Origin of the sequence: Pseudomonas sp. SIMBA_067, from assembly GCF_046534675.1 — a bacterium.
GTDB lineage: Bacteria > Pseudomonadota > Gammaproteobacteria > Pseudomonadales > Pseudomonadaceae > Aquipseudomonas > Aquipseudomonas putida.
In genome coordinates, this window is sequence record NZ_JAWRYH010000001.1 from 856,280 (window position 1) to 971,622 (window position 115,343).

Consider the following 115,343-nt stretch of genomic DNA (forward strand, 5'->3'; position numbering starts at 1 on the left):
TATCCTTGGACTTGGATTCCGTACAGCATTAAGAATAAGCATCGGCTTATGTGTCAACCCGCATGCAGGGCATTCAGCGATTATTTTCTATAGCACTATTGAATTTCTGGAGAGGGGTCGCTTACCTTGGCAGGACATTTTTAATTTGAGCGCGGACACTGCAGATGCCGATCAAGCCCACCACCGGCAAATTCACACAGCGCCGGTTGGAAATCCTCATGGCCGCCGCCTCGGTTTTTGCTGAAAAGGGCTTTCATGGGTGCCGCACCCAAGATATTGCCGACCGGCTTGAGCTCAAACAGGCCAGCTTGTATTACTACTTTCCCACCAAGGAAGCCGCATTGGATGCGGTGTGCCTTTACGCAGTTGAAACGGCCACTGCGCGCCTGCGGGAGATCAGCAAAACGCCAAGCGCCTCGCTGTCCGATAGGGTCTACGCAGTTATCCACGCTTACCTTCATGACCTGGATGCCCATCGGGACTGCATGATTGTGCTTGCAGAGCAACGCCGATACCTGAGTGCGGAACAGCAAGAGGCAGTGAGTGCCCAGTCTCGCCAGTATCGGACGCTGCTCCAGGAAATGCTCGAACAGGCAGGTGCTCAGGGCTTGTTAGACACCTCGATCGATTGCCCACTGGCTGTCCGCGCGCTGATCGACCTGTGTCATTGCGCAGCCATGAGGCTGCAGCGCAATGCCGGACAGGACGTGGCCCATATCATCGAACAATACACACGGCTGTTCTGCACAGGCATTGGTCGTTGATGTGAAGTCAGCCGCTTTTCCACCGTTTGAACGAAGGATCAACACAATGGAATTCGACGGAAAGCTCTACCAGATCGGGGTTGTCGTACGCGATCTGGAAGCCAGCATGGAACATTATCGAACCCTGTTCGGCCTCGGGCGTTTTCGCCGGCTCGATACTGATTACACCGGGCGTTACCGGGGTATCGAACAGCGGATTGCCAACCGCAATGCGTTCGCGCGCTGGGGCGATCTTTATCTGGAAATGGTAGAGCCTGGTAGCGGCCAGAGCAGCGCATCCGAATGGCTGGAGAGTCGGGGGGAAGGCATTTTCCATCTGGGTTATGCGACGTCCAATCTGGAGCAGCGGCCAGGGGGAGCGCAGGTCTGCTTCGAGACCATCGACAACCTCAACGCCCAAGGCCACCCCGCCATCATCCACCTCGACACAGTCAGCCAGCTGGGATATTTCGTCGAGCTGGCGGATATGCAGCTCGCTGATCGGCTGGCGCAATGGATCGATGGCGATGCGAATCTGACCGGGTAGGCATGGTGGGATTAGCGCATGGGGAACGACGGAGAAACAGCATGACTCGACTAAGCGGAAAGGTAGCATTGGTCACCGGCTCTACCCAAGGGTTGGGCGAAGGCATCGCCCAGCGTTTCGCGCAGGAAGGTGCAATGGTGATCGTCAACGGGCGCTCACGGGAGCGCGGAGACAAAGTCGCGCAGGCGTTACGCGAGCTCGGTGCGCAAGCGATTTTCCTGCAGGCCGATCTGAGCCATAAACACCAGGCCCAAGCGCTGGTCCGCGAAGCCGCTACGCACTTCGGGCGCCTCGACATTCTGGTTAATAATGCCCAAGTGGTTCCGCCTTTGGCCCATGCCTGCTCAGATGACAATGATGGGTTGCTCGATGTGGCGCTTCGCTCCGGGCTGTACGCCTCGCTCTGGACTGCGCAAGCCGCGCTGCCGTGGTTAATTCAGGCAGGTGCCGGTCGAGTCATTAACTTCGCATCCGTGAATGGCGCCTACGGCAGCCGTTACGGCTTGGCCTATAACGCAACCAAAGAAGCCATCCGAGGACTGACCCGCACGCTCGCCAATGAGTGGGGACAGCACAATATCACGGTAAATGCGGTGCTGCCCTCCGGCTGGAGCGCCGCATACCAAGCGTTTTATGGCGACGATATGCAAAAGCTCGAAGCCGTCGCGCGGCAGACACCCATGCGTCGGCACGGTCGGGCGCTAGAGGACATAGGTTCGGCAGTGCTAGGGCTTGCCAGTGAGGCTAGCCGTTTTATCACGGGGCAATCGCTTTTCATCGATGGCGGTCAGAATCTGCTCGGCCTACCTCAGTTGCATGCCCTGGAATCACCCGCCCAGAAGGTCGCGCCATGAACGCTTTGCAAGATAAAAAGGTGTTGGTACTGGGCGCCGACAGCATTGGCCGCGGCATCGCCATCCGCTTGGCGCGCGAGGGAGCTTCAATCGCTGTGCTGGACCCCATGCTCAGCGCAGCCACTGAGGTCGCCGAGGTCATTAGCGCCAAGGGCGGTTCTGCGCTGGCGTATGCCGCCGCCTTTGACGGCCAGATCGGCGCCACCTTGAAAATGGCTATCGCTGCGCTGAGCGGTGTGGATGTGCTGATCAATAACGTCTTGCCAATACCCACCATTGCTCCTCTGGAAGACCAGCCTCGCGCCGCATTCGACGAGGCATTTGCACGTGTGCAGGCAGCAATCTGCGCGATGCAGTGCGCGGTGCCAGCGATGCAATTGGCGGGCGCTGGGCGCATCATCAACGTTGGGCACCGCTATGGAGAGGGTATCAATGAAGGCCTGGCGGCTTACAACGCTGCGGCCTGGAGCCTTGTCGGGCTGACCCGCACCGCCGCTTTGGATTGGGGGCGATATCAGATAACCACCAATCTGCTGCTACCGTTGGCCGATTCCCCCGAAGTGCGACACTGCCATGCTTTACGCCCCAGGGTGATAGACCTCATGATCGGGCAACTGCCGCTGGGGCGCCTTGGTGATCCAGTCGAGGACGTGGGTGGTGCCGCGTTGTTCCTGGCTTCTGATGCCTGCTGCTTCGTCAATGGTGAAACACTGCACGGCGACGGAGGCCAGCACCTGGCAGGCCCGGTTTTGAACCCTGCGCGATTTGTATGAGTCCAGCCCTTGCCAGTCGTCCAAGGGTGCGCCTCACACCGTGCTTGCGGCATACTCCGGCAGCAGCTCTCCTGATCCAAGGACCACTCCATGTCGGGCTTTGCAGTAGTAGGCATCACAGGCGCATACCTTTCCAGCCTGGGCGTATTTCTCGATGCGTTCGAGCTCATCGGCCGACAAGTCGTGGAGCTTTATCGCACGCGCCAACCCATTACCATGCAGACCCGGGTGCATTTGCTCACAACCGATGGCCGCGCCGCAAAATTAGCCGGAGGCCGCACCCTGCCCTCCGACGGCGGACTGGACGCCGGCTTGCAATTCGATCTGATTCACTTGCCCGCTGTCATCCTGGACGAGCAGCTGTCTCTCCCTGATTGGCTTGCCAAACACACTACCCTGTGTGAATGGTTGATCCGCCAGCACGCCGGCGGCGCGCTGATTTCAGCGAGCGGCTCAGCAGTGTTCATTTTGGCTGAAGCAGGGCTCCTAAGCGGCGGTACGGCAACAATAGGACGTACTCTTCTGCCACTTTTCCGACGTCGTTACCCCAATATTCGCGTCGAGCATCGCAGCGCCGTGGTCGAGCATGGCCGGGTGATCACTGGTAGTGGGCTGGCGGCGGACATGCAGTTGATCACCCGACTGATCGAGCATGTTACAACGCCAGAACTGGCCCGTTGGTTGAGCGATGTGACCAGTTTGCATCAGTCGGCTGAAGACCATCTCGCTGACGACGCCCTCACCGCGAACGCCCAGTTGTGGTTGGAAGAAAGATTCGCCCAGGACGTACGCATTTCTGAGCTGGCCAAGGCCATGGCAGTCAGCCAACAGACAGTGTTGCGGCATTTTCAGCGGCATCTTGGCAGCACGCCACAAGAGTACGTTCGACAACTGCGAATCAAATCAGCACAGGGCTTGCTATTGCGTACCAGTCGCTCGATCGCGCAGATCGCCACCCTCTGCGGATACAGCGATGTGCAGACCTTCCGCAAGGTGTTCAAGGAGCATGCCGGTACCAGTCCGAGTCAGTACCGAGTACTCCACAAGAACGACGCGCGCCTTCAGGCGCCCTCAGCTAACCAGGAACCCACCGTCTACGGCCAATAGTTGGCCAGTGATGTAACGTGATGCAGGGCTGGCCAAGAACAAGGCTGCATTGGCAATATCCTGCACATCACCTATCCCTCCCAGTGGGATGCGCCCTTCCCCCATTATTGGCCCCTTGAGTTCAATGGCCGCCGATGCTGTGCGCGCCCCAGGCGTGGGGATCCCGCCTGGGAGCACGGCATTCACCCGGATTCCATCGGGGCCGAATTCGAGCGCCGTGGTGCGCGTCAGGCTATTTACCCCGGCCTTTGTGGCGTTGTAGGTGCCATTGTGATGCACCACAGCCTGCATGGACGAGACCGAAGAAATATTCACGATCGAGCCGCCTTTTCCCGCCTTCATATGGCGGATCGCTTCGCGCAGGCACAGGAATGTCCCACGCAGATTGACGGCCTGCAGGCTATCCCAGAATGCCGTATCGACCTCCAGAAATGGTTTTTTGGGAAAGATCGCCGCATTATTGACCAGCACGTCCAGGCCGCCGTGTTGCCCGATCACCTGCTCAAAGAGCGCGATCACCTCATGTTCATTTGAGACGTCGACGGCCACTGCATGCGCCTGCCCGCCCGCTTCGGTGATAGCGTCTGCGGTCAGTTGCGCTGCAGCTGCGTCCAGATCTGCCACGATCACACGTGCGCCAGCGAGGGCAAAGGTTTCGGCGATGCCGCGGCCGATGCCTGCACCGCCTCCCGTTACTACGGCAATACGATCATCGAGACGGAAAGCATTATTCTGCGTCATTGAAAATTCCTGCACAGTGGGTAGTAATGAGGGCAGGCCGCGATCGCGCCGGTTTGACAGCGGCCTGCGTCGTCGTTCAGTATTTCTAACGACGTTCCAAATAACATATCTGTGTCACACACATTTCACAACGGTGTCGGTGCCATGGATTGACCGGCCCCAGCCAAGAGGCGGCGAGAGAACAAGAATGCCTACGATCATCTTTATTCAGCACGATGGCAGCGAACAGCACGTTGAAGCCGAGGTCGGCCAGTCCCTGATGCAAGTTGCCTTGAACAATCGGGTACCCGGAATTCTCGGCGATTGCGGCGGCAACTGCAGTTGTGCAACCTGCCATGGTTATATCGACAAAGCAGACTGGGCAGCACAAATCCCTGAAGCTCTGGCGTATGAGCACGACATGCTCAGCTGTGCCTCGGAAGTCACCGAGAACAGCCGCCTCACTTGCCAGGTCATTGTCAGCCCCGCTCTGGATGGTCTGGTCGTGCGGCTGCCAGCATCACAGTACTGAGCGAGCGTTTTCAGCCCTCTCCCACGACTGCCAGCAGACTGCGTGCCCTGACAAGCACCGGCAGGTCGACCATGGCGCCATCGACTGAAACTGCCGCACCCGCAGATCGGCTGCTGGCTTCCACTACGCGACGTGCCCAGGCCAGCTCCTCACTCGAGGGCGTAAATGCCAGGTTCACTATGGGCACTTGGCGCGGGTGGATACAGAGCTTGCCAGCAAAGCCCAGTGCTCGACTGCGCTTGGCCTCGGCAGCAATCACCTGGCTGTCATCGAGTATGACTGACACGCCGTCAATCGGCGCTTGCAGGCCAGCCACACGGGATGCAAGGACGATCTGCGAGCGCGAATACAGCAGGGCTTCGTCTGTGTGCGCACACCCGACGTCAGCCTGAAAATCAATCGAGCCGAACGCTAGCCGTTCTACGTTCACCCCCCTGGCAACGTCCATCACCTGCCAAACACCCAGCGCGCTTTCAATCAGCGGCACGATGGGGGCGGTGGTAACCGCGGCCAATGCGCGCAAAGGCTCGATAGATTCCGCCTTGGGTAGCATGACGGCCTTCACGGGCAGGCGGCGGATCAACTCCAGGTCTTCGGCAAACGCATCTGAGCCTTGGCTATTGATGCGGACCATGACCTGCGCGCCCTCCTCGACCGCCCTTGCAATGTGCTCCCGCGCAGCCCCTTTGTTACCTGGGGCCACCGCATCCTCAAGGTCAAGAATGACCCTGTCGGCACCGGCCGCCAGGGCTTTGGCAAACCGCTCTGGGCGGTCTCCAGGTACGAAAAGACAAGAACGCATATTCACCTCGTGCCCATTAACGTCATGACGATGACCAGCGCCCACAGCAGCACCCAAATCAGGTCGGTGCACAGCGGTTTGCGCCGCTGCATCAGTCGAGTTCTGCTCGGGCGTCCATGCACAGGAAGCCCTGCTCATCTTCCGCCCACAAATGCACCCTGTTAGCCTCAACGCGAGCGCATAGGCGCAGCGGCCGCTGGTCGAACGCGGGGCGCATTGCGCGGAAGGAAAATGCGGTGACGTGTGCCAGCGGTACCTGTTCGCGCAGCAGGTTCATGAGTAGCGTGGCGATCAATGGGCCATGCACTACCAGCCCGGGGTAGCCTTCTTCTTCAGTGGCATACGGGCGGTCGTAATGGATGCGGTGGCCATTGAAGGTCAAGGCCGAATAACGGAACAGCAGAACCGGGTCCGGCACGATCTCTTTTATCCACTGTGCACCTGTCGGTGCGGACTGAGGCGTTGGGGGCGGATCATCCGGGCCAGGTGCATCGCGATAGACGATATCTTGCTCTTCGCGCACGCGAACTTCGCCATCCACTGACAGCTCGTGCAACAGCTTGACGAACACCAGTTCTCCGCTGCGGCCAGCTTTGTGCGTTACGTCAGTGATCGTGGTAATACGCTCTACCTCAGAGCCTACCGGCAACGGGCCACTGAAACTGAGCCGCCCCCCTGCCCACATTCGCCTCGGCAGGCTAACCGGGGGCAGGAAACCACCCCGCTGTGGATGGCCGTCGGCGCCAACATTCGATTGCCGCGCCAAGGGCAGGAAATAGAGCCAATGCCACAGCGGCGGCACTTGAGCATCGCTACCATAGGCGTGCTCTTCATGATCCAGTACGGCTGCGAGTGCGCCAAGAGGAAACGACGTCAACAGGTCGCGCTGGGTTTGCTGGCGACCGATCCATTGAGTAAGTAGCTTTTCATCGATAGGCACGCTAGCCAATCCTCTGTTATTGGGCCTTGTGGTCTGCCAGGACGCCTGTTTCAGGCGCCCCGGCAAGAAATCGATCACGGCCATGCAGCAGCGCTTCACTGGACATGAGTTGGTCGTACAAGCGTCGAGCGCAAGCGAGCCCCGTATCAAAGTCTGGGCTATCGACGGCCGCCTGCACGGCTTGCAGTAACGCGTGTGAGGCGGCATCAGTTCTGCCTTGCAATAACTGCCTCGCCTCTATCAGATCCTGCTGCAGGTCATTCCCTGGGATGGGCAGGGTACGCACCAGCCTTCTTTTCAGATCGGCGTAGCACAATGGCGAAGCCGCCATCTCGGCTGCCCAGGCACAGGCGTTTGAGACCCCTTGCCCCGAATCGACAACGCGATCAAACAATGCTGTCTGATAAAACGCAGATACCTTTTCTCGCTGCCCCTGGATCATCAACCGCACAGCGGGGACAAGCCCCAAAAGGCGCGGCAGGCGCTGTGTGGCCGACAATGGCAGCGTACCCAGAGCGACTTCTGGCAGCCCGATCCATGCATCTGTTTCGGCAACGCGGTAATGGCTCGCCAGTACGGTCTCCAGGCCGCCGCCCAAGGCAAAACCTTGCACAACCGCGATTACAGGCTTGCGCGAGCGTTCGATGGCTATGTGGATGTGGCTCGAAAGCCCGGGTAGCGCACCGGCCTCAGCCGTACCAAATTCCCGAATATCGCCCCCTGCACTAAAACCTCGCCCGCTACCGGTGATGACCACCGCCTTCACTTGCCGATCCGCGCCGGTCCATTGCAGCGCATCGTGTAGCTCACGGCGCATACCCAGGTTGAACGCGTTGACTGGAGGCCCGTCCAGTGTCAGGAGTGCGACCGGACCCAGGCATTCTCTATGCACCTTGGACTGTGGCATAACGCAACCCCCACGTATTCACGATTACGAACGGCGTTCAGCATATTACCTTTCTTTGAAACATGGCAAGCGCACAGAGCGCCTCCGTTGAGGTGCCTCACTCCAATTGAAACGACCGTATGAAATTAGCACGCACAATCACTCGGGAGGACTTGCACTGCTCCCGGGTTGCTCATATAAATGGTGTGCGTGTATGTGAACATGATTCAAGAAAAGCCGTTTGCGTGCCGACAAGGATGCAGCCGCGGGACCGGAAGTCAGAGCGCTTGTCATGAGCCAGCTGCCTCATGGGTTAAAAGCAGAGCTCCTGGTATTGCACAGATTTACGAGCGCAGCTCCTCTACGCCACTGCGCTTCGAATGAAAACAAAAACAACAATTCAGAGGGCACTTCAGATGGACAAAAGGAAAATGCTAGTTACTCGCCCCCTCACCGCAGCGCCGATGATGCTTGCTGGGCTTTGCCTGGCCATGGGGGCCAGCGATGAAGCGTTCGCCTTGCGCATCGATAGCGGCAACCCCGACCTCAATATGAGCCTGGACACGACGGTGCGCTACAACCAAGGCTGGCGCGTCGATGGTCGCGATAATAATCTGGCAAACAACCCAAGCTTTGACGAGGGTAATCGCCTGGCCGACAAAGGGGATGTGTTTCTGTCGCGCCTCGATCTGTTCAGCGAATTCGACCTCAACTGGCAGGACAAGTACGGTCTGCGGGTGAGCGGCGCGGCCTGGTACGACCACAATTTCCCGGACAAGAGCGAAAGCGCCCCAGGCCTCGAAGGCGTGGCCAACTACCGCAACAACCGCTACTCGAGTGTTGTCGATCGCTACTACGCTGGTCCATCGGCTGAGTTTCGTGACTACTTCGTGTGGGGCAACTTCAATATCGGGTCTACCGAGCTCAATGCCAAGGTGGGCAGCTTCGCCTGGTTACCAGGCGAGTTCCTGTTTGGCAACGGCAGCAGTGTGTCTTACTCCATGTCACCAAACGATGGGCTGCTGAGCGACCTTAGCCCAGGCGCTTCGGCCAAGGAAACGTCACTGCCCATTGGCCAGTTTGCAACCACCTGGCAACTGGTTCCGGAACTCTCTCTGATGTTCCAGTACACCTACGATTTCGAGCCATCGCGGGTATCGGAAGGCGGCACTTACTATGCCGTGTCCGATGGTGCTCTGCTTGGGCCGGATTTCCTGGCGCCAGGTGTAGCGCGTCGCGATGCGAAAGAAGGCGACAATGGTGATATCGCGGTCGGCCTGCGCTGGTCACCGAGCTGGGGCATGGATAGCAGCTTCGGCCTGTGGTATCGGAAATTCGACGACAAGTATGCCAGCTGGGCCAACCAAGTCATCGTGAGCTCCCCTACCGCGCCCTATGCCCGGGCTGTGTACGCCAAGGATATCGAGTTGTACGGTCTGACCTGGAACGGCGTTTATAAGTCCGTCAGTATCGGTGCCGAAGTCAACTACCGGACCAATATGCCACTCAACACCACCGGGCAGACCTTTGTCGCAATCGGCCAGCCGGAACCTTCGAACCTGGACGGCGCTCGCGGTGATACCGTGCATGCCTTGCTCAGCGGCGTGTTCACCATCAACAAAAACGCATTCTTCGACAGCGGCGCAGTCGCTGCTCAGTTTGACTACATGCATCTGGTCAAAGTGACTGATAACAAGTCGTTCTTCAACGCCAGCGACAGCGAGGGTGGGTCGGTTGCAGGGCGCTGCGAAGATAACGAGCTGCTGCGTGGCTGTTCGACGCGCAATGCTGCGGCTGCAAGTGTTTCGTTCACACCGGTTTGGCAACAGGTAATGCCTAGCCTGGATGTATCTTTCCCAATTTTCGCCACCTACGGCTTGTACGGTAACCCGGCTGCCCAGAACGCAGGGATCCCACCAGAGGATTCCTATCTGGTCAAGTTGGGCCCGCGCCTGGAGTATTTCGCTGGCTCCATGAAGCACCAGTTTGATCTTGCCTATACCGCACGTCATGGCCGTACCGGCAATATTGGAGGCGCCAACGCATACTCCGGGTTGGGCTTCCTGCATGACCGTGACACGCTGATCCTTACTTACCAGACCGCATTCTGATCGGGAGTTCCAGCATGAAATTAACGACCCCAACGCTGGCTTTAGCCATCCTTTCAGCCAGTGCCGCTCATGCAGCCGTTTCGCCGCAGGAAGCCGCCGAGCTGGGTAAGTCGCTCACCCCGTGGGGGGCCGAGATCGCAGGCAACAAGGACGGCACCATTCCTGCCTACACTGGCGGCCTCCCCACTACAAGCAGACCAGCAGGTTTTCAGCCTGATAGCGGGCATTGGGTCAATCCATTCGCCAATGAAAAACCGCTGTACGTGATCACCGCGAAAAACGTCGATCAGTATGCCGACAAGCTGTCCGAAAGCACCAAAGCGCTGATCAAGCGCTTCCCGGATACCTACAAAGTGCCGGTTTACCCGACGCACCGGACCGCGAACTACCCAGACTGGATCAATCAGAACAGTATTGCCAATGCCACCCGCTGTAAGACCATCGAGGACGGCTTGGCCGTCGAGGGCTGCTTTGGTGGTGTTCCATTCCCCATCCCCAAAACAGGTCATGAGGTCGTCTGGAATGCTCAACTGCAATATAAAGGTGAATCCAACATTACCAAGGGTGAGGGTTGGTACGTCGATTCCAAGGGTAGCCGCGTACTGACAGGGGGCATCAACAACCGGGGCGACGCGCAGTACTACAACAAGGAGCTGGATGTCGACAAGTTCGCGTCTATCGGCACCTATCTGACCCAGCTGAACATCTACACGGCCCCCTCTCGAAACGTGGGTGAGGGCAACTTGCAGCGCTTCTACCTCAACCCGGTAGCGACGCCAAACCCAACGTGGGCTTACTCCCCAGGCCAACGTCGGGTGCGGCGCTCGCCGGACGCCGAGTATGACTTCCCGGTCTCCACATCGGGCGGCGCCATGCTCTACGACGAAATCTACGGCTTCTCGGGCAAGCAAGACCGGTACGATTTCAAGTATGTGGGCAAGAAAGAGATGATCATTCCCTATAACAACTACGACTGGGCGTCGACCTCGCCCGATGACCTTCTCCAGCCGAATCACCCAAACCCTGAGGCCACCCGCTGGGAACTGCACCGGGTACACGTGGTCGAGTTGACCCTGAAACCAGGCATGCGGCACGTCCAGCCCAAGCGTACCCTCTACTACGATGAGGACATCCTCGGCGCTGGCATGACGGATGCGTGGGATGCTTCAGGCAAATTGGCCAAGGGCGTCTACATGCCGGCTTATCAAATGTATGACAAACAGATCCCGCACACGTCGTCCACCTGGTTGTTCGACTTCGCCACTGGGGTTTACTACCACTCCAGCATCACCGGCGGGGCTCGCGGCGGCATCTTCCCGCAAGCCAAGATGCAACCTGTCCAGTTCTTCACGCCTGAATCGCTGGCCCGTCAATCGCAGCGTTGATGGATACGACAGCAGCAGGCTCGCCTGCTGCTGTCGTTCCGCTTTCATAGCGATGACCGGTGTTCCACGTTGCACCGGTGTTCTACAAGACTGGGAGAAGAATAATGAAAGCACTACTCAAGGTGCTGGCGTTGAGCGGAGGAATGTGTGCCTGCATAGCCCCCGCCCTAGCCTTCACCGACCCGCTCGATCAGCCCGCGATGATGTCGGACAGAGCTGTTCGCTCGGCGCTTTACGGGCTCGCGGGTAATGGTGGCAAGCAGTTGGTAGCAGTAGGCCCACGGGGCCATGTACTGCGCTCAATGGATGCCGGCGAGCACTTTACCCAAAGCAAAGTACCTCTAAGCAGCGACTTGACTGCGGTCTATTTTCCCACCGTTTCGCAGGGCTGGGCGGTGGGCCATGACGGCGTCGTCTTGCACAGCGAAGACGGCGGAAAAAGCTGGACACACCAATTGGATGGGCGGCAGATCGGCGAGCTCTCGACTCAATATTACGCGAGGGTGACTGGCAGCAGTGAAGCCCTGGATCGGGCCAAAGAGAACGCACAGACACTGCAGCAGAGCGGGCCCGTACGGCCACTGATGGATGTGTACTTCGATGACGAGAAAAACGGTTGGGCTATAGGCGCGTACAACCTGATTTTGCACACCAACGATGGCGGCAAACACTGGCAGCCATGGATGGACCGTACTGAGAACCCCGATGAATACTCGCTGCATGCCATCAAAAAGGTAGGCGACCACGTCTACATCGTTGGTGAATTGGGGCTACTCATGCGACTGGATCGGGACCAGCAGCGTTTCGTCAAGCTTGAGAGCCCTTACCCTGGCTCGTTCTTTGGCCTGACAGGCCGAGAGGGCTTGCTGGTGGTCTTCGGCCTACGCGGCAATGCATTCATCAGCCGTGACGACGGGAACTCCTGGATCAAATTGGATACCGGTAGCAGTGACGCGATCAACGCGGGCACCCAGCTGGCTGATGGCAGGTTCGTGCTGGCCACCGCTGGTGGAACCTTGTTGGTCAGCAGTGCAGACGGCAGTCGCATTGCCAGCAAATTATCGGCTGGTCGCATGCCTGTCTATGGGGTGACCCCTGCCAGTTCCGGACTCGTGGCAATCGGCCCTGATGGGGTACGGCTCGTCGCGCAACCCTGAACAACAATGAGTCGTGCGTCCTCTGGACAGCGCGAGCACCTGCTTCCCCATCGGAGAAACCGCGATGGCTATAAAGATGGACCAGGCCACGGACAAATATCCCGTGATCACGCATCGTCGAGATTTCGATGAGAAGACCGGTAACCGCGTCGAGCGACTTATTTTCAATTACCGCGCGGTGATCATACTGATCATTGCATTGGTATCTTTGATTCTGGGCTGGCAAGCAACACGCCTGGTCGTGAACGCCAATTTCGACCGGATGATCCCCACCTCACACCCCTACATTCAAAACTTCATCGACAACCGCAACGAACTGAGTGGTTTGGGCAACAGCCTGCGTATCGTGGTCGAAAATACCGACGGCGATATCTTCGACCCGGCCTATCTCCAGACCTTGCGGGAGGTCAACGATGAGGTGTTCCTGACGCCCGGCCTTGATCGGCCTTGGATGAAATCGCTATGGACCCCGATCCTGCGTTGGAACCAGGTAACCGAAGATGGCATGCGCGGCGGCCCGGTCATGCCCGACCATTTCGATGGCTCTGCGGAAAAGCTCGCTGAGTTACGCGAGAACCTGAATCGCTCTGGGGCTCCAGGACGGATAGTGGCGAATGATTACAAGTCTTCGATGATCACCGTGCCAGTACTGGACCGCTACGCCGACACTGGGTTGCCCATTGACTACAAAGCGTTGTCTCAAGCCCTTGAAGAGAACGTGCGCAGCAAGGAACGTGACGGTATCAAAATTCACATCGTTGGCTTCTCGAAGCTGGTGGGTGATCTGATCCAGGGCTTGGACAAAGTCCTGATGTTTTTCGGCATCTCTGCATTGATCGCCACCGTGTTCGTATATGGCTACACGCGTTGTCTGCGCAGTACCCTTATGCTGGTCGCCGTTTCAATATTGGGCGTGGTCTGGCTGTTGGGGCTCATGCATCTGACAGGTTACGAACTGGATCCTTATACGATACTGGTGCCCTTCCTCATTTTTGCCATCGGGTTGTCCCACGGTGCGCAGAAAATGAACGGCATCATGCAGGACATCGGGCGTGGGACTCACAAGTATGTGGCGGCGCGCTACACCTTCCGACGTTTGTTCATGGCGGGACTCACAGCTCTGTTGGCCAACGTTGTTGGTTTCGCGGTGCTGATGATTGTCGATATCCCGGTGATCAGGGATCTCGCGCTGACCACCAGCATCGGCGTCTCGGTACTGATTTTCACCAAGCTGATACTGATCCCTATCCTTCTTTCCTACACGGGTGTGGGCCAGCACGCTGCCGAGCGCTCGTTGCGCGAGCAGAGCGGCGATCACAGCCAACCCACCCGGATCTGGGCCTTCTTTGCAGCCTTTACCCAACGTAAGTGGGCATGGGGCGCGGTCATCGTCGCTGCCCTGCTTAGCACCGCCGCATTGTTCGTTCGCCACGACCTGCAAATCGGCGACCTGAGTGCTGGCGCCCCCGAACTGTGGCCAGAATCGCGTTACAACCGGGATGTCGCGTTCGTCACGGCGAACTACGGGTTGTCCAACGACCAGTTTGCGATCCTGGTGAAGACCCAACCTAACGTCTGTGACCATTTCAGCAACTTGCTCGAAGCAGATCGGCTGGGCTGGGAACTGAGCCATGTCCCGGGTGTGCAAGCCACTGAGTCCTTTGCCACGCTCACCAAGCGTGGCGTCGCGGGCACCTATGAAGGCTACTTCAAATGGAACAGCATCATCCGCGAGCCGCGGTCGCTGGGCTACGCGGCCTCGCAAGTGCTGGTCAACAATCCGGACGTGCTCAACCCTAAATGCTCGGTGTTCCCGGTCATGGCGTATCTGAGCGATCACAAGGCAAGTACCCTCAGCCGCGTGCTGGAACGCGCCGAAGCATTTGCCAAAGAGCACAACAGCGCCGAAGTGCAATTCCTGCCAGCGGCCGGGAGTGCGGGAATCGAGGCGGTGACCAACATTGTGGTGAAAGAGTCATTCTACAAAATGCATGGGCTGCTCTATGTGGGTGTGATCCTGCTGTGCCTTATCACGTTCCGCAGCTGGCGTGCCGTATTGGTCGCATTGATTCCTTTGCTGATCACCACGGTACTGTGCGAAGCACTCATGGTCTGGCTTGGTATTGGGGTCAAGGTAGCGACCCTTCCGGTGATCGCACTGGGGGTTGGCGTTGGGGTCGACTATGCGCTGTACCTGTTGTCGGTGCAGCTGCTGTTGCAGCGCCGTGGTGTCACCTTGTTCCAGGCTTACACCGCTTCCTTGCAGTTCACTGGGCGGGTCGTCGCGTTGGTCGGCATGACCATGGCCGCGGGCGTGATCACCTGGGCATGGTCACCGATCAAGTTCCAGGCGGACATGGGCATTCTCCTGGCGTTCATGTTCCTCTGGAACATGCTGGGCGCTCTGATTCTGATTCCGGCACTTTCGTACTTCCTGCTGCAAAGCCGTGAACAGCGTCAACAGGCACAGGCGGCCAGCCTGGAGGCGCCAGAAATGCGCTCAGAAGCGGCAGCCGAGCCAAGTCACAAAAAGGCCGCAACGGCCAGAACTGCTTAGGTATCCGCGTTACAGCAGCCTGCCCGCCCGGGCAGGCTGCTCCAATCAAGACCTCTCTCGACACCCCCTGGCCGCACTCACCTGCAACCGGTCCTGCACCCGTGCGACCGCACGTTGGATGTGCCCGCCCCTTACAACAACAAGAACCGATACCCAAACGGGAAAGGAAGCCGACATGCAATTCTTGCTGACCCCAGCGATCGTGTTAATGAACCGTTTGAGCTTCACCCTGAAGTCCAGCTTGATCTGCGCACTGCTGCTGCTGCCATTGCTGGCAGCCGAGTATTACCTGACCCGCGATATCTACGGGCAAATCACTACAACCCGTGTTGAACTGGATAGCCTGGGCACACTACGCACGGCATTGGATGTCAGTCGGGATCTTCAAACACTCGTCGATCTGTCTGAGTTGCTGCTGGTACATGGCACTACAGGCCGCGCCGCCGAGGCGATCAGGCAGGTTGAGGCCCTTGAAGCTGAGGCCCTACAACGTCTGGACGGCATACCCTGGGGCGAGGAAAGTGTTCTTGGCGAAAAGCGCGACGCACTCGTCGCAGGCCTGCGCGCTGCCAATCAAGAGGCACGCTGGTCAACCAAACTGGAAATCCGCCGCAAGCAATTGGCACATGCGTTGAACTTGAACAAGGCAATTGTTTCCGAAGCCGGCCTCTCACAAGATCGAAGCCGTGTGAACCGGCAATTGGTCGACCTGGTGACCAGCAGTACGCCGCGGGTCGTCGCAGCGCTGGGCACGACCCGTGGGCTCGGAGCCTTGGTTATGCTCGACCAGCAACTCGGATCAGCCAACGCCATACGGCTGGAACAAAACCTTATGACCCTGGGCGGCCTGGAAGACGAGTACCGCCAGACGCTTGCGGATCTGCACGATCCAGCGCTGGACCAACCAGGCGCGCAAAGCTTGCAAACGCTGGCTCAACAGCAGCGCCTGCTGGCCAATGAATTGCTGGTAGGCGATGAGCTCAAGGGTACGTGGCAGACTTTTTTCGTCCAGGTCAGTGAGGAGATGGCTAAAACCTACCAGCTGAACAGCGCAGTGATCGATCGAATTGGCGAAAACCTGCAACGCCGGGTCGACCGCCAGGTCGCCAATTTGCTGACCTTCGTAGCCCTGCAGGTGTTACTGCTATTGACCATCGCCTACCTGTTCGGGGGCTACTACCTATCCATTCGTTCATCACTGCGAGGGTTGGGTAAGCTGCTCGAGCAGGTCGCCAATGGCGATATGACGGCCGCCTACGTCCCGCCAAGCCGGGACGAGCTGGGTGAGCTCGGCCGCACGCTTGCTCGCGCCCTTGCCCGCATACGAGAGCTGATCGTTGGTGTCAGCGCCACCGCCGCACAGGTGGCACACAGCACCGCGCAGGTCGAAGTGCACTCTATTCAAGGCTTTCAGGCCATTTCGAATCAGCGTGACCAGATCGGCGTGCTGGCAACGGCCATGAGCCAGATGTCGTCGACCGCAGATTCAGTGGCGGGGAATGCAGCACTGGCCGTGGACAGCGCCCGGCAGGTCAATCAGCAGACCATCACCGGCCAGGCCCTGGTGGGCACGCAGGTAGGCGCGATCGCAGACCTTGGCGGGGAAATGGAAAGGTCGGTCACGGCCATCAACCAGCTTGCCCAAAACAGCCATGAGATAGGTCGCATCGTCGATGTCATCAACGGCATCGCACAACAGACCAACTTGCTCGCCTTGAATGCCGCCATCGAAGCGGCAAGAGCCGGCGAGCAAGGCAGGGGCTTTGCCGTGGTGGCCGACGAGGTTCGTACCCTGGCCAAGCGTACCCAGCAGTCCACTCGCGAAATCGAGGACATGATCGAAGCACTTGGGCAAGGGGTCAGCATCGCTGTCAGCACCATGAGCGCCAGCCATGAGAAGGCGAACCTGTGCAGGACTCAGTCGCAACGGGTGGAAAGCGCCTTTGGCAACATCCTGGCCTGCGCTGGCCGCATCCTTGAACAAAGCCTGCAAATCGCCGCTGCAGCCCAGCAGCAGCATGCGGTTGCCATGGAGATGGATTGCACTATCGTGGAAATCAACCGTGCCGGGGAGTGCACAGCCGCCGGTGCTGGTCACTCCGAGGAGGCGTCCCGACAACTGTCGATGTTGGTTTCACAGCTAAAGGTTGCCGTAGGCCGTTTCAGCGTGTAGGACGCTGAACACTGAAGGGGCGATCATGGCCGTGGCCGCCCCTTCTCATTGCGGGTTACAACAGTCCTGTCTCAGCAGCGGTTTGAGCCCCGCCGTCCATGCCACGCTCGCGCAGCACCTCAACCGCTACGGCCAACGCGCTGGAAACCGCCGGAAACCCAACATAGGGGACGGTTTGAATGATCACTTCTTGAATGTCATCGGCTGTCAGGCCGTTGGTGATGCCGAAGCGCAAATGATTGCGCAACTCCTCGGTCTGACGCAGAGCGATCAACGTGCTGATCACGACAACGCTACGCGTCTTCAGATCCAGCCCGGGGCGTGACCATACGGCGCCGAATGCGTGTTCCACGGCCATGCGTCCGACGTCAGCGGCGAAACGCCCTGAGTTGACGTTGGCCTCCATTGTTTTGGCAAATTCCGGGCCCATCATGCGGACCATCAGGTCGTAACCGGCTTTCCAGTTTTCATTGTCAGACATTGTCAAAGCTCCTGGTCGAATGCGAAGGCCGGCAGAAGATGCCGGCCCGGTTTGGCTGTCATTTCGAGGGCACCACGCTCGCGTCAGGTGAGCCCCGTGCAGCGATCGCGGCTGCGGATATCTGTTCACCCGTCGGGTACCGCCCCATACCGAGGTAACTGAGCGCCGCCAACACGAAACAGCCGGCTGCCACCATCAATGCCACGTTATAGTTGCCGAAGTAATCGTACGAAAGCCCAATCAGGGAGCCTTGCACAGCGATCATCACGGCGATGCAGAAAACACTGATGCCGTAAATCGAGGCGTAGGAGCGCATGCCGAAATATCGCGCGATCATGAACGCCACGACGTCGATCTCGGCTCCCTGGCCCAGGCCGAGCAACACCAACGCGATAACCGCCATCCAGGGTTCGAGCGATTCCGGTAGCAACAACAGGCAGCCTATCGCGGGGCCCAGGGTGAATAGGCAAGCCACCAGCGGTGCCCAGATCCGGTCGACCAGCGTCCCGGTCACAAAGGCGCCGATGAGCGCCGATACGCCGACCACGCCGATCAGTGCAGCGGCGCTAGCGGCCTCCAGCCCCTTCCCTACCAGTAACGGCTGGAACTGCGAGAGCAAGGCAACGATAGGGGCATAGTTCAATGCCGAGGCCAGGCACACCAGGATCACTTTGTGGTTCTTCAAAAGCCCCCATAGTGAAACCTCAGCTTTGCTACCCACAGGGGTGCAAGTGGGAGCTACGCTCGCGCCTCTTATCCATAACCAGGCCGTAGGTAAAGCGGTGAGCAAAATCAGTCCACCGAGGGCGACGAAGCCGGTGCGCCAACCATAGGTGGCGATAATGGCGAACACCGCCGGTGGTAACAAAGCGCCCGATAACGCCAGACCTGATCGAGTGATGGCCAGCGCCAGTCCCCGTGAGCGCTCGAAAGCGCCGGTGACCACCCGGGTGAAGGTCAAACCCGTGGTCGCTGCACCGCATACGCTGAGCAGCCCGTACAACAAGTAATAGAGCGGTAGCGGTCCGTGCATCAAAGCCAGTGAAAAATAGGCGCAGGCGGTCAGTATTACCCCCGCAAGCAACACCGGACGCACACCGACACGGTCCACCAGCCTGCCAAGCACCGGAGCGATAAGTGCGGCTGCGAGACTGGCGTTGTGCGCCAGTGCGATGTCTCCCCTGCTCCAGCCAAACGCTGCCTGCAGCGGCGCAACGAACAGGCTGGACACCGAAGGCCACACCGAAAGGCACACACCCGTGCCTAGCAATGCCGCCAGCCCTAAGCGCCAGTGCTCGCGCCATTCACGCATGGCTATACGCCATTGATCGTTGTCTTGGGCAGTCATGCTGCACCCTCTTGTTATTGGAATGAGGCGATGCACGTCAGGTGATCGCAGCGGGATGTGTCAGTTAAGTGCCGACAGCGCTTCATTGGAAAACGCATCGAAATCAAGGCCCAGGCGTGCCTTGCGTGCCCAGTGTGGGTCCTGCAGCAATGAGCGACCAACACCCACCAGGTCGAACTCACCGCGATCAAATCGCTTCATCAACGCAGGCAAGTTGTCACTGGCCTGCGCCCCGCCTTTCTTGTTGCTGTCATACATACCGTTGTTCAGGCCAACCCCACCCACTGTCATGGACAAGCAACCGGTCAGCTTCTTAGCCCAGCCAGCGAGGTTCAAAAGGCCATCTTCACCGCCTTGATCGGGGAATTCTGCGCGGTCGAAGAAGCGCACACTGGCGTCGAAGACGCTAACGCCCGCCTCGGCGATCGGTGTCAGCATCTGTTCCAATTCTGAGGGGTTGTAGGCCAGCTTGGCCTTGAAATCCTGCTGCTTCCACTGCGAGAACCGAAACACGATCGGCATTTCCGGGCCCACAGCGCTGCGTATGGCACGCACCACCTCAGCGGCAAAGCGGCTGCGTTCGCGATGGTTGCCACCCCAGCTATCGCGCCGTTGGTTGGTGATCGACCAGAAGAAGTTATCGATCAGGTAGCCATGACCGCCATGTATGGCGATACCATCGAAACCGCAGTCACGGGCGTGGGCAGCACTGCGTGCGTAGGCCTGGATGACGTCGGCGATATCCCGTTCAGTCATGGGCTCGGTAGGCACCAGTTGGCTTTGTACATAGCTATCCGGGGATGAGGTCAGCCCTCCCTGCGGTCCCCAGATGCCCGATGGCCGCATGGAGGCGACCTCTGGGTGTGGGCCTGTGCCCTGACGGCGCATGACCCCCTGGTGCCAGAGTTGCGGGAAGACCACACCACCGACCTCATGGACTTGTTGTACCACTCGGCGCCAGGCGGCTAGCGCGCTTTCACCGTACAAGTGAGGCAAATCCGATTCGCCGATCCCGGCCTCGCCCAAAGCTGCGGGGTGATCGATCCCGACGGCCTCGGTGATGATCAACCCGGTCTCACCTTCAGCACGTCGCCGGTAATATCCGGCTACCCTCTCGCCAGGTACACCCCCAGGGCTGAAGTTACGGGTCATCGGCGACATGACGATGCGATTTTTCAGCTGAAGCGAGCCGATGCGCAGGGGGTCGAACAGTGGAGCCAGTAGCGAGTCCATGGAGTAACACCTCAAATAGCGTGACAGATCATCGGCGAGGGGCGTTGCTGCCAGAGCCGGACCAGAAACCTTCCCAGGTTGGAAAACTCGAGGGCAGGCGCGGTTGGTGGCGCTCGGTCGTGTATTTGCCCGGCCAGTTCTGCCACTGGGGATTGCCAGGGCGTTGCAACCAGTCGGTGGAGTACCAGTGGCGCTCATCGCGTCGAACGAAAAACCATTGCCCATCCCGGCGCTGGTAGTGGTCGAAATAACAGATGGCCATGACCACCCAGTGCTCGCCGTCCTCATGCTCCGCCCGGCAATACACGGTGCCAGTGGCATGGTCCGCATCCTGAAAATCAATGGTCTGCCCGCAGATCTGGTGAACGCAGCGATGGAACGCCTTGAGAATCGGCTCGGAGCCGTAGAACGCCGCGAGCGCCTCACGCCCCTTGCCCCAGCGGCCGCAATCGACATCGTCCACGAACAGGCCAACCAGGCTGTCAAGATCGCGGGAGTCTACGGCCAAGGCATAGCGTGCAGGTAACTGGCCTATGGCTAGGTGCGCTTCCACCCGTTCCAGACGTTGCAGCAATAGGTCCTGACTCATGCCGACCATGCAGCACCGGTCACGATGGCAACTTTGCCTGTCAGTCGATTCATCTTCGTTCTCCGTTTCAAACCGCGGTATAAAGCCCGCCATCGACCTGGATGATCTGGCCCGTGATGTACCCCATGCCTTCGCCACACAGCCCAACCACCGCCCTGCCGATATCGTCACGTTCATGGCCCATGCGACCGAGGGGAAAGTTGGCGATGTACGCATCGCGCAGTGTTGGGTTGCTGTCGAAGAACGCTGCCGATGCCGCCGTAAGCGCTGAAGGCGAGATAGCATTGACTGTGATGCCCTGCGGCCCCCACTCGCGTGCCAGGGCCTTGGTCAAGCCACGAATACCCCCCTTGATCGCTGCGTAGGCAGGGTTCAGGGCGGCGCCGTGGAGGCCGAATGTCGAACACAGCAGAATCATGCGGCCGGCGCCGCTGGCGCTTAACGCTTCATGGGCCGTAAGCGCGCAATGATGTGCCCCCACAAGGTCAACAGCGACCTGGGCGTCCCAATCGTCGTCTGCAAAGTCCTGCAGTTGCTTAGGATGGCCGGAGGCGCCGTGGGTGGCATTGTGGACGAGAATATCGAGCCCAGCGAAACGCTCCAAGGCGGCATTGACCGCACGTTGCATGTCCAGCAGGCACGTGACGTCTGCCTCAATCGCCAGCGCTTGCCCCCCTTCGGCGCGTATCAGCTGCGCGGTCTCCTCGCCGGTAGTACCCCGCCGCGCTGCCACGACTACCTGCGCACCCGCAGCGGCCAGCTCCAGAGCGATACCCCTCCCGATACCTCCGCCCGCTCCGGTGACCAGGGCAGTTTGCCCCGCGAGGCTGTTGCTCGGCATTGTCTTTTTCATGGGACCATCCATACGCCACCGTCCACGGGGATCGATGCACCGGTCACGGCACGAGCGCCGACCAGCATCGCGATTGTTTGCACGACCCCCGTCTCGATCCCCGGGACGAACCCGAGCGCAGGCGGTGGTGGGCCCATTTCCGGACTCAGCGGCAGGGCCGCGCCCACCAGTTGCCCCGCGAATACAGTGGGATCGAGCCCAAGCCAATTGAGCCGGATACCTTGCCCTCCCCACTGACGCGCTGCCGACTTCATCATTGCGCGCTGCGCCTCGCTCAATGCAGACAGGGCAGCAAACCCGCCCGCCCCCGTGAGTGAAAGGTTAGGGCCAATCAGCACAACACTTGCCGAGCCAGGGGCCAAAGCCCGCCATACTGCTTGCAAGCAATGACGGCTGGTTCGCAGCGGGGCCAACAACGCCGAACTCCACTGTTCAGGCGATAGCGCCACCACAGGCTGGGCATCGCGGCTCTGCGCATTACCCACAGCCAAGACAACCGCGTCGATGCCCCCCAATGCCAACTTGGCCCGAGCGACTGCGGCTTCGACAGCCGCAAGGTCAGTGAAGTCCTGGTCGGCGTCCAGTACCCTGCAGGCCGCTCCTTGATCACGCATGGCTTGCGCCAAGCCGCGTAAACCCGGGCATCCGGGAATCGCCAGCAGAACCTTGGTGGCGCTCAGTAGCGACGTGTTCCGTCCTGCCTTACTCATGGCTAGCCCGTCCTCATTCGAGTGAAAGGGTGGGTGACTACACGACCGTTCAGTACCCCTTGGCGAAGCGCGCCAAATGGTAATCCGTGTCACCGAAGCGCTTTTCCAGCAGCGTCATGAAACGGAAATAGTGGCCAACCGGATACTCCTCGGTCATGCCAATACCACCATGCAGTTGCACGCCTTGGGCGCAAACAAACCGCCCAGCCTTGCCAGTCGCGGCCTTCGCCGCCGAGACTGCTCGGCGGCGTTCATTGGCGGGCTTGTCGAGGTACGCCATGCCGCGGAACAGGATGGAACGTGCGTGTTGCGCTTCTACGAACATTTCAGCCATACGATGCTGCAAGGCCTGGAACTTGCCGATAGGCTGGCCGAACTGGTTACGGGTCTTGATGTACTCGGCCGTCATGTCCATGACCCCGTGCATCACGCCAAGGCTCTGCGCGACCACGGCCAACGCCGAACGGTCGTAGGCTTCCTCAAGGATCGGCTGGCTGCGCGAAGGTTCGATGAGCAAGGCCGCCGCAGCCAGCTCAACCCGGTTGAACCGAACATCGGCGGCCCGCGTACCATCTACCAGCGCATATTCGATGACCTCAACGCCGGGGGCCTTGCGGTCAACGATGAATACGGCCGGGTGCTGATAGTCATCCAGGCGTGCAGTGACCAGGAGCTTGTCGGCAGAGGGCGCATCGAAGACCAGTGTCTTCAAGCCATCAAGCTGATAACCATCGCCGGCACGACGCGCTACGGTATCGTCGACGCACCCCAACGTGAAGCGCGACCCCGACTCGCTGTCTGCAAACGCAAGCAACATACGTCCCTCGACCAGGGCTGGCAGCAAATCCTTGCGGTGGTAATCGCTACCCGAGCGGTCAACGATGCGCGCGCACAACATCACACTGCTGATGAAAGGCTCCAGCACCATGCCCCGGCCAAACGATTCGAGTACTACTGCAGCCTCGACGAATGAGCAGTCCAGCCCGCCAACATCCTCTGGCAGTGTCAATGCAAGCCAGCCAAGTTCTGCAAAAGTTTGCCAATGTTCACGGCTGAAGCCTTCACCAGCAGTCGCCTGGTGCCGCCGCTGCTCAAAACCGTAATCCTCGCGGATATAACGCTCTACACCATCGCGCAGCATCAACTGCTCTTCGGAAAGATTGAAATCCATGTGAAAACCCTCAGAGTCCGAAAGCCAGTTTGGCGATGATGTTCTTCTGTACTTCACGTGCCCCGCCGTAAATGGTCGCGGCGCGCTGGAAGAAGTACATGTTGGTACGTCCCAGCATGTGGCCCGGCCAGACTTCATCTGCAGCCTCAGGTGCGTCCTGTTCCAGCATGTCGTGCGTGAAGAAGCGCAGAGCGCGAGGCCCCATGGCATCGACCTGCAGCTCTGTTACGCGCTGCTGCAGTTCTGAACCTCGTACTTTCAATGTCGAGACAACAGCATCGAGGTTATCGCGCAGCTCTTCCTTGGCGAGAATGCGCAGTACCGACCATTCGAGCGCCAGAATGTCGCATTCGATTTCCGCCACCTTGCGGGCGAACGCCGGGGTATCGAGCAGCGGTATACCGTCAATCATTTCCGATCTAGCGATGGCCTTGGCCTTTTCCAGCTCCCGCTTGTTGAAGTAGATGAATGCGCTGGAAGTCCGCTCCTTCTCGAGAAGGTATTTCGCATAGGTCCACCCCATGCCTGGCTCACCGACCAACTGCTCCTTCGGCACCCGGACGTTTTCCAGAAAAACCTCCGTCAGACCATGCCCACCGTCGATGGAAATGATCGGGCGCACGGTAATACCAGGTGTTTTCATGTCGATGAGCAGAAACGAAATGCCCCGCTGCGGCTTGACGGTCGAATCAGTACGAACCAGGAAGAAGCCCCAGTCGGCAATCGTCGCATCGCTGGTCCAGATTTTCTGGCCATTGACCACGTAGTGCGTCCCGCTTTCGTCAAGTTCGGCACGGGTTTTCAGGCTGGCCAAATCCGAGCCTGCGTTCGGTTCGGAGAAGCCTTGGCACCAGAACACCTCGCCTGCCAGCAGAGGAGGCAGGAAGGTTTGCTGCTGCCACGCGTTGCCGAACGCAATCACCACGGGGGCCATCATGTGGGTGCCTTGCCAGCCGTAGTCCAGGCCATTGGCGTTGAGCATCTCCTCAAGGAAAATGTGCTTGCGAATGGGTGACCAATCGGTACCACCATGGGCCTCTGGCCAGTGCGGCGCGCCCCAGCCCCTTGCGTGAAGGGTTTTCTGCCATTGGCGCAGAACATCGCGGGGCGGAGGGTGTGCACCCACGTAGCCGAAGTGTGCTACTTCGGGGCTTACGCTTTCTTGAAAAAACTGCCGGACTTCCTGACGGAAGCGCTCATCCTCGGGGCTGAATTCGAAATTCATACTGCAGTCTCTCATTGTCGATGGAGGGTAGGTCTGGGCGGCAGCATGATCTTCACCTAACCATGGCTAGCTTGAGCGCGTTGACGCAGAGCCACCTTGTTGATCTTCCCGGTGGCGATCCGCGGTAGCTCGCTGACGAACTCGATGGCCTTGGGGCACTTGTATCCTGCAAGGACCGACTTGCAGTGGCCGATCAGTTCGGCCTCGCTGAGGTGTGCTCCCGCAGTGGGTACGATGAAGGCTTTCACCGCCTCCCCCCATTTGCTGTCCGGGATCCCAATGACTGCGGACTCAACGACGTGGGGGTGCAACTCAAGCGCGACTTCAACTTCCCGGCTGTAGATGTTTTCACCGCCGGAAATGATCATGTCTTTCTTGCGATCGACCAGGAAAAGGTAGCCATCGGCATCCTGGTAGCCCATGTCACCGGTGTGGTACCAGCCGTCGCGCAGGGCTTCCATGGTGGCTACCGAATTGTTCCAGTAGCAGGTCAGTTGGGTATCGGAGCGCAGCAACACCTCACCAGGCACACCCTGGTCACAGTCCCGGCCTTCGTCATCGACGATGCGCAGGTCGAACCCGGGGCCAGGGATACCCACCGATTCCAGACGTCTGATCTGGTCGGCGCTCCCATACGGGTCTACCTCATGACGTGGTAACGCACAGGCATTGCTTTCAGTCATCCCGTACTGGACTGAGAAAATCGGGCCGAGTTTGTCGATGGCACGTTTCAACAGCGGGACTGGAATAGGCGCTGCAGCCGTGACCACATGATCAAGGGACTTGAGGCAGAACTGGTCTATCTGCGGGTGGTCAAGGAATGACTGCAGCATGGCGGCGACCATGAACGTGAATGAAACCCGTTCATCCTCGATAGCACGCATTGCCGCGAGGGGATCGAAGCCCGCTTGCACCACCGTTGAACCACCCATCCACGCTGCGGAGTTGACGAAGCCAATGCCACCAATGTGAAAGGCCGGGGTGGTCTGCAATACCCTCGTCGCACCGCTGAAACCTGTGACCAATGCACAACTTTCTGCCGTTCTGCACATGGCGTGGTGGGTTCGGACTACCCCCTTCGGCGTGCCGGTGGTGCCGCTTGTGTACATCAGGTAGGCGAAATCTTCGGGCTGCGAACGGATGGGAGGCCCCGCCTCGTCCCCGTCGCCAACAGCTTGCTCGAACGGTGTAGCCCACTGCGGGGTTACGCCAATGCAAATAAAGTGTTCGATCGAGGGCAGTTCGCCACGCAGCTGGTCGACCAGCGCCGTGTACTGCGCTTCGAACACCAGCACCTTGGGCGAGGCATCCTGCAGAATGTAATGAACTTCCCGCGCCGCAAGGCGGAAATTCACCGTTGCCGCGATATATCCCGCCCACTCACAGGCACGGTAGGTTTCAAAATATTCAACACAGTTGGTCGACAGAATCGCCACGCGGTCCTGTCGGCGCAAGCCCGCTCGATAGAGATGGGATGAAAGCCGACGCGCACGCTCGGCTAATTCAAAATTGCTCACCCGGCGCGAGGCGCTGGTGAAAGCATTGCCAGCAGGAAAATAGCGAGCGTTGCGCTCTGTCATCTCACCAAGAGTCTTCATCGATATTCCGTCATTCTTATCAGGCTGTTGTAGAACGGATTACGTTTATGCAGGGTACAAACAGTGTGCGGTCAGCCCTCCAGGGCGGCAGGGTCTGCCAGCAACTCGGCCAGCCTGGCAGTAAAACGTGCGGCATCGGCCCCGTTGATTACCCGGTGGTCATAGCTCAATGACAACGGCAACGTTTGGCGCCATTCAATGGCGTCGCCAGCACCGCGACGGGGTTTGTCCTGTGTTCGCGTGACGCCAAGAATGGCCACCTCCGGCGCGTTGACTATCGGCGTGAACGCCGTGCCGCCGAAGCTTCCCAACGAGCTGATGGTGAAGCAACCGCCGGTCATTTCGGTCATGGCCAGGCCTTTGTCCCGCGCCTTGGAAGAAATGGCCTGTAGCTCGGCAGCCAGCTCATGAATGGTCTTGCGGTCGCAATCCCGGAGCACGGGTACCAGCAGACCAAACTTGGTATCAACCGCCACACCGATGTGGAAATACTTCTTCAGCACCAGGTTCTTGCCACTGCCGTCCAGTGATGCATTGAACTGTGGCAAGCTCTGCAGCGCGCCGACAACGGCCTTTATCAGGTAGGGCAGCAGGGTAAGCCTGGTAGTGGCCCCGGCCTCGTTGAGGGCCTTGCGGCGGACGTCGAGCTCGGTGATGTCAGCATCGTCATGGTGCGTGACATGGGGAATCATCACCCAGTTGCGCGCCATGTACTTGCCCGTCAACGCTTGCACACGACTGAGCGGCCGCGTCTCGATCTCGCCAAATTCGCCAAAATCGACCTGTGGCCAAGCCGGCAGATCGCTCCCGAACTTTAGCGGTTCAGCTAGAGCGGCTTGGGTGTTACTGGGCTGTTTGGCCGCTGGGCTCTCGACACTCATTAGCTTCTCCCTACCTGACGTTTCAGACGATCTCGGCCAACACCGTACCAACCTCGTAGGTTTCACCGGCCTCAGCAATGATCTTCAAGGTGCCACTCGCAGGCGCCTCAACCTCCTGGATCGACTTGTCGCTTTCCAGGGCATAGATGATCTGCCCCTCCTCGACGGTGGCGCCGTCTGCAACCAGCCACTCGGACAACGTACCTTCATTCATTGAAAAGCCCAGTTTGGGCAGCAGGATCTGGGTGCTCATGGCTGTTTCCTTGGGTTGAATTTCACTTGAGCGTTGCGCGGACAGCCGCTTCAATCTGCTCGAGGCTGGGAACATGTGCGTCTTCAAGCGGCTTGGAGAAAGGCACAGGCGCGTAGTTGGACCCTACGCGCTGAACGGGGGCCTTGAGCTGCCCGTAAAGCGATTCGTAGATCAGCGCAGCGATTTCAGCCCCGACCCCGAATGGCTTGACCGCCTCATGGACGATCACCGCACGGCCGGTTTTGGCTACCGAAGCGAGGAAGGTGCCGGTGTCCAACGGCGAAATAGTGCGCAAGTCGATCACTTCGGCCGAGACACCCTCAGCCGCCAGCTTCTCTGCCACCGCACAGCAGTCCAGAACGCGGCGGCTATAGCTGATCAGCGTGACGTCGGTACCTTCGCGCAGGACATTGGCCTTGCCCAACGGGATCTTCTTTCCACGTTCAGGCGCAGGGCCGGGTGCCCAGTAGGTCGGCATGTTTTCAATGAACAGTACGGGGTCGTCGTCCTCGATCGCCGAAAGCATCAAGCCATACGCGTCCGCAGGGCTGGAGGGGGCTACCACCTTGATACCGGCGGTATGGGCAAACCAGGCCTCCAGGTAATCGGCATGCTGCCCACCGGTACCGAAACCCGCACCGGTCATGGTGCGGATGACCATGGGTACGTGGGTTTGGCCGCCTGACATGAAGCGCAGCTTCGCGGCATGGTTGATGATCATGTCCATGGCCACGGTGGTGAAGTTCATCAACATGATTTCTGCCACCGGGCGCATGCCGACAATGGCCGCACCGATAGCCGCACCAATGATCGCCTGTTCGGCGATCGGTGTGGAGCGAACCCGTGAATCGCCGTACTTGCTGGACAGGCCGCGGGTTACGCCGACGATACCGCCCTCCTCCTTGTCACCCACGTCCTCACCTAGCACGATGACGTTGACATCGGCCGCCATGGCATCATCTATTGCCTGGTTGATCGCTTGAATGCTGTTGATCTTGGCTGGCTGGTTCATACAGTGACCTCATCCTTGTAGATGTCGCGCTGGAGTTCCGCGAGATCCGGGTAGGGGCTGTTCAAGGTAAACTCGACGGCCTCGTCGATTTCACGCTCGATGTCGGCTTCCATACTGGCCAGGTAGTCTTCGCTGGCAAGGCCAGTTGCGATGAGCCAGCTACGCAGCAGAGGCACCGGGTCCTTTGCCATCCAGGCATCTTTTTCGCCCTTGTCCATGTAGCCGTCGGCGTCACCGAACACATGACCATGGAACCGGAACGTCTTGGCTTCGATCAGAGACGGCCCTTGGCCGTCCCGCGCGCGATCGACTGCTTCGCGGGCTGCGCGATAAGTGGCCACCGGGTCGTTGCCATCTACCGTGATGCCGGGCATCGAATAAGCCGCTGCGCGCTGTGCAATATTTGCCACGGAGGTGCCGTAGGCATACTTGGTGTGCTCGGCGTAACCGTTGTTCTGGCACACGAAGATCACTGGCAACTTCCACACCGACGCCATGTTCAGCGCTTCGTGGAAGGCGCCAATGTTGCTCGCACCGTCACCAAAATAAGCCACACTGACGCGCTTCTCACCGCGAATCTGCGCGGCGAGGGCCAGGCCGTTGGCAATGGGCATCGAGCTGCCGACGATACCGGTGGTTACCATCACGCCCGTGGCCGGGTGGGTGACATGCATAGGGCCGCCTTTGCCCTTGCAGGTGCCGGTTGCACGGCCTCCAAACTCGGCCCAGAGGTCCTTGAGCGGAATACCTTTGGCGATCATGTCATGCACGCCGCGGTAAATGGTGCAGATGTAATCTTCGTCGTTCAGGCATGCCGAGACTGCCGAGGGAATCACTTCCTGCCCGCGCGGCGAGTAATACGGCATGACCAGCTTGCCGGACTTCAACACCGCACGAAAACGGTCGTCATTCTGTTTGATCCGCGTCATGCGCCGGTAGATGCCGACCAGGATCTCGCCTTCTGGAATTGAGGCTGTCATTTCAATGCTCTCCATTCGAACCGAATCACAAGGCTGAGTACGTACTCACCAGATCTTTTCTTGCCCTGCCGAATGCGCAGCAGCGATGTAGGCAAAGATGAACGATGCCGCGATGCTGGTACCGGCCCCCGGATACGCTCGCCCGCTTACCCCTGCCGTCGCATTGCCCGTGGCGTAGAGCCCGGCAATCGGCTGGCCGTCCTCGCGCAGCACCCGCGCATATTCATCGGTCACCAGGCCGCCAGCAGTGCCGACGTCGCCTGGGTACATGCGCACCGCATAAAACGGGCCTTGCTCGATCGCACCCAGGTTGGGGTTGGGCTTGATGGTCGGGTCTCCATGGCAACGGTCGAACGCTTTGCCGCCGCGGGCAAAATCTTCGTCCTTGCCCGTGACACAAAACTGGTTGAAGCGCTTGACGGTTCTGAGCAGCCCGCCGGTATCGATGCCGCACTTGCTCGACAACGCCTCGAGCGTATCGGCCTTGATCATGTAGCCGCTGTCCAGCCATTGCTGAGGGACCTGGCCAGGCATGGCGGTGCCCCAGGGGTAGAACTTGCGCTGTCGGCTGTCCATCACCACCCAACTTGGCACGGCCTTGCCTGTTTCGGCCTGACGCTGGTACATGCGCTGGCCGATTTCCATGTACGACCCGGCTTCGTTGCAGAAGCGCTCGCCGTCCTGATCGACCATGATCGAGTAGGGCAAGGACAAGTCCAGGTGATGCATGAACGGCAACGGTTCACCGGTGGGCGTGCGCGCGCCTTCCGGCAATGTTTCGCCCGGACCGAGCGAGGTGACCACCCACCATGCCTCGTCCATGCAATCAGTGGCTGCCCCCAGGCGCATGGCGGCTTGGATCACTTCGCCGGTGTCGCCTGGGTTTGCGTTGGTCCACGCCGCCGATGCCGGTTGCGGCTGGTAGCGCTTGCGCATTTCGGCATTGTGCGAAAAACCACCGGTGTTGATCAGCACGCCATCATGTGCCTGAATACGCCGCAGCTGAGTGCCCTGGCGCACAGCTACGCCCACTACCCGGCCGTCTTCGACAATCAGTTCTTCGACTGGAGACTCGGTCCAGATGGGCAGTTGCTCGCGTAGCGCGATCTGTAGCATGCGCCCCTGAATGGCGGCACCGCCACCTAGCACATGCTGGCCGCGAACCTTTTGCTTGAGCAGGCGCAAGCCCAGTTGCATGGCCTTACGCTTGCCTGCCCACGTGCGCTTGAGCAGGAACAGGGTTGGGAATTCATTGGAATTGGCTGGCATGGCGGGACCGCGGTAGCGCGACAGACGCCCTTCCCACTCCCCCAGCTCTTTCACATCGAACAGTTTGGCCACGAGGGAGCGGCCACGTGGCTCGCCGCCCGGGCGGTCATCGTAATAGTCGGACCAACCGTCGGCGTATTCGAACGCCATGCCCTTGCGCTCTAGAAAGTCGACAATCACAGGGCCCGTGCGCAAGAACGCCTCACGGCGCGGGACACTGGTAGATGGGCCTTCGTAGGTGACGACGCTGTCGAAATACTGCCGGGCCCGCTCGTAGGAATCATCCACGCCATGACGCTTCATCACCGCATTGTTCGGCACCCACCAGACACCGCCCGAGTAGCCCGTCGAACCACCGATCTTGCTCTGTTTTTCGATGATCAACGCACGTTTGCCCAGTTCCTTGGCCTTGAGTGCAGCGCACATGGAGCCACCACCGCTGCCAATGATCACCAGATCATACGACTCATCCCATTGGCTCATTGCGCGGACTCCGTGCCGAACAGGTATTCCTGCAGTTCACGGTGGAAGTTGGAAATTGACGATTCCTGCAACGGATTCGTACGCGAACCGCTGAAGCCCCGTGACTTCATACCCGCCTGCACTTGCCCCATGTTTTGGAAGTCCTGACTGAGGATCAGACCGAAGTTCTTTACCGTGTCGTTCTTCCAGTCGTCCACACCGTGGTAGAACTCGCGCTCCAGCTTTGGCTCCTGGCCCGGCGCATAACGCTTCAGCGACCAGATATCGTAGATGCAGGAGTCGGGGTTATCGCCATCAGGACGGGCGCGGTAGAACAGTGCCCCGTCTGGATAGTGGAGGAACACCAGGTTGGGGAAGACATGCCAATCGGTACCTGCGCGAGCCATTTGTTCCATGGAAATATTCGGCCAGCCAGCGCCGTCGGCAATGGCCGCTTCGACCTGAAACTGCATGGCTTTGCCCAGCACCAGCATCTGGTCCTGAGTCGGCTCGACTTCCGTCATCAACCGTTTGGTCGCCTCGTTGTCCCGATCGGTGAAAATCGCCTTCAACTGGTCTTCCATGATCTGGTAGAACTTGACCATCCCCGGGCGGATATCATCCGGGATCGGCTTGCCAGTGCGCGGGGATGGAGTACCCGGCAGGCGGGTTGCAGTTGAATAGTCGAACATGCCGTGCTTGCCGAAGGCGAAGCTGCGGGTAACGTCGTCACCTTGAGTATCAAGGATCTGTGGGTGCGTCGCTGCGACGTGATAGCCCTCGTTGAAGGCTTCCAGTGCAACTTTCCAGTTGCACGGCAGGCGCACCGACTTGTACCAGCGGTACCGCATCTTCTCGAATTCGTAGCAATCGGTGATCTCGGGCACCGGCGCAAGGTACTTGGCCAACGGCTCAGCATTGGGGTCCATATTGATGAATACGAATCCGCCCCAGGTATCGACCAGCACTTCCTTGAGCGCCAGTTCGTCATGACTCATGTTCGGGCAACCGGCCCAGTCTTGCTCATCGAGAATACGCAGTACGCTGCCATCGAGGTTCCACTGCCAGCCGTGGTAGTTGCAGTGAAACTTGGTGGCATGGCCACAGCCAGTGGTAAGGCGGCGGCCGCGGTGTTGGCAGACGTTGTAGTAGGCCTTGATCCTGTCACCTGTCAGGCGGGTGACAATGATGGACTCGTCGATGACGTCGAAGGTAACGTAGTCACCGACATTGGGGATTTCTTCGAGTCGGCAGGCCACCTGCCAGATCTTCGGCCACATCCGCTCCTTTTCAAGCTGGACGTAATCCTTGGACAAATAAGCTTCGCGGGGTACAAAGTCAGGCCGTACGGTCTTCGGTGCCGATTCTCGAGCAGACATCTGCAAACCTCCTTCATCAGCAGCCTGTGAAATGCTGCCTGGGCTCGTATTTTTGTTGGCGAGCCGGCATTACCGACCCTGCATTATTGTGAACGATGTTCAAGACTATAAACGCGGCGAGATTGGGTGTCAACGCGTCAGAAATCGCTGATCACTGCGAAACATCCATTGCAAACAAGGCGGGCGGGGATTGGCCTGGCATTAACAACTGCCGGTTTCTCCCCGTGCAATACGAAAGGGGAAATGGAGGGGATGTGTCGGTGCCCTCCTCCGATCAGACCTCAACCATGGTGTAATCGCTTTTGGTGGCCCCGCAGTCGGGGCAGACCCAGTCATCAGGCACGTCTTCCCAGCGGGTGCCTGGGGCGATACCGTCATCAGGCCAACCCAAAGCCTCGTCATAGCTGTGCCCACAGAATATGCATTGCCACTGTTTCATTTCATCCTCCCTCCTGCCACTTGCCAGCGCAGCGGCAGATAGAGCAGGCCGTTGACCATGCCCGACGCGCAGCGAGGTGGGTCGGCAGGCACAGTTTCAAAGTCAGGAATGCGCTTGAGCCACTCCTGCAGGAAAACCTTGATTTCCATGCGAGCCAGGAATGAGCCAGGGCAGCGGTGTGGGCCGTTGCCGAAAGCAGCATGCAAAACCGGCTTGCGCTCCAGGTCCACCATCAGTGGATTGTTGAATCGCCGCTCATCAAGGCCGAACAGTGCATTTGGCACCTGGATCTGGTCGCCTTGCTTGAGCGTCACGCCGTTGAACTGCACATCCTCTACAACCACTCGCGCAGTATTGGTAACGCCGTGTCGCCTTATCAATTCATCGACTGCGGTGAGAATGAGCGCTGGTTGCTCTACCAGGCGCTTGCGCTCGGCGGGATGCTCTGCCAGAAAACGGCAAATGAAGCTCATCATTGCTGCAACTGTGTCCAGGCCACCGAATATCACCACGGTGAGCAGGCCAAACATACGCTCAGGTGCAATCGGCTCTCCATTGACCTTTGCGTTGACGATCCGACTTATCAAGTCGGCGCCAGGGTCACGGCGCCTGGCCTCGATCCACTTACCGATGTAGCCCGCGAGCATCTGCTGGGAGCGATGTCGTTCATCGACGCTGCCACGTACGGCCAACTCGGTCATTTCCAGTAGTTCCAGTCGATCCTCCTGGGGCAAGTTGACCAGTCGCAGAAAGATCACGATGGGCAGCATCTTCGCGAACTCACTCACGAACTCGCATCCGCCCTTCTCCGCGAAGCCTTCGATCAGCTCAACCGTCAGGGCGCGAATGTCATCTTCCAGTTCGGCGATGGCTTGTGGCAAAAATGCCGGTGCAATCAGCGCACGGTAGCCGGTGTGCTCGGGCGGATCGAGCTCAAGGGGCACCAGGGGCAGGTCCTGGCTCGGCGGTACATTGACCTGGGCATGAGAAAACCGCTGATGGTCTTTCTGAATGGCCTCGATGTCATCGGCCCGCGTGGCAATCCAGTGCCCCCCGTTGTACGGCGACCAAACGATATCCGGCCCTTCGTGGAGTTTTTTCCAGGCCAGGTGAACATCGTTGACTGCATTGGGCGGGTTCATGAAATCAAAATCGACCACACGGTCTTCGGGGACATGGTCAGGTACGGTCCATGTTGTAGGTTGGATCATCGGGGCCTCCACGGATGCTTACAGCTTTGTAGTTGTATTGTCTGGCTGGTTAATCACTTCAACGCAGCAGCGCGGCGGCTTGGCGAATCGCCTGCGCCACAGGGAAGAGCGGGTCTTGTGCGACAGATGTAGGGTTGAACAGTCGGTTGTGGCAAATGGCGACCGCCAGGTTCAGGTCAGGGTCAGCCCAGCCGATCGAATTACCTTGCCCCGGGTGGCAAATCGCTCTTGGGTTGTGCACGCAGCCGACTGGTGGATGATCGCCGCCGAACCAGAAACCGCCTTCCGTGATAGGAATAGGGAATCCAAACATCACAGCGTCCGGTTCCTGGCTGTTGGCCCGGGGTGTGCTGAACGAAGCCACCCGCTGCGCTGACAGCAAGCGCACGCCATCCAGCACGCCACCATTGGCGAGCAAGGCCCAGAAACGCGCCTGTGAACGCGCGTTGAAAATACCGCCCACCCCTGCCACCTCGGCCCGGCGCACATCCGCCCGCTCGAACACCTCGGGCACCAGCGCAACCTGTTCTGGCATCGAAGCCAGAAACAGCGGTGGCAGGTCTTGGATGGGGCTGGCAACCATGGCGTTGACCTGCGTCGCAACGCGGTGCTCGACAGCGTCAGGAATACCGATCCACAGATCATCGATACCCAAAGGTATGGCGATTTCCTCGCGCACGAACCGGCCGAGCGAGCGTTGCCCCGGGTCCACCCGACGCACCAGTTCGCCGACGATCCAGCCAAACGTCATGGACAGGTAAAGGGTCTTGCTGCCAGGCTCTGCCAGCGGCTTCAAGTGCGCAATAGCATCGGTCATCCAGGCCCAGTCGCACATCAACTCAGGCGTAACCCCCGCTGGCATCTGAGGAATACACGCCCTGTGGGTGAGCACATCCCGCACAGTAGTGGCCCCTTTACCTTGGGCCGCGTACTCGGGCCAATACCGGCTTACCAACGCGTCGTATTCGATATGCCCCCGCTCTGCCAGGATATGCAGGGCCGTCACCGCTACGGCCTTGGTTACGGAGTAGACGTTGAACAGCGTGTCGCCGTCCACCGGGCGCCGGCTGCGCGGGTCGGCAATGCCACTCCAGGCGTCGATGATCAATTTGCCGTCCAGATACGCTGCTACCTGCAACCCGACCTCACCGCTGGCAGTGGTCGCGTGGTCCAGCGCATGCTGCACCAACGCCTGAGCGCGCGGATCCAAGTTCTGCTGCATGGCTTACCTCTCTCATGTGCCGTGAAATTCAGTGAAGGATCAATACTGGAGGCGGGCTCAGCGAGCATCCTCCAGGATGAGCTCCGCTGCGCGCCATGCCATGGCCATCATCGGGCCATTGGTATTGCCGGAAACCATTGACGGGATAACCGACAGGTCCATTACCCGCAGCCCCTGCACACCCCTGACACGTAACCTGGGATCCAGTACCGAGGCGCTATCCGCCCCCATCGCGCAGGTGCCACAAGCGTGGTAACCCGACTGCCCCCGTTGGCGGAATTCTTCAAGAATCTGCTCGTCGCTCTGCACCTGCGCGCCGGGGTAGGTCTCGGCCGTTACCAGAGGCTTGAGGGGCGCGCTGGCAATGACCTTGCGCATGACTCGAAAAGCCCCAATCGATACCTGCCGGTCGTACTCATCGGCCAGGTAGTTGGTGACGATCCGCGCAGGCTGGGCAGGGTCAGCAGATTCGATCGTAACGCTGCCCTGGCTACGCGGACGCAATGGGTAGGTGAACAGCTGCATGCCCGGATGGGGTTCGAAGCGGTAAGTCGGTGAGGAAAAGTCCATCGAGTAAGGGGCCATCATCAGCTGAGCGTCGGGACGATCCAGATCCGGGTGAGTCTTGAAAAAACCGCCGACCGGGAAGGACCCGAGCGCCATGACGCCGCGCCGCGAGAGGCCATACTGGATGACGTTCTTGAGCAGCCGCACGCCTGAAAATTCTCGATTCTGGCTGCCGCGCCAAGTGCTCAGGCGCGTTTGCAGATAACACAGCAAGTGCTCGCGCATGTTCTGTCCGACATTGGGGCTGTGCGCAATCACGGGTATCCCCAATCGTCCCAGCAAGCTGCTGTTGCCGATGCCAGACAACTGCAGCAAGCGAGGCGATTGCAAAGCGCCAGCACACAGGATTACCTCCCGGCGCGCGCGGTATTCAAAGGGTTCTGCATTCCCGTTGCGTGCACTGACGCCGACAGCCCGCTGCCCTTCGAAGAGGACGCGCTGTACTTGGGTATCGGTCAAGACCTTCAGATTGAGCCGTTTTCGGGCCGGCTTGAGAAACGCATGCGCAGCGCTCTGCCTCACTCCCCCTGACAGGGTATAGGTGAGGTAGGCGACACCTTCGTGGTCCAGTTCGTTGATATCGAGCTTGCGGGGCAAGCCCAGGCTCTCACAGGCCTGTATCACCGCCTCGCCCACTTCGCAACGCTGAGCATAAGGCCCGACCTTCAGCGGGCCTTGTCCGCCCCTAAGTACTGACTCGCCCAACGCGTGTTTCTCGATGCTGCGAAACGCCTTGGCCATGGTCTCCCAACCCCATCCGCTGGCGCCATTAGCGGCCCACTCGTCATAGTCCGCAGGGTGCCCGCGCATATACACCATGCCATTTATGGCGCTTGAGCCACCCAGCATCTTGCCGCGCGCCCATATCTCCTGGGTGCGCCCACTGGCGGGGTCCACCGTCACGGGCAGATGCCAGGCGTGAGTGGGGTCGTTGAGCAACTTGCCAAAGCCTCTTGGCATCCGCACCATGGGGTTGCGATCCTCAGGCCCCGCTTCTATCAGCAGAACCCGGTGAAGCCCACTGGCGGACAGTCGATCGGCCAGGACGCAACCCGCAGAGCCGGCACCCACGATGATGTAGTCGTAGTCGTTCATAGGCTTAACCGAACTTCACATGGATCGAGTGCGGGACCCGCATCATGGCGCCACGTATCTGTGGGGCAGGTTTGTCCGGATCCAGCCGCAGGTTGGGCAATTTGTCCAGAAGTGCATTGAGCGCGCGGGTCATCTCGACACGTGCCAGATGCTGGCCAATACAGACGTGGGGGCCAAAGGCAAACGCGAAGTGACGGTGTTGGGGCTTGCGGAAAATATCGAAGCGGTCAGGATCGGGGAATTTGCGCTCATCGCGGTTGGCGGAGCCGGCGATGACATCGATGAAGGCACCTTGAGGGATTTCTACGCCCCCGAGCGTGACCGTCTTGCTGGCAAAACGGGACTGCATCAATACCGGACCATCCCAGCGCACGGCCTCCTCGATTGCCTGCGGGATCAAGGATCGGTCCTGGCGGATTGCCTCTAGCTGTTGTGGATGACGCAGCAAGGCGCTCAGCAAGACGCTGGTGGCACGGTAAGTAGTGTCCCCCGCGGCGTTGACCAACTGGCGCAGGAAGGAAATCAATACATCCTCGGGCAGATGCTCACCATCGACCTCGGCGTGGGCCAAAGCGCTGACCAAATCACTCCCGGGGTTACGCCGGCGCTCGGCGACCAGGTTTTTGAAATAGATGCCGAGCTTACGTGACGCCTCCGTGCCGTGAGCCACATCGACGGCAACGACAGTCTGCGCAATCGCCATCTTATGAAAGGTGGCGACATCTTGCGGCGGCAGCGCCAGCTGCCGATAAATGATCCGGAAGGGATAATGCAGGGTGAATGCCTGCACCAAGTCCGCCTCGCCCCGATCAACGAACGCCTCCATGAGCTCATGCACCACGGGGTCGACCAGTTCGTCACCCCAGGCAGCGACCGTCTGAGGCAGAAACGCCTTCTGGAAAATTCTGCGAAATCGCGGATGCTCAGGAGCGTCCATGGTGGAAATACTGCGCCCGAAGCTGATGCCCAGGTTGTAGGTGTAGGCGTGATTGGTGAAGGTCTGCGGGTCTCCCAGCACCTGCGCTACTTCGTCATAGCCCAGCACACAAAAATGCATCGCGCCTGCGGGGCTGGTGACATCCGGAGCAAGTCCCATAAGCACGCGGTATTCCCCCTGAAGCACTGAAGCTTCACGCCTCAACCCGGCGAGCTTCGGATAAGGATCCAAATGCTCGCCAAACACCAAGGCATCCTCCAGAAAGGGATCGAAGGATGGATCATCAAATTCCTCGAGTGGGCTCACTGCGCTCATCAGTTGCTTCTCCGCCTTTGTTTATTGTCCCGACGTCACGCACTGAGCATTCACAGCCGCTGCCTGAAGATCGGTTTTGGCCACTCTATGCAACTGCCTAGAGGGAATAAATCCAGAACGACTGACAGGATCTTTCAATAAAATTGAATAATCTTCTGCTATTTCACAGGCATACTTTGCTCACTTCCCCGCCCTTTGTTGGCGGGCTTTGACCAAAGGTGTCGATATGACTGAAGCTGTTACAGGCACTGCCATCATCGTCGGTGCGGGGCATGCCGCCGCTGAGTTGGCAACTCATTTACGTGATAATGGCTGGCGAGGCCGCATCATTCTGATTGGCGAAGAGCCCACCCTTCCCTATCATCGCCCGCCGCTGTCCAAAGCCTACCTTTGCGGGGCTGCCACAACTGAAAGCCTGCTGATAAAGCCCAAAACGACCTTCGACCAGGCTGATGTGGAGTTCATCAGCGGCACACGAGTCAGTGCGATCGATCGTAGCGCTTGCACGATCGAGCTCGCAGGCGGTACGACCATTCACTACGACCGTCTGATCCTGGCTACAGGCGGCAGGCCTCGACGCCTTCCGATACCGCAGATAGAGCAGGCGCAAAACGCCAACAATTTCCATTACCTGCGTACGCTCCAAGACGTCGAACGAATTCGCCAACAGTTCGAAGCGGGAAAGCGCCTGGTTGTCATCGGCGGCGGTTACGTTGGCCTTGAGGTTGCTGCCGTGGCCGTAGAGGTCGGCCTGCAGGTCACGGTGCTGGAGGCGCTACCGCGCGTGCTGGCGCGTGTCACTGCGCCGGAACTGTCGGCCTTTTACTTGTCGCGACATCGCCAGGCGGGTGTGGATATTCGTACCAACTGCCAAGTGCAGGGTGTGCGGCTGACGCCCTGCGGTGGGGTCGTCACGGCAGTGCTGTGCGCTGACGGCAGCTGCGTGCCAGCCGACTTGGTCGTGGTCGGCATCGGACTTGTGCCCAATGTCGAGCTGGCAGTGCAAGCAGGCCTGGCTGTGGACGACGGCATTGTCGTGGACGAGTTCGGTCAAACCAGCGACCCGAACATCTACGCAGCAGGCGACTGCACCAACCACCCCAACCCAATCCTGGGTAGGCGATTGCGCCTGGAGTCGGTGCCCAACGCACTGGAACAAGCACGCTGCGTGGCCGCATCTCTTTGCGGCAAGCCCAAGGCCTATGCGTCTGTTCCGTGGTTCTGGTCGGACCAGTACCAGCTGAAGCTGAAAATGGTCGGCCTGTCCCAAGGCTATGACCAACTGGTGTTGCGCGGGGCACCTGAAACAGACTCTTTCGCCGCCTTCTACCTGAAAGACGGTCAGGTCCTGGCCGTCGATACGGTGAACCGCGCGCCGGAATTCATGGTGGCCAAACGGCTGATCAGCGAGCGTATCCATGTCGACCCTCTGCGCCTGGCTGACGACGCCATTCCCGTCAAAGACTTGCTGACCCGCGCCTGAACCCGCTACGAGGATAGCCATGCCCACAATCACCTTCATCCAGCCGGACGGCAGCGAGCAGCGGATAGACGCCCCTGTTGGCCTCTCGGTCATGCAAGCTGCTGTCAACAACCAGGTGCCTGGCATCCTGGGGGACTGTGGCGGCAGTTGCAGCTGTGCCACCTGCCATGGCTACGTGGACCGGGAGTGGGCCCAGCACATGCCTGCCGCCCAACCATACGAACACGACATGTTGACGTGCGCGGTGGACGTCACAGAGCACAGCCGTCTGAGCTGCCAGATCATGGTCACCCCAGAACTCGACGGGCTGGTAATCCGGTTGCCTGCTTCCAGTTTTTGAGTAGTTACGCAAGCTCGCGGGTGCCGTACGCCCGAAAACAACAATAAAAAGTGAGGATCATATGACTGCAATTGACTTCACCAACCGGGTCGCAATTGTCACCGGCGCCGGGGGTGGGCTAGGCCGTACTTTTGCAATGGCGCTGGCGGCCAGAGGCGCCGCAGTGGTCGTTAATGACCTGGGGGGACGTTTCGATGGCCAAGGTAGCTCGCCAGGCATGGCCGATCGGGTAGTTGAGGAAATTCGCACTGCGGGTGGCACGGCTGTCGCCAGTTACGACTCGGTGGCCAGCCGGGCCGGTGGCGAGAACATCGTGCAAATGGCACTGGATCATTTCGGCAAGGTCGATATCGTTATCAATAATGCCGGTCACCTGCGTAACGCTTGCTTCGAGGACATCGATGACGACACCCTCGACTCGATCATCGATGTCCACCTCAAAGGCGCTGTCTACGTCACCCAGCCCGCATACAAAGTCATGAAAAAGCACGGTTATGGCCGGGTAGTCTTCACGTCCTCTGCCGCCGCTGCGTTCGGTAACCCTCAGCAGGCCGCTTATGCCGCCGCCAAAGCCGGGCTGCTGGGTATCATGAATGTACTTGCGCTGGAAGGTCGCGCACACGGTATACAGTGCAACGCCTTGTTGCCGGTCGCCACAAGTCGTATGGAGGCCGCGATGGACCCAAAGCAGCTCGCTGCGTTCACCGCGCAATATGCCGCTTTGGGTGAGAAACTGGGCACTTCCTACCTGCCCGAGTTCGTTACCCCGTTAGTGGTCTACCTCGCGAGCGAGGCCTGCTCCAGCACACGGGCGATCTACTCTGCAGCGCTGGGTCGCTATGCCCGCGCCTTTATCGGGCTATCGAAAGGCTGGGCGGGCCCACGAGACAATCCGGTGAGCGCAGAACTGCTGGCCGAACACTTCCAGCAGATCAGCGATATCAGTCAGTACAGCGTGCCTGAATCCTTGTCCGATGAATTCGCAATTATTGAACAGACGCTCGGCCACTAGCCGTACTCAAGGATTGTCCTGTTAGAATCCATGCAGTTTGCTTAGGCGGGAGAGGGATTTGGACAAGCTGCGCTGCATGGAAGTTTTCATGGCTGTCGTCGATCACGGCAGCCTCAGCAGTGCAGCAACTGCATTGGGCCTTTCCCCCTCGATGGTTTCCACCCATCTGAGCAACCTTGAGCGCACCTTGGCGGTGCGGCTGCTGAACCGTACCACACGGCGCATCAACCTCACCGATGAAGGTACGATCTACTATGCGCATTGCCGCCATCTGCATGACGAGATCGCCGACGTCGAGTCTTTGCTGGCCGGCTCGCACGTGCAGCCCCGTGGGCGGCTACGGGTCGATGCGCCAAGCATCATCAGCCAGTACCTGGTGGTGCCTTTACTTTCGCTGTTTCGCAGCCGCTACCCGGATATCCAACTCGACTTTTCAGACTCCGAGCAGCTTTACGACACGGTCGAAAGCCAACACGATGTGATCCTGCGCCTCGGCCCATTAGGCGACTCGAGCATGATCGCCCGTCAGCTTGGCCATACCCCGCTGCTCACGGTCGCCTCGCCTCGGTACCTTGCGACGTGCAAGATGCCGCAAGTTCCAGAAGACCTGCTTGAACATGCCTGCATCAGCTATAGAAACACCAGGACCGGTCGCATGCACCCATGGGCTTTCGAGCAGCATGGGCATCGCAAGACACTGGACCTGCCGTGCAGCCTGTCCATCACCCAAGGGTGCATCCAGATCGAGGCGGCGCTCGATGGGCAGGGCATCATGCAAGGCATGGGGTTTTATCTGGAGGAGCACTTGCGCAGTGGCGCGCTTTGCCAGGTGCTCCCGGACTGGGCCATGACTGCGCCGACCATGGAGCTGCTATACCCGCAAGGCCGGAGGGCGTCGAGCAAGATCCACGCGTTCGTCGATTTCATGCTCGAGCACTACCCAACGGGTAGACAGATCGCAGCCCCAGCCCGTGCCCACGTCGGGTGACCGGGACTACCGCCGGGGGAGCTCCAACGGTAGCGCAGCCTCAGCTAGTTATGCAGAAAACAACTGCCGCAGCGCAATTTTATTGACCTTGCCACTGGGCAAGCGCGGGAGTTCGGCCACGAAATCCACGCTGGTGGGCCGCTTGTAACGCGCGATGCGCGTACCGGAGTACTCGATGAGCTCATCGGCGGTTAACTCGGCACCGTCCTTGAGGACCACGATAGCCTTTACGGTCTCCCCCCACTTTTCATGTGCAACGCCGATGACTGCAGCGTCGCCAACCTGCGGATGGAACATCAGCGCCTGCTCGACTTCCTGGCAATAGATATTCTCACCGCCGGAAATGATCATGTCCTTCTTGCGGTCGACCAAGTACAAAAAGCCTTGCTCGTCACGCCAGGCCATATCCCCTGTGCGCAACCAGCCATCGCGCAGCGCGTCCAACGTGGCTGCGTTGTTGTTCCAGTAGTAAGCCAGGTTGGCAGGCGAGCGGATCCAGATCTCGCCAGGCGTACCGTCGGGGCAATCCTGCTCGTGGTCATCGACAATGCGGATGTCGCAATAGGCCATGGCCTGGCCTATTGAGCCCAGCCGTCGCAGGTCATCCTCGTTACCTTCTAGCTTGTGGAGATGACGGGGCAAGACGGTACCGCTGGTTTCAGTCATACCCCAGGAGTTGACGAAGATCGGCCCGAGCAGCTCGACACCGCGACGCAGCACAGCCACAGGCATCGGGGCAGCGGCATACAGGATGGTTTCCAGGCTGGACAAGTCGTAATCGCGGATGTCCGGCAGGTCCAGCACCTGTTGCACGATGGTCGGTGCCATGTGCACGGTGACTACACGCTCGCGCTCTATGGTTCGTAGCACCTCGCGGGCATCGAACTTGCGGTGCAGCACGACGCAGCCAGCATGCCAGAACTCCGACAGCATCATTGAAATACCGCCAGCATGGAACATGGGCATCATCACCAAGACACGGCCGTTGATGCGCACATCCATGACCTCGGCCTGATTCTGCGCCAATGCAAGGTCGCCACGCTGGCTACGCGCCGCACCTTTGGGGCGCCCCGTGGTGCCACTGGTGTAGACCAGATGGACGATATCCTCAGCCGTCGCGCGCAACGGGGCGCCGGCGGTATCCGCCTCGGCCATCACCACCTCATAAGGCTGCGCCCAGGGCGGGCAGGCAGCGCCTATGCACAGATAGTGTTCAACAGACTTCAATTGCGGCCGCAGCCCGTCGATCACATCGGCGTATTGGTCTTCAAATACCAATACCCGGGGGGCGCTGTCCTGCAGGATGTATTCGATCTCAGGGGCAGCAAGCCGAAAATTGACAGTTGCGCAGATGTAACCGGTCAGCTGGCACGCGCCGTATACGTCGAAATACTCGTTGCAATTCATCGCCAGGACCGCGACGCGGTCTTGATGGCGCATGCCGCGCACATAAAGTGCAGATGACAATCTGCGGGCACGTTCCAGCAATTGCACATAGGTGATGCGGCGATCGTCGTAGACCACCGCCTCTTGATGGGGAAACAGGCGCGCGTTGCGTTCCAGCAACTCACCGAGTGTCTTCATTATTATCTCTTTTGCTGATGAGGCCTGGGTGGGCAGCCTGGCAACCGTGCAAGGTGCAGGGATCTGCCCCACCTGAAGGGGCGTACACAGTTTACTGAAATCCTGCGACGCCCGGGTTCATCACTTTAGGCTTGCGGCCAACTCCGGTACAGCCTCGAACAGGTCAGCGACCAGGCCGTAATCAGCCACCTGGAAAATCGGCGCCTCTTCGTCTTTGTTGATCGCGACAATCACCTTGGAATCTTTCATGCCGGCCAGGTGCTGAATGGCACCTGAGATGCCTACGGCGATGTACAGCTGCGGCGCGACGATCTTGCCGGTTTGGCCCACCTGCATGTCGTTAGGTACAAAACCCGCATCGACTGCAGCACGCGATGCACCCACCGCAGCGCCGAGTGTATCGGCGAGGCTGTAGAGGTGCTTGAAGTTGTCGCCGTTGCCCATACCGCGGCCGCCAGAAACGACGATTTTTGCTGCGGTCAGTTCGGGGCGATCGGACTTGGCCAATGTTTCTTCAAGGAAGGTAGAAGTGCCTGCATCATGCACAGCATTGACGATTTCAACACTGGCACGACCGCCCTGCCCGGCCACTGCATCAAACCCAGTGCTGCGCACGGTGATCACCTTCACTGCGGCGCTCGACTGCACGGTCGCGATGGCGTTACCCGCATACACCGGGCGCTGGAAGGTGTCGGCCGATACGACCGCGGTGATTTCAGAGATCTGGTCTACGTCCAGCAGCGCTGCGACACGGGGCAACACGTTCTTGCCGTTGGTGGTCGCCGGGGCGAGCACATGGCTGTACGCTGGCGCCAGCTCGACGACAAGCGGCGCAAGATTTTCAGGCAGCCGGTGGGCGTAGGCAGGATGGTCGGCAACCAGGACCTTCGCCACGTCAGCAATCGTGGCAGCACTTTCAGCGACACCACCGACGTTCTGGCCTGCGACCAGTATGTGCACATCACCACCAATCTGGGCGGCAGCTGCAACCGTGTTGAGGGTGGCCGGTGCTACGGCGCCGTTCTCATGTTCAGCGATAACCAGGATAGTCATTCAGATTACCTTCGCTTCGTTTTTCAGTTTCTCGACCAGTTCAGCCACCGACTTGACCTTGATACCCGCACCGCGTACCGCAGGGGCCTCGACCTTGACAGTCTGCAAGGTTGTCGTCAGGGCCACGCCCAGTGCATCTGGCGTTACAGTTTCCAGTGGTTTTTTCTTGGCCTTCATGATGTTGGGCAGCGAGGCATAGCGTGGCTCGTTAAGGCGCAGATCGGTGGTAACGATCGCTGGCAGTTTCAGGGCCACCGTCTGCAGGCCGCCATCAATTTCGCGGGTAACGTTGAGTGTGTCGCCAGCGATCTCGACCTTCGAAGCGAAGGTGCCTTGAGGGTACCCGCTGAGCGCAGCCAGCATTTGACCGGTCTGGTTGTTGTCGCTGTCAATGGCTTGCTTGCCGAGGATCACCAGCTGCGGCTGCTCCTTGTCCACCACTGCCTTGAGCGCTTTGGCGATAGCCAGGGAGCCGAGGTCGTCGCCCGCTTCAACCAGGATGGCCCGGTCAGCACCCAGGGCCAACGCGGTACGCAATTGTTCCTGGGCAACATTTGAACCCACGCTGACCACGATGACTTCAGTGGCCACCCCTTTTTCTTTCAGACGAACCGCTTCTTCTACCGCAATTTCGCAAAACGGGTTCAGGGCCATCTTGACGTTGGCCAGGTCGACGCCCGAGTTATCCGCTTTGACGCGAACCTTGACGTTGTAGTCGACCACACGCTTCACAGCTACCAGAACTTTCATCGCAACCTCGCATCTATACGAACGTTATTCATGATGTTGAACAAAGTTCGGAGGGTTGTCAAACCTTCTGATACGGTTGAACAGCACGCATCGCGACCATTCGTCTTCTGCTGCTGGCAGGTCTGCGCACACATGCTATTTATATTTACAAACAGCGTTCAGTTTACTTTGATGCTGTGGCAAGATCCGGATAGCGCCTGACCTGCCCTCCAAGGGACCACGCATCCTGACCGAGGGACAGGCGCTACCCATTCCAATAACACTGCTCAGAAGCAGGTATAAACGACATGAAGCTATCTTTACCCTTGAGCCTTTCGCTGTCGGTTTTCGCACTGGTCATCGTCGCCCACTTTGTCGTCGAAGCTCGACAGATGGAACTGCGAGCACGCATCGCGGCATGTCATGCCCAGCCTTATACCTGCAACACCCCCTCTGCGAGTCTGGCGATGCTCCGCTAAACCCTGCGAATTCACCTCCAACGCAAACCGGGCCGCTAGGCGGCCCGGTGTATTTGTGCGTACGAACAAGGCGCAGCCGCGGCTACATCAGCGAACCATATCGCTCGGTGTGGTGATCGCTATCCCCCCAACTCATATCGATCGTGGTCAGACGCTTGAAGTACCAACCGGCCGCCAGTTCATCAGTCATGCCCATGCCACCATGCAACTGGGTGGCCTGCTGCCCGATAACCCTACCCGCGCGCCCCACCAGTGTCTTGGCCGCTGATACCGCCCGCGCACGCTCATCGGCACGGGCATTGTCGAGGTTGGCGGCGGCATAATGGGTAATGGACCGCGCCTGCTCACTCAGACCAAGCATCTCTGCCACACGATGCTGCAACGCCTGGAAACTGCCAATGGGTTTGCCGAATTGCTTGCGCGTCTGCAAGTACTCGACTGTCAACTCAATCAAGCGGTCCATGCATCCAACCGCTTCTGCGCACAAGGCAAAGCAAGCTCGGTCTGCTGCCCACTCAAGATCCGCCAACCCCTTGTGCTCAACGCCCAACAGCGCCTCCCGGCTCACGCTGACGTCGGACAGTTCTATTTCAGCAACGCGCTGACCATCCAGCCCCGCAAAGCTGCGCACGTTGACACCAGGCGACCCTGCTTCAACCAGGAACAGGCTGATACCATCATGGTCGTCCTGCACCCCGCGGGTTCTGGCCGAAACGATCAACCAGTGGGCAGAGTCACCGTGTGAAACCACGCTCTTGCGTCCGTTCAAACGATAGCCAGTGCCCGTTTCACTGGCTTGGCACGTCACATCCGCCAGGTCAAAGCGGCTTTGTGGCTCAAGTGCAGCGAGGCTGACGCGGCACTCGCCGCGCGCCAGCAAAGGCAGCAACCGCTCTTTATGCTGCGCGCTGCCCACCCGCTGGAGCAACGGCCCCCCCACCAGCGCGGTGGCGAGAAAGGGTTCCAGTACCAGTCCGCGACCGAAGGCCTCCATCACCACCAGGGTTTCTTCGGCGCCGGCACCAAGACCGCCATATTGCTCATCCAGGCCAAGGGCCAGCAGACCCGTTTCAGCCAAGGACGACCAGTTGTCCTCGGACCAGCCTCGCGGGCTTTGGGCCAGGGTGCGGCGGGTCTCAAACTCATACTGACGCTCGACAAAGCGAGCGACCATGTCGGCGAGCATCTGTTGCTCTTCATCGAGGGAGAAGTCCATTGCAAAACCTCCAGGGCGTTAGCGCCGGTCACAAGCCAAGGGTCAATTTGCCAATAATGTTCTTCTGCACTTCCGTGGAGCCGCCGTAGATCGAGATCTTGCGCCAGTCCAGGTAGTGCGATGCCAACGCATTGAGCAGTTGCCCATTGGCAGTATCGACCTGCGTATCACCCTCCAGCGCCTGGGGTACGAACGGCACCGCGTAAGGGCCTGCGCACTCCATGATCAGCTCGGTCAGCCGCTGCTGTATCTCGGACCCACGGATTTTCAGCAGCGAAGCCTCAATCCCTTTGCCCTGGCCCTTGCCCTCCTGGTCGATCAAACGCAGCAGTGACCATTCATGGGCGTGCAGTTCCATCTCGATAGCGGCCACCTTGTCCCGAAACCGAACATCTTCAAGCAGCGGGCGGCCCTTCTTCTGGCTACTGGCAGCGATCTCCCGCAGTCGGCGCATGAAGCGCTTGCAGTTGCCTAGACCGGCGATGTTGGTGCGCTCATGCCCGAGCAGGTATTTAGCGATTCCCCAGCCTTTGTGCTCTTCGCCAACCAGGTTGTCACGGGGCACCCAGACATCATCGAAGAACACTTCGTTGACGTCGTGCCCGCCATCGAGCGTCTTGATCGGGCGTACCTGGATACCAGGGCTTGCCATGTCGATCAGCAGGAAAGAGATGCCCTCCTGCTGTCGGCCTTCATGATGGGTACGCACCAGGCAGAAAATCCAGTTTGCCCACTGGGCGAACGAGGTCCAGATCTTCTGGCCATTGACCCGGTACCCATCGCCACTGACTTCGGCGCGGCAGCGCAGCGCTGACAGATCAGAGCCAGCACCAGGTTCGGAGTAGCCCTGGCACCACCAGTCGCTCATGTCGAGGATGCGCGGAAGGAACCGGGCTTGCTGTTCCGGGGTGCCAAATTTCTGCAGCACCGGCGCCACCATCGACAACCCGAACGGCATTTGCCGGGGGGCACCTGCCGTGAAGCACTCCTCATCGAAAATATTACGTTGTGCAGCCGTCCAACCCGTACCGCCAAAGGCTACCGGCCAGCCCGGCGCGCCCCAGCCCCGTTGCTGCAAGATACGCTGCCAACGCACGTAATCCTCGCGTCCCAGGTGCTGAAAGTCCAACACCCGATCACGGATATCAGCCGGTAGCTCGCGCTCTACGAAGGCACGAACTTCCAGGCGAAACGCCAGTTCTTCGCTGCTTTGCTGAAAGTTCATCGACTCATACTCCTCAGGCGAGCTCGATCACGCCGTTGTTCAGCACAACGGTATCGCGGCTGTCGACACGAGCGCGCAGATGGACTTGGCTACCCTCGCCATTCCAGAACTGAAAGCGCAGCGTTTCGCCAGGATACACAGGCGAGGTAAAACGGGCGGCAATGCGCTTCAGCCGCCTGGCGTCGCCTTCAGCGCAGCGTTTGATTGCAGCGAACGCGGCCATGCCGTAGGTGGCCAGGCCATGCAGGATTGGTTGCTTGAAACCCGCACGTGCGGCGACTTCAGGGACGGCATGCAACGGGTTGGCATCGCCAGACAGCCTGTAGATCAGCGCAGCCTGCGCAGGCGAGAGCAATTCATACTCGAAATCCGGAGCGCGGTCAGGCACGGCTGGCAGGCTTTGCGGCGGCTCATCGCTGCGGCCACCTTGGGCGGTGTAGCCGCCATCGCCACGCAGGAACGACACCTGGCGCGTCTGGGCAATGCGCTCGCCGCTGGCCGCGTCGATGATATCGCGCAGCAGCTCGACGATCGCGCCCTTGCCTTCGCCTTTGTCACAGATGCGATTGACCTGGGTGCGGCTGATGACCGTGCCGCTCACTGGCATCGGCATGAACCAGCGGGTGTCTTGCTCGCCGTGTACCAGTTTCAGGTAATTGACACCGGTCTCGGGGTTGGTCATCCATGGCTTTGGCCAGGCAATCGCCGCCGCCAAGGTTGGCACCGCCTGAAGTCCTTCCTCAAAGGTGAACCGCAGATGGACAGGATCCATAGGGTCGCCACCAACTCCCAGACCCAGCGCATAAAGGATGGTGTCGCGCTCCGTGTACGTGCGCGTGACCTCTTCAATGGGCCAGTGCTTGACGCGTTCATAGTTCAGCATAGGGTTAGCTCGTAGTCGGGTCTCAGGCTCGCCCCACCGGCGGCGCCGATGGGGATCGGTCGCGTAGGGCTCAGATCGGTTCCCAGCTGTAGACGTCATGGGTCTGGTGCAATGGCAGGAAGCTCGAGCGCAAGGCCGGAATGGCGTGCTCGGCGACATCGCGCGGGGTCCAGCCGTTGTCACGGTGCACCGAACGGGTTACGCGAGGCTGGCTGACCAACATGATTTCATTGGCGCGCACGTAGAAAATTTGCCCAGAAACATCCTGGGCCTGGTCGGATGCCAGGAACACAGCCAGTGGCGCTTGGCGCGATGGATGCATCATGCGTTCCATGCGCTCGGCTTGCAGTTTTTTCTCTGGCGTATCGGTGGGCACCGCGCCAATCATGCGGCTCCAGGCAGCTGGTGAGATGCAATTGGAACGCACGCCGAAGTTGGCCATGTCCAGCGCAATGGCCTTGGACATACCGACGATCCCCATCTTCGCCGCTGCGTAGTTGACCTGCCCGATGTTCCCTACCAGACCGGTATTGGACGTCATGTGGATATAGCAACCCGAGCTTTGGCTGCGGAAGTGCGGCGCTGCTGCGCGTGCCATGAAGAACGAGCCGTTGAGGTGCACGTTGAGCACAGCTTGCCATTCCTGCTCGTCCATTTTATGGAACATGCGGTCGCGCAGGATACCGGCGTTGTTCACCACCGTGTCGATACGGCCGAAGGTGTCCATGGCGGTCTGCACGATACGGTGTGCCGAGTCCCAACCCGCCACGCTGTCGGTGCTGGCAACCGCCTCACCGCCAGCGGCCTTGATTTCGTCGACCACGCGCTGGGCCGGCCCTGCATCCTGGCCCTCGCCATGCACGGACGAACCCAGGTCATTGACCACGACACGTGCACCCTCGGCGGCCATGGCCAGCGCGATGGCGCGGCCGATGCCGTTACCTGCGCCGGTGACTACAACCACTTTGCCTTCAACCATTCCACTCATTGCGTATTCCTCTTGTTGTCAGTTGTGCCGTTACGCACCGGGGGTGCGCTGGGCCTTGTACGCTTAGCATTCGTCGTCAGGGAACTGCGGTGGGCGCTTTTCCATGAAGCTGGCGATACCCTCCTTGTAATCCGGCCCCTGATTGGCAATGGGCATGTCCAGACCAGCGCTCATGACGGCCTCATGGCAGGTCTGGAACGGCACCTCCCACAACTGCTGCTTCATCACGCGCATCGAGCGTGGTGAGCAGTTCTGAGCCAGGTCGCGAGCGTAGGCATAGGTATGCTCAGCCAGTTGCTCGGCCGGCACCGCGAGGTTTACCAAGCCCATGCGTTGTGCTTCCACGCCCTTGATCTTGCGGCCGGACAGCAACAGGTCCAGCGCATGAGCCTGGCCAACATGGTGCTCCAGGATCCAGGCCATGCCGTACTCAGCGGTAAGGCCACGCCGGGCGAACGCAGTGGTGATCGTGGCGTCTTCGGCAGCGAAACGAATATCACAGAACAACGCATGGATCAGGCCGATGCCAACAGTGGCGCCATTGAGCATGGCGATCACCGGTTTGGGGATGGCCGGGTAGTAAGAGCACCGCGTCTGCCAGTCGGCTCGCTTGCGCATGTCGAAGGGCCGCGGCAGCTTGGTCATCAGGCCGTTGGGGTCACCGCCGAAGCTGTTGATGTCACCACCCGCACAAAATGCCTTGCCGGCTCCGGTGAAGACAATCACGCGCACACCCTTGTCCGCTCCCGCCGCCTGCATGGCGTCATACACTTCGGTCGCCACCTGGTCATTCCAGCTGTTGAGCTGGTCAGGCCGATTGATGGTGATGGTGGCGATGCGGTCCTTGACCTCATAGAGAATGCTCTCGTAGCTCATGCCAGCTCCCTCAAAACGACCGTGGCAAACCGAGGATGTGCTCGGCTACATAGGACAGGATCAGGTTGGTGGAGATCGGGGCCACCTGATAAAGGCGAGTCTCGCGGAACTTGCGCTCTACATCGTATTCACAGGCAAAGCCGAAGCCGCCATGGGTTTGCAGGCAAGCGTTGGCCGCTTTCCAGGATGAAGTAGCCGCCAAGTGCTTGGCCATGTTGGCCTCGGCCCCGCACGGCTGATGTGCGTCAAACAGCTCGCAGGCGCGGTAACGCATCAGGTCGGCAGCCCGAATATCCATGTAGGCTTCAGCGATGGGGAACTGGATGCCCTGGTTTTTCCCGATTGGCCGGTCGAACACCACACGGTCATTGGCATACCGGGTCGCACGGTCGACAAACCAGTAGCCGTCACCGATGCATTCGGCGGCGATAAGGGTGCGCTCGGCGTTGAGCCCGTCGAGAATGTACTTGAACCCTTGGCCTTCCTCGCCAATCAGGTTCTCCTCCGGGATCTCGAGGTTATCGAAGAACAGCTCGTTGGTCTCGTGGTTGACCATATTGGGAATAGGCCGGACATCCAGGCCTTTGCCGATGGCGTCGTGCAGGTCGACCAGGAAGCAGGACAGGCCTTCGGACTTTTTCTTCACATCGGCCAGCGGCGTGGTACGCGCCAGCAGGATCATCATGTCCGAGTGCTGGACGCGGGAAATCCATACCTTTTGCCCGTTGACCACGTAACGATCACCCTTCTTGACCGCTGTGGTACGTAGCTTGGTGGTATCGGTGCCGGTGGTAGGCTCGGTCACGGCCATGGACTGAAGGCGCAATTCGCCACTGGCGATCTTGGGCAGATACTTGCGTTTCTGTGCGTCGGAACCATTACGCAACAGGGTATTCATGTTGTACATCTGGCCATGGCAGAACCCGGAGTTGCCGCCATTGCGGTTGATCTCCTCCATGATCACCGAGGCTTCAGCCAGCCCTAGCCCCGAACCACCGTATTCTTCGGGAATCAAAGCGGCCATCCAACCCGCCTTGGTCAGTGCGTCGACGAACGCTTCAGGGTAGACCCGCGCATGGTCGATCTGACGCCAGTATTCATCAGGAAATTCGCCACACAGGCCTCGCAGGGAGTCACGCAGTTCACGGTACGGATCGTTTGCGTCATGTTTCATAGCGTTCTCTCGTCGATTCAAGCGTCTGCGGCGATCAGGCCGCCATCGCTAGCCAGTTGCGCCAAATGGTGGTCGGCATCGCCGAACAGTATTTCGATCATGGACAGGCGGCGCATGTAATGACCCACCTGACATTCCTCGGTGACGCCGATTCCACCGTGCAACTGCACAGCCTGTTGCGCCACGAAGCGTGCCGAACGGTTGATCTGCACTTTGGCCGCAGCGATGGCACGGCGACGCTCAAGGGCGTCGCCATCGTTCACCATCATGCTGGCGTAATAGGCCATGCTGCGCGCCTGCTCGATCATTACCAACATGTCCACGGCGCTGTGCTGCAGCGCCTGGAACGAGCCGATCAACACCCCAAACTGCTTGCGAACCTTGAGGTACTCGACCGTCATGTCGAAAGCCTGCTGCATGGCCCCGACCGCCTCGGCGCACAACGCGGCCACGGCGCGATCCACCGCCTGTTCGATCAGCGGCAAGGCCTGCCGTGATGATCCCAGCAGCGCCGCCAGCGGCAGGCGCACGCCATCAAGCGTAATGTCCGCAGCGCGAAGGCGATCCTGGGTCTGGTAACCCCGGCGGCTAACACCTGCGGTTTTGGCATCAACGATGAAGAGCGCGACGCCATCGGCGTCCCGGCGTTCACCGCTGGTGCGGGCGGAGATAATCAACTGGTCTGCACAGTCGCCATGCAACACAAAGCGTTTGCAGCCATCGAGCACCCAATGGTCACCCTCGCGGCGGGCCCGCGTAGCGACATCTGCCAAGTCGTAACGTGCCTGGGCTTCGCTGTGGGCAAAAGCCAACAGACGCTCGCCGGCGATCAGGGGTGGGAGGATCTCGGCCCGCTGCTGCGCATCGCCAGCACTGGCCAACAACCCACCGGCGAGCACCACGCTGGCCAGGTAAGGCTCAAGCAACAGTCCGCGGCCCACCGCTTCCATGACAATCATGGTTTCAGCTGGACCACCGTCAAAGCCACCATCGGCCTCGGTAAACGGCAGACCCAGCAAGCCCAGGTCGGCGTAGCGAGCCCACAGCTCCCGGCTCCAGCCTTCCTTCGTGTCCAGATAGCGACCGCGTTGCTCGAAGCCATAACGGTCGCCGACCAGGCGGTCGACCGCGTCCTTGAGCATGCGCTGTTCTTCATTGAAATCGAAATTCATGCTTAGAGTCCGAGCAGAGTTTTGGCCAGGATGTTGTGCTGGATTTCGTTGGAGCCCCCGACAATGGAGACATGGCGCACCCAGTAGTAATTTGGCGCGATGGTGCGCGCCCAATCATCGTCATGCTGTACCTCGCGCTCACCCACCACGAACGCCTGGTCGTACTCAATCGCGTTGTAGCCTGCCACCTCCATCAACAGCTCAGTCGCCGCCTGTTGCAGTTGCGAGCCTTTCATTTTCAGGATCGAACTGCGCGGGTCTGGGGTGTGCCCGTACTTCTCGCTGTCGGCGATAACGCGCATCTGGGTCATTTCCAGGGCCTTGAGTTCAACCTCCAAGGCCGCGACCCGTTCGCGAAAGCGTGGTTGGTCCGCCAGAACGCTTGCGCCCGTGGCCACGCTGCGAGCCAGTTGCTTGGCCCGTCTTACGCGGAATTTCGACAGGCCGACCCGGGCGATGCCGCCGCGCTCGCTACCGAGCAGGAACTTGGCGACATCCCAACCGCGGTTTTCCTCGCCAATCAGGTTGGCCACCGGAACCCGAACGTTATCCAGGAACATTTCGTTGGTTTCGTGGTGGCCATCGAGGGTGACAATCGGGCGAATTGAAATGCCAGGCGTCTTCATGTCCAGGAGCAGGAAACTGATGCCCTGCTGTTTCTTTGCCGTAGCGTCAGTGCGCACCAGCATGAAGCACCAATCAGCATGATGGGCCGTGGAGGTCCAGAGTTTCTGGCCATTGAGGACATAGTGATCACCCTCACGTACGGCGCTGGTACGCAATGAGGCAAGGTCCGATCCTGAACCAGGCTCGGAAAACCCTTGGCAGAACCAGTAGTCCATGTTCGCCACACGCGGCAGGAAATGTTCCTTCTGCGCTTGCGTCCCGAATGCAATCAAAACCGGGCCGATCATGTTCATGTTGAAAGAGATCGGCTCCGGCGCGGGCGCCATGTGCAGCTCTTCCTTGAAGATGTAGTGCTGGGTGGCACTCCAGGCCTGGCCGCCCCACTCGGGCGCCCAAGCCGGACAGGCCCAGCCCTTGGCGTTGAGGATTCGCACCCAGCTGACCATTTCTGCTTTCGAGAGTCGCTGGCCATATTCAACCTTGCGCCGAATCGACGCCGGCACTGCCGTTTTCAGAAAAGCCCTGACCTCATCGCGAAAAGCCAGTTCTTCCGGTGTAAATCGCAAATCCATAGGGGTTTCCTCAGTCGATGATGCCGGTGGCACGCAATTGCTCAACCCGCTCCGGGGTGAACCAGGCGGACAACGCGGCGTCGGTATTGGCTGGCGTGATGGGCTGCGGTGCGAAAGGCGTAACTGGCACACTGCGGGAAAAACGGGGCGCTGGCGCAGGTTGAGTCACACCGTCGACCACGATGAACGTGCCCCTGGCGCGCAAGTGCGGGTGCCCTGCGGCTTCAGAGAACGTCAGCACGCCGGTGGCACAAGCATCGCTGGCCTCGAGCACCGCCACCCATTCATCACGGCTTCGGGTACGGAAACGTGCGGCGAGCACCTTCTTGGCATTGGCCCACGCCTCGCGATCCATCTGATCGCCCAAGAGCTGCGGGTCCAGGTCCATCAGCCGCAGCAACTCGTCATAGAACTTGCTTTCGATCGGGCCAACGCTGATGAACTTGTCATCGGAACACAGGTAGCAGTCGTAGAACGGTGACCCACTGTCAGTAATGTTGGTGCCCCGCCCCTCTTTCCACATGCCAGCAGCCAGCATGCCAAAGAAGGTGCTCGCCAAGTGTGCAGCCCCATCGACGATGGCTGCATCAACCACCTGCCCTTTACCCGAGCCACGCGCCTCCAGGATGCCAGCCAGCAGACCGAGCGCGAGATACAGCGACCCTCCCGCGTAGTCCCCCACCAGATTCAACGGGATGCTCGGCGGTTGCCCTTCACGACCAATGGCATCGAGGATACCGGTCAAGGCCAGATAATTGAGGTCATGCCCAGCATATTTGGCCAGCGGGCCGTCCTGGCCCCAGCCGGTCATCCGGCCGTACACCAGGCGTGGGTTGCGCGCCAGGCAGTCATCCGGGCCCAGGCCCAAGCGTTCAGTCACCCCAGGGCGGAAACCCTCGATCAGTGCGTCGGCTTGTTCCACCAATTGCAGTACTGTCTCCACCCCTGCCGGGTCCTTGAGGTCGACGGCGACCGCGTAGCGGTTGCGCAGCAGGGTGTTGTACTGCAGCGGACGCTCGATACCGAGCTTGGCCGGCTGTTTACGATCGACGCGGATTACCGTTGCGCCCAGGTCTGCCAACAACATGGCGCACATCGGACCTGGGCCGATGCCGGCAAGCTCGACAACCTTGATTCCGGAAAGTGGCCCGGCCATGTCAGCTGCGCCCCTGGCCGCGCATCGCTTGCCATTGCTCTTCATTCCAGTCCTGCATGGCACGGAAGCTGGGCCCGCCAACCCCTTGCATCCAGCGCCCGCCATCAATCACCACCATTTCGCCCGTGATGTAGGACGAACCATCGCAAGCCAGGTAGCTGTAGAGGTCAGCCAGCTCACGGTGGTCGCCAAAGCGCCGCAAAGGCACGCTCTTTTCCTGCGGCTCCACCTGCGAACCTGGCGGATAGAGCTGCTCCCAGGCACCTGGGGTGGGGAACAGGCCCGGTGCTACGCAGTTCAGACGAATGCCCTTGGGCCCCCACTCCACGGCCAGGCTGCGGGTCATGGCCAGCACGCCAGCTTTGGCCGCTGCGCTGGGCGCGGTGAAGGCCGACCCCGTCATGGTTGGCGTGGACACCGTACTGATCACATTGCCCGGGCGCCCTTCAGCAATCCAGCGCTTGCCAGCTGCAATCGCACAATAGAAGCTGCCGTGCAGGACAATGTCCAAGACCGCATCCACTGCTCGCGGCGACAAGGTTTCGGTGCGCGCGATGAAGTTGGCGGCGGCGTTGCACAGCAACACATCCAACGGGCCACTGCGCCATACCTCTTCCATCATGGCTTCGACCGATTCAGCGTCACGCACATCAGCTTGCACGGTGGCGACACGTGCCCCCGGCAGTGCAGCGCGGAACTCTTCGGCAGTCGCTTCAAGCACTTCCTTGCGGCGCCCGGCGATCACCAACTCAGCGCCCAGCTCCAGGTAGCGCTTGCCAATACTCTTGCCCAGCCCCGTGCCGCCGCCGGTGATGAGGATTTTCTTGCCAGCCAAAAGGTCGTTTGCGTACATGCTTCAATTCCCGCTGAAAGTCGGTTGACGTTTTTCCATGAAGGCCGCAACGGCTTCCTGGTGATCCTGGGTCTGGCGCGTCAGCGGGTTGAGGTCGACCTCACGGCGCCAGGCGGCCTCCACGCTGTCACCACCACGCACCAGCGAAGCTTTGAGCAACGCCAATGTCACAGGTGGCAGTTGAGCCAGCTTCTGGGCACGCTGCACCGCTGCCTCCAGGGCCTGCCCCGGCGCCACCACCTGATTGAACAGCCCCAGTTCGCCAGCTTTGACGCCGTCGAACGGTTCGGCGCTGAGCATCAACTGGCGGGCCTTGCCGGCACCGACTTTCTGCGGCAGGGTCCACAACAGCCCCGTGTCGGGCAACAAACCCACCTTGACGAAAGAGCAAGCCAGCTTGGCCGACTCACTCCCGACGGCCAGGTCGCAGGCCGCGGCGAGCGACAGTCCAGCCCCCATGCAGTTGCCTTCAACAGCTGCCACCACAGGCTTGTCGCCGGTGAAAATCAGACGGAATAGCCGGACCCCGATGCTGATGCGCTCACGCATGTCCAGCAACGAAGACGGAGCGGTGGTCATCTCCGAAAGGTCACCTCCGGCACAGAAGTGTTCACCTGCACCGGTCAGCACGATGGCGCGGCAAGTGTCGTCCTGATGATGAAGCCGGTGAAACGTCTCCAGCAGTGCCAAACGCATCTTCAGTGAGAAGGCGTTGCGACGCTCCGGGTAGTTCATGGTGACAATTGCCACCCCGCCCCGATGCTCGACCTGGACGATTTCGCTGTGTTGAGTCATCACAGGTTCCTTATTGGCCGGTAAATACAGGGGCGCGCTTTTCGAGGAAGGCATTAGCCGCCTCCAGGTGATCGCGCGACTGACGCAACAACGGCTGATAGTCGATTTCGGCGCGTAACGCAGCGTCCATCTCGTCTGCTGAAAACGTCAACGCGGTCTTCGTCAAGGCCACGCCCAGCGGGGGTAATTTGGCCAAAGACTTGGCGTACTCGATGGCTACGCTCAGCGCCTGGCCTGGCTCGACCACTTGATTGGCCAAGCCAATGCGCCCGGCTTCGACACCGTCAATTTCTCGCGCCAACGACAGCAGCTCGCGCGCCTTGGCGGGCCCCACCCTGTTTTGAAGGGTCCACAACACACCGGTGTCAGGAATCAGCCCTATACGCAGGAAGGCGGCGCAGAACCGTGCGTTCGATGCCGCTACCAGGTAATCGCTCGCCACGGCCAGCGACAGGCCGGCACCGAATGCCACGCCTTCCACTGCCACCACAACAGGCTTGGGGCCACCGAGCAGGTCGCGCACCACTTCGCAGGACTCTGCAAGGATCTCTCGGCTCTGCAGTACGGTGCGCTTGGTCATCTCGGAAATGTCAGCGCCGGCACTGAATTGCCCGCCAGCGCCTGTCAGCACCACAGCCCGGGACTCAGGGTCGGCGACCATGAGCCGATGCACGGTGTCGCGCAACGCCAGGCGCATCTGGCGCCCCATCGCATTACGGCGCTCAGCATTGTTGAGGGTGATGATGGCCACTTCGCCATCGCGGGTAACCTGAATGCGTTCGTCGGTATGTTCGGACATCGTGCTCTCCTCAGTTGCCAACGAACACGGCAGGGCGTTTTTCCATGAAGGCTTTTGCTGCCTCCTGATGGTCCTGGCTGCGGCGCATGATTGGCTGCAGGTTCACTTCGGTCTCGATCGCTTGATCCAGCGAGCCGATGCCGTTGGCCAGCGCAGCCTTGAGGTGTGCGACAGCCAGGGGTGGCATCCGCGCATACTGGCGAGCCACCTCCAATGCGGCTTGGCGAGTTTCGCCAGCGGGCGCGAGCTGGTTGGCAAAGCCGCTATGCAAGGCTTGCTCGCCATTGAATTCATCGGCGGTGAGCATCAGTTCACGCGCTTTCCCAGCGCCCACGCGCTGAGCGAGCGACCAGAAAAGCCCGGTATCGGGCATCAGCCCAACCTTGACGAATGCGCAGGCATAGCGGGTATCGGGCGCAGAGACCACGTAGTCACTGGCTGCGGCGAGCGAAACGCCTGCGCCCATGGCAAACCCCTCGACAGCAGCGATCACCGCTTTAGGCCCTTCAACCAGCAGGCGGAAGATGTTCAGCGGCAGCAGGTTGCGTTCGCGGTACTCCATCACCGTGCGGTCTTTCATTTCGGAGATGTCGCCACCCGCGCAGAACACCCCGTTGGCGCCGGTCAGCACAATGGCCCGGCATTTAGCGTCGTGGTACATGAGGCCATAGAGGCGCTCATACAGTGTTTCGCGCATTTTCAGCGAGAAGGCGTTGCGCCGCTGGGGGTAGTTCAAGGTAACGATGGCGACGCCTTCGTCGTACTCGACCTGGACAATATCGTCGGTATTTGCCTGGACCTCGCTCACAGCGTCTCCTCCGTACCCAGGATCAACGTTGCCTGGCTCGACAGCACACCGCCATTGCCGTGGGCGATCGCCAGCTTGGCGTCGGCCACTTGCCGCGCGCCGCATTGCCCCATCAGCTGCTGGGTGGCTTCAACCATGGTGAACAGGCCGTACATGCCTGGGTGGACACACGACAGGCCGCCCCCGTTGGTATTCACTGCGAGCCGGCCACCGGGTGCGATCGCGCCGCCCGATACAAAGCGCCCGCCCTCGCCTTTCGGGCAGAACCCAAGGTCTTCGAGAAACAGAATCGGATTGATGGTGAAGGCGTCATAGAGCATCACCACATCGATATCCGAGGGGCTGACACCGGCCATCTCATAGGCACGCTGGCCAGATTCCCGCGCAGCGGTAACCGTCAGGTCTGCCATCGACGCAATCTCACGGTGCGTGGTAGCAGAACCGGCGCCCAGTACATAAGCAGGGCGTTTGGCCAGATCACGGGCACGGTCGGCCCGAACCATGACCACCGCTGCAGCACCGTCGGTCACCAGGCAGCAATCGCGTACGGTCAGGGGGTCAGAAACCATGCGCGCACCCAGCACGTCGCTGATGCTCAGCTCATCGCGCATGTACGCATCGGGGTTGAGTTGCGCCCACTTGCGCGCCGCAACGGCAACCTCGGCAAGCTGTTCACGGGTGGTGCCGTACTGATGCATGTGCCGTGCGGCCGCCAGCGCGTAGGAAGACACAGGGTTCATCGGCCGGTAGGGGGTTTCCCAGGGCGACGGGCGTGAAGACTGCACCAGTTTGCCCGAGGCGCTTTTCTGGTTGCTACCGTAGGCAATCAGTGCGACATCAATCTGCCCCGAGGCCAAGGCCATCGCGGCAGTATGGGCGTAGATCTGGAATGCCGAACCACCGGTGCGGTTGTTGTCGGTGAACCGGGGGTGAATGCCCAGGTACTCAGAAAAGGTAAGCCCAGAGAGCATGTCGTCAGGCACACTGACGAACAGCCCATCCACATCAGCAGGTGTCAGCCCCACCTGCGCCAGGGCACGTACGCTGGCAGCAGCGGCCAGGTCCATGGACGACAGCCCTGGCGCCTCGCCCATCCCGTATGTGGCTCCCGCCACGATGGCTGTTTGTCCACGAAGACTTTGTTTCATAGTTTCCTGCCTTTGTTGTTATTGCTGCAGGTTGCGAATGGTTTTGCCGTGCGTCAGGTCAGGCTGGCTCGAACACCAGCAACGGCGCGCCATCGTCGAGCTGAACGATCTTTGCCCGCACGCTCATGCCTATCTGCACGTCTTCGGGCGCCACACCCTCAACCCGGGACATCATGCGCACGCCCTCCTCCAGGTCGATCAAGGCGACGTTGTAGTTAGGGGTCGGGGGGCGCTGACGGACCACGGTGGAGGAATACACCACACCGCGGCCACTGGCCTGTACCCACTCCAGGTCGGTATTGCCGGTACCGGGTTGAGCTACGCGGGGGTAGAAGCAGTAACCACCGTTCTGGCGACTGCGCTGCAGCATGAAACGCCCCTCAGTGAGGAACTGTTGGTAATCCGATTCTGGCAACAGGCTTTGCATAAGCCCTCCGTTGAGCTGCAGAATTAGTTTTTATGAACGATGTTCCGAATGCTAAACGCTGACATCTTGATCCGTCAAGCTGCTCGATACCGTTTCCCCTCCTCTTATGCACTATGCCAAACGGCGTTTCCATTATTTTCTGCGCTTTCCCACCCCTTGTCTCTGCAGCCCAGTAACTCCGCGACACGCCTGAACACCCGCTTGGCTTGGCTCAAGTACAAAATCAGAACCCGCGATGACGGTTTACCCGCTCAGTGCGCCTTGACACCCTCAACATACGTCGTTTACTTTTACGAACAGCGTTCAGAATAACACTCCACCCCGAACGACATTGAACGCAGTGGGTGAGCAGTCCTCGATGGGAGCCAACAGAACCGTGAACTACGAATTGACCGATGAGCAGCGTGAGATCCAGGACTTGATTCGTCGGGTCGCTCGGGAAAAAGTTGCGCCACGCGCAGACGAGATCGATCGCACGGCGCAATACCCCCATGACATGTTCGCGCTTCTCAAAGAGTTGGGGCTGTTCGCCCTGCCGTTTCCGACTGAATACGGTGGCACCAACAGCTTGCTGTCGGCCTGCATAGCCGTCGAGGAACTGGGGCGTGTCTGCTACAACACCGGCTACCTGCTCGTTGTGCAATGGACGCCGTTCGGGGCAATCCTCGCTGGCGGAACCGAGGAACAGAAGCAACGCTTATTGCCAGGTCTTGCCAGCGGCGACCTGCGCGGTGCCCTGTCGATCACCGAACCGCAAAGCGGCTCGGATGTCTCCGGCATCAAGACCTCTGCACGCCGTACCGAAGGCGGCTATGTGCTGAACGGCTCGAAAATCTGGTGTACCAACTCCAACATCGCCGACTTCATCCTGGTCGCTGCCAAGACTGTCGCCGAGGATGGCACGGGCTTGGGCATCAACCTGTTCATCGTTGATCGCGATACGCCCGGCCTTACGATTGGTGCGCCAGAAGACAAGATGGGAGCCAGGGGGGTAGCAGCCTGCCCGCTGTTCTTCGATGACGCCTTCGTGCCGGTCGCCAACCGCCTCGGCCCCGAGGGAGGCGAAGGTTTCAAGATCGCCATGGAGGCGCTCAATACCAGCCGTCCACTGGTGGCCGCCAGGGCGGTGGGGTTGGCTCAGGGCGCCATCGATCATTCGGTGGACTACATCCAGAACCGCGTCACCTTCAAACAGAAAGTCAGCGACTTCCAAGGCATACGCTGGATGATCGCAGACATGGTCACCCAGACCGAAGCTGCCCGCCAGCTGGTCTATCGCACCGCGTCCATGGTCGATGCCGGCGTTACCGGCCGCACACTCGCACCCATGGCGGCCATGTCGAAGATGTTCGCCTCGGACGTGGCGATGAAAGTCGCCACTGACGCCGTGCAGCTGTTCGGGGCCGCAGGCATTTCCAATGAATACCCGATCAACCGCTACTTCCGCGACGCCAAGGTGGTGCAGATCATCGAGGGCACCAACCAGATTCAGCGAAACATCATTGCCGACAGCGTGCTCGGACGTGTTGCCCGCAACGACGCCAAACCCCGTTAAGTCGCAATCAGTTGCAGTTCCAAATAACCAACCTTAGGGAACAACAAGAATGGAACAGATCGAAACCGTGGGCCTTGGCATTCACTGGGAAGACCTCCCGGTCGGGCGCCGCTTCAAAACCGTGGGCCGCACCGTCACGGAGGCGGATGTTGTCAACTTCGTCTCCGTGACCGGCATGCTCGAAGTGCTTTTCACCAATGTCGAATTCCTCAAGGAACAGTCCGCCATCAAGGGCCGCGTTGCCCCTGGGGCCCTGGTGTTCACGTTTGCAGAAGGCTTGCTTACCCAAGCGACCATGCAAGGGGTGGGTTTTGCGTTCCTCAATATGGAACTGGACATCAAGGGCCCGGTATTCGTCGGTGACACCATTCATGTCGAGTGTGAGGTCATCGAGTGCCGCGAAAGCAAGGGCCGGCCTGGGCTGGGCCTGGTGCGTACCCGCAACCGCATCTACAAGCAAGATGGCACGCTGGTGCAGGAGTACACCCCCCTGCGCCTCGTTAAAGGCAAGGACTACAGGGCTGACTGATCATGACCCAACGGGCATTGGCACAACCCACCGGCCCGCTGTCGGGGCTGCGTGTGATCGACCTCACGATCAACGTCCTTGGCCCCGTCGCCACTCAGATTCTGGGCGACATGGGGGCGGACGTGATCAAGGTGGAACCGCCAACCGGCGATCAAAACCGACAGAACGGCCCGGGTCGAAATCCCGGTATGTCGGTGTTCTACCTCATCATGAACCGCAACAAACGCAGCGTGGTGCTCGACCTCAAGCAGCCGGCGTGCATGGAGGCTTTGCTCAAACTGGTTGAAACAGCCGATGTCGTCGTGCATAGCATGCGGCCGAGCGCAGCCAAGCGGCTGGGCATCTGCTATGAAAAACTGAGCGCCCGCAACCCCAAGATCATCTACGCCTTCGCGCCTGGCTACCGTAGCGACGGTCCGTACGCCAACATGCCGGCGTTCGATGACGTTATCCAGGGCGAGAGCGGTCTGGCGGCGATCAACCGCGATAGCGACGGCCGCCCGCGCTATTTCCCAACGGTCATCGTCGATAAATTCTGCGGTTACGTACTGGCCTCCTCCATCAGCATGGCCTTGCTGCACCGCGAGCGCACCGGCCAGGGACAGGAAGTGCGCGTCCCGATGATGGAGACCATGCTGCAGTTCAACTTGTTCGAACACCTCTGGGAGGGCGCGCTGGGCAAGTCCGACGGCCTGGGCTACACCCGAATGTTCTCGGCCAATCGCCGGCCATACGCGACGCGCGACGGCTACATCTGCCTGCTGGCGGTCAATGACGAGCAGTGGCGACGTGTGTTGACCGCAATCGGCCGGCCTGAGCTGCTGGAAGATCCTCGCTTCTGCCGCATGACCGAGCGCATGCGCCATATCAATGAGTTGTACAGCATCCTTGGGGAAGTGATCGCCACGCAGACCTCCGGGCACTGGGAAACCTTGTTCGATGAGGCCGACGTACCCCATGGTCAGGTCCGCGAACTGCACGACATGATGAATGACGAGTATCTGAAGGAGACCGAATTCTTCAAGAAAGTCCAGCATCCGACCGAGGGGGAACTGGTCATGACCTCGATCCCCGTGGAGTTCTCCGCCTCCCCTGGCAACGTGCGCTATTTGCCCCCGAATCTGGGCGAACACAGCAGTGAAATCCTCGGCGAGCTGGGCTACAGCCATGAGCAGATCAGTGCCCTTTGCGCTGGTCGTGCACCGGCTGCAGCGACGGCGCCGGCACCTGCCCTGCACGCAAGCGCTGAGGGCATGAATCCTGAAACCGCGGCTCAGCCGCGTCCCTGATAAAAGACTCAAAGGTACTCGTGATGAAAGGACTGAAAGATAAAGTCGTAGTAGTGACCGGGGGCGCGGGTGGCATTGGTAGCGCCATTTGCAAACGCTTCAGCGAAGCCGGCGCGGTTGTGGCCGTGTTCGACCTGAACACCCAGGCTGCAAGCGCCTTGGTTGGCGAAATAGAAGCAGCCGGTGGTCGCGCCCGCGACTACAGCGTCGATATCACCGACCATGAAGTAGTCCACGCGGCAGTAGCGCGCGTGGAAGAAGAACTGGGCCCCATCGACGTGCTGGTCAACAACGCTGGCTGGGACACAGGTGCGTTCTTCCTTCAGACCGAAAAGCCGTTTTGGGACAAGGTTGTCGCCATCAACCTGTACGGCCCGCTCAACATGCACCATGCAGTATTGCGCCGGATGAGCGAGCGCGGGCATGGCCGTGTGGTGAATATCTCTTCCGACGCCGGCCGCGTTGGCTCCTCGATGGAGGCTGTGTATTCCTTCTGCAAGGGCGGCCTGATTGCCTTCAGCAAAACCATGGCGCGGGAAATGGCCCGCCAGCAGATACCGGTCAACGTCGTGTGCCCAGGGCCTACCGCAACAGCATTGCTGGACAACCTCGCCCAGGGCGAAAAGGGCGAGCGGATCAAGGCCGGGCTGGTCAAGGCAGTGCCGTTTGGTCGCATGGGGCAACCAGACGACATCGCCGGGACGGTGCTGTTCCTGGCCAGTGACGATGCTGCGTTCATCACCGGCCAGGTGATCAGCGTATCTGGCGGCTTGACGATGGTCGGCTGAGCCTGAATTTTTTAAGGAGTGAAGCATGGAATTCCAAGATATCCTGTACACCGAAGACAACGGCATCGCCACCATCACCATCAACCGTCCCCAGGTCTACAACGCCTTCACCGCCAACACCTGTGAGGAACTGATTCAGGCGTTCAGCCAAGCCGGCTACAACAAGGACATCGGCGTAGTGGTGCTCACCGGCGCGGGTGACAAGGCCTTTTGCACCGGCAGCGATCAATCCGGCGGTAGGCACAAGGGGCGCGGGGTGGTAGGCCTGCCGATCGAGGAGCTGCAAAGCATTATCCGTGACATCCCCAAGCCGGTCATCGCGCGTGTCAACGGTTACGCCATTGGCGGCGGTAACGTGCTGGTGACCCTCTGCGACCTGGCGATTGCCGCCGATACAGCGCAGCTTGGGCAGGTGGGGCCGAAGGTTGGCTCGGTCGACCCAGGCTTCGGCACCGCCCTGCTCGCCCGCCTTGCCGGTGACAAGCGTGCGCGCGAAATCTGGTACCTGTGCAAACGCTACACCGCGCAGCAAGCGCTGGACTGGGGCCTGGTCAATGCGGTTGTGCCGGCAGACCAGCTGGATGCCGAAGTCAGAAAATGGTGTGACGACATCCTGCAGATGAGCCCGACCGCCATCGCGTTGGCCAAGCGCTCCTTCAATATGGATAACGAGAACATTCGTGGCATTGGCGCATTCGCCATGCAAGCCCTGGCCATGTACTACGACACCGAAGAGTCCAAGGAAGGCGGTAATGCCTTCCGCGAGAAACGCAAGCCTGAGTTCCGAAAATACGTGAAGTGATCATCCGAATGCTCGCACGATGACTGCTGTCAGCCCCTGGTGCGCATCGCCAGGGTGACTGCGGGGTTATCGGCGCACCTTGGCTTGGTACCCTTTTGCCGCCCGCTTTATGCCGGCGGCGTTTTTTTGCCCTGCATTCATGCCGATTCCCAGCAAAAGAAAACCCGGCTACGCATGGCGGGCCGGGTGGGGTACAGGCAACGACGGAACAGCGGTGGCGCCCTTCTGCGCTAGATCACACGCTTCTCACGCAGCGCTTTTATTTCGGTCTCATCCAGGCCCAGCCATTCGCCCAGGATGCTGTCGGTGTGCTCACCCTGGGTTGGCGGTGCCTTGTAGTCAACGATGGGGGTAGCCGAGAACTTGACCGGGTTGGCGACCATCCTGACCTTGCCATTCGCTGAAGAGGCGTGCGGACTTTCCACGCACATGCCACGTTCCTGCACATGCGGGTCGGCGAAGACTTGTTCCAGGTTGTTGATAGGGCCCGCCGGCACGCCTGCTTCATCCAGGGCGCGCAGTAAGTCAAGCACTGTCCACGTGGCCACCAATGGTTCGAACACCTCGCCCAGGGCACGACGGTTGACCACGCGCAGGGGGATCTCGGCGAACCGCGCATCCAGCGTCAGCTCCGGATGGCCGAGCACCTCACAAAAACGGGCGTACTGTTCGTTGTTGCCGGCAACAATCATGATGTCGCCATCGGCACAGCGGAACATACGCGAAGGCATGCCGCCATTGCCCTCGGTGCCCCGCCTTACGGGAACGTCGCCCGACACCAGGTATTGGCTGGCGTAGTGGGAGGTCGATGCGATCAAGGCATCGAGCAGGGCAATGTCGATATGCTGCCCCGGGGCACCATTGACGTCGCGCGCATACAGCGCCGCTTGAATGGCATAGGCCGCGTATTGGCCAGCCAGGATGTCTGCCAGACTCGGCCCGGTTTTCATGGGGCCGCCGCCGGGGGTTTCATCGGGTAAGCCGGTGATGCTCATCAACCCGCCCATGGCCTGGAAGATCGAATCGTAACCGGGTCGCGGAGCGTAAGGGCCGGTCTGGCCGAATCCGGTCAGCGAGCAATAGATCAGCTGCGGGTTCACTTCCCGCAACGAGGCGTAGTCCAAGCCATAGCGCTTGAGGTCTCCCACCTTGTAGTTTTCCAGCAGAACGTCGCACTTGCCCACCAACTGGCGGATCAGCGCCTGGCCTTCGGGTTTTGCAATGTCACACGTGATGGATTTCTTGTTGCGGTTGGTGCTGATGTAGAACGAAGACTCTCGCGTGTTCTGCCCCTGCGCATCCTGCAGGAAAGGCGGGCCGAACTGGCGTGAATCGTCACCTTTGCCAGGCCGTTCGATCTTGATCACCTCAGCCCCAAGGTCGGCAAGCATCTGCGCGGCCCAGGGGCCGGCTAGGATGCGGCTCATGTCGAGCACACGAACATTGCTAAGCGGGCCCTTACTCATCGTCGTTTCCTCTCTTTTTTTTGTTATCGCCCAACAAAACGGGCAGGCCGCTTTTCGATAAAGGATTGCACGCCTTCTTTGGCATCTTCGGTATTGAACAGCCTGCGCTGGGTATTGGCAATCGAGGCATAAGCCGCTTGCCAGCCATGGTTTACCGCCGTACGAGCGTTCTGCAAAGTCGCTTGTACCGCCAGCGGCGCCTGCTCGGCAATGCGCTCCGCCAGCTCGATGGCGCGCTGCAACTCCTCGCCTACCGGTACGACTTCTTGAACAAAATTGAGTCGCAGCGCTTCGGCGGCATCGAACTCGTCTCCGGTGAGCAGCAGTTTCATGGCATTACCCCAACCTGCACGCTCCACAAACCTGAACGTGGCGCCGCAACCGGCCATGATCCCGCGTTTGACTTCGATTTGCGAAAAGCGGCAATTCTGCGCAGCGATGACAATATCCGCAGCCAGCATCAACTCGATGGCAACAGTGAAGCTGATGCCCTGCAGTGCCATGACCATGGGCTTGGTACGAATCGGTTCACGCAGGCCGAAAGGGTCGACTTCGGCAGGTGGTATGTAGGGTTTACCTTCCTTGCGCAGTGGCGCGCACTTCGGCATGTCCAGGCCAGCCGTAAAGTGGTCGCCTTCGGCATACAGCACGCCTACGCGCAGCTCAGGATCTTCTTCCAGACGGGTATAGGCAGCCGCCAGCTCGGCAAACATCTTTGGCGTGAACCCGTTACGCTTTTCAGGACGATCGATGCCGATAAGCAACAAGGGGCCTCGCTGCTCCAGCTTTATACGACCATCCGGGTCGCGTTGAGCTTCACTCATGGGGGGCAATCCTCTTCAGACTAACGGTTGATGGAGGCCTTCACTGCTGACGCATCGCCGTGCCATGCCCTGCTCCCAGATTGAAATCCGCCTTGGTGCTGAGCTCAGTGCGAAGCTGCGACGCATCAAATATCTTCACATAGTAGAACATCGGTCTTATATTTGAACAACACTTTACCTGCCAACCTTGCCAACGTGAATGCCATGACTCCTCAAGAAAGCTCGTCACAAATCGCTCCAGGGGCTCTTCCCGGCTTGTCTCTGGCCTGCGACGTCGTCCGTCATTGGGCTCGCGTCACCCCCCATGCACCTGCTCTGAGTGACGCCAGCCTGGCGCTTGACTATGGTTTGCTGGCCCGCGCCATCGATGAAGTCAGTGAGCTGCTAAGCGCGAGGGGTGTCACTGTCGGCGATCGGGTCCTGATTGTTGCGGAGAACAATATCGGCGCTGTGGTCGCACTTTTTGCCTGCCAAGCGCTGGAAGCGTGGCCGGCGGTGGTCAACGCAAGATTGCCAGAGGCAGAGCTGGCCGGATTGCAAGCACTCGTTGAACCCCGCGTGTGCGTGTATGCCACTGCGGACAGCATGGCTTGCGCAGCACATGCCCAAAGCGCAGGCGCGGCGCGAGTCGAGGGTTTGTTGGCCGGGGCGCTCGCGGTAGGCGCCACCCATGCGCAAGTTCGCGCCGAACCGCAAATGCCGGATGCCCAGGTGGGTCTACTCATCTTCACCTCCGGCACCACCGGCCAGCCCAAGGCGGTCATGCACAGCCATGCGGGGCTATTGGCGCTAGGCTCCATTCTCAGCCGCTCGCGCCAGGTCAGCCCGACGGACTGTTACAACGGCGTCGCACCTCTCGCCCATATCATGGGCGTGGCGAACCTGATGTCGGTGATGGTCGCCGGTGCCAGCCTGCGCTTAATGGGGCGACTCGAACTGCCACAGCTGGCCAACGCCATTGCCCAAGGTGACATCTCGCACTTGTCATTCGTACCGACGGTTTACGTACGTTTGCTCGATTACATCGCCACGCAAAAGCTCGATGTGTCAGGGCATCGTCTGCGCTACATCAGCAGTGGCGGCGCACCACTCGATCACACGCTGCAGCAGCGTGTACAGGCATTGTTCGGGTTGCCGCTGGTCAACGGCTACGGCATGACGGAATGCGCACCGGGAGCGCGTACCCGGGCCGATCGCACAAGCGAGCCCGGCACTGTCGGCTTTGCTGAAGAAGGCGTGGAGCTTCGCTTTGTCGATAACCACGGCCTTGACGTGCCCGAGGGCGGCATCGGCGAACTTTGGATGCGTGCCCCCGCCACGATGCTCGGCTACTACCGCAACCCGGCCGCAACCGCCGCCACCTTGCGCCCAGGCGGCTGGGTCGCAACCGGCGATCTGGGCCGCCGGCTGCCGGATGGCGCCGTGGCGGTGGTAGGCCGGCAAAAGGAAATGATCATTCGCTCAGGTTTCAATGTCTATCCCGCCGAGGTCGAGGCCGCGCTCAACAGCCTGCCGGCTATCGTCGCCTCAGGTGTTGTTGGGCGAGCGCTTGCCGATGGTGATGAGGAAATCGTTGCCTTCATCGAGGTTCGCCCCGGCCACGAAATTGATGCACAACAGATCGATTGTGCGCTACGCGAGCTGATTGCTCCCTATAAGCGCCCTAACCGCATCGTCTTCTTGGCGCAACTGCCCCAAGGCAGCACGGGCAAGATCTGGAAAGCCAAACTCGCCAGCTTGGCTGCTGCCCTGGACAGTTCGCCGGAAGCTGCCGAGGAATTACCGGCGCCTCGATACATCGAGGCTCAGCCCTGGTTGTTGCGCGCCGTGAATACGCCCACGCTCTCTCATTATGTGCAATGCACGGATACCCGGCTGCACTACCGCAGCTGGAACGCAGGCGACTCCAGCAAGCCGGTACTCTTGTTCGCCCACGGCTATCGGGCAAACAGCCACTGGTGGGATTTCATCGCCCCCTTCTTCATTGATCGGTACCGCGTTTATGCAATGGACTTCTCGGGTATGGGCCAAAGCGGGCCACGCAGCAGCTACAGCGCACAAGCTTTCACCGACGACCTTATTGCCATTCTCGAGAACGGATTAGGTCCCGCCACCGTGGTTGGCCATAGCTATGGCGGACTGCGCACCTTGCGCGTCTGCGCCGATCGCCCAGACCTGGTTCAGCAGGCAGTGATAATCGACAGCCGGGTTCGCTTCCTCGATGAGCCCAAGTCAGCATTCCCTCTTCCCCCAGCGCGCAGCGGCAGCGCTCGGCATTACCCCGACTACCGCACGATCCGCGAACGCTATCGAGTGATCCCCGCACAGCCATTGCCCCTTGCCGATACCTTCGAGCATGTCGCATTCCACACCATCGCCTCTAGCCCGCAGGGCTGGCACTGGCGACTCGACCCTGCCCTGCCATTCACCCTCGCCGAGACCGATGGCGATGCTTTGCTGGAGAGCATCCATGTCCCGGTGGATTTCGTCTACGGCGAAGAGAGCATCGTCGTTGAACATTGGCGTGCAAGAAGGATCGCTGCCCGGCTGCGTCATTGTCGCGGTGCTATCGGTATTCCCAACAGCCATCATCATCTGATGTTGGATCAACCGCTTGCGCTTGTGTCGGTACTGCGTGCATTGCTGGCTTCACAGAAACAGCCAGGTTGACAGTATCGCGCAAACGCATTCAGAATCATAAACAGCGTTCACAATAACAAACCGGGCCATTAGGCCCCACGGACCCTGTATGCAGCCAGACGGCCAGAGCACTCCTGGAGCCTCACCGGCAGTCAACCTGCCACCGCTGAGCTACCCGCTGTTCCGCGCCGTATGGTGCGCAACCCTCACGGCCAACATCTGCTTGTGGATGCAGAATGTGGCCGCAGCCTGGCTGATGGTTCAGTTCGACCCGTCTCCGTTGATGGTGGCACTGGTGCAGACCGCGATTACCCTGCCTGCATTTCTCTTTGGCCTGCCGGCAGGGGTCTACGCCGACCTGCTCGACAAGCGACGTATCCTGATCTGGACCCACGCCTGGATGTTGGCGGCCACTTTGCTGCTCTACTTGCTGCTGACCAGCGGCCAGCTGACACCTTGGGGGCTTTTGCTGCTGGCGTTCAGCCTCGGTAGCGGGAGCGCCGTCAGCATCCCTGCCTGGCAGGCGACCACCTCCGACGCAGTGCCTCGTACGGTTCTTGGCGCGGCGATCAACCTGAATGCCATCGCCTACAATGCTGCGCGCGCTGTCGGCCCTGCCCTGGCCGGGATCATCATTGCCAATTCCAGCCTGGAATGGGTATTTGCCTTGAACATCGTGCTGCTGGTGAGCGTTCTGGGGATCTTCGTCTTTGCCTATCGACCGGGCACTACCCCGCCCGCGTCCAAAGAGCCCCTGCTCGCCGCCATGCGCACAGGGCTGCGCTATGTTCGGCATGCCCACCCGCTGCACGGTCACATCCTGCGCACGCTTTTCTTCGTCAGCTGTGCGAGCAGCCTGTGGGCACTGCTTCCCTTGGTTGCCGGCACAGACAACGTGGGCGGCTATGGCCTGCTGGTTGGCAGCCTCGGTGCCGGTGCCGTAGTGGGCGGTATCGTCCTGAACCAGCTAAGGCCGCGCATCAGCAACTTTCACCGCCTTTCGACGTTATCCACGTTGGTTTTTCTGCTTGCCATGCTGATCGCCGCCTGGGCCCCCTACTTGATATTGATCAGCGCTACCCTGGTACTCGCGGGTGCAGCCTGGATCAACTTCAATTCGACGACCAGCGCGGCTTTCCAGACAACCCTGCCTGGTTGGGTACGGGCCCGAGCGCTGGCCATCTTCATGCTCACCTTCCAAGGGTCCATGGCAATTGGCGGCATGCTCTGGGGCGCTGTAGCCAACCAACTGGGCGTGTCGTGGACCTTGACCCTGGCAGCCGGCTTGATCGTCCTCGGCATGGCCGTTACCCGCCATTACCCTTTGCGAATGGGGCGAGAGGCAGAGGTCACACTGTCCTCGCACTGGGCTGACCACCGGGTAGCTATCAGCCCAGACGTCAATGACGGGCCAGTGGTGGTGCAAGTCGACTACCACGTGGCCATCGAGCATCAGCAGGACTTCTGTCAGCTGATTTCCCGATTGGGCCACGTTCGCAAACGCGATGGGGCCACGCAGTGGCTGCTCTTTCGAGACCTGGCTGATCCGCAGCGATTCAGCGAACGCTTTGTCACAGCCTCCTGGGGCGAGCACTTGCTGCAACGCCGCAGGAGCACGCTCGCCGATCAAGAACAAGAAAAACAATTGACGCATTACCTGCAGCCAGGGACGACCCCTAGCGTGTCTCACTACCTGCTCGTCGTTCCCACGCCGTAACCGTGAAACCAGACGCCACCGAAGACGTGGCATAGGAGAAATCTGTTGTCCGATCGTGAGTATATGGAGTTCGACGTGGTGATCGTCGGCGCCGGGCCATCCGGCCTGTCCGCTGCCTGTCGGCTAAAGCAGGTTGCTGCCGAGGCAGGCCAGGAAATCAGCGTGTGCGTAGTTGAAAAAGGCTCTGAAGTGGGTGCGCATATTCTTTCTGGCGCAGTGTTCGAACCTCGAGCACTGAATGAATTGTTCCCCAACTGGCAAGCCCTCGGCGCGCCACTGAATACACCGGTGGCGCGAGACGACATCTACCTGTTGCAAGGCCCAGAGACAGCCACCCAGATCCCAGGGTTGTTTGTGCCTAAGACCATGCATAACCAGGGCAACTACATCATTTCACTTGCCAACCTGTGCCGCTGGCTCGGCCAACAGGCAGAGCGCCTGGGCGTTGAGATATACCCTGGCTTTGCCGCCCAGCAGGCGTTGATCGATGACGATGGTGTCGTACGCGGCATTGTCACCGGGGATCTTGGCGTTGACCGGGAGGGCCAGCCCAAAGATGGCCTGTACACCCCGGGGATGGAGTTGAGGGCCAAGTACACCTTGTTTGCCGAGGGCTGCCGAGGCCATATAGGCAAACAACTTATCCGTAAGTATCAGCTGGATAGTGAGGCTGATGCACAGCACTACGGTATCGGGATCAAGGAGATCTGGGATATCGACCCGTCCCTGCACCAGCCTGGGTTGGTGGTCCACACTGCTGGCTGGCCGCTCAATGACGACAACCCTGGCGGTTCGTTCCTCTATCACCTGGAGAATAACCAGGTGGTGGTGGGTTTGATCATCGACCTGTCCTATAGCAACACCTACCTGTCGCCATTCGACGAATTCCAACGGTACAAGCACCACCCCGTGGTCAAGCAATACCTGGAAGGCGGCAAACGCGTGTCCTACGGGGCTCGGGCTATCTGCAAAGGTGGCCTGAACTCGCTGCCCAGGATGATCTTCCCCGGCGGGGCGCTCATAGGATGCGACCTGGGGACCTTGAACTTTGCCAAGATCAAGGGTAGCCATACCGCCATGAAATCCGGGATGCTCGCCGCCGAAGCAGTAGCGGCCGCATTGGCCGCAGGCCGCGAAGGCGGCGATATGCTTGACGGGTACGTTGAGGGGTTCAAAGCCAGCTGGCTGTACGACGAGTTATTCCGCAGCCGTAATTTCGGCGCAGCCTTGCATAAGTTCGGCGCCTTGGTAGGCGGGGCGTTCAACTTCATCGATCAGAACATCTTCAGCGGCAAGCTGCCCTTCACCCTTCACGACACCAAGCCAGATCACGCCTGCCTGAAACCCGCCGCCGAATGCACCCGGATTGCCTACCCAAAACCCGACGGAAAGCTCAGCTTCGACAAGCTGTCGTCGGTGTTCCTGTCCAATACCAATCACGAGGAAGAGCAGCCTTGCCACCTGAGGCTTACCGACCCGGACATACCGTTGAACTGGAACCTGCCCCGTTTTGACGAACCGGCGCAGCGCTACTGCCCCGCCGGCGTTTATGAAGTCGTGACACAAGACGATGGCGGCAAGCGTTTCCAGATCAACGCGCAAAACTGTGTGCATTGCAAGACCTGCGACATCAAGGACCCTGCTCAGAACATCACCTGGGTCACCCCTGAAGGCGCTGGCGGCCCCAACTACCCCAACATGTAAGACAACCCAGGCGCCTTATGCGTGTCTGTACAGGAGCGGAATGATGCCTTACGAAACCCTGATTCTGGATAAGCAGGACAAGGTCGGCCTGATACGCCTGAACCGGCCTGAAGCGTACAACGCATTGAACGATCAGCTGATGAATGACCTGACCGCCGCGCTCGACGACCTCGAGGCCGACGACGCCATTGGCGCCATCGTACTGATCGGCAGCGAAAAAGCGTTTGCGGCAGGCGCAGACATCAAGATGATGCGCGAATGGAACATGATGGACGTGTTCAAACGCCAATTCATCACCGCCAACTGGGAGCGTGCTGCGCGCTGCCGCAAACCGGTAATTGCTGCGGTGAGTGGCCTGGCGCTAGGTGGCGGCTGTGAGCTTGCGATGATGTGCGATGTCATCATCGCTGCGGATAACGCCCGATTCGCGTTGCCGGAAATCACCCTGGCCACCATCCCAGGTGCAGGGGGAACACAACGCTTGACGCGCGCCATTGGCAAGTACAAGGCGATGGAGATGATCCTCAGCGGCCGTCCGATGCTCGCCGACGAAGCCGAGCGTAGCGGACTGGTCAGCCGGATTGTGCCACTGGCTGACCTTCAGTCCGAAGCGTTGGCATTGGCGGGAAAAATGGCTGGGTTCTCGCAGCCGGTGGTGGCACTGGCAAAAGAATGCGTCAATCGGGCCTTTGAGAGCAGCCTCAGCGAAGGTGTGCTGTACGAGCGCCGCATGGCCTACGTGACATTCGGTACAGAGGACCAAAGCGAAGGGCTGGCTGCATTCGTCGAAAAACGCCCAGCGCAGTTCAAGCACCGATAGGAGGCCCCATGACCAAGCACCGTTCGCTCCCCACCAAGGCAGTTCGGTATGCTGAATACCGCGTCGAGGTGCCCTTTCTGGACCATCTGGATATCCTTGTCGAACCAGAGCCAGAGCCACCTTGCCTGGTTGTCGAACTTGAGCAAAAGCACCTCAACGGCGCCGCTCAGGCACATGGCGGGCTGATGATGACCTTGCTAGACATGGCCATGGCGGCTGCAGCGCGTACCACTGATGGCCAAAAACGTTCATGCGTCACGGTGGAAATGAAAACCAACTTCCTGCGCCCTGGGGGCGGCAGCGGCGGTCGACTGTCAGCCCGTGGCAAGCTGCGCTACGCCAGCAAGACGTTAGCGTTTTGCGAGGGTGATCTGGTTGACGACGAGGAAAGGCTGGTAGCGACTGCCAGCGGTATCTTCAAATTCGTTAACCTGCCTGGCGATGATGCGCCGTGAGCATCATCGCGCATCGCTAAACAATACCCCTTCGATGGACCCCTTCAAGAGGCGTGCAGTATGACGCCTCTTTTTTTGATGCCGCTCGGCGACTTCCGTACACACTAGCGCACCATGTTTTCCTTCACCGCCAGACGCATCGCCGGCCTGCCCAGGTGCAAGGCCAGCGCGGCCAGAGGCAACGCCAAGGCAAAGATCAATGCCAGTGAGTACCCCACCTTGCTATCGTCTTTGAAGATGAAGTCAGTGAAAGCCGCGACCACCGACGGCCCAGCCCCAATCCCTAGCAAAATCATCACAAACAGATAGACAGATGACAAACGCCCACGCAACTCAGCGGGTGTGGCAATTTGCAATGCCGCTGCTGAGATTCCCATGATCGGGCTCACCAGTATCTGGATGATAAAAAACGCGGCCAGGAACACGTAAGGATCGTGCCACAGCACCCCGACGACTGCGATGGGCACGCTCACCAGCGATGTGAAACAGAACAAGCGCATATGTGCGTCCAAACGCCCGCGCGCGATCTGTCGGTCGATGAGCTGTCCGCATCCCACAGCACCCATTACCCCACCCAGAGTGCCTACCACCCCAAGCCACACACCAATCTGAGCAGGCTTCCAGGCAAACGCGCGATGCAAGTAGGAAGGCGCCCACAACGCCAGCCCGGCAACGGCCATTACACAGAGGGTGTAACCGATATGGTGACAGAAGAAAAACCGCGCGTGCCGGCGTACATGGGCGAACACCTCCCCGAACATGGCAGTTGCGAGCGCGGTGGAAGGCCGAACTGGCAACGTTGTGCGCCTGGCCGGCTCGCGGAAAGTGAATACCAGTAAACCCAGCAATACGCCCGGCAACCCAATGGTAATGAACACCATCTGCCAGGAACGAACCTCACCCACGATAGGCAGCAGTACCGACTCGTGCTCTGCCACCAAGCCGACGATCACGCCACCCATCAGGTAGGCCATGCCTGTTCCAAACAGCGAGCCCAGTGAATATACCGCCAGGGCAGTTGTCAGCCGGTGCGCGGGAAAACTGTCAGCCATGAGCGAATAGGCAGCAGGGCTTAACGCGGCCTCCCCCGCCCCCACGCCAATACGCGCCAGGAACAGTTGCCAGTAGTTATGCGCCAAGCCGCAGAAGGTGGTTGAAAGCGTCCATATCGTTACCCCACCAAAAATGACCCAGCGGCGGCTGAAGCGGTCGACCAACCAACCCAGCGGCAACCCGCAGACGGCATAAAACAGGCCGAAAGCGAATCCTTGCAACAGCGACAGTTCAAAGTCGGTGATGCCTAGGTCCCGTCGGATCGGGTCCACCAGCAACGAGATAACCAGCCGGTCCAGTAGTGACAACCAATAAAGCAGGAACAAGACCGCAGTCATGTACCACGCGGTCGTGTGCCGAGGGAATGGTTGCAGATTGGCTGCCAAAGCAGGCGTTTCCAATTTCATCGTGCAGTACTCCGCAGCAGGAAGCAGGACAAGGCAGGAATGAGTACCAGCGCACCCAGCATGTTCCAGAGGAACATGAAGGTCAGCAGGATGCCCATATCTGCCTGGAACTTGATGGGTGACCAGGCCCAGGTGATGACACCTGCAGCAAGGGTGATGCCTACCAGTGCTACTACCTTGCCGGTGAACAGCAAGGCACGCCTGTAGGCTTCTGCAAGTGGCACCCCGTTGCGCTGCTGTGCCAATTGCACACTGAGCAGATACAGTGCGTAGTCGACCCCGATACCGACGCCCAAGGCAATGACCGGCAGCGTCGCTACCTTTACCCCAATGCCCAGTGCCACCATCAGCGCCTCGCACAGGATCGACGTCACCACCAGTGGCACCAGCGCCACCACAACCGCTCTCCAACTGCGGAAGGTGATGAAGCACAGAGCGGCAACCGCCAGGTAAACAAACAGCAGCATGGTGCGGTTGGCGTCACGCACGACGATATTGGTCACCGCGTCAATGCCCGCGGAACCTGCAGCCGGCAAGAATTTCAGCTGATCGGAATCATGCTCACGGGCAAAGGCCTCCACCGCAGCCAGGACCCGAGCAAGGGTCTGCGCCTTGTGGTCAGCCAGGTAAGCGATAACGGGCACCAGCGAACAGTCCGAGTTGACCAGGTCCGGGTTGGCCTCCTGCGCACGCAGCACGGAGGTGTTGACCAAGGCCTGGTTATGGCTGATGGTGATCCACTTCGGTGATGCTTCGAAAAGCGCCGAAGACAGCCGGCTGACAGCGCCCGCCAGCGACACCGTGCTTTGCACGCCCGGCACCTGCTGCAGCGCCCACTCCAGGCGGTCAACCTCCATCTGTGTCTGCCATGCTTCGCAGCCGCCGGGCGGCGTCTTTACCATGACCGCAAACTGGTCACTGGAAAGCCCGTAGTGGCCCGTAATGAATGCCGAATCCTGGTTATAACGTGCATCGGGCCGAAGCTCCGGAGCCCCTGCGTCCAGGTCACCTATCTGCAGTTGCAAGCTGATGACAAAGCCCGCGGCCGCCAACGCCATGGCAATGCCGATAGCCATGAGCGCCCACTTGGGCTCGGTGAAGCGTACAAGGACGTCCCAGGCTCCCGGCGGGTTCTGACTCGACTCATGGCTGCGGTGCGCGGCGTTAGCCCCCACGCCCAGGTACGACAGGAGGATTGGCAGCAAGATAAGGTTGGTGAACACCAGCACTGCCACGCCAATGCTTGCTGTCAGCGCCAACGATTTGATGACAGGGATGTCAATGATCATGAGCACCCCAAAGCCAACCGCGTCAGCGACCAGAGCCGTCAAACCGGCCAGAAACAGGCGACGGAAAGTAAAGCGTGCGGCGACATACTTGTCCGTTCCTCTGGCGATGTCTTGCATGATGCCATTCATCTTTTGGGCGCCATGGGAAATGCCAATGGCAAACACCAGGAATGGCACCAGCACCGAATAAGGGTCAAGTGAATAGCCCAAAGCCCGCACCATGCCCAGCTGCCAGACAACCGCCACGAGTGAGCAGGCAACCACCAACAGGGTGCTGCGCACGCACCGGGTATAACAGTAAAGGATCACGATCGTGACCAGCGCTGCGACAGCGAAGTACATCATGACCTGGTACAAGCCCGCGATCAGGTCGCCCGCCAACTTGCCGAAGCCGACGATATGGATGCGAATCTTCCCGGGTTTGTCTGGCAGAGCGGAATCTTGCAACGCTCGCACCGCTTCGAGCTGGCCGTGTAGCGTGCCGTAGTTGATCGGCTTGCCGGTGTCAGCATAACGCTCCAGCAGCGGCGCAATGATCATTGCCGAGCGTTGGTCGTTGGCTATCAGGTTGGCCCGTAACCCAGCACGGCTGACATTGGTGCGTAGCTCATTGATGGCCCGAGCGGAGCCGTCATAGGTGTCCGGCATCACCGGGCCGCCACGAAAGCCCTCTTCGGTCACCTCGGTCCAGCGTACCACCGGCATCCAGATTGACTTGACGAAAGAGCGATTTACCCCAGGCATGAGGAACAGTGCATCATTGACCTGCTTCAGCGCCTCGAGGTACTCAGGGTCATAAATGTCACCCTGGGTGTTTTCGACCACAACGCGAAGGTTGTTACCCAGCCCGCGCAGGTCCGCCTTGTTTTCAAGGTAGTTACGGATATAGGGGTGGGACTGCGGAATGATCTCCTCGAAACCAGCATTCACTTGCAGTTTGCTGGTTTGGAAGGCAGACCACACCGTCAGGAAGGCGCACGCCAGCATGATGAACAAGCGGTGATTGAACAGCAGTTGCTCCAGGTAGCTGCCTGAATACGGATCGAACTGCGCAGCCTCACTGACTGCAGGCCGATCGCCGGCGCCGCTGTCTTGGAAAATGGTCATGCGGGTATTCCTCACTGACGTCCAAGTTCGAGATTCACTACCCCACCAGCACCCACAGCGATCACGGCAGCTTTGCCCGCTGGGGCTACGCCATACAACGGCATGGCTCTTGGGTTGACGATCGGCCGAAAGCGCTCCGCAGCGCTGTCCTCACTCATCAGTACTTCGCCGGCCTGAGTCACCAGCACCACCTGCATATCCTTCGTCGAGGTCGCGGCTGTAATCGTGTTGTCAGTTCCGGTATTTGCCTTGCGCCAGTGCTGGCCCTGGTCATGGCTGACATACACATTGCCGCGCAGGCCAAATAGCAGCAGGCGGCTACCCTGTTCGAGCATGCCGAACCAGGTGCCGCTGTAGGGTGTCGAGAGGGAGTCGAATCGCCCGGTCTGGAGATTTTTTTGCAACAGCAGCCCTTGTTCCCCCGCCAGGTAGACTTGCCCTGCTTCACCCAACCGGACCGCATTGAAGTGCAATCCGCCTGGGTTGTCGGTCTTGTCAGAGAGCACCTGCCAGCTTTGCCCACCATTTTCGGTTGCGAGCAGCAGGTTGTAGGCGCCGACTGCGTATCCGCTCAGGGCGTCTTTAAAGCGCACGTCCAGAAACGGCCGGCCTGGCCCTTCCACCTTGAAGCGCTCGGCGTCCAACAGTGCTAATGACGGACCGGCATCACTTTCATCAGCCTTCGCGGCAAGCGGCTTCCAGTACGCGATCAACAGGTCTGCCAGTGCCCGCCCATCCAACTGCTTGAGCCAAGTCTTGCCGCCATCGGCTGAGTGCAGGATGACGCCTCCATGCCCAACCGCCCAGCCCTGATCCGGTGTGGGGAAGTGCACGGCAACAAGGTCTACAGAGACCGGCACCTCGGCCTGATGCCATGTAGTGCCGTCGTCGGAATATAACGCGTGACCACGGCGGCCCACTGCCACCCAACGCCCCCCGGGCGTTTGGGCGATAGCGGTGAGCATGCTGTATTGGGCAAGCGTGCTGGGGCGGGCTGGAATGTCCAGCGGGTCGCGGAACTGGGCTGCCGCTGCGCAAGCGACACTCAACAACAGCCCGGCAACGAGCACCAGATTTCGTTGTATCAGTGACATCGGCCACTCCTTGTAGGTGGCCCCGAGCGCCACTGCGCCAGGGGCGATCGCCGATGATTAGCGGCCGCTGCGGGCCTGCAAGGCTTCTGGCGTGAAAGTCGAGCGCGGGTGGAGCTTATCCATCACCCGCCAGCCAAACTTCAGGTCGGCATAGTGCTGGGAAAAAGAGTAAGCCCCAGTGGCAAAGTCATACGCCCAATAGGTACGCGACATGGGCGCCTGCTTGTCATACAGCTGGCTCATCCCCTGCTGCATCGATTTGTAGAGCTTGCCCGACCCATCGTATTCGTCAGTTACCCCTGCGCCTGACCAGTCCTCGTCGAAGTAGTACACCCGCTTGCTGTACACATGCCGTACACCGGGTTTGAGGGTACCTTCCACCACCCACACCCGGTGCAGCTCCCAGCGCACATGGTCGGGGTTCACGTGCTTGGGCGTGAGGGACTTGTCAGAGCCGACATTGAAGCTGAGGTCATAGGTGTTGTAAGGGATGTACAGCTCACGCTTACCCACCAGCTTCCAGTCGAAACGGTCAAGACGCCCGGTGTACAGCTCGGCGTCGTCATAGGTGGTCACACCACCTTGTGACGCAATTGGCGTGTCGTAGGCGATGTCCGGGCTCAAGCGCACCCGGCGCGTGCTGGCCGAGTAGGTGTAGGCCCGCCGGGGCATGTCGACCATGTCTATCGTGTCGTAATACATGGTCGCATCACCGACGCTGCGGGCCGGCCCGGTAAAGTGGTAGGCGTTTTGAAAGATGAACGAATCGTTCTTCTTGACCGACTCAGCGGTTGCCTCCGGGTTATGAAACGCAAAGTTGCGCGATAGCTTGATTTCACCCGAATTGATCAATTTGCCGTTGCTGTCGACGTAGAAGTTGCGCATGTGATCTTCGACCGCGAGCCCGCTGTACCTGGCCATGTGGTTCCACATGACCTCCTGGCCGGTTTTGGGGATCGGGAAAGGAATGCCGCCAATGGCGCCTTCAAGGGCATCCCCGCCTTTGGTCAGAGTGGCCTGGGTCGCATTGTTGCGGGTCTTGTCGAGAATGAATTGTGGGTAACTGACGCTGCGGTGTGTGGGATAGACGTCCAGACGATAGCTGGGCTGACGCCGCAGCATTTCTTTGGTGCCTTCCGACAGTTTGTCCGCGTATTCGGCCATGTTTTTTGCCGTGATGACGTATATCGGCTTCTCTGCAGCGTACGGATTCACCCATTTGCCGCTGTCTTTTACAAAGCCTGGCGGATTGGTGGTGGTCGGCAGGCCGCCATCGTAGGCGGGTATTTTCCCGTCGGCACTGGCTTGGGCTTGAGATCCGAACAAGGTCAGGGTCTTGCCCAGTTGGGCCGCCTCATCAGCACTGACTGCTGCCAGGGCACTGCTGCTCAGGCCTGCCAGTGCGCAAGCTACAAACATTTTTCTAAACATGGATTTGCCTCGTGGTGAATATCGGCAGGTCAGAAGGTCGTCTGGTAGGTCAACGACACCCACGCCTTGTCCAGGTACGGCGCCCCAAGAATCAGGTTGTCCGAGTCACTTTTCTTCTGGTCGTAATAGGTAACGGCGAGGTCTACGAAATGGCGTGAATAGGCTTCTGCAGAAATACCCACCTTGGCGGTGGTGAACCCTTCGCTGCCACCGCCATTGGTAGGGGCGTTGCCACTGAGGTTTCTAGAAAGAAAAATCGGCAGCTTGAGATCGATGCTGGGGAACACCTGGACCCATGTCGGGGTAAAGGCCACCGCGACAGAGTAAAACTCATCATCGGAACAACCGAGCATCTTGGCGTTGCTGCCGCAGCCGGCGTTGTAACCCTTGGCGCGGTAGGCGCTGCGGTTGTCAGTGACCTTGTCCAGCTTGGCCCAGGCCAGTTCACCGGAAAGGCTGGCCGAATCGAAGAGCGCGCTATCACCATAGGTCTGCACGGCATTGACCAAGGCATGCCACGTAGAGCCGCGCGCGCCCTCCAGGCGATGAGCCTGGTCAGCAGCGGCACCACTGGAGTTGAGCGGCATGTTCTCGCGATAGGACAACTCAGCGCCGACCGACGTACCCCCGATGTTGCTGCTGACGCTCAGGCCATAGAGCTTGATATCCTTGGCGTAGACGGCGTGCACCAGACCAGTGGCGAAGTCACGCTGGGAGACCCACGCAGACTTTTCATCGAAACGGCGGTAGTACAGGCCCAGCGTGCCATCAAACCAGTCCGGTCGATAACGCACCGACAGGCCGTAGTCCCCCTTGTCGCCCTCGATAGCCTTGCCCCGGCCAACGTTGGGGCCTTCGAGTATCGCATCGCTCCCCGCAAAGTAAGTGCCGCCTTCCGGGATACGATTCGGGTCCCACTCGAACAGGTACTGGCCTGCCACGACAATCTGGTCGCTGGCCTGGGTCATGAACGATATCTGGTCTATCGGCAAGGCCGTTTCTTTGGCCGATGCACCTGGGTTGGCGGTCGCTTTGCGCTGGTCCGCCGGCGCTTGCGAGTACGAAACTGCGTTAGTGCTGCCGAATAACCCCTCGCCCCAGATTACCGCATGCTGGCCAAGGCGCAGGTCCGTCGGGAGCCCTGCGGGCTCAAAGCGGCCATAAACGTAGGCGTCAAGAAACTCGCCGGAAGGGCCTGCGTAATACCGCTTTACGATAGGGGTAAATCGATTGTCAACGTAGCTCGTGCCACCGGGGACTGTCGCTGGGTTCTTGCCGTCGTACGCCTCGTCGTACCAGGCCGCTGCACTCAGACGGGCACCGTAACGCCCCTGGTAGTTCAGGTCTATCTCACTGAGCAAGTCAAGACGGTTGCTGATGGTGTCGTATTTGTCGAACGCGGCGTTGCTCTGGTCGTAAGCGCCACCCCCTGCGCGGTCGATCAAATGGCTCTGGTCCTGCAAGCGCATGGCCCAGTTGTAACGCACCGTGTTATCCCAACGGAGACGGAAATCGGAATCACCCAAGTCAACTTCGAACGCCTGGGCCTGGCCTACCGTCATGCACGCGATCGCTACGCCCAGCAAATGGGGCTGCAAGCGCCCCGGTGACATCGCCTTCATCATCATTGATAACCCATTTTGGCTTTTTTATTGGAAGGGTACGGCAGTCGCAAATTCATATTTATGAATGGAGTTCCATAAATAGACCAGATAATTCCGGCACGCAAGGAGGCATGGGAAAATTTCAAAGCCGCGTGGCTTTAGCCTTTTCAGCGAGCAACCCGTTAGGAACCTACCTGGCGATCGTCCTTAAAATGCCCATCAAGCGAACAATCGTATTGATATGTGAACGATGTTCAGTATAAATTCATCTGAATTCGTCACTGCATTACAAGCTTTTTCCGAAAGCGCGCCGAGGGCACAGCGGCACATGAACGCTATAGAGCACCCCCTGACATCTACGCAGCTGCAACGGGTCATCGACGCCAATGCATTCAGCTCCTGGTTGCAACTTCGTGTTCACCGGGTCAGCAAGAACGGTATCGAACTGCACCTGCCGAGCCGTCCAGAGATGCTTGGCACCGAGGCATTGCAGCGGGTGCACGGAGGCGTCATCTCCAGCCTCATCGATGTCGCTTGCGGATACGCGGCGATGTGCGTCAGTGGTCGCGGGGTCAGCACCGTCAGCCTGCAAACCGATTTTCATCGCGCAGGCACACCCGGTGCGCTGCGCGTCGAAGGTTGCGTGGTGCATCTGGGTGGGCGCCTGTGTACGGCGCATGCACGCGTGCTGGACAGCGCAGGCACGCTGTTGGCCAGCGGCCGCTGCACCCTCTACATGAGCCGTGAAGCACACCCAGCGCTTGCGCTCAATCCGCCCACGGCAGCCTCGCCGGACGCTTCATTTCAGAGGTAACAGCAATGCGAGAGTCATTGTTCACGACCCGCATCACAGAACTTCTCGGCATTCGTCACCCGATTCTTTGTGGCGGCCTGGGCCCGGCACTTGCAGACGCCGAGTATGTAGCTGCGGTGGTCAACGCGGGCGGCATGGGGTTTCTGGTCGCGGCCGGCTTCCCTGACCCAGAGGTGTTTCGCGATCAATTGCTACGCTGTCGGCAGCTCACAGGCGGCCAAGGTTTTGGCGTCAACTTGTATATCTCTCGCCAGGCCGGCGGAACCCAACGTCTTGAGCGTCAGGTACAGGTGCTTATCGAAGAAGGCGTGAAGTGCGTGGAAACCGCTGGCGCCAGCCCCGAGGCAGTGCTACCGGCACTGCGCGACGCAGGCATCAAGGTGCTGCACAAAGTACCCGCCGTACGTTATGCGCGCAGTGCCGCACGGCTAGGCGTTGATGCGGTCATCGTGGTTGGTAACGACTGCGGCGGTCACCCCGGCATTCATGGCATCAGCAGCATGGTCCAGGCTGCACAGGCCACGGCTGAACTCAGCGTACCGATCGTGATTGCCGGGGGTATAGGCACTGGCCGCCAGCTGGCGGCCACCCTGGCCATGGGTGCCGACGCCATCCTCATGGGTTCACGCATGCTGGTGGCCAAGGAACTGGCAATCCATGAAGCCTATAAAGCCCAGGTGGTAGGCGGCGACGGCACCGAGAGCATCGTGGTCAAGACCGGCCTGCGGGACCATCACCGGGTACTCCTCAACGAAAGCGCCAAGGCCGTTGCCGCGCTCGATGCCACTGGGGCCAGCGACTTCGAGCAGTACCGGCCGCACGTGGTTGGCGCCCTTGCAACCGAGGCCTATAGAAGCGGCGACAGCCGCCTGGGCATGCTCGACTACGGCCCTGCTGTGGTATTCGCCGACGCCATCAAGCCTGTTGAGGCCATCTTTGACGACATCATCGATGATGCGCGCCATGCCATGACCCGTCTCGGCCAACTGACCCGCCCTCACAAGACAAATGACCATGACTGAATTGCTGACTTGCGAACACTCACCCGACCTCAGCGGCCTGGTGAAGCGCGGAGATACCGTGATGTGGGGGCAGGCCAATGCCGAGCCCCTGGCGTTGACCCGCGCATTGATGCAACAGCGTCAGCGTATCGGCAATTTTCGCGTTTTCCTCGGGATAACCGACAGCGACACCTGTCGCCCCGAGCATGCCGACTGCATTGAGTTCCTCTCCTATTGCGGCAGCGGCGAGAACAGGGCGCTGGCCAAGGCAGGCGCCCTTCAGATTCTGCCAAGCCACTATTCCGAGTTTCCCAACCTGATCCGCCAAGGCCTTCTGAAGGTGGATGTGCTGATGCTGCAACTGGCTCCCGCGGACGCATTGGGGCGGTACAGCCTTGGGCTTGCCCACGAATACCTTCTACCTGCCTTGGAGAAGGCCAGGCTGGTCATTGCGGAAGTGAATCAGGCATGCCCCTGGACGTATGGCGAGCGCTACCTGCACGCCAACGAACTTGACCTGATCGTGCACACCAACCGTCCTCCACTGCAAAGCCGAGCCATAGCGCCCGGCCCGGTAGAGCGCGACATCGCCCAGCGCGTTGCCGAGCGCATCCAGCACGGCTCCACCCTCCAACTGGGGATTGGTGCAATGCCGGAAGCCGTACTTCAGGCCCTGCATGGTCATCGCGAGCTTGGCGTGCATTCGGGAACTATCGGCGATGGCGTAGCCGAGCTCATGCAACGCGGCGTGATTACCAATTCCCGTAAGCGCCTGGACAAAGGGGTCACGGTGGCTGGCGTACTGATGGGCAGTGAGGCGTTGCATCGCTTTGCTCATGGCAACCCGTCCATCCGCATGCGCTCTACCGCCTATACCCATTGCGCGCAAACCCTCGCGGCTCAACATCAATTTGTGGCCATCAACTCGGCAATCGAGGTTGACCTGACCGGGCAAATCAACGCTGAAAGCGTGGGTGGCAACTACATTGGCGCGCTCGGTGGCGCTGTCGACTTCCTGCGCGGGGCACGACAGTCCCGCGGCGGCCTGCCAGTCATTGCCCTACCCTCCACTGCCGGAGCGCGCAGCCGTATCGTTTCCCGACTCAGTGGCCCAGTCAGCACCCCCCGCAGCGACGCCGGGTTGATCGTTACCGAGTACGGCGTAGCCGACCTGCGCGGCTTGAGCCTCAGCCAGCGTGCGCGCTGCATGATTGAAATTGCCCACCCCGATTTTCGCGAACAACTGAAACGAGACGCCGCCAGCCTTTAGCTGGCAACAGGAGCCCACCATGAGACGTGCAGCAATTGTCGCCCCCTTGCGAACCCCCGTCGGTACTTTCGGGGGTAGCCTGCGGCCACTTGCCGTAGAGGTACTTGGCGCCCATGTAGTGAACGCAGTTTTGAACAAAAGCGGCCTGGACCCCGCGCGTATCGACGATATCGTCTTCGCCCAATCCTATGCCAACAGCGAAACCCCTTGCGTGGGCCGGTGGATCGGTCTGCAGGCAGGCCTGCCGGTCGAAGTCCCGGGCATGCAGTTGGACCGGCGCTGCGGCGGCGGACTGCAGGCGGTATTGAGTGCCGCCATGATGGTACAAACCGGCGCTGCTGATGTGGTGGTCGCGGGTGGCGTCGAGAGCATGAGCAATATCGAGTACTACAGCACCGATATGCGCTGGGGCTCACGGGCTGGGACGGTCAAGCTGCATGACCGCCTCGAGCGTGGGCGTGAACGCTCTCAACCGGAAGAGCGCTTCGGCTTCATCTCCGGGATGATCGAAACGGCAGAAAATCTTGCCCGCAGCTATGGCATCAGCCGTGAGGCCAGCGATGCCTACGCGATTGAAAGCCACCGTCGAGCAGCACAAGCCTGGGCCGAAGGCCGGTTCGAAGCCGAAGTCGTCCCGGTCAGTGTGCCGCAACGCAAGGGCGAACCCCTTCTATTCAGTCGCGATGAAGGTATCCGTGCCGATGCCAACCTGGAAAGCCTGGGCAAATTGCGCACACTGGTGCGTGACGGCACCGTGACTGCAGGCAACTCCAGTCAGCAAAACGACGCGGCAGCGGCCTGCTTGGTGGTCGCCGAGGACAAGCTCGCCGAATTGGGGCTGGAACCCATGGGCTTTCTGGTTGGCTGGGCCGCGGCCGGTTGCGAGCCTTCGCAAATGGGCATAGGCCCGGTGCCAGCCGTGCACAAGCTGCTGGCAAGGACTGGCCTGAGCCTGGAGCAGATGGACCTGGTGGAGTTGAATGAGGCGTTCGCCTGCCAGGTGCTGGCGGTTCTGAAGGGGTGGCAATGGCATGACACCGAACGGCTGAACGTGAATGGGTCGGGCATCTCACTGGGCCACCCCATTGGTGCTACGGGCGTGCGCATGTTGACCACATTGCTGCATGAGCTGCAGCGACGCCAAGGACGCTACGGTCTGGAAACCATGTGCATCGGCGGCGGCCAAGGGTTGGCTGCAATCTTCGAACGCTACTAGCTGTAACGTGGAAACAGGAAATTACACTGTTCCCACACTGAGCAAAGGGCCGCAATGCGGCCCGTTGTCTTGAAACCCATTCGCCTGACAGCGCTCACCGCCCTTTGAAGACTGGCTTGCGCTTTTCACGGAATGCGTTCACCGCTTCCTGGTGATCTTCAGTCAAATTCGACAATGCCTCATAGGCCAGCGACGCGTCGATGACGGATGTCACCGCTTGCTTGAGCACAATGTTCATGGACGCCTTGGTCCACTGGATGGCGTAAGCTGCGCCGTTGGCAAGCCGCGTAGCCATTTCCTGAACCCGATCATCCAGCGCCTCGGGGGCGACTGCGTAATTGATCAGGCCGATTTTTTCGGCAAGCTCGGCGGTTAACGCATCCCCGGTGAGCAAGTACTCTTTTGCTTTGGCAAACCCGACCAATTGAGGCCAGATCGCTGCCCCACCGTCGCCCGCAACGAAGCCAACAGCGACATGTGGGTCACCAATCTTGGCCGGCAACGCCGCGTAGCTGATATCGCAGTACAACGCCAGGGTCGCGCCCAGGCCAATGGCATGGCCATTGATCTTGGCGATGATGGGCTTCTGGCAATCGAGCATTGAAAAAACGATCTGCTTGCCCCGGCGCATACTATCGAAAAAGCGCTGAGGCTCGTCGATGACCTTCTGCATTTCTTCGATATCACCGCCGGCACTGAACGCACGCCCGGCGCCCGTCAGAACGATTACCCGGGTATCGGCATCATGACCCGCCTCGATGAACACCCTCGACAGCTCTTTATCCATATCATCATCAATGGCATTGAGCGTATCCGGCCGATTCAGGGTGATCGTCAGGATGCCGTTATTGCGCTCTAGCTTGAGCGCCTCGTAGCTTGAAAGATTCATTGGTGTCCTCATCTTGCTGCCCCTATCCGGGCGCATCATCAATATAGGCGAAGCGACCTTGCCAGTGTCATGACGCTGGGCTCAAACAGGGTCCCAGGAGAACACATCACCCGAGCGCTCGACCGGTACGAACGAGCCCTTGAGGGCGGGCATGCCGTGCTCGGCCAAGGATTCAGGCGTCCAGCCCTCGGACCGCTGGACCGAGCGGATCGGCCGAGGCTGACTCATCAGGAAGATTTCATTGTTGCGCACGGCAAACACCTGCGCATTGACAGCCTGGGCTTGATCGCTGGCCAGGTAGACGCAGATAGGGGCGATCTTGGCGGGTGTCATCTGCTTGATTTTCTCGACCCGCGCCTGCTGCTCTGGGGTGTCGGTGGGGATGGCACCAATCATGCGACTGAAGGCAAAGGGCGCGACACAGTTCGAACGCACATTGAAACGCTCCATGTCCAGCGCAATGGATTTGGACAAGGCCATGATGCCCAGCTTGGCAGCATTGTAATTGGCCTGGCCGAGGTTGCCGATGAGCCCTGAGGTAGAGGTCATGTGAATGAAGCAGCCCGCCTCCTGCTCCTTGAAATAGTTAGCCGCAGCGCGGCTGACGTAGAATGACCCGTACAAATGAACCTTGAGCACCGCGTCGAACTCTTCAGCACTCATTTTGTGGAAGAACCGGTCACGTAGAATGCCCGCATTATTGACCACGCAATCGATCCTGCCGAATCGTTGCACCGTCTGCTCAACCATGCGCGCAGCGCCCGCCTGGTCCGAGACACTGTCCGTATTGGCCATGGCCTCGCCACCGGCAGCAATGATCTCGTCCACCACCCGCTGTGCCGGGCCCACATCTGCGCCCTCGCCCGACACAGAAGCGCCGACATCATTGACCACGACCTTGGCCCCATGCTGCGCCATCAGCAGGGCAATATCACGCCCGATACCACCGCCGGCGCCAGTCACCAGAACGACCTTACCTTCGACCATTACCGCCATATGATTTGCTCCATAACGTTGTACGCGCGCTGCAAAAGCGCACAGGGCCATGCATTGCTGATAGCTCGCAACAGCTCAGCTGCAAATCATAATAATGAACGTTGTTCGCATACGCAAACATTAGGTAGGTTACTAAGTACCTTTGAGTTATGGCTTGCCGCTCACACGGTATGCTGAAAGCGAGACAAATAGCGGTGCGCAGGGCGAAATCGGCACTAATCTAAATGGAGGGTCACAACTGAACGGTATTTGATATACTGCACGTGACTTGCAAGGCGCCGCTGAGTGCCCGCTGCATCAACAATTTCACCCACAAGGGTCAATTCATGAAAAAAAGGGAAGATGAAGTGGACGCCACTGAAACGCCAGCTTCGCTGGGCCCTCGATCGGTCACTCGGATTCTTGGTCTTTTTGAGGTCCTCGCTAAATCCCCGGACGGGATGTCCCTGGCAGAGCTCAGCAGCACCCTGGAATCTCCCAAGAGCAGCTTGCTGACGTTGCTGCGGCCGCTGGTCGCCGAGGGTTACCTTAACCACACAACCAGCCGCTATCACCTTGGGCCGTTCATCTATCGGCTGGCCGGCAATATCTTGGCCACTCGGAATTTCTCCAAGATGATGCGTCCGTACCTGCACGACCTCGCAAGTAAGACTGGCGAAAGCATCTACCTGTCGGTCATTGACATGGAGACCCAGATGGTCACCCATATCGATGGCATCGATTCGCAGAACCCTGTGCGTTACGTATCGCCATTGGGCGCACCTCGGCCATTGCATTGCACGGCACCTGGCCGATTGCTCCTGGCTTACCAAGACGAAAAAACGCAAGAGCGTTACCTGCGCACTGCCAAGCTCAAGGCGATGACCTGGAGAACCGTCACGGATCGCAGCACACTCAAGAAACAGCTCAAGGAAATCCGCGAGAGCGGCATCTCCATCAGTATCAGTGAGCTCAGCGAGGGCGCAGCCGGTATTGCCGCCCCCGTCTTTGACACGGATGGCACCGTCGCCGCAGCGTTGGTGATCGCAGCGCCTGCTGAACGGATGCAGCATAAGCTCAATGATTTGCGGCCATTGCTACTGGAAACCGCCGCTGAGGCATCGGGCCAGCTGAAGCACTGATTCGCTCGTGCACTTGCCAAGGGCCCGCCGGCATACCGGCAGGCCCCGATTGCGCCCTTACTATGCAGCAGCACCCATACCCTGCATTGAGCGCGCGTAGCGCGCCAGGTGATACTCCAACCCGCCCCACCACGCATTGCTCAGCACAAGGCGGCGGTAGTGATGACCAACCCTGAACTCCTCCGTCAATCCGTAGCCGCCATGCAGCTGTATACCCTGCGCGGTGACGAATTTTGCGCTGCGCATGACCTGTGCCTTGCAACCCGAGATCTGGGCGCTGCGCTCGTGCACTGGGGCATCGCCAGCCAATATAGCCAGGCCCCGATGCAGGCTAGCGCGCGCCTGCATGGTTTCGATAGCCATGTCAGCCATACGGTGCTGAAGCGCCTGGAAGCTGCCAATCGGCACCCCAAACTGCTTTCGGGTCTTGAGGTAGTCGGCGCATAGCGCAAGCACATCCTCCATCCCACCTACGATTTCTGCACACTGGTGCACGATCAGCTCATCAATAGCCCGTTGCAATCCGACATAAGCGTGGCCTTCCCTACCCAGCAGGGCATCAGCAGGGACTACTGCATTGTCGAGGATCAAATCCGCAGCCGGTGTGCCGTCAAGAAGGCGTACCGTTTCCACTGACATGCCAGGCGTATCTCGGTCCAGGAGAAAAAGTGACAGGCCATCAAGGCTCGCAGGCTCCCCGGCAGTACGAGCGACCACGATCAACCGATCGCTTTGCGCGGCACAAACCACCGCACTCTTGTGGCCATTCAGGTCGTAGCCGTCACCCCGTCGCTGCGCTGTCGTTGTTACCCACGCCACGTCCCCTCGGGATTCAGGTTCGCTGCAAGCCACTGCCATCAGCGCTTCGCCCGACCCGATCACGGGCAGTAGTTCGGCTTGCTGCGCCTCATCAGCGCAATGCTGCAGCACCGCTGCGGGCAGAAGGCACCCGTGCAAGTACGGCTCGAGCAGCAAACCCCGCCCCATCTCTTCTGCAAGGATTGCCGTCTCCACGGGGCCGAAGCCTATACCGCCAAACGGTTCGGGGATGCCTGCGGCCAACCAGCCCATTTCGGCAAACTCCCGCCAGACCTGCGGTTCGAAACCGCCGCTGGTGGCAATGGCCTTGCGCCTGCTGAAAGCGTAATCCTTCTCCATGAAGCGCCTGGCGTTTTCCTGGAGCATGCGCTGCTCATCGCTCAGATTGAAATCCATGCCACTCCCCTCAAAGATTGAACATTGCCTTGGCGATGATGTTGCGCTGTATTTCGGCAGCCCCACCATAGATGGAACAAGCCCGGCGATAGAACAGTTCAGCCGCCATGCCCGGCGCGAACGCTGGGCCCGTGAATCGCTGATCGCGCAGCGCGCGGTCCTCATTCGGATCTGGGTAGTAGACAGCCCCATAGTCACCCAGCACTTCTACCAGCATCTCGGTCAGTTTCTGGTGCAGCTCGGACCCGCGTACCTTCAGCATCGAGCCGATCGCCATGCCTCCGGTCTGCTCACTAACCCCCAGGTGCAACACCCGTTTGACAGCCATATCAATCGCCATTACTTCCAGCTCGTATTCGGCCAAGCGGTTGGCGAACGTGGGGTCCTGAATCAGCGGCAGCGTACCGGCTCGCTCTTGCGAGGCATAGCGGCGAATCTTGGCCAGGTATCGCTTGAGCGCCGGCGCTTCGGCACCGAGAAACGCGCGCTCGTTGAACAGCAGGAATTTGGTGTAGCCCCACCCTTTGTTTTCCTCGCCCACCAGATTCTCTACAGGCACCCGAACGTTGTCGTAGAACACCTCGGCCAAGTGGTTGCAGCCGTCCAGGCTGGTGATCGGCCGCACCGTCACCCCTGGCGTGGCAAGGTCTACGAGCAAAAAGGAGATGCCTTTTTGCGGCTTGGCTTCAGTGTCGGTGCGCACGAGCAGGAAACACCACTGCCCCCAAATTGCGTTACTGGTCCAGATCTTCTGACCATTGACGATGTAATGGTCGCCGTCGCGAACTGCAGTGGTGCGCAACGAAGCAAGGTCCGACCCCGCCTCAGGCTCTGAAAACCCTTGCACCCAATACACTTCACCTTTTTGTATTGCCGGCAGGAATCGGCGCTTCTGCTCGTCACTGCCAAACTCGCAGATCACCGGGCCAACCAGTGTCACGCCTTGTTGGTTGGGCGATGGCGCACCGGCCAGGTAGCATTCCTCTTCAAAGATGTACCGCTGTTCTGCAGTCCAGTCGGTGCCGCCGTGCTCCTTCGGCCAGAAAGGCACCGACCAACCGCGGGCCTCATGCAGGATTCTTGTCCACTTCAGCGAGTCATCATCGCCCGGCAAGTAGCCTTGCTGGCCACGCCACGCCATGTCGGCAGGCAGGTACTCACGCAAGAAGGTGCGGACCTCCTCTCGGAAAGCTTCGCTGCTTGCGTTGGGTTTAAAATTCATGGGTAGCCTCGCTCAGCGGAAGGAAATCGTATGGCCGCCGTCGACCGCAATCGTCTGGCCATTGATGTAGCCACCCGAGGGGGATGCCAGCAATACGGCCAGGCCCGCCAGTTCTTCTACCTCGCCAAAGCGCTGGGACGGATTGCGCCCGCGGTACCATTGCACCATCGCATCGTCTTCCCACTGCGACCGCGCCATCTCTGTCTTGAAGGTACCTGGGGCAATGCAGTTGGCAGTGACGCCTTTGCTGGCGAACTCATTGGCCATGTTGCGCACCAGCTGCATATCCGCTGCCTTGGTCAAGCCATAAGTGCCGGTCACCGGGTCGCCTAAAAGGCCGACAACGGAGGCCACCACGATGAAACGCCCGTAGCCGCGCTCCAGCATGCCTGGCATGGTCATTTGCGCCAGCCAGATACTGCTCTGCACGTTTACTTGCATGAATTTGTTGAAAGTTGCCTCCGGCAAGTCCAGCACCGAGCCAATCCAAGGGTGGATCGCGGCATTGGCCATGACAATATCCACGCGCCCCCACTGGGCCATGGCAGTGTCGACCAAATGCTGTAACTCTTCCTTGCTGCCGATGTTACAAGGCACCGCGATCGCTTCACCGCCCGCCGCCCGAATCTCGGCCGCAGCTGTTTCACAGGCTTCGGCTTTGCGGCCGGAGATCACTACCCGGGCGCCATGCTCTGCCATACCTTTGGCACTGGCCAGCCCCAAGCCGCGGCTGGAACCGGTGATGATTGCCACTTTGCCGCGCAGGTCAAACAAGGAAGATACGGTCATTGTGTTCCCTTCTATTTTTATTCGCTGTGCAAATTCTGTATCCACTTAGTGAATTTTGACTATACTCCGATCATCTCAGTCGAGCGCAAGTTAATGAGTTCAGAAACTTCGAAAAACCCAGCACCCGAGGGCGAGAAAGATCGCCAATACGTCACCGCCTTGGCCCGCGGGCTTCAGATATTGCGATGCTTCAGCCATGAAAAGCCCGAGCTGACACCCCAGGAAATCGTGCGCATGACTGGCCTCCCGCAGCCTACGATTTGGCGGCTCTGCCATACCCTCAGCAAAGAGGGCTTCATCGTTTGCGCAGGCGAAAACAACCGCATGGCGCTCGGTTTGCCTGCGCTGGCTTTGGGCTATGCAGCCCTAGTGCGGCAGTCGCTGCCGAAAATTGCCCTGCCGCATATGCAGGCGCTCACCGACAGCCTGCGTGTGGGTATGTCGCTGGCCGTTCGCGACGGCCTGTCGATGCTGTACATACAGCGCACACATGGTGACTTCGTGTACATGAACGACCCCGTGGGCGCCCGGCGCCCTTTCGCCACCGCGCCGACCGGCTGGGCTTGCTTCGCCGCTTACGACACGAATGAGCGCAACGAAGTCCTTGAGGCCCTTGAGCATCATGACCCTAATGCAATGCCCAGCGTGCGCGCCCTGCTCGACCAGGCGTGTACGCAGTATGCGCAGCATGGGTTCATCACCAGCATTGGCGTGATCCACGAGCACCTCAATGCGGTGGCAGTACCCATCCGCTCATTGCGCAGTGGCACTGTCTACGCGCTTTCCGCATCGGGCCTTGCTGCAGAGTGGCCAGAAGAAAGACTCATGGCCGAGGGCCGTCAGCTGGTCGAGTTGGCCAGACAACTTGCAGTCGCGGCCGACTGAAGCAGCCTTTTGTTCATCACCTAAGGAGTTATCAATGTCAGCGATCAAACCCCTGATCCTCGTTACCGGGGCCACAGGTGCACAAGGCGGCGCCACTGCCCGAGCGCTGCTCGCAGAGCATTTTCGCGTGCGCTTTCTGACGCGCAATCCTGACTCGCCAGCGGCTGTAGCCCTGGTCGCCGCTGGCGCTGAAGCCGTGGCGGGTGACATGGAGGATGCAGCCTCGTTAGCGAGCGCCGTCGCAGGTGCATCGGGCGTATTTTCGGTCCAGATACCCGATGCTGCCGGAACAGATGCAGAGCGCCGTCATGGATTTGCATTGATTGAAGCTGCCAAAGCCGCTGGAGTGACCCATTTCGTTCACACTTCGGTCTGCGAAGCGGGCAAGCACACCGCATTTCCACGCTGGGGCAATGATTACTGGTGGCAAAAGTACTGGACCGACAAATGGGACGTAGAAGAGGCCGTACGCAGCGCCGGCTTCAACCATTGGACGGTATTGAAGCCAGCTTTCATGATGGACAACTTCGCTCAGCCCAAAGCCCGCTACATGTTCCCGCACTTACAGCAAGGTCAGATCATCACGGCCCTGGGCCCCGCGACACGTATGCAGCTTGTCGCAGCTGACGACGTCGGCAGGCTTGCTCACGCCGCCTTCAAGGATCCGCAGCATTTTTCGGGTAAAAACATCGACCTGGCGGTTGAAGCACTCACCATGGAAGAGGTGGCAGACGCACTGTCACAGGCGCTGGGCAAACCTGTGTCAGCCCAGTCCGTGAGCCCTGGGCAGGCGGTCGAGGCCGGGTTGTTCGCCGGGTGGGTGCGTTCCCAGGAGTGGACGAACGAAGTGGGCTATCGCGCAGATATCCCGGCGCTCACTCAAGCACTGGGCGATCGCGGCATCGTGCTGACGCCCTTCGCCACCTGGATTGAGCGCCACGCTGCAGAGATCCAGATCGACGCATGACCGACATCGCTCGTGGTTCACCAACAATAAGAGTACAACCATGACCAATCTCTACGACCTTCCCGAAGACATCCAGGTCACCGCCGAGGGCGGCCTACGCATCATTACGCTTAACCGGCCAGACCACCTGAACGCGTCTACTACCGAGATGCTGTTCTCTTACCCCAAGCTTTTTCGTGCCCTGGCCGAGGACCCTGAGGCCAGGGTCGCCATTCTGACTGGCGCAGGGCGTGCGTTCAGCGCAGGCGGCGACATGAATCACTTCGTCAAGACGCTGGACGACACCGACTTCGCCCGCAGTGTGCAGGAGAACGCACGCCGTACCATCCACAGCTTCATCGACCTGCCGATACCGATCATCGCCGCCGTCAATGGGCCGGCCGTTGGCTGGGGGGCGACGATGGCCACCTTGTGCGACATTGTGCTGATATCTGAAACAGCATTTGTGGCCGAGCCCCACATCAATATCGGGCTGGTGGTGGGTGACGGTATCTCAGTATCGTGGCCGCTTTACACCAGCCTGCTACGCGCCAAGGAGCTGATTTTCACGGGTGACCGGATCACTCCACAGCAGGCGGTGGAATTCGGCCTGGCCAATCGCGTGGTAGCGCCTGACAAATTGCTTGAGGAGGCACGGGCATTGGCCGCAAAGCTGCTCAAGCAACCGACCCAAGCGCTGCGCGAGACCAAAAAGCTGATGAACCTGCACCTGCATAACAGCGCAGCACAAGTGCTCGACGCCACACTTGGCCGCCAGTTGGCCGCCACCGTCAGCCCTGAACACCACGCAATCGCTACCCAGTTCATCGAGCAACAAAAACTCAAGCAGAGTTAAAGCCAATAACCTGCACTGCAAATAAAACGCCCCCGGAGCCAAGCTCCAGGGGCGTTTTCGTAAACCGTCGAGCCTATGTCCGCGGGGTAACCAAGCGTATTTCGGATTGCGGGGCTACCCCATCGACGGGGATCTGGACCGCAAGCCGACGCTGAACCGCTTCGGCTTCGGCGATAATGGTCTTGATCAATTCGGCGATGGTGGGCAAGTCGTGAACCAAGCCAACCGACTGGCCCGAAGCGGTCATGCCTTTATCCAGGTCGCCGGTAGACATGGTCAAGCCATGCATCTGCAGCATCTTGGACATGCGCATCATTGACTCGATCTGGCGCGGGCCCAGCGACAGTGTGTGCTTGACGAGCTTTAGCCAAGGCGTGTTGAGCTCTTTGGCGATGGTGAATGAGTTGAGGAAGATCTCCCAGATATTCAACATCTTCGCATTGACCATACGCTCGGCAGCTGCCGTTTTCATCTGGCGGCAGGGGATGCCATCGAATCGGTCCGAGAAGATGGTGTCCTGCACATCCAGCTCCAAGGCTTTGTTCTTGAAGTTGGCATGCATTGGGCCTTCCTGGGTAACCCAGAACCGGGTACCCATTGATACCCCCGAGGCGCCGAGCGCCAGGGCCCCCACCAAACCGGCACCGTTAGCTACGCCACCTGCGGCAATGATGGGAATGCTTAGAAGTTCAGCCAAGCGAGGGATCAGCACGAAGCTGCCGATTTCCCCCGCATGCCCGGCGGCCTCATAGCCTGCTGCAATCACCGCATCGCAACCGTGCGCTTCTGCCCGCTGCGCCAGCCTGACATCACTGACCGATGCCATGACCTTACCACCGTAGGCATGCGCGGCCTTGACGATCCAGTCGCCCTTGCCCATCGAGTAATTGATGACGGGCACACCTTCCTCGAGCATCACCTTCGCGTTAGCCATACCGTTAGGCAGCGCAAGTGGCGCGTTGGCGCCAAAGGGTTTATCAGTCAAGGTGCGAATTTCCCGAATGGCGGCGCGCGTCACTTCGGGGGGATTGGAGCCCGCACCGTACACCCCAAGGCCGCCAGCATTCGAGACAGCCGCAACCATATTCGGAAACGCGACCCTGCCCATCCCCGCGTTAAGTAACGGGTATTGGATGCCGAACAGTTCGGTAATCGCAGTTTTCATTATCTGAGTCCTTGGACGCTGGCCTGGACCAAGCGTTATTGTTGGGTTTTCAAGGATTACGAGTAAGCGGGCTCGTCCCACCAAGGGAAGTAGTCCGGCATGTCTTCAGACACCGTGCAGGCGAACTCCGGCAGGCGTTTCTCCATAAACGACTGCACACCTTCCTTGGCATCCGGGCTGCGGCCTCGGGTGCAGATGCCCCGGCTTTCAATACGGTGGGCTTCCATGGGGTGAGACATGCCGAGGCTGCGCCAGGCCATCTGCCGCATCAGTGCGATTGAGACCGGGGCGGTGTTATCGGCAATCTCCCGGGCGATTTCGTAGGCCCGCGGCAGTAGCTGTTCATGCGCTACAACTTCACTCACCAGGCCACCCGCCTTGAGTTCATCGGCCGGCATGACACGCCCGCTGTAACTCCACTCAAGCGCCTTGGTAATGCCTACGATACGGGGCAGGAACCAGGACGAGCAGCATTCGAACACGATACCTCGACGGGCATAGACGAAGCCCAGTCTCGCCTTCTCGCTTGCAATGCGGATGTCCATTGGCAGCAGCATGGATGCCCCAATGCCCACGCCAGCACCGTTGATGGCGCCGATCACCGGTTTGAGGCTGTCAAAGATGCGCAGCGCAAGCCTGCCGCCGCCATCTCGCGCCGACTCTTTGCTGTAGTCGAACGAGCCGTCGGGGCGAATCGGCGTATCTTTGTCAGCGCTGCCATTCTTGTCCTTGTCAAAGATGTCAGCGCCTTTGGAAAGATCGGCGCCACCGCAAAAACCTTTGCCCTCCCCCGTCACCACGACGACGCGTACCGCGTCATCCCGGTCAGTCTCATCAAATAGCGCAATGAGCTCGTTCATCATCAGCGAGTTCATTGCGTTAAACACCTCAGGACGGTTAAGCGTCACCGTGGCGATACCGTTTTCGACCTGGTAGCGGATAGTTTCGTAAGTCACAGTTCCATCTCCTCATTGACGGCGTATCACCGCCGCCAGCTTGCAGTACCCAGGGAAACCGCAGCCTCAGGGCGCGGTTACTTGTAAGAGAAATTTGGCGCGCGCTTCTCGAAGAACGCCTTTTGCTTCTCTACTTTGTCTTCGGTGGACTGTGCTACGTAAACCCCTCGACCCTCGAACTCGATGGCCTGCTCCAGGCTGCCCGCATTCATGTTGTGCCATAGCGATTGCTTGGTCACCCAAATGCCCATCGGCACGTTGACCACGATATTCTTGGCAATTTCCAGGCAGGCATCCTGAAGTTCTTCATCGGGTACTGCCCTGAGCACCATGCCAATACGTTCGGCTTCTTCGGCCAGTACTGGCCGCGCGGTCAACAGAATCTCCGCGGCACGCTGTGCGCCAACCGCACGGGGCAGCAGATAGCTGATACCCAGCTCGGCACCCGACCCGGCGTTGTGAATGGCATTGACAAACTTGGCAGATCTAGCCGCCAGAGTGATGTCGGCCGCCAGTGGGAATGCCAGTGCCATGCCTGCCACGGTGCCGTTGACGCCACAGATGATCGGTTGCGGCAAGTTGCGCATCAACACGGGCAGCGAAGCGATCACATCGATCGTATAGCGTGAATAGAACGGCTTACCCACGCCCTCCGGTACCCAGTCAGCCTTACCTGGGTTTTTCAGATCATGGCCAGTACAGAAATGGCGGTTACCCGCTGCGGTCAGGATCACGACCCGGACTGTAGGGTCGTATTTGATCTGCTTGAAAAGGTCCGCAAGCTCGGTATACATCTCGAACTGGAAGGCATTGGTAGCATCAGGTCGGTTGATGGTGATGCGTTTGACGCCTTCGATCGGCTCGTCAATCAGGAAGTTGTCACTCATCATTCTGCTCCTTTCTCACCATTCAACCAGTGTGCTTTGACCATGCCATCGCCGTAAGGCTCGTCGCGCTTTTTCAGGGCGTCTTTCAGGCCCAGGTCTGCCATGTCCGCCTTGAATTGTGTGCGGCGTGGACCTTGGGTCAGGTGGGCTCGGGCATCCATCTCCGCCGCGAAACGTTGCAAGGTTCTAGCACCCTGCAGTTCAAGTGCAGTGTTGACGATACGCTTGTGCGCCGATAGCAGTTCGGCGTCGACGAAACTGATACGCCGCGCCAGCTCATCGACGGCGCTGTCCAGTTGCTCTACCGGTACGGCATCGAGCACCAGACCAATGCGAGCAGCTTCACGCCCCCACAGGTTGTCGCCGGTCATCAACATACGCTTCGCCCACTGGGGACCTACGTGGTACACCCACATTTGCACAGGCGGCGTGCCATTGGCACGGGCTGCCGGGAAGCCGATCTTGGCGTTTTCCGCACAAATCACGAAGTCGCACATGAGTGCCAAATCGGTACCACCTGCCAAGCAGTTACCTTGCACCTTCGCGATGACCGGCTTGTGCATGTCGAACAGCACCATGTTCAGCTTCTGTGTCTGCTCAAGGTTCCAGCAATCGTCATCGATGGTCTTGTTCGTGGTGCGGTAACGCGTTTGATCCCACGGCGGCGTACCGCCTTCGAAACCCGCATAGGCACCTGCCAGGTCATAGCCAGCGCAGAAGTCTTTACCCGCGCCTTCAAGAATGACCACGGTGACATCATTACGGTCATCGGCCTCGAGCAAGGCATCGCGCAGCTCAGTGAGCATCGCGGGATGCAAAGCGTTGCGTTTTTCGGGACGATTCAGGGTGATGCGGGCAATTCGGTTCTCAACGCTGAACAGTAGGTATTCAGTGCTACGGAGGTGCTTATTCATATTATCTCCATGCGTCTTTGTGAACGATGGTCGATAATATAAACGATAGAACGTGATGGTCAAGCTGATCTAAGACCGGGCTGGGGCCCAGTGCGGACCACAGCCGGAACCTATTCCTCGCCGCCCCCGCAGCCTGCTCAGCGGCGCCTTCTCATGCTGGGTGGCTATCGACAACCAGCGGCGCGCTCAAATAGCCGAGCAGCTATCACTGCCCCGGCTTCGTTGGATTCTCGAGGCAGGTCCATATCCGTCACATTCATTACGTCATCAAAACCGTCGAGCAGCGCTTCGGCGGAGTCGAACGCCCTGCCCCGAGTCTGACCTACGACCACCCTGGAAAGATGCTGACCCACGCTGTGGAAAAGCTCTCCATTGACTGGGCATGACCGGTGGGCGAAAAGCGCAACGGATTCGGCAACGTAGTCAACCGCCATCATTTCAGCCAGGCCCTCAGGCACGTTTTGCCCTTCCCAAGCGCGCGTTGCCGCTACTGGGGCAACACAGTTGACGCGAATATCATATTCTTCACCCTCACTGGCCAGGTATTTGGCGAAGCCGGACATTGATGACTTGGCCAGCGAGTAAGCGGGCATGCCCTTTCTTCCCCACAACCCTGCAGCGGAGTTGATCAGCACGACTCGCGCGTGGCCCTGTTCACGAAAAACAGGCCAGCACTGACGCGCAAGTTCCCAGCTGCCGACGGCATTCACGCGCAGGCTCGTGCTGAAGCCCTCCTCGGTTGCTTGTTCAAGGGAAGTCATGGGCATGACAGGACTTGCGTTGTGCACCACTATATGGACCCCGCCGAGTTGCACCGCGGCTTTGACCACTTCTGCTACGCCCTGGGCACTGCCGATGTCGGCAACCACGGGCACTGCAACACCACCCGCCGCCCGAATTTCCTCAACTACAGCCTCGGCGGGCCCTCGGTCACCGCCTTGATCGCCCGTCAAAGCGCAACCGAGGTCATTGACGACTACCGCGGCCCCCCGAGCAGCGAGGTTCAACGCGATAGCTCGCCCCAACCCACGACCAGCCCCTGAAACTATTGCTACCTCACCGTCAAACCGAAGATTCGTGCTGCTCATTGTTGTTCTCCGACCGTTGAATACGAGCATTTTTCACATGAACAAGCGGAAGCTATTCGCATAGCAAATTATAATTTTGCATAGTGGATAACAACCACAATAGATCGTGTGCTGCTTGCAATCAATGACGATTGTGTTCTGCCTCACGCGCAATAAAGTCAGGGGTGATCCAATGGGACGGTGTTTTCAGAAGCTTCAAAGCACGCAGCTACCCGCGCAGCACCTTCACCTCGCCTTGCTTGCCATTCGTTTCGCGCAGGTACTCCTGCAGCGAGTCGTCCATCGCCTGCATCCAGCGGGTATGGTGTGGTACCGCTTGGGTGCCGGTGATCACCGAGCGGTACGATTTGTCGCGGTAGCCCATGATGTCGTGCTTCTTGTCGGTCTTCCATTGCAGGAAGATGCGGTTGACCGCATCGATGTCGAAGCGCGGGTAATCCGTCTGCTCGATCAGGTGCTTGATGTATCGGCCCTGGAATTCATACATCGAAGCAGTGGTTGCCAGCTGCTCCTCATCCTCGCGCCAGCGCGCGCTGTCGGCCTGCATGCACGCCTTGGTCGGCAGCTTGATGCGCCCCAGCATGTAGTCGCGAGCAAACCAGGCTTGCGCATCGAACAGGTTGAAGCTGTACCAGAGGTCCTGCATGCCCAGGTAGAGCAACTGCGGGTTCTGCTCCCACACCACGCCTTGGTACAGCCCGGCAGGCCACAGGCGGTTGTTGGTCTTGAGGGTGAGTTCATCGGGCAGGAACGGGAAGTGATGCTGGTAGCCCGTGCACAGGATGATCGCATCTACGCGCTTGTTCGAGCCATCGGCGAAAAACGCCAGGTCGTTTTCGACGCGCATCAGTTGCGGGCGCTCTTCCCAGCCCTTGGGCCATTTGTAGCCCATCGGTTGGGTACGGTAAGCCGTGGTGATCGAGCGCGCGCCGTACTTGTAGCACTGCGAGCCGATGTCTTCGGCCGAGTAGCTGCTGCCGACAATGAGCAGGTCCTGGCCGTTGAATTCCATCGCTTCGCGGAAGTCGTGGGCGTGCAGGATACGGCCGGTGAAACGCTCGAACCCTTCAAACTCCGGCACGTGCGGGGTAGAGAAGTGCCCGCTGGCCACCACCACGTAATCGAACACCTGCTCGATGCCAAGCCCCGCGCTGTAGTCGTGGGCGCTGACGGTGAACTCGCGGGTGTTTTCATCAAAGCTGACGTTCTTGACCGCAGTATTGAAGCGAATGTAGTCACGCACCCCGGCCTTCTTCACGCGGCCTTGGATGTAGTCCCACAGCACCTCGCGCGGCGGGTACGAGGAAATCGGCCTGCCAAAGTGCTCATCGAAGCTGTAGTCGGCGAACTCCAGGCATTCCTTGGGGCCGTTGGACCACAGGTAGCGGTACATGCTGCCGTGCACCGGCTCGCCATGCTGGTCGAGGCCGGTGCGCCAGGTGTAGTTCCACATACCGCCCCAGTCGGCCTGCTTTTCGAAGCATACGATTTCGGGCATGGGTGCGCCTTGGGCATGGGCGGATTGGAAGGCACGCAGTTGCGCAAGGCCGGACGGGCCGGCACCGATGATAGCGACACGAAGAGTCATAGTGATTCCTGAACAGTTGAACGCTGAAAAAATGCAAAGGCTCCCCAACCCCAAACGGCAAAAGACCGGGGGTGATAGAGAATTCAGGCGCTACGGTGCAGGTGGAGGGACGGGGCGTTTGCGCATCTGGGTCAGCAGGAGCTTGACCGGAGGGATCGACAACACGTGGTACAGGCTCGAAAGCGGAGAGAGGGTCATGGGGGCTGGCCCGTATCCATCTGCGCTGGACGCGAAATGGGGGCCTGAGGGGGAGAAGATACGTGTGATCTCGTGCATGGGGGCTGAAATGGCCTCTTTTCTTTATGGTTTCTTTTTTATCTATAACGGATGGGGGTGGGGATAGCAAGGTTTGCGGCCTTGGCCGCAGCAGACACGGCAGCACGAAATACGGCCTTTCCTGACCCCCCTCCGGTGCTCGCCTCATCGCAATGACGAAAAAAAACTTGCAGAGACAAACTACGACAAATAGAGTCGTAGTTATTCGAGGCACACCAATCGTGTGGTCGAAGCCACCTTTTCATCCCCCGACCTTTGCGGAGCACCTGCATGAAATCCAACATCCTGATCATCGGTGCCGGCTTTGCCGGTGTGTGGAGCGCCCTGAGCGCCGCCCGGCTACTCGACCAGGCCCAGCGCGACGACCTGAGCATCAGCGTGCTAGCGCCGCAAGCGGAACTGCACATTCGCCCGCGCTTCTACGAGGCCAACGCACACACGTTGAAGGCCCCCGTAGGTGAGCTGTTCAATGCGGTGGGCGTGCACTTCATCACCGGTAACGCCGAAGCCATCGATGCCGGTGCGCGCACCGTGAGCTACATCGACAGCCAAGGCCAGCGCCAGCAGATCAGCTACGATCGCCTCATCCTCGCCGCTGGCAGTCAGGTCGCACGCCCGGCAGTCCCGGGCCTGGCCGAGCACACCTTCGACGTCGACAAGATGGCATCGGCCATGCGCCTCGAGCAGCATCTGACGGGCCTGGCCGCCCTGCCCGCTTCACCTGCCCGCAATACCGTGGTGGTCTGCGGCGGTGGTTTCACCGGCATCGAAACGGCCACCGAAATGCCCGCCCGGCTGCGCGCCATCCTCGCAGACGCCGATGTGCGGGTGCTGCTGGTAGACCGTGGCGCCAGCATCGGCGCGGCATTGGGGGCAGGCATCAAGCCGTCGATTGTGGCCGCCTCGCAGGTTGCCGGCGTCCAGTGGCTGACCGGCACCTCGGTGGTGGCTGTCGATGCCGGTGGCGTAACCCTGGACAACGGCGAATACATCGCCAGCAACACCGTGATCTGGACCGTCGGCGTCAAGGCCAGCCCGTTGACCGCGCAGGTTGCCGGCGAGCGGGACAACTTCGGCCGGCTCAAGGTCGACGGGCACCTCAAGGTCATTGGCCAGGACCACATCTATGCGACCGGCGATACCGCCTGGGCTGCTGTCGACGACATTGGCAACCACGCCCTGATGACCTGCCAGCACGCCATCCCGATGGGTCGCCACAGTGGCAACAACGCCATGGCCGACCTGCTTGGGGTGGCACCAGTGGTGTACCGCCAACCCAAGTACGTCACCTGCCTCGACCTGGGTGAGTGGGGGGCGGCGTACAGCGAAGGTTGGGAGCGAGCATTGAAACTGCAAGGCCAGGAGGGCAAGGAACTGAAGCGTCAGATCAACTCGGTGTGGATCTACCCGCCGGCAGCCGACCGCGCCTTGGCCCTGGCTGCTGCCGACCCGATGATTGCAATCGCTTGATGTGAAGAACCTGACAAAACCGTCAAAAAATGACGGTTTTGTCAATTATCCCGTTACATTGAATGACTGTTCAACTGATGGCCATATGGCATCATTTAAAGAAAAACCATGCAAGAGGGTGAGAAAAATCTACTAACCCGCAGTGCATCAAGAGCCTGGCGCCACCTCGGTGTCCTGGCTTTGCGGCCAGCTCCTGACGCCTGCAGCCACCGTCAAGGAGCATTCCATGCAGTTACGGAATTTGAAGATCGGCATTCGCGCTGCCGGCGTATTCGCCCTGTTGGGCATCCTGGTCCTGGTCATGGGCCTTACCGCACTTTACGAAACCCGCCAGATGGACGAGGCCACCGACGAAATCCGAGTCACCTGGATGCCCGCCGTGGTAGCGCTGGGTGAGATCAGCAGCAACCTCGGGCGCGCCCGCGCCGTCACCCTGCGCGCCGCACTGGACGACAACCCCGCCGAACGTTCTCGCAACCTGCAGATGCTCGATGGCATCAATGCCGAGCTCAAGGACGGCTTGAAAGACTACGCCGACACCATCATCGCCGCCGACGACAGCGCCCTGTTCAACACCTTCGATGAGGCGCACCGACAGTACCTGGACCTGCAGGTGCGCGTGCTGCAGGACATTGCCGCAGGCCGCATGGACGAGGCCAAGCAGCAGATAAGCGGCCCGCTCACGCAGCGCGCCGACACCATGATGAAGGCCCTGACCGCGCTGATCGCCTATAACAGCAAAGGTGCCGAAGAGGCCTCGCAGCGCAGCAGCGATGTGGCCGACGAAGCGTTCACTGCCATCATCGTCTCATTGCTGGTGATCATGGTTGCCCTGGCCGCCATTGCCACCGTGCTCACCCGCAGCATCGTGGTGCCGCTGGCCGATGCCGTGGCTGTCGCCGAACGCGTAGCCACCGGCGACCTCACACGCGAAATCAGCGTTACCGGCCGCGACGAGCCCGCCATGCTGTTGCGCGCCCTGGGCCGCATGCAGGGAAGCCTGCGTGACACCTTGCGCAAGATCGCTGCGTCGTCCGACCAGCTGGCTTCGGCCTCGGAAGAACTGCACACGGTCACCGAAGACACCAGCCGCGGGCTGCACCAGCAGAGTGCCGAAATCGACCAGGCCGCCACGGCCGTCAACCAGATGACCGCTGCGGTCGAGGAAGTGGCCAACAATGCGGTCAGCACCGCCGATGCCTCGAAAGGCGCCGACCAGACCACCCGCGATGGCCGTGACCGGGTCAACCAGGCACTGGCCTCCATCCAGCACCTGGTGGCCGACGTGACAGGTACCTCGACCGAAATCGAACAGCTGGCCAGCAATGCCAATGAGATCAGCCGCGTGCTGGATGTGATCGGCGCAATTGCCGGGCAGACCAACCTGCTGGCACTGAACGCCGCCATCGAGGCCGCGCGCGCCGGCGAGGCGGGCCGTGGCTTTGCCGTGGTCGCCGACGAAGTCCGCGCCCTCGCCCACCGCACCCAGCAATCGACCGCAGAGATCGAGCAGATGATCGCCGGTATCCAGAACGGTACCGAGCGGGCCGTGACGGCGATGCACAGCAGCCAGGGGCGAGCGACGGGCACGCTGGAAGTGGCCCAGGGCGCCGGTCAGGCATTGGAAGTGATTGCCGAGGCGATTGCTTCGATCAACCAGCGTAACCTGGTGATTGCCAGCGCTTCGGAGGAGCAGGCGCAGGTGGCGCGTGAAGTCGACCGCAATTTGGTGAACATTCGCGACTTGGCGATGCAGACGTCGGCGGGGGCCAACCAGACGAGCGCGGCGGCACAGGACCTGTCGCGGTTGGCGGTGGATTTGAACGGCATGATGGCGCAGTTCAAGGTTTGATCCAAAACAGCTGGGGCCGCCTTGCGGCCCATTCGCAGCACAAGGCTGCTCCTACAAAGAACCGCGTACGCCCTGTAGGAGCGGCCTCGTGTCGCGAAAGGGCAGCAAAGCGGCCACTGTTACCGCAACATCAATCTGTCAGTCGTTGACACTCACAACCCGCCCCGCCTGCTCGGCAGCCTTGCCGCGAGTCGCCAGGCAGTAATACAGCGGCACCGTCACCAGCAGCCCGAACAGCCAGGACAAGTCCGCCCCTTCGACAATGTTCGAATACGGCCCCACATACAGCGAAGTATTGGCAAACGGCAGCTGCACCAGGATGCCGCAGGCATAGGCAATGATGGCGTGATGGTTGAAACGGCCATAGATACCGCCGTCGGCACTGAAGATCGACGCAATGTCGTACTGGCCCTTCTTGATCAGGTAGAAGTCGATCAGGTTGATCGAAGCCCACGGTACCAGCACAAGCAGCAGCGCCAGGATCAGGCCGATGAACTGGCCGATGAAGTCCGCCGAGGCGTTCAGTGCAACCATCCCGCAGCCCACCAGAATCACCGTGGCCAGCATCACCCGCACCTTGATGCTCGGCGTCCATTCGGCGATGAAGGTCTGGATCGCGGTGACGATCGACAGCACCGCGCCATACAGGTTGAGGGCGTTGTGGCTGATGATGTTGAGTAGGAACAGCACCATCAGAATCGGGCCCAGCCAGCCGGTGGCCTGCTTGACCGCGTCCATGGCGTCGGTACCTTCCGGCACGCACAGCACCGCCACGGCACCAAAGCTGAAGCACAGGATCGTGCCCAGGGTCGCGCCGAAGTAAGTGGCCCAGAACGGCCTGGCAATGCCCACTTCACGCGGCAGGTAACGCGAATAGTCGGACGTGTACGGCGAGAAGCTGATCTGCCAGATGGTGCCCAGCGACACCGTGGCGATAAAGCCCGACAGGTTGAATGCACCACGGCTGAAGAAGTCGGCCGGCAGCTCCTGGGCGAACATCATGATGAAGCCCGCCAGCAGCGCGGACCCCATCACCCAGGTACCGATGCGGTTCAGGACATGGATGAAGCGGTAGCCGATCACGCCAATGGCAGTGGCGCTCAGGGCACCGATCACGATCGCACCCGGCATCGGCATGCTCGGGGCAATGCCGTGAATGGTCTTGCCCGCCAGCACGATATTGGAAATAAAGAAGCCGACATAGATCAGCGCGGTGAAGAACACGATCAGCAACGCGCCGTAGCGGCCGAACTGGCCACGGCTTTGCACCATCTGTGGAATGCCCAGCTGCGGTCCCTGCGCAGAGGCCAGGGCGATGACCACGCCCCCGACCAGATGGCCCAGCACAATGGCGATCAGCCCCCACAACAGGTTCAGGTGGAACACCTGGACCACCATGGCGCCGGTAACGATAGGCAATGGCGCAATGTTGGTACTGAACCAGAGGGTGAACAGGTCGCGCGCCTTCCCGTGGCGCTCGGCAGGCGGAACGTAATCGACCGTGTGATTCTCGACAAACTGGTGTTGCGATGACGGTTGGGACATAGGATTCAGCTCGAAAGGTCGTTTTTATCTTTGTAAGGAAACCGCATCTAGGCGGCCTCTCAGCTGCGGACCATATTATGGTATTCCAAACTTTTGACAACACTGATCCGCACGAAAAAGCGTCCACTGATCTGCTTTGGAAACCCCTGCGACAAACCGCCTAACCGCTCTAAGCCACGTTCCACGTGGCTTAGAGCCGTTCATCGCGCAATACCCTTGCTTGAAAATTCCGCTTGCAAAATAGGTATTACGGTATACCATCAGACACATCAACGATAAAAACCGCGGACCACCGCAGCCTTTTAGAGGTACTCCCGATGATCGACGCAACCGTCTACAAGCACGTCCTGGGCTCCTTCCCGTCCGGCGTTACCGTCATCACCACCCTGGACGACGACGGCTCGGTTGTCGGCCTGACCGCCAGCGCCTTCTCCTCCCTGTCGATGGACCCGCCGCTGGTGCTGTTCTGCCCCAACTACACCTCCGACTCCTACCCGGTGCTCATCAAGCAGAAGCGCTTTGCCATTCACCTGCTGTCCGGTGAACAGCAAGCCGAAGCCTATGCGTTTGCCAAGAAGGGCAAGGACAAGGCCAGCGGTATCGAGTGGTCCATGAGCCAACTGGGCAACCCGATCCTGGCCGGCGCCACCGCCGTTATCGAATGCGAACTGTGGCGTGAATATGAAGGTGGCGACCACGCCATCATGGTCGGCAAGGTGCATAACCTGATCGTGCCCGAAGAAGCGCCACGGCCGATGGTGTACTGCCGCGGCAAGATGGCCAGCCTGCCGGCCTTTGCCTGAAGCCTATTCTGAATCGTGACCACTGGTGCCCACCCTGCCAGGCGCCAGCCCCTTTCAAGCGTTGAGGAAAGCCCCATGAAATTTTCGTTGTTCGTACACATGGAACGTTGGGATGAACAGGTCAGCCACCGCCAGTTGTTCGAAGACCTGACCGAACTGACCCTGATGGCCGAAAACGGCGGTTTCAGCACGGTATGGATTGGCGAGCACCACGCCATGGAGTACACCATTTCGCCAAGCCCGATGCCGCTGCTGGCCTACCTGGCCGCGCGCACCGAGAAGATCCGCCTGGGCGCCGGCACCATCATCGCGCCGTTCTGGAACCCGATCCGCGTCGCCGGCGAATGCGCCCTGCTCGACGTAATCAGCAATGGCCGCATGGAAGTGGGCCTGGCCCGTGGCGCCTACCAGTTCGAGTTCGACCGCATGGCCAATGGCATGCCGGCCACCGACGGCGGCAAGGCGCTGCGCGAGATGGTGCCTGTGGTACGCAAGTTGTGGGAAGGCGACTACGCCCATGACGGCGAAGTCTACAAGTTCCCCACCTCCACCAGCGTGCCGAAACCGTTCAACGCGACGCCGCCGATGTGGATCGCCGCCCGCGACCCCGATTCGCACAACTTCGCCGTGGCCAACGGCTGCAACGTCATGGTCACCCCGCTGATGAAGGGTGACGAAGAAGTGCTGGACCTGAAAAACAAGTTCCAGGCCGCCCTGGACAACAACCCGGACGTGCCGCGCCCACAACTGATGGTGCTGCGCCATACCCACGTGCACAGCCCGGCGGAACCTGAAGGCTGGAAAATCGGCGCCCAGGCCATTTCGCGCTTCTACCGGACGTTCGATGCCTGGTTCGGCAACAAGACCGTACCGGTCAACGGCTTCCTGGAGCCGAGCCCGGAATCGAAGTTTGCCGAAGTGCCGGCATTCCAGCTGGAGAACATCCGCAAGAACACCATGATCGGCACCCCGGAAGAAATCATCGCGCGCATCAAGTACTACCAGGAGCTCGGCGTCGACGAGTTCAGCTTCTGGTGCGACAACAGCCTGCCCCACGCCGAAAAGAAAAAGTCGCTGGAGCTGTTCATCAAGGAAGTGGTGCCGGCGTTCGCCTGAATTCCCATTGCCTGAATCATTGCGGGACGCGCCCGCTCCCGTGGGCCCCTTCGGCCTGCGTGAGCGGGCTTTTTTTTGAAACCTGTGCAGTCCCTGTGGGAGCGGGCAAGCCCGCGAAGAGGCCAGTACAGACAGCAGAGAAATCAAGGCATCAGGCCACCTTTCGTCCCCCCACCGAGAGAAATTTCCAGACACCTCTTGCACAACAAATATTATGGTATACCATCAGACAACAAGAGCTGATAACCCTCACCAGGAGCCACCCATGAGTTTCGAAATCCGCAAGATCGTCACCTACTCCGAAGAGACCCGCATCGAAGGCGGCAAGGCCACCGACAAGCCGGTGACCATGGTCGGCCTGGCCGTGGTGATCAAGAACCCATGGGCCGGTCGCGGTTTCGTTGAAGATCTGAAGCCCGAAATCCGCGCCAACTGCTCGGAGCTGGGTGCACTGATGGTCGAGCGCCTCACCGCTGCCATCGGCGGTGCCGACAAGATCGAAGCCTACGGTAAAGCTGCCGTGGTCGGCGCCGACGGCGAGATCGAGCATGCCTCGGCCGTGATCCACACCCTGCGCTTCGGCAACCACTACCGCGAAGCGGTCCAGGCCAAGAGCTACCTGAGCTTCACCAACAAGCGCGGCGGCCCTGGCACTTCGATCCAGATCCCGATGATGCAGAAGGACGACGAAGGCCTGCGTTCGCACTACATCACCCTGGAAATGCAGATCGAAGACGCCCCGCGCGCCGATGAAATCGTCGTGGTGCTGGGCGCTGCCGACGGTGGCCGCCTGCACCCGCGCATCGGCAACCGCTACATCGACCTGGAAGAACTGGCTGCCGAAAAAGCCAACGCTCAATAACAACAACCAAGACGGGCCGGGGCGTGGCGTGCTTTCCCGCCGTGCCCGACCTTCAAGGAGCGCCCTCCATGATTCAGCCTGTCGCTGAACGTACACCTGCCGGCACCAGCTACCTGTCCGTAGGCCAGGGCCAACCCGTGGTACTGATCCACGGCGTGGGCCTGAACAAGGAAATGTGGGGCGGTCAGATCGTTGGCCTGGCCAACGACTACCGCGTCATCGCCTACGACATGCTCGGCCATGGTCAAAGCCGCGTGCCGGCTGCCGACACGCCGCTGGAAGGCTACGCCGACCAGCTCGCCGAACTGCTCGAGCACCTGCAAATTCAACAAGCGACCGTGATCGGCTTCTCCATGGGCGGGCTGGTTGCTCGTGCCTTTGCCCTTAACTACCCGCAGCGCCTGGCTGCACTGGTCGTGCTCAACAGCGTGTTCAACCGCACACCCGAGCAGAGTGCCGGCGTGATCGCCCGTGCCGCCCAGGCTGCCGAACTGGGGCCCGACGCCAACGTCGATGCCGCCCTCGACCGCTGGTTCAGCCGTGAATACAAGGCTGCCAACCCCGCGCAGGTTGCGGCGATTCGCCAGGTGCTGGCGAGCAACGACCCGCAGGGCTACCACACCACGTATTCGCTGTTTGCCACCCAGGACATGTACCGCGCCGGCGACCTGGGCAGCATCCAGGTGCCGACGCTGATCGCCACGGGCGAACTCGACTCGGGCTCCACACCGGCCATGACCCGCCAGCTCGCCGCCAGCATCCCGGGTGCGCACAGTGTGGTCCTCGCCGAGCAACGGCATATGATGCCGGTAGAAGCACCCCGTGAAGTCAACAAGATGCTGCTGGACTTCCTCGCGCAAGCCCGCACCCTCACCGAATCCGCCAAGGGGATTGTTGCATGACCCTCGTTCGTTTCCAGATGTGCATCGACGGCCAATGGCGCGATGCCCAGAGCGGCAAGACCTTCGACAGCCTCAACCCGGCCACCGCCCAGGCTTGGGCACAGCTTCCCGACGCTGACGAAACCGACGTCGAGCTGGCCGTGCAGGCCGCCCAGCGTGCCTTCGAAAGCAAGGAATGGCGCAGCATCACCGCCACCGCGCGTGGCAAGCTGCTGCGTCGCCTGGGTGACCTGATTACCGAGAACAAGGAACACCTGGCCCAGCTGGAAAGCCGTGACAACGGCAAGCTGATCCGCGAAACCCGCGGCCAGGTCGGCTATCTGCCAGAGTTCTTCCACTACACCGCAGGCCTGGCCGACAAGCTTGAAGGCGGCACCCTGCCGCTGGACAAGCCCGACCTGTTCGCCTACACCGTGCACGAGCCCATCGGCGTGGTGGCCGGGATCATCCCGTGGAACAGCCCGCTGTACCTCACCGCGATCAAGCTGGCCCCGGCCCTGGCTGCGGGCAATACCATCGTGCTCAAACCTTCCGAGCACGCCTCGGCGACCATCCTCGAGCTGGCCCGCCTGGCCCTCGAAGCCGGCTTCCCGGCTGGCGTGGTCAACGTGGTCACCGGCTACGGCCCAACCACCGGCGCAGCACTCACCCGCCACCCGCTGGTGCGCAAGATCGCCTTCACCGGCGGCGCCGCTACAGCCCGCCATGTGGTGCGCAGCAGTGCCGAGAACTTTGCCAAGCTCTCCCTGGAGCTAGGCGGCAAGTCGCCGAACATCATCTTCGCCGACGCCGACCTGGACAGCGCCATCAACGGTGCAGTGGCCGGCATCTATGCCGCCTCCGGGCAAAGCTGCGTGGCCGGTTCGCGCCTGCTGGTGCAGGACGAGATCTTCGATGTGTTCGTCGAGCGCCTGATTGCCCGCGCCAAGCGCATCCGCATCGGCAACCCGCAAGACGACGCCAGCGAAATGGGCCCCATGGCCACCGCACAGCAGCTGGCCGTGGTCGAAGGCCTGGTGGCTGCGGCCAAGGCTGAAGGCGCCAAATTGCACATGGGCGGCAAGCGTGCCGAGGTCGACGGTGACGGCTGGTTCTACGAGCCGACCCTGTTCGAGTGCGACAGCAACTCGATGACCATCATGCAGGAAGAAGTGTTCGGCCCGGTCGCTGCGGTCATCCGCTTCAAGACCGAAGAGGAAGCCCTGGCCATCGCCAATGACTCGCAGTTCGGCCTGGCAGCCGGCATCTGGACCCGCGACCTGGGCCGTGCCCATCGCCTGGCCCGCGACGTGCGCTCGGGGATCATCTGGGTCAACACCTACCGCGCCGTGTCGGCCATGGCGCCAATTGGTGGTTTCAAGAACAGCGGCTACGGCCGTGAGAGCGGCATCGATTCGGTGCTGGCCTATACCGAGCTGAAGACCGTGTGGATCAACCTGTCCACCGCGCCGATGCCCGACCCGTTCGTGATGCGCTAGGAGGAACACGAGATGATCGAACCCGGCATCTACAAAGACGTGATGGGCTCTTTCCCGTCCGGCGTCACGGTAGTCACCACCCTGGACGCCGACGGCGCCATTGTCGGCATCACCGCCAGCGCCTTCAGCGCGCTGTCGATCGACCCGGCGCTGGTACTGTTCTGCCCCAACTACGCCTCCGACACCTACCCGATCCTGCGTGACAGCAAGCAGTTCGCGATTCACCTGCTGTCCGCCGAGCAGACCGCCGAAGCCTATGCCTTTGCGGGCAAGGGCAAGGACAAGGCCAAGGGCGTCGAGTGGCACTTGAGCGAGCTGGGCAACCCGCTGCTGGCCAAGGCGACGGCGATCATCGAGTGCGAACTGTGGCGCGAGTATGACGGCGGTGACCACGCGATCATCGTCGGCGCAGTGAAGAACCTGGTGCTGCCGGCCGAGCCGGTGACGCCGATGGTTTATCACAAGGGCAAACTGGGCGCCCTGCCGCCCCTGGGCTGACCTTGAGACCGCCGGGGCTGCTTTGCTGCCCCCGTTCCCTTTTTTCTTCCGGAGTACGGCACATGAGTAACGAGAAGTACGACAAAGGCCTGGCCATCCGCACCCAGGTGCTGGGCGAGGATTACGTCAACCGCTCGATCCAGAACGCCGACGAGTTCACCAAGCCGTTGCAGGAGCTGGTCACCGAATACTGCTGGGGCCACGTCTGGGGCCGCGAAGGCTTGTCGCTCAAAGAGCGCAGCATGATAAACTTGGCCATGATTTCCGCGCTCAACAGGCCCCACGAGCTCAAGCTGCACATTCGCGGTGCATTGCGTAATGGCCTGAGCCGTGAACAGATTCGCGAAATTCTGCTCCAGGTCGGTATTTATTGCGGCGTACCCGCGGCGGTGGACAGTTTCCGCCTGGCCCGTGAAGCGTTTGCCGAAGCCGATGCGGAGTCAACCCGATAACAACGGGCTGTTCGAACCACTGCATGGAAAGCCTCGGTTCGGGGCGTTCCGCGATGTTGGCGCAACAGCCTCTTAAAGAGCGCACCTGATGAAACGCCAGCCACTCGACGACAGCTTCAAGGTCAACCGCAACCCCGTTACCCTGCGTGAAATCGTGCTAGACAAGCTGCGCGCGGCGATCATGAACTTCCACCTGCTCCCGGGCGACCGCCTGGTCGAGCGCGACCTCTGTGACCGCCTTGGCGTCAGCCGCACCTCGGTACGCGAAGCCCTGCGTCATCTGGAGTCTGAAGGCCTGGTGGAGTTTGCCGACGCCAAGGGCCCGCGCGTGGCCATCATCACCCTGGAAGACGCCCGCGACATCTACGAGCTGCGTTGCGTGCTCGAGGGCCTGATCGTGCAGCTGTTCACTCTCAACGCCAAGGCCAAGGACATTCGTGCCCTTGAACGTGCGTTGGAGGTCAACCGCGAAGCGCTGGAAGAAGGCGAGCTGCAACAGGTGCTGGATTCGGTACAAGGTTTCTACGATGTGCTGCTGGAAGGCTCCGGCAACCAGGTGGCGGCCCAGCAGCTGCGCCAGTTGCAGGCACGCATCAGCTACCTGCGGGCCACCTCGGTCTCGCAGGAAAACCGCCGTGGCGCCAGCAACCGCGAAATGGAAAAGATCGTCGAAGCCATCAAGGGCGGCGACCCGCTGGTGGCCCACCAGGCTTCGGTCGACCACGTCCGCGCTGCCGCCAAGGTGGCCCTGGACTACCTGCGCCAGAAGCAGGATGACAACCCCAAGGTGCGC

The 115,343-nt window shown here is 60.0% G+C and carries 104 protein-coding genes and 1 pseudogene (1 of these 105 cut by a window edge); 44 read left to right on the top strand and 61 right to left on the bottom strand.

The features are described from left to right. Positions 1–164 precede the first annotated feature (164 nt). The 5 genes from SB765_RS03950 to SB765_RS03970 all read left to right on the top strand — a co-directional run bounded on the left by SB765_RS03950 (position 165) and on the right by SB765_RS03970 (position 4,024). Positions 165–764, top strand: coding sequence for a TetR/AcrR family transcriptional regulator (locus SB765_RS03950; RefSeq protein WP_341798549.1), 600 nt, complete (start codon positions 165–167; stop codon positions 762–764). 46 nt (positions 765–810) lie between these two features. Continuing rightward, entirely contained in the window at positions 811–1,290 is a 480-nt protein-coding gene (locus tag SB765_RS03955) for a VOC family protein (RefSeq protein WP_410910263.1), read from the top strand. 41 nt (positions 1,291–1,331) lie between these two features. Then, the gene (locus tag SB765_RS03960; RefSeq protein ID WP_341798547.1) at positions 1,332–2,144 is read left to right on the top strand and encodes an SDR family NAD(P)-dependent oxidoreductase; all 813 of its coding nucleotides are present in this window, start codon (positions 1,332–1,334) and stop codon (positions 2,142–2,144) included. After that, positions 2,141–2,917: an SDR family NAD(P)-dependent oxidoreductase gene (locus SB765_RS03965; protein WP_341798546.1), complete on the top strand. Its 777-nt coding sequence runs from the start codon at positions 2,141–2,143 to the stop codon at positions 2,915–2,917. The genes SB765_RS03960 and SB765_RS03965 overlap by 4 nt, the downstream gene beginning before the upstream one ends. A gap of 90 nt (positions 2,918–3,007) precedes the next feature. Continuing rightward, a complete protein-coding gene (locus SB765_RS03970; protein ID WP_341798545.1) occupies positions 3,008–4,024 on the top strand; it encodes a GlxA family transcriptional regulator in 1,017 nt (338 codons plus the stop codon). On the opposite strand, the gene SB765_RS03975 is transcribed toward SB765_RS03970, so the two are convergent. Next, on the bottom strand, positions 3,989–4,765 hold the full coding sequence (locus SB765_RS03975) for an SDR family NAD(P)-dependent oxidoreductase (protein ID WP_410930966.1): 777 nt from the start codon (positions 4,763–4,765) through the stop codon (positions 3,989–3,991). The two genes, SB765_RS03970 and SB765_RS03975, sit on opposite strands and share 36 nt — an antisense overlap. Positions 4,766–4,952: 187 nt before the next feature. Here SB765_RS03975 and SB765_RS03980 point away from each other — a divergent pair, with 187 nt between their 5' ends. Next, positions 4,953–5,276, top strand: a complete 324-nt coding sequence (locus SB765_RS03980) for a 2Fe-2S iron-sulfur cluster-binding protein (RefSeq protein WP_410930967.1) — start codon at positions 4,953–4,955, stop codon at positions 5,274–5,276. A 10-nt stretch (positions 5,277–5,286) separates the two neighbouring features. On the opposite strand, the gene SB765_RS03985 is transcribed toward SB765_RS03980, so the two are convergent. From SB765_RS03985 to SB765_RS03995, 3 genes are all read right to left on the bottom strand, one after another. Beyond that, on the bottom strand, positions 5,287–6,078 hold the full coding sequence (locus SB765_RS03985) for an HpcH/HpaI aldolase/citrate lyase family protein (RefSeq protein ID WP_410910260.1): 792 nt from the start codon (positions 6,076–6,078) through the stop codon (positions 5,287–5,289). 91 nt (positions 6,079–6,169) lie between these two features. Beyond that, positions 6,170–7,018: a MaoC family dehydratase N-terminal domain-containing protein gene (locus SB765_RS03990; RefSeq protein WP_410930968.1), complete on the bottom strand. Its 849-nt coding sequence runs from the start codon at positions 7,016–7,018 to the stop codon at positions 6,170–6,172. A gap of 16 nt (positions 7,019–7,034) precedes the next feature. Continuing rightward, positions 7,035–7,925: an enoyl-CoA hydratase/isomerase family protein gene (locus tag SB765_RS03995; protein ID WP_410910259.1), complete on the bottom strand. Its 891-nt coding sequence runs from the start codon at positions 7,923–7,925 to the stop codon at positions 7,035–7,037. A 359-nt stretch (positions 7,926–8,284) separates the two neighbouring features. Here SB765_RS03995 and SB765_RS04000 point away from each other — a divergent pair, with 359 nt between their 5' ends. From SB765_RS04000 to SB765_RS04025, 6 genes and pseudogenes are all read left to right on the top strand, one after another. After that, positions 8,285–10,015 (top strand): DUF1302 domain-containing protein, encoded by a 1,731-nt coding sequence (locus SB765_RS04000; RefSeq protein ID WP_341798539.1) that lies wholly within the window; start codon positions 8,285–8,287, stop codon positions 10,013–10,015. A gap of 14 nt (positions 10,016–10,029) precedes the next feature. Beyond that, positions 10,030–11,400: a DUF1329 domain-containing protein gene (locus SB765_RS04005; RefSeq protein WP_410910257.1), complete on the top strand. Its 1,371-nt coding sequence runs from the start codon at positions 10,030–10,032 to the stop codon at positions 11,398–11,400. A gap of 104 nt (positions 11,401–11,504) precedes the next feature. After that, positions 11,505–12,557 carry a YCF48-related protein gene (locus SB765_RS04010; RefSeq protein ID WP_410910256.1) on the top strand — a complete coding sequence of 351 codons (1,053 nt, stop codon included), beginning with the start codon at positions 11,505–11,507 and terminating at the stop codon, positions 12,555–12,557. Positions 12,558–12,633: 76 nt separating this feature from the next. Then, complete coding sequence (locus SB765_RS04015) at positions 12,634–15,114, top strand: efflux RND transporter permease subunit (RefSeq protein WP_410930969.1); 2,481 nt, start codon at positions 12,634–12,636, stop codon at positions 15,112–15,114. 1,024 nt (positions 15,115–16,138) lie between these two features. Continuing rightward, positions 16,139–16,432 (top strand): annotated as a pseudogene (locus SB765_RS04020) (methyl-accepting chemotaxis protein); the annotation flags it as partial. Positions 16,433–16,573: 141 nt separating this feature from the next. Then, positions 16,574–17,287: a methyl-accepting chemotaxis protein gene (locus SB765_RS04025; protein ID WP_410910418.1), complete on the top strand. Its 714-nt coding sequence runs from the start codon at positions 16,574–16,576 to the stop codon at positions 17,285–17,287. Between the two features lie 55 nt (positions 17,288–17,342). Here SB765_RS04025 and SB765_RS04030 read toward each other — a convergent pair whose 3' ends face one another. The 20 genes from SB765_RS04030 to SB765_RS04125 form a co-directional block, all read right to left on the bottom strand. Beyond that, the gene (locus SB765_RS04030) at positions 17,343–17,768 is read right to left on the bottom strand and encodes a carboxymuconolactone decarboxylase family protein (RefSeq protein ID WP_341798534.1); all 426 of its coding nucleotides are present in this window, start codon (positions 17,766–17,768) and stop codon (positions 17,343–17,345) included. Positions 17,769–17,826: 58 nt separating this feature from the next. Continuing rightward, positions 17,827–19,116, bottom strand: a complete 1,290-nt coding sequence (locus tag SB765_RS04035; protein WP_410910254.1) for an MFS transporter — start codon at positions 19,114–19,116, stop codon at positions 17,827–17,829. A gap of 60 nt (positions 19,117–19,176) precedes the next feature. Continuing rightward, positions 19,177–20,349: an NADH:flavin oxidoreductase gene (locus SB765_RS04040; protein ID WP_341798532.1), complete on the bottom strand. Its 1,173-nt coding sequence runs from the start codon at positions 20,347–20,349 to the stop codon at positions 19,177–19,179. A 28-nt stretch (positions 20,350–20,377) separates the two neighbouring features. Beyond that, positions 20,378–20,938, bottom strand: a complete 561-nt coding sequence (locus tag SB765_RS04045) for a nuclear transport factor 2 family protein (RefSeq protein WP_410930970.1) — start codon at positions 20,936–20,938, stop codon at positions 20,378–20,380. Positions 20,939–21,005: 67 nt separating this feature from the next. Beyond that, positions 21,006–21,791 (bottom strand): SDR family NAD(P)-dependent oxidoreductase, encoded by a 786-nt coding sequence (locus SB765_RS04050; RefSeq protein ID WP_410910252.1) that lies wholly within the window; start codon positions 21,789–21,791, stop codon positions 21,006–21,008. Continuing rightward, positions 21,788–22,405: an SDR family oxidoreductase gene (locus tag SB765_RS04055; protein WP_410910251.1), complete on the bottom strand. Its 618-nt coding sequence runs from the start codon at positions 22,403–22,405 to the stop codon at positions 21,788–21,790. Before SB765_RS04055 ends, SB765_RS04050 begins: the two co-directional genes overlap by 4 nt. A gap of 145 nt (positions 22,406–22,550) precedes the next feature. Further along, positions 22,551–23,672 (bottom strand): acyl-CoA dehydrogenase family protein, encoded by a 1,122-nt coding sequence (locus SB765_RS04060; protein ID WP_410910250.1) that lies wholly within the window; start codon positions 23,670–23,672, stop codon positions 22,551–22,553. Positions 23,673–23,682: 10 nt separating this feature from the next. Next, complete coding sequence (locus SB765_RS04065) at positions 23,683–24,897, bottom strand: acyl-CoA dehydrogenase family protein (protein WP_410910249.1); 1,215 nt, start codon at positions 24,895–24,897, stop codon at positions 23,683–23,685. Positions 24,898–24,953: 56 nt separating this feature from the next. Further along, entirely contained in the window at positions 24,954–26,495 is a 1,542-nt protein-coding gene (locus tag SB765_RS04070) for a class I adenylate-forming enzyme family protein (RefSeq protein WP_410910248.1), read from the bottom strand. Between the two features lie 71 nt (positions 26,496–26,566). After that, a complete protein-coding gene (locus SB765_RS04075) occupies positions 26,567–27,376 on the bottom strand; it encodes a 2-oxo acid dehydrogenase subunit E2 (RefSeq protein WP_341798525.1) in 810 nt (269 codons plus the stop codon). 22 nt (positions 27,377–27,398) lie between these two features. Then, positions 27,399–27,629 carry a lipoyl domain-containing protein gene (locus SB765_RS04080; protein WP_341798524.1) on the bottom strand — a complete coding sequence of 77 codons (231 nt, stop codon included), beginning with the start codon at positions 27,627–27,629 and terminating at the stop codon, positions 27,399–27,401. A gap of 22 nt (positions 27,630–27,651) precedes the next feature. After that, positions 27,652–28,641, bottom strand: coding sequence for an alpha-ketoacid dehydrogenase subunit beta (locus SB765_RS04085; protein ID WP_341798523.1), 990 nt, complete (start codon positions 28,639–28,641; stop codon positions 27,652–27,654). Beyond that, the gene (locus tag SB765_RS04090; protein WP_341798522.1) at positions 28,638–29,621 is read right to left on the bottom strand and encodes a thiamine pyrophosphate-dependent dehydrogenase E1 component subunit alpha; all 984 of its coding nucleotides are present in this window, start codon (positions 29,619–29,621) and stop codon (positions 28,638–28,640) included. The genes SB765_RS04085 and SB765_RS04090 overlap by 4 nt, the downstream gene beginning before the upstream one ends. A gap of 45 nt (positions 29,622–29,666) precedes the next feature. Beyond that, complete coding sequence (locus tag SB765_RS04095; protein ID WP_341798521.1) at positions 29,667–31,373, bottom strand: FAD-dependent oxidoreductase; 1,707 nt, start codon at positions 31,371–31,373, stop codon at positions 29,667–29,669. After that, positions 31,370–32,731 carry an aromatic ring-hydroxylating oxygenase subunit alpha gene (locus SB765_RS04100; RefSeq protein WP_341798520.1) on the bottom strand — a complete coding sequence of 454 codons (1,362 nt, stop codon included), beginning with the start codon at positions 32,729–32,731 and terminating at the stop codon, positions 31,370–31,372. Before SB765_RS04100 ends, SB765_RS04095 begins: the two co-directional genes overlap by 4 nt. Positions 32,732–33,005: 274 nt before the next feature. Then, positions 33,006–33,170 (bottom strand): rubredoxin, encoded by a 165-nt coding sequence (locus tag SB765_RS04105; RefSeq protein WP_341798519.1) that lies wholly within the window; start codon positions 33,168–33,170, stop codon positions 33,006–33,008. Further along, positions 33,167–34,381 (bottom strand): cytochrome P450, encoded by a 1,215-nt coding sequence (locus SB765_RS04110; protein WP_410910247.1) that lies wholly within the window; start codon positions 34,379–34,381, stop codon positions 33,167–33,169. Before SB765_RS04110 ends, SB765_RS04105 begins: the two co-directional genes overlap by 4 nt. Before the next feature lie 58 nt (positions 34,382–34,439). After that, entirely contained in the window at positions 34,440–35,603 is a 1,164-nt protein-coding gene (locus tag SB765_RS04115) for a serine hydrolase domain-containing protein (RefSeq protein ID WP_341798517.1), read from the bottom strand. 57 nt (positions 35,604–35,660) lie between these two features. After that, positions 35,661–37,265 carry a GMC family oxidoreductase gene (locus SB765_RS04120; protein ID WP_341798516.1) on the bottom strand — a complete coding sequence of 535 codons (1,605 nt, stop codon included), beginning with the start codon at positions 37,263–37,265 and terminating at the stop codon, positions 35,661–35,663. A gap of 4 nt (positions 37,266–37,269) precedes the next feature. After that, entirely contained in the window at positions 37,270–38,517 is a 1,248-nt protein-coding gene (locus tag SB765_RS04125) for a cytochrome P450 (RefSeq protein ID WP_410930971.1), read from the bottom strand. Between the two features lie 226 nt (positions 38,518–38,743). Between SB765_RS04125 and SB765_RS04130 the strand changes: the two genes are divergently transcribed. The 4 genes from SB765_RS04130 (at position 38,744) to SB765_RS04145 (ending at position 42,340) form a co-directional block, all read left to right on the top strand. After that, on the top strand, positions 38,744–40,000 hold the full coding sequence (locus tag SB765_RS04130) for an NAD(P)/FAD-dependent oxidoreductase (RefSeq protein ID WP_341798514.1): 1,257 nt from the start codon (positions 38,744–38,746) through the stop codon (positions 39,998–40,000). Between the two features lie 19 nt (positions 40,001–40,019). Then, positions 40,020–40,340, top strand: coding sequence for a 2Fe-2S iron-sulfur cluster-binding protein (locus SB765_RS04135; protein ID WP_341798513.1), 321 nt, complete (start codon positions 40,020–40,022; stop codon positions 40,338–40,340). A 61-nt stretch (positions 40,341–40,401) separates the two neighbouring features. Beyond that, positions 40,402–41,352 carry an SDR family NAD(P)-dependent oxidoreductase gene (locus tag SB765_RS04140; RefSeq protein WP_341798512.1) on the top strand — a complete coding sequence of 317 codons (951 nt, stop codon included), beginning with the start codon at positions 40,402–40,404 and terminating at the stop codon, positions 41,350–41,352. Positions 41,353–41,428: 76 nt separating this feature from the next. Further along, on the top strand, positions 41,429–42,340 hold the full coding sequence (locus SB765_RS04145) for a LysR family transcriptional regulator (RefSeq protein WP_341798876.1): 912 nt from the start codon (positions 41,429–41,431) through the stop codon (positions 42,338–42,340). Between the two features lie 48 nt (positions 42,341–42,388). On the opposite strand, the gene SB765_RS04150 is transcribed toward SB765_RS04145, so the two are convergent. From SB765_RS04150 to SB765_RS04235, 18 genes are all read right to left on the bottom strand, one after another. Further along, positions 42,389–43,924: an acyl-CoA synthetase gene (locus SB765_RS04150; protein ID WP_410910244.1), complete on the bottom strand. Its 1,536-nt coding sequence runs from the start codon at positions 43,922–43,924 to the stop codon at positions 42,389–42,391. A 120-nt stretch (positions 43,925–44,044) separates the two neighbouring features. Beyond that, complete coding sequence (locus SB765_RS04155; RefSeq protein ID WP_410910243.1) at positions 44,045–44,977, bottom strand: electron transfer flavoprotein subunit alpha/FixB family protein; 933 nt, start codon at positions 44,975–44,977, stop codon at positions 44,045–44,047. Next, on the bottom strand, positions 44,978–45,727 hold the full coding sequence (locus tag SB765_RS04160; protein WP_341798509.1) for an electron transfer flavoprotein subunit beta/FixA family protein: 750 nt from the start codon (positions 45,725–45,727) through the stop codon (positions 44,978–44,980). 540 nt (positions 45,728–46,267) lie between these two features. Next, on the bottom strand, positions 46,268–47,401 hold the full coding sequence (locus tag SB765_RS04165) for an acyl-CoA dehydrogenase (protein ID WP_341798508.1): 1,134 nt from the start codon (positions 47,399–47,401) through the stop codon (positions 46,268–46,270). 28 nt (positions 47,402–47,429) lie between these two features. Next, positions 47,430–48,626, bottom strand: a complete 1,197-nt coding sequence (locus tag SB765_RS04170; protein ID WP_410910242.1) for an acyl-CoA dehydrogenase family protein — start codon at positions 48,624–48,626, stop codon at positions 47,430–47,432. 13 nt (positions 48,627–48,639) lie between these two features. Next, a complete protein-coding gene (locus SB765_RS04175) occupies positions 48,640–49,509 on the bottom strand; it encodes a MaoC/PaaZ C-terminal domain-containing protein (protein WP_410930972.1) in 870 nt (289 codons plus the stop codon). 70 nt (positions 49,510–49,579) lie between these two features. Further along, entirely contained in the window at positions 49,580–50,497 is a 918-nt protein-coding gene (locus SB765_RS04180; protein WP_341798505.1) for an SDR family NAD(P)-dependent oxidoreductase, read from the bottom strand. A 63-nt stretch (positions 50,498–50,560) separates the two neighbouring features. Further along, positions 50,561–51,373: an enoyl-CoA hydratase gene (locus tag SB765_RS04185; protein WP_410930973.1), complete on the bottom strand. Its 813-nt coding sequence runs from the start codon at positions 51,371–51,373 to the stop codon at positions 50,561–50,563. 10 nt (positions 51,374–51,383) lie between these two features. Continuing rightward, complete coding sequence (locus SB765_RS04190) at positions 51,384–52,547, bottom strand: acyl-CoA dehydrogenase family protein (protein WP_341798503.1); 1,164 nt, start codon at positions 52,545–52,547, stop codon at positions 51,384–51,386. 17 nt (positions 52,548–52,564) lie between these two features. Then, entirely contained in the window at positions 52,565–53,719 is a 1,155-nt protein-coding gene (locus SB765_RS04195) for an acyl-CoA dehydrogenase family protein (RefSeq protein ID WP_410910240.1), read from the bottom strand. A 2-nt stretch (positions 53,720–53,721) separates the two neighbouring features. Next, positions 53,722–54,918 (bottom strand): acyl-CoA dehydrogenase family protein, encoded by a 1,197-nt coding sequence (locus SB765_RS04200; protein ID WP_341798501.1) that lies wholly within the window; start codon positions 54,916–54,918, stop codon positions 53,722–53,724. A 10-nt stretch (positions 54,919–54,928) separates the two neighbouring features. After that, on the bottom strand, positions 54,929–56,074 hold the full coding sequence (locus SB765_RS04205; RefSeq protein WP_341798500.1) for a CaiB/BaiF CoA transferase family protein: 1,146 nt from the start codon (positions 56,072–56,074) through the stop codon (positions 54,929–54,931). 1 nt (position 56,075) lies between these two features. Then, positions 56,076–56,927: an SDR family oxidoreductase gene (locus SB765_RS04210; RefSeq protein ID WP_341798499.1), complete on the bottom strand. Its 852-nt coding sequence runs from the start codon at positions 56,925–56,927 to the stop codon at positions 56,076–56,078. A gap of 3 nt (positions 56,928–56,930) precedes the next feature. Further along, positions 56,931–57,722, bottom strand: coding sequence for an enoyl-CoA hydratase/isomerase family protein (locus tag SB765_RS04215; protein WP_410930974.1), 792 nt, complete (start codon positions 57,720–57,722; stop codon positions 56,931–56,933). Positions 57,723–57,732: 10 nt separating this feature from the next. Next, positions 57,733–58,521 (bottom strand): enoyl-CoA hydratase/isomerase family protein, encoded by a 789-nt coding sequence (locus tag SB765_RS04220; RefSeq protein WP_341798497.1) that lies wholly within the window; start codon positions 58,519–58,521, stop codon positions 57,733–57,735. A gap of 10 nt (positions 58,522–58,531) precedes the next feature. Next, the gene (locus SB765_RS04225) at positions 58,532–59,329 is read right to left on the bottom strand and encodes an enoyl-CoA hydratase/isomerase family protein (RefSeq protein WP_410930975.1); all 798 of its coding nucleotides are present in this window, start codon (positions 59,327–59,329) and stop codon (positions 58,532–58,534) included. After that, positions 59,326–60,477, bottom strand: a complete 1,152-nt coding sequence (locus tag SB765_RS04230) for a thiolase (RefSeq protein ID WP_341798495.1) — start codon at positions 60,475–60,477, stop codon at positions 59,326–59,328. Before SB765_RS04230 ends, SB765_RS04225 begins: the two co-directional genes overlap by 4 nt. A gap of 58 nt (positions 60,478–60,535) precedes the next feature. Next, positions 60,536–60,904, bottom strand: coding sequence for a Zn-ribbon domain-containing OB-fold protein (locus SB765_RS04235; RefSeq protein WP_341798494.1), 369 nt, complete (start codon positions 60,902–60,904; stop codon positions 60,536–60,538). Between the two features lie 376 nt (positions 60,905–61,280). Between SB765_RS04235 and SB765_RS04240 the strand changes: the two genes are divergently transcribed. From SB765_RS04240 to SB765_RS04260, 5 genes are read left to right on the top strand one after another with little or no spacing between them, the layout of a single operon-like run. Beyond that, entirely contained in the window at positions 61,281–62,459 is a 1,179-nt protein-coding gene (locus SB765_RS04240; protein WP_341798493.1) for an acyl-CoA dehydrogenase family protein, read from the top strand. 49 nt (positions 62,460–62,508) lie between these two features. Beyond that, positions 62,509–62,988 carry a MaoC family dehydratase gene (locus tag SB765_RS04245; protein WP_341798492.1) on the top strand — a complete coding sequence of 160 codons (480 nt, stop codon included), beginning with the start codon at positions 62,509–62,511 and terminating at the stop codon, positions 62,986–62,988. 2 nt (positions 62,989–62,990) lie between these two features. Further along, positions 62,991–64,277: a CaiB/BaiF CoA transferase family protein gene (locus SB765_RS04250; protein ID WP_410910237.1), complete on the top strand. Its 1,287-nt coding sequence runs from the start codon at positions 62,991–62,993 to the stop codon at positions 64,275–64,277. 23 nt (positions 64,278–64,300) lie between these two features. Continuing rightward, on the top strand, positions 64,301–65,065 hold the full coding sequence (locus SB765_RS04255) for a glucose 1-dehydrogenase (protein WP_410910236.1): 765 nt from the start codon (positions 64,301–64,303) through the stop codon (positions 65,063–65,065). A gap of 25 nt (positions 65,066–65,090) precedes the next feature. Beyond that, on the top strand, positions 65,091–65,867 hold the full coding sequence (locus SB765_RS04260; RefSeq protein WP_341798489.1) for an enoyl-CoA hydratase-related protein: 777 nt from the start codon (positions 65,091–65,093) through the stop codon (positions 65,865–65,867). A gap of 230 nt (positions 65,868–66,097) precedes the next feature. Here SB765_RS04260 and SB765_RS04265 read toward each other — a convergent pair whose 3' ends face one another. Continuing rightward, positions 66,098–67,333 (bottom strand): CaiB/BaiF CoA transferase family protein, encoded by a 1,236-nt coding sequence (locus tag SB765_RS04265; RefSeq protein WP_341798488.1) that lies wholly within the window; start codon positions 67,331–67,333, stop codon positions 66,098–66,100. Between the two features lie 23 nt (positions 67,334–67,356). After that, complete coding sequence (locus tag SB765_RS04270; RefSeq protein ID WP_341798487.1) at positions 67,357–68,157, bottom strand: crotonase/enoyl-CoA hydratase family protein; 801 nt, start codon at positions 68,155–68,157, stop codon at positions 67,357–67,359. A gap of 204 nt (positions 68,158–68,361) precedes the next feature. Between SB765_RS04270 and SB765_RS04275 the strand changes: the two genes are divergently transcribed. The 5 genes from SB765_RS04275 to SB765_RS04295 all read left to right on the top strand — a co-directional run bounded on the left by SB765_RS04275 (position 68,362) and on the right by SB765_RS04295 (position 75,493). Continuing rightward, entirely contained in the window at positions 68,362–70,827 is a 2,466-nt protein-coding gene (locus SB765_RS04275) for an alpha/beta fold hydrolase (protein WP_410930976.1), read from the top strand. 79 nt (positions 70,828–70,906) lie between these two features. Further along, complete coding sequence (locus SB765_RS04280) at positions 70,907–72,514, top strand: MFS transporter (protein WP_410910234.1); 1,608 nt, start codon at positions 70,907–70,909, stop codon at positions 72,512–72,514. 63 nt (positions 72,515–72,577) lie between these two features. Then, entirely contained in the window at positions 72,578–74,218 is a 1,641-nt protein-coding gene (locus SB765_RS04285) for an electron transfer flavoprotein-ubiquinone oxidoreductase (protein ID WP_410910417.1), read from the top strand. Positions 74,219–74,261: 43 nt separating this feature from the next. Beyond that, entirely contained in the window at positions 74,262–75,038 is a 777-nt protein-coding gene (locus tag SB765_RS04290) for an enoyl-CoA hydratase (protein ID WP_341798484.1), read from the top strand. 8 nt (positions 75,039–75,046) lie between these two features. Then, positions 75,047–75,493, top strand: a complete 447-nt coding sequence (locus SB765_RS04295) for a PaaI family thioesterase (protein WP_410910233.1) — start codon at positions 75,047–75,049, stop codon at positions 75,491–75,493. A 104-nt stretch (positions 75,494–75,597) separates the two neighbouring features. Here the strand turns inward: SB765_RS04295 and SB765_RS04300 are convergent, their stop codons facing one another. From SB765_RS04300 to SB765_RS04320, 5 genes are read right to left on the bottom strand one after another with little or no spacing between them, the layout of a single operon-like run. After that, the gene (locus SB765_RS04300; protein ID WP_410930977.1) at positions 75,598–76,953 is read right to left on the bottom strand and encodes an MFS transporter; all 1,356 of its coding nucleotides are present in this window, start codon (positions 76,951–76,953) and stop codon (positions 75,598–75,600) included. Continuing rightward, a complete protein-coding gene (locus SB765_RS04305) occupies positions 76,950–79,349 on the bottom strand; it encodes an efflux RND transporter permease subunit (RefSeq protein WP_410930978.1) in 2,400 nt (799 codons plus the stop codon). The genes SB765_RS04300 and SB765_RS04305 overlap by 4 nt, the downstream gene beginning before the upstream one ends. 11 nt (positions 79,350–79,360) lie before the next feature. Next, entirely contained in the window at positions 79,361–80,443 is a 1,083-nt protein-coding gene (locus tag SB765_RS04310) for a WD40/YVTN/BNR-like repeat-containing protein (protein WP_410930979.1), read from the bottom strand. 57 nt (positions 80,444–80,500) lie between these two features. Then, a complete protein-coding gene (locus SB765_RS04315; RefSeq protein ID WP_341798479.1) occupies positions 80,501–81,874 on the bottom strand; it encodes a DUF1329 domain-containing protein in 1,374 nt (457 codons plus the stop codon). Positions 81,875–81,903: 29 nt separating this feature from the next. Then, the gene (locus SB765_RS04320; RefSeq protein WP_410930980.1) at positions 81,904–83,502 is read right to left on the bottom strand and encodes a DUF1302 domain-containing protein; all 1,599 of its coding nucleotides are present in this window, start codon (positions 83,500–83,502) and stop codon (positions 81,904–81,906) included. Positions 83,503–83,806: 304 nt separating this feature from the next. On the opposite strand from SB765_RS04320, the gene SB765_RS04325 reads away from it, so the two are divergent. The 4 genes from SB765_RS04325 to SB765_RS04340 are packed head-to-tail and all read left to right on the top strand — an operon-like array spanning position 83,807 to position 87,779. Continuing rightward, complete coding sequence (locus SB765_RS04325) at positions 83,807–84,292, top strand: PaaI family thioesterase (RefSeq protein WP_341798478.1); 486 nt, start codon at positions 83,807–83,809, stop codon at positions 84,290–84,292. 5 nt (positions 84,293–84,297) lie between these two features. Then, positions 84,298–85,314 (top strand): NAD(P)H-dependent flavin oxidoreductase, encoded by a 1,017-nt coding sequence (locus SB765_RS04330; protein WP_410930981.1) that lies wholly within the window; start codon positions 84,298–84,300, stop codon positions 85,312–85,314. Next, a complete protein-coding gene (locus SB765_RS04335) occupies positions 85,307–86,563 on the top strand; it encodes an acetyl-CoA hydrolase/transferase family protein (RefSeq protein ID WP_410930982.1) in 1,257 nt (418 codons plus the stop codon). Before SB765_RS04330 ends, SB765_RS04335 begins: the two co-directional genes overlap by 8 nt. A 19-nt stretch (positions 86,564–86,582) precedes the next feature. Next, positions 86,583–87,779, top strand: coding sequence for an acetyl-CoA C-acetyltransferase (locus SB765_RS04340; protein WP_341798475.1), 1,197 nt, complete (start codon positions 86,583–86,585; stop codon positions 87,777–87,779). 94 nt (positions 87,780–87,873) lie between these two features. Here SB765_RS04340 and SB765_RS04345 read toward each other — a convergent pair whose 3' ends face one another. Continuing rightward, entirely contained in the window at positions 87,874–88,668 is a 795-nt protein-coding gene (locus SB765_RS04345) for an enoyl-CoA hydratase/isomerase family protein (RefSeq protein ID WP_341798474.1), read from the bottom strand. A gap of 81 nt (positions 88,669–88,749) precedes the next feature. Beyond that, entirely contained in the window at positions 88,750–89,664 is a 915-nt protein-coding gene (locus tag SB765_RS04350) for an SDR family oxidoreductase (protein ID WP_400733350.1), read from the bottom strand. Between the two features lie 326 nt (positions 89,665–89,990). Here SB765_RS04350 and SB765_RS04355 point away from each other — a divergent pair, with 326 nt between their 5' ends. Beyond that, on the top strand, positions 89,991–90,785 hold the full coding sequence (locus tag SB765_RS04355; protein WP_341798472.1) for an IclR family transcriptional regulator: 795 nt from the start codon (positions 89,991–89,993) through the stop codon (positions 90,783–90,785). A 60-nt stretch (positions 90,786–90,845) separates the two neighbouring features. On the opposite strand, the gene SB765_RS04360 is transcribed toward SB765_RS04355, so the two are convergent. Genes SB765_RS04360 through SB765_RS04370 form a run of 3 tightly spaced genes read right to left on the bottom strand, consistent with a single transcriptional unit; the run spans position 90,846 to position 94,011 of the window. Further along, positions 90,846–92,000, bottom strand: a complete 1,155-nt coding sequence (locus tag SB765_RS04360) for an acyl-CoA dehydrogenase family protein (protein ID WP_410930983.1) — start codon at positions 91,998–92,000, stop codon at positions 90,846–90,848. 10 nt (positions 92,001–92,010) lie between these two features. Further along, positions 92,011–93,222, bottom strand: a complete 1,212-nt coding sequence (locus SB765_RS04365) for an acyl-CoA dehydrogenase family protein (protein ID WP_410910226.1) — start codon at positions 93,220–93,222, stop codon at positions 92,011–92,013. Positions 93,223–93,234: 12 nt separating this feature from the next. Beyond that, positions 93,235–94,011 (bottom strand): SDR family NAD(P)-dependent oxidoreductase, encoded by a 777-nt coding sequence (locus SB765_RS04370; RefSeq protein ID WP_341798469.1) that lies wholly within the window; start codon positions 94,009–94,011, stop codon positions 93,235–93,237. A 48-nt stretch (positions 94,012–94,059) separates the two neighbouring features. Here SB765_RS04370 and SB765_RS04375 point away from each other — a divergent pair, with 48 nt between their 5' ends. The 3 genes from SB765_RS04375 to SB765_RS04385 are packed head-to-tail and all read left to right on the top strand — an operon-like array spanning position 94,060 to position 96,698. Next, positions 94,060–94,896 carry an IclR family transcriptional regulator gene (locus SB765_RS04375; protein ID WP_341798468.1) on the top strand — a complete coding sequence of 279 codons (837 nt, stop codon included), beginning with the start codon at positions 94,060–94,062 and terminating at the stop codon, positions 94,894–94,896. 34 nt (positions 94,897–94,930) lie between these two features. Continuing rightward, positions 94,931–95,863 carry an NmrA/HSCARG family protein gene (locus tag SB765_RS04380; RefSeq protein WP_341798467.1) on the top strand — a complete coding sequence of 311 codons (933 nt, stop codon included), beginning with the start codon at positions 94,931–94,933 and terminating at the stop codon, positions 95,861–95,863. A gap of 40 nt (positions 95,864–95,903) precedes the next feature. Then, on the top strand, positions 95,904–96,698 hold the full coding sequence (locus SB765_RS04385; protein WP_341798466.1) for an enoyl-CoA hydratase/isomerase family protein: 795 nt from the start codon (positions 95,904–95,906) through the stop codon (positions 96,696–96,698). Between the two features lie 73 nt (positions 96,699–96,771). Here SB765_RS04385 and SB765_RS04390 read toward each other — a convergent pair whose 3' ends face one another. The 6 genes from SB765_RS04390 to SB765_RS04415 form a co-directional block, all read right to left on the bottom strand. Next, positions 96,772–97,863 (bottom strand): NAD(P)H-dependent flavin oxidoreductase, encoded by a 1,092-nt coding sequence (locus tag SB765_RS04390; RefSeq protein ID WP_410930984.1) that lies wholly within the window; start codon positions 97,861–97,863, stop codon positions 96,772–96,774. Positions 97,864–97,919: 56 nt separating this feature from the next. After that, a complete protein-coding gene (locus SB765_RS04395; RefSeq protein WP_410910224.1) occupies positions 97,920–98,819 on the bottom strand; it encodes a crotonase/enoyl-CoA hydratase family protein in 900 nt (299 codons plus the stop codon). Positions 98,820–98,896: 77 nt separating this feature from the next. Beyond that, positions 98,897–99,706, bottom strand: a complete 810-nt coding sequence (locus SB765_RS04400) for an enoyl-CoA hydratase-related protein (RefSeq protein WP_341798463.1) — start codon at positions 99,704–99,706, stop codon at positions 98,897–98,899. After that, positions 99,706–100,620, bottom strand: a complete 915-nt coding sequence (locus tag SB765_RS04405) for a crotonase/enoyl-CoA hydratase family protein (RefSeq protein WP_341798462.1) — start codon at positions 100,618–100,620, stop codon at positions 99,706–99,708. Before SB765_RS04405 ends, SB765_RS04400 begins: the two co-directional genes overlap by 1 nt. Positions 100,621–100,784: 164 nt before the next feature. Next, complete coding sequence (locus SB765_RS04410) at positions 100,785–101,738, bottom strand: SDR family NAD(P)-dependent oxidoreductase (protein ID WP_410930985.1); 954 nt, start codon at positions 101,736–101,738, stop codon at positions 100,785–100,787. Between the two features lie 178 nt (positions 101,739–101,916). Continuing rightward, complete coding sequence (locus tag SB765_RS04415; protein WP_341798460.1) at positions 101,917–103,296, bottom strand: NAD(P)/FAD-dependent oxidoreductase; 1,380 nt, start codon at positions 103,294–103,296, stop codon at positions 101,917–101,919. Positions 103,297–103,842: 546 nt separating this feature from the next. Here SB765_RS04415 and SB765_RS04420 point away from each other — a divergent pair. Together SB765_RS04420 and SB765_RS04425 are read left to right on the top strand one after the other, a co-directional pair. Further along, positions 103,843–105,042, top strand: coding sequence for an NAD(P)/FAD-dependent oxidoreductase (locus SB765_RS04420; protein ID WP_410930986.1), 1,200 nt, complete (start codon positions 103,843–103,845; stop codon positions 105,040–105,042). 226 nt (positions 105,043–105,268) lie between these two features. Beyond that, the gene (locus SB765_RS04425) at positions 105,269–106,894 is read left to right on the top strand and encodes a methyl-accepting chemotaxis protein (RefSeq protein WP_410930987.1); all 1,626 of its coding nucleotides are present in this window, start codon (positions 105,269–105,271) and stop codon (positions 106,892–106,894) included. Between the two features lie 138 nt (positions 106,895–107,032). Here SB765_RS04425 and SB765_RS04430 read toward each other — a convergent pair whose 3' ends face one another. Beyond that, on the bottom strand, positions 107,033–108,439 hold the full coding sequence (locus SB765_RS04430; RefSeq protein WP_341798457.1) for a purine-cytosine permease family protein: 1,407 nt from the start codon (positions 108,437–108,439) through the stop codon (positions 107,033–107,035). Between the two features lie 317 nt (positions 108,440–108,756). Here SB765_RS04430 and SB765_RS04435 point away from each other — a divergent pair, with 317 nt between their 5' ends. The 8 genes from SB765_RS04435 to SB765_RS04470 form a co-directional block, all read left to right on the top strand. Further along, a complete protein-coding gene (locus SB765_RS04435; protein WP_341798456.1) occupies positions 108,757–109,242 on the top strand; it encodes a flavin reductase family protein in 486 nt (161 codons plus the stop codon). A gap of 75 nt (positions 109,243–109,317) precedes the next feature. Beyond that, complete coding sequence (locus SB765_RS04440) at positions 109,318–110,358, top strand: LLM class flavin-dependent oxidoreductase (protein WP_410910221.1); 1,041 nt, start codon at positions 109,318–109,320, stop codon at positions 110,356–110,358. 265 nt (positions 110,359–110,623) lie between these two features. Continuing rightward, on the top strand, positions 110,624–111,220 hold the full coding sequence (locus SB765_RS04445) for an amino acid synthesis family protein (protein ID WP_003256068.1): 597 nt from the start codon (positions 110,624–110,626) through the stop codon (positions 111,218–111,220). 68 nt (positions 111,221–111,288) lie between these two features. Further along, on the top strand, positions 111,289–112,122 hold the full coding sequence (locus tag SB765_RS04450) for an alpha/beta fold hydrolase (RefSeq protein WP_016499262.1): 834 nt from the start codon (positions 111,289–111,291) through the stop codon (positions 112,120–112,122). Next, positions 112,119–113,600, top strand: coding sequence for an aldehyde dehydrogenase (locus SB765_RS04455; RefSeq protein ID WP_410930988.1), 1,482 nt, complete (start codon positions 112,119–112,121; stop codon positions 113,598–113,600). The genes SB765_RS04450 and SB765_RS04455 overlap by 4 nt, the downstream gene beginning before the upstream one ends. A 12-nt stretch (positions 113,601–113,612) precedes the next feature. Then, the gene (locus tag SB765_RS04460; RefSeq protein ID WP_016487520.1) at positions 113,613–114,098 is read left to right on the top strand and encodes a flavin reductase family protein; all 486 of its coding nucleotides are present in this window, start codon (positions 113,613–113,615) and stop codon (positions 114,096–114,098) included. A gap of 62 nt (positions 114,099–114,160) precedes the next feature. Next, positions 114,161–114,550, top strand: coding sequence for a carboxymuconolactone decarboxylase family protein (locus SB765_RS04465; protein WP_023047056.1), 390 nt, complete (start codon positions 114,161–114,163; stop codon positions 114,548–114,550). A gap of 88 nt (positions 114,551–114,638) precedes the next feature. After that, positions 114,639–115,343 carry the 5' portion of a GntR family transcriptional regulator gene (locus SB765_RS04470; protein WP_016499259.1) on the top strand. It continues 48 nt past the right edge of the window, so 705 of the gene's 753 nt are visible here — the first part of the coding sequence; its start codon is at positions 114,639–114,641; its stop codon lies off the right edge, out of view.

Coding starts and splice junctions, on each gene's coding strand:
- SB765_RS04315 (WP_341798479.1), bottom strand. CDS start 81,874: ATGTTTAGAAAAATGTTTGTAGCTTGCGCACTGGCAGGCCTGAGCAGC.
- SB765_RS04425 (WP_410930987.1), top strand. CDS start 105,269: ATGCAGTTACGGAATTTGAAGATCGGCATTCGCGCTGCCGGCGTATTC.
- SB765_RS04435 (WP_341798456.1), top strand. CDS start 108,757: ATGATCGACGCAACCGTCTACAAGCACGTCCTGGGCTCCTTCCCGTCC.
- SB765_RS04330 (WP_410930981.1), top strand. CDS start 84,298: ATGCGAGAGTCATTGTTCACGACCCGCATCACAGAACTTCTCGGCATT.
- SB765_RS04140 (WP_341798512.1), top strand. CDS start 40,402: ATGACTGCAATTGACTTCACCAACCGGGTCGCAATTGTCACCGGCGCC.
- SB765_RS04380 (WP_341798467.1), top strand. CDS start 94,931: ATGTCAGCGATCAAACCCCTGATCCTCGTTACCGGGGCCACAGGTGCA.
- SB765_RS04270 (WP_341798487.1), bottom strand. CDS start 68,157: ATGAGTGAAGCTCAACGCGACCCGGATGGTCGTATAAAGCTGGAGCAG.
- SB765_RS04450 (WP_016499262.1), top strand. CDS start 111,289: ATGATTCAGCCTGTCGCTGAACGTACACCTGCCGGCACCAGCTACCTG.
- SB765_RS04465 (WP_023047056.1), top strand. CDS start 114,161: ATGAGTAACGAGAAGTACGACAAAGGCCTGGCCATCCGCACCCAGGTG.
- SB765_RS04350 (WP_400733350.1), bottom strand. CDS start 89,664: ATGGCGGTAATGGTCGAAGGTAAGGTCGTTCTGGTGACTGGCGCCGGC.
- SB765_RS03960 (WP_341798547.1), top strand. CDS start 1,332: ATGACTCGACTAAGCGGAAAGGTAGCATTGGTCACCGGCTCTACCCAA.
- SB765_RS03955 (WP_410910263.1), top strand. CDS start 811: ATGGAATTCGACGGAAAGCTCTACCAGATCGGGGTTGTCGTACGCGAT.
- SB765_RS04365 (WP_410910226.1), bottom strand. CDS start 93,222: ATGAATTTTAAACCCAACGCAAGCAGCGAAGCTTTCCGAGAGGAGGTC.
- SB765_RS03965 (WP_341798546.1), top strand. CDS start 2,141: ATGAACGCTTTGCAAGATAAAAAGGTGTTGGTACTGGGCGCCGACAGC.
- SB765_RS04125 (WP_410930971.1), bottom strand. CDS start 38,517: ATGAGCGCAGTGAGCCCACTCGAGGAATTTGATGATCCATCCTTCGAT.
- SB765_RS04055 (WP_410910251.1), bottom strand. CDS start 22,405: ATGCGTGATCAAGGAGCGGCCTGCAGGGTACTGGACGCCGACCAGGAC.
- SB765_RS04200 (WP_341798501.1), bottom strand. CDS start 54,918: ATGGATTTGCGATTTACACCGGAAGAACTGGCTTTTCGCGATGAGGTC.
- SB765_RS04135 (WP_341798513.1), top strand. CDS start 40,020: ATGCCCACAATCACCTTCATCCAGCCGGACGGCAGCGAGCAGCGGATA.
- SB765_RS04345 (WP_341798474.1), bottom strand. CDS start 88,668: ATGAATCTTTCAAGCTACGAGGCGCTCAAGCTAGAGCGCAATAACGGC.
- SB765_RS04170 (WP_410910242.1), bottom strand. CDS start 48,626: ATGAACTTTCAGCAAAGCAGCGAAGAACTGGCGTTTCGCCTGGAAGTT.
- SB765_RS04215 (WP_410930974.1), bottom strand. CDS start 57,722: ATGACTCAACACAGCGAAATCGTCCAGGTCGAGCATCGGGGCGGGGTG.
- SB765_RS03985 (WP_410910260.1), bottom strand. CDS start 6,078: ATGCGTTCTTGTCTTTTCGTACCTGGAGACCGCCCAGAGCGGTTTGCC.
- SB765_RS04205 (WP_341798500.1), bottom strand. CDS start 56,074: ATGGCCGGGCCACTTTCCGGAATCAAGGTTGTCGAGCTTGCCGGCATC.
- SB765_RS04445 (WP_003256068.1), top strand. CDS start 110,624: ATGAGTTTCGAAATCCGCAAGATCGTCACCTACTCCGAAGAGACCCGC.
- SB765_RS04015 (WP_410930969.1), top strand. CDS start 12,634: ATGGACCAGGCCACGGACAAATATCCCGTGATCACGCATCGTCGAGAT.
- SB765_RS04115 (WP_341798517.1), bottom strand. CDS start 35,603: ATGCAGCAGAACTTGGATCCGCGCGCTCAGGCGTTGGTGCAGCATGCG.
- SB765_RS03950 (WP_341798549.1), top strand. CDS start 165: ATGCCGATCAAGCCCACCACCGGCAAATTCACACAGCGCCGGTTGGAA.
- SB765_RS04065 (WP_410910249.1), bottom strand. CDS start 24,897: ATGAATTTCGAATTCAGCCCCGAGGATGAGCGCTTCCGTCAGGAAGTC.
- SB765_RS04075 (WP_341798525.1), bottom strand. CDS start 27,376: ATGAGTGTCGAGAGCCCAGCGGCCAAACAGCCCAGTAACACCCAAGCC.
- SB765_RS03970 (WP_341798545.1), top strand. CDS start 3,008: ATGTCGGGCTTTGCAGTAGTAGGCATCACAGGCGCATACCTTTCCAGC.
- SB765_RS04305 (WP_410930978.1), bottom strand. CDS start 79,349: ATGACCATTTTCCAAGACAGCGGCGCCGGCGATCGGCCTGCAGTCAGT.
- SB765_RS04150 (WP_410910244.1), bottom strand. CDS start 43,924: ATGAAGACACTCGGTGAGTTGCTGGAACGCAACGCGCGCCTGTTTCCC.
- SB765_RS04335 (WP_410930982.1), top strand. CDS start 85,307: ATGACTGAATTGCTGACTTGCGAACACTCACCCGACCTCAGCGGCCTG.
- SB765_RS04385 (WP_341798466.1), top strand. CDS start 95,904: ATGACCAATCTCTACGACCTTCCCGAAGACATCCAGGTCACCGCCGAG.
- SB765_RS04250 (WP_410910237.1), top strand. CDS start 62,991: ATGACCCAACGGGCATTGGCACAACCCACCGGCCCGCTGTCGGGGCTG.
- SB765_RS04405 (WP_341798462.1), bottom strand. CDS start 100,620: ATGAATAAGCACCTCCGTAGCACTGAATACCTACTGTTCAGCGTTGAG.
- SB765_RS04010 (WP_410910256.1), top strand. CDS start 11,505: ATGAAAGCACTACTCAAGGTGCTGGCGTTGAGCGGAGGAATGTGTGCC.
- SB765_RS04210 (WP_341798499.1), bottom strand. CDS start 56,927: ATGTACGCAAACGACCTTTTGGCTGGCAAGAAAATCCTCATCACCGGC.
- SB765_RS04440 (WP_410910221.1), top strand. CDS start 109,318: ATGAAATTTTCGTTGTTCGTACACATGGAACGTTGGGATGAACAGGTC.
- SB765_RS04130 (WP_341798514.1), top strand. CDS start 38,744: ATGACTGAAGCTGTTACAGGCACTGCCATCATCGTCGGTGCGGGGCAT.
- SB765_RS04080 (WP_341798524.1), bottom strand. CDS start 27,629: ATGAGCACCCAGATCCTGCTGCCCAAACTGGGCTTTTCAATGAATGAA.
- SB765_RS04230 (WP_341798495.1), bottom strand. CDS start 60,477: ATGAAACAAAGTCTTCGTGGACAAACAGCCATCGTGGCGGGAGCCACA.
- SB765_RS04255 (WP_410910236.1), top strand. CDS start 64,301: ATGAAAGGACTGAAAGATAAAGTCGTAGTAGTGACCGGGGGCGCGGGT.
- SB765_RS04325 (WP_341798478.1), top strand. CDS start 83,807: ATGAACGCTATAGAGCACCCCCTGACATCTACGCAGCTGCAACGGGTC.
- SB765_RS04145 (WP_341798876.1), top strand. CDS start 41,429: ATGGAAGTTTTCATGGCTGTCGTCGATCACGGCAGCCTCAGCAGTGCA.
- SB765_RS04220 (WP_341798497.1), bottom strand. CDS start 58,521: ATGTCCGAACATACCGACGAACGCATTCAGGTTACCCGCGATGGCGAA.
- SB765_RS04190 (WP_341798503.1), bottom strand. CDS start 52,547: ATGAAACATGACGCAAACGATCCGTACCGTGAACTGCGTGACTCCCTG.
- SB765_RS04000 (WP_341798539.1), top strand. CDS start 8,285: ATGAAAACAAAAACAACAATTCAGAGGGCACTTCAGATGGACAAAAGG.
- SB765_RS04085 (WP_341798523.1), bottom strand. CDS start 28,641: ATGAACCAGCCAGCCAAGATCAACAGCATTCAAGCGATCAACCAGGCA.
- SB765_RS04300 (WP_410930977.1), bottom strand. CDS start 76,953: ATGAAATTGGAAACGCCTGCTTTGGCAGCCAATCTGCAACCATTCCCT.
- SB765_RS04320 (WP_410930980.1), bottom strand. CDS start 83,502: ATGATGATGAAGGCGATGTCACCGGGGCGCTTGCAGCCCCATTTGCTG.
- SB765_RS04430 (WP_341798457.1), bottom strand. CDS start 108,439: ATGTCCCAACCGTCATCGCAACACCAGTTTGTCGAGAATCACACGGTC.
- SB765_RS04400 (WP_341798463.1), bottom strand. CDS start 99,706: ATGAGTGACAACTTCCTGATTGACGAGCCGATCGAAGGCGTCAAACGC.
- SB765_RS04370 (WP_341798469.1), bottom strand. CDS start 94,011: ATGACCGTATCTTCCTTGTTTGACCTGCGCGGCAAAGTGGCAATCATC.
- SB765_RS04070 (WP_410910248.1), bottom strand. CDS start 26,495: ATGAAGACTCTTGGTGAGATGACAGAGCGCAACGCTCGCTATTTTCCT.
- SB765_RS04030 (WP_341798534.1), bottom strand. CDS start 17,768: ATGTCTGACAATGAAAACTGGAAAGCCGGTTACGACCTGATGGTCCGC.
- SB765_RS04390 (WP_410930984.1), bottom strand. CDS start 97,863: ATGAAAACTGCGATTACCGAACTGTTCGGCATCCAATACCCGTTACTT.
- SB765_RS04460 (WP_016487520.1), top strand. CDS start 113,613: ATGATCGAACCCGGCATCTACAAAGACGTGATGGGCTCTTTCCCGTCC.
- SB765_RS04035 (WP_410910254.1), bottom strand. CDS start 19,116: ATGACTGCCCAAGACAACGATCAATGGCGTATAGCCATGCGTGAATGG.
- SB765_RS04100 (WP_341798520.1), bottom strand. CDS start 32,731: ATGTCTGCTCGAGAATCGGCACCGAAGACCGTACGGCCTGACTTTGTA.
- SB765_RS04265 (WP_341798488.1), bottom strand. CDS start 67,333: ATGAGTAAGGGCCCGCTTAGCAATGTTCGTGTGCTCGACATGAGCCGC.
- SB765_RS04410 (WP_410930985.1), bottom strand. CDS start 101,738: ATGCTCGTATTCAACGGTCGGAGAACAACAATGAGCAGCACGAATCTT.
- SB765_RS03980 (WP_410930967.1), top strand. CDS start 4,953: ATGCCTACGATCATCTTTATTCAGCACGATGGCAGCGAACAGCACGTT.
- SB765_RS04005 (WP_410910257.1), top strand. CDS start 10,030: ATGAAATTAACGACCCCAACGCTGGCTTTAGCCATCCTTTCAGCCAGT.
- SB765_RS04175 (WP_410930972.1), bottom strand. CDS start 49,509: ATGCTGAACTATGAACGCGTCAAGCACTGGCCCATTGAAGAGGTCACG.
- SB765_RS04040 (WP_341798532.1), bottom strand. CDS start 20,349: ATGGACTCGCTACTGGCTCCACTGTTCGACCCCCTGCGCATCGGCTCG.
- SB765_RS04360 (WP_410930983.1), bottom strand. CDS start 92,000: ATGGATTTCAATCTGAGCGATGAGCAGCGCATGCTCCAGGAAAACGCC.
- SB765_RS04120 (WP_341798516.1), bottom strand. CDS start 37,265: ATGAACGACTACGACTACATCATCGTGGGTGCCGGCTCTGCGGGTTGC.
- SB765_RS04280 (WP_410910234.1), top strand. CDS start 70,907: ATGCAGCCAGACGGCCAGAGCACTCCTGGAGCCTCACCGGCAGTCAAC.
- SB765_RS03995 (WP_410910259.1), bottom strand. CDS start 7,925: ATGCCACAGTCCAAGGTGCATAGAGAATGCCTGGGTCCGGTCGCACTC.
- SB765_RS04160 (WP_341798509.1), bottom strand. CDS start 45,727: ATGAAAGTTCTGGTAGCTGTGAAGCGTGTGGTCGACTACAACGTCAAG.
- SB765_RS04415 (WP_341798460.1), bottom strand. CDS start 103,296: ATGACTCTTCGTGTCGCTATCATCGGTGCCGGCCCGTCCGGCCTTGCG.
- SB765_RS03975 (WP_410930966.1), bottom strand. CDS start 4,765: ATGACGCAGAATAATGCTTTCCGTCTCGATGATCGTATTGCCGTAGTA.
- SB765_RS04095 (WP_341798521.1), bottom strand. CDS start 31,373: ATGAGCCAATGGGATGAGTCGTATGATCTGGTGATCATTGGCAGCGGT.
- SB765_RS04310 (WP_410930979.1), bottom strand. CDS start 80,443: ATGTCACTGATACAACGAAATCTGGTGCTCGTTGCCGGGCTGTTGTTG.
- SB765_RS04455 (WP_410930988.1), top strand. CDS start 112,119: ATGACCCTCGTTCGTTTCCAGATGTGCATCGACGGCCAATGGCGCGAT.
- SB765_RS04275 (WP_410930976.1), top strand. CDS start 68,362: ATGACTCCTCAAGAAAGCTCGTCACAAATCGCTCCAGGGGCTCTTCCC.
- SB765_RS04045 (WP_410930970.1), bottom strand. CDS start 20,938: ATGAGTCAGGACCTATTGCTGCAACGTCTGGAACGGGTGGAAGCGCAC.
- SB765_RS04180 (WP_341798505.1), bottom strand. CDS start 50,497: ATGAGTGGAATGGTTGAAGGCAAAGTGGTTGTAGTCACCGGCGCAGGT.
- SB765_RS04090 (WP_341798522.1), bottom strand. CDS start 29,621: ATGACAGCCTCAATTCCAGAAGGCGAGATCCTGGTCGGCATCTACCGG.
- SB765_RS04025 (WP_410910418.1), top strand. CDS start 16,574: ATGAGCCAGATGTCGTCGACCGCAGATTCAGTGGCGGGGAATGCAGCA.
- SB765_RS04290 (WP_341798484.1), top strand. CDS start 74,262: ATGCCTTACGAAACCCTGATTCTGGATAAGCAGGACAAGGTCGGCCTG.
- SB765_RS04340 (WP_341798475.1), top strand. CDS start 86,583: ATGAGACGTGCAGCAATTGTCGCCCCCTTGCGAACCCCCGTCGGTACT.
- SB765_RS04260 (WP_341798489.1), top strand. CDS start 65,091: ATGGAATTCCAAGATATCCTGTACACCGAAGACAACGGCATCGCCACC.
- SB765_RS04050 (WP_410910252.1), bottom strand. CDS start 21,791: ATGAAAAAGACAATGCCGAGCAACAGCCTCGCGGGGCAAACTGCCCTG.
- SB765_RS04235 (WP_341798494.1), bottom strand. CDS start 60,904: ATGCAAAGCCTGTTGCCAGAATCGGATTACCAACAGTTCCTCACTGAG.
- SB765_RS04185 (WP_410930973.1), bottom strand. CDS start 51,373: ATGAGCTACGAGAGCATTCTCTATGAGGTCAAGGACCGCATCGCCACC.
- SB765_RS04165 (WP_341798508.1), bottom strand. CDS start 47,401: ATGGACTTCTCCCTCGATGAAGAGCAACAGATGCTCGCCGACATGGTC.
- SB765_RS04285 (WP_410910417.1), top strand. CDS start 72,578: ATGGAGTTCGACGTGGTGATCGTCGGCGCCGGGCCATCCGGCCTGTCC.
- SB765_RS04155 (WP_410910243.1), bottom strand. CDS start 44,977: ATGACTATCCTGGTTATCGCTGAACATGAGAACGGCGCCGTAGCACCG.
- SB765_RS04245 (WP_341798492.1), top strand. CDS start 62,509: ATGGAACAGATCGAAACCGTGGGCCTTGGCATTCACTGGGAAGACCTC.
- SB765_RS04420 (WP_410930986.1), top strand. CDS start 103,843: ATGAAATCCAACATCCTGATCATCGGTGCCGGCTTTGCCGGTGTGTGG.
- SB765_RS04110 (WP_410910247.1), bottom strand. CDS start 34,381: ATGATCCAACCTACAACATGGACCGTACCTGACCATGTCCCCGAAGAC.
- SB765_RS04105 (WP_341798519.1), bottom strand. CDS start 33,170: ATGAAACAGTGGCAATGCATATTCTGTGGGCACAGCTATGACGAGGCT.
- SB765_RS04355 (WP_341798472.1), top strand. CDS start 89,991: ATGAAAAAAAGGGAAGATGAAGTGGACGCCACTGAAACGCCAGCTTCG.
- SB765_RS04195 (WP_410910240.1), bottom strand. CDS start 53,719: ATGAATTTCGATTTCAATGAAGAACAGCGCATGCTCAAGGACGCGGTC.
- SB765_RS04295 (WP_410910233.1), top strand. CDS start 75,047: ATGACCAAGCACCGTTCGCTCCCCACCAAGGCAGTTCGGTATGCTGAA.
- SB765_RS04060 (WP_410910250.1), bottom strand. CDS start 23,672: ATGGATTTCAATCTTTCCGAAGAGCAGTTGATGCTGCGCGATGGTGTA.